This is a genomic window from Streptomyces halobius (assembly GCF_023277745.1).
GTDB classification, from domain to species: Bacteria; Actinomycetota; Actinomycetes; order Streptomycetales; family Streptomycetaceae; genus Streptomyces; species Streptomyces halobius.
In genome coordinates, this window is the sequence record NZ_CP086322.1 from 3,219,614 (window position 1) to 3,334,956 (window position 115,343).

At 70.8% G+C, this 115,343-nt stretch carries 93 protein-coding genes and 1 riboswitch (2 of these 94 running past the window's edge); of the genes, 28 read left to right on the forward strand and 65 right to left on the reverse strand.

Features of this window, described 5'->3' with window-relative positions; all coding sequences use genetic code 11:
• The 3 genes from K9S39_RS14710 to K9S39_RS14720 all read left to right on the forward strand — a co-directional run.
• Positions 1-6, forward strand: partial view of a roadblock/LC7 domain-containing protein gene (locus K9S39_RS14710; RefSeq protein WP_136742879.1) — the end only. Its footprint begins 408 nt before the window's first position; only the last 6 of its 414 coding nucleotides appear in the window; the start codon falls outside the window, past its left edge; its stop codon occupies positions 4-6.
• A gap of 84 nt (positions 7-90) precedes the next feature.
• Positions 91-699 (forward strand): DUF742 domain-containing protein, encoded by a 609-nt coding sequence (locus K9S39_RS14715; RefSeq protein ID WP_248863788.1) that lies wholly within the window; start codon positions 91-93, stop codon positions 697-699.
• Positions 680-1,258: a GTP-binding protein gene (locus K9S39_RS14720; RefSeq protein WP_073447656.1), complete on the forward strand. Its 579-nt coding sequence runs from the start codon at positions 680-682 to the stop codon at positions 1,256-1,258. Before K9S39_RS14715 ends, K9S39_RS14720 begins: the two co-directional genes overlap by 20 nt.
• 168 nt (positions 1,259-1,426) lie before the next feature.
• Here the strand turns inward: K9S39_RS14720 and K9S39_RS14725 are convergent, their stop codons facing one another.
• From K9S39_RS14725 to ureA, 11 genes are all read right to left on the reverse strand, one after another.
• On the reverse strand, positions 1,427-3,388 hold the full coding sequence (locus tag K9S39_RS14725; RefSeq protein ID WP_248863789.1) for a dihydroxyacetone kinase family protein: 1,962 nt from the start codon (positions 3,386-3,388) through the stop codon (positions 1,427-1,429).
• Positions 3,389-3,809: 421 nt separating this feature from the next.
• Positions 3,810-4,466: a DUF4360 domain-containing protein gene (locus tag K9S39_RS14730; RefSeq protein WP_248863790.1), complete on the reverse strand. Its 657-nt coding sequence runs from the start codon at positions 4,464-4,466 to the stop codon at positions 3,810-3,812.
• An 823-nt stretch (positions 4,467-5,289) separates the two neighbouring features.
• A complete protein-coding gene (locus K9S39_RS14735) occupies positions 5,290-5,496 on the reverse strand; it encodes an acyl-CoA carboxylase epsilon subunit (protein WP_248863791.1) in 207 nt (68 codons plus the stop codon).
• A gap of 58 nt (positions 5,497-5,554) precedes the next feature.
• The gene (locus K9S39_RS14740; protein WP_248863792.1) at positions 5,555-7,138 is read right to left on the reverse strand and encodes an acyl-CoA carboxylase subunit beta; all 1,584 of its coding nucleotides are present in this window, start codon (positions 7,136-7,138) and stop codon (positions 5,555-5,557) included.
• A gap of 241 nt (positions 7,139-7,379) precedes the next feature.
• Positions 7,380-9,764 carry a polysaccharide lyase 8 family protein gene (locus K9S39_RS14745; protein WP_248863793.1) on the reverse strand — a complete coding sequence of 795 codons (2,385 nt, stop codon included), beginning with the start codon at positions 9,762-9,764 and terminating at the stop codon, positions 7,380-7,382.
• A gap of 449 nt (positions 9,765-10,213) precedes the next feature.
• Positions 10,214-11,857, reverse strand: coding sequence for a citramalate synthase (cimA, locus tag K9S39_RS14750; protein WP_248863794.1), 1,644 nt, complete (start codon positions 11,855-11,857; stop codon positions 10,214-10,216).
• Between the two features lie 311 nt (positions 11,858-12,168).
• A complete protein-coding gene (locus tag K9S39_RS14755) occupies positions 12,169-13,506 on the reverse strand; it encodes an MFS transporter (RefSeq protein ID WP_248863795.1) in 1,338 nt (445 codons plus the stop codon).
• Positions 13,507-13,645: 139 nt separating this feature from the next.
• Positions 13,646-14,254 (reverse strand): TetR/AcrR family transcriptional regulator, encoded by a 609-nt coding sequence (locus K9S39_RS14760; protein ID WP_248863796.1) that lies wholly within the window; start codon positions 14,252-14,254, stop codon positions 13,646-13,648.
• Between the two features lie 42 nt (positions 14,255-14,296).
• Positions 14,297-15,337, reverse strand: coding sequence for an agmatine deiminase family protein (locus K9S39_RS14765; RefSeq protein WP_248863797.1), 1,041 nt, complete (start codon positions 15,335-15,337; stop codon positions 14,297-14,299).
• 153 nt (positions 15,338-15,490) lie between these two features.
• Positions 15,491-17,179 (reverse strand): urease subunit alpha, encoded by a 1,689-nt coding sequence (locus K9S39_RS14770; protein WP_248863798.1) that lies wholly within the window; start codon positions 17,177-17,179, stop codon positions 15,491-15,493.
• The gene (gene ureA, locus K9S39_RS14775) at positions 17,176-17,898 is read right to left on the reverse strand and encodes an urease subunit gamma (protein WP_248863799.1); all 723 of its coding nucleotides are present in this window, start codon (positions 17,896-17,898) and stop codon (positions 17,176-17,178) included. The genes K9S39_RS14770 and ureA overlap by 4 nt, the downstream gene beginning before the upstream one ends.
• 316 nt (positions 17,899-18,214) lie before the next feature.
• Here ureA and K9S39_RS14780 point away from each other — a divergent pair, with 316 nt between their 5' ends.
• Both K9S39_RS14780 and K9S39_RS14785 read left to right on the forward strand, forming a co-directional pair.
• Positions 18,215-19,669 carry a cytosine permease gene (locus K9S39_RS14780; protein ID WP_248863800.1) on the forward strand — a complete coding sequence of 485 codons (1,455 nt, stop codon included), beginning with the start codon at positions 18,215-18,217 and terminating at the stop codon, positions 19,667-19,669.
• Between the two features lie 623 nt (positions 19,670-20,292).
• Positions 20,293-21,219 (forward strand): SDR family oxidoreductase, encoded by a 927-nt coding sequence (locus K9S39_RS14785; protein ID WP_248863801.1) that lies wholly within the window; start codon positions 20,293-20,295, stop codon positions 21,217-21,219.
• Positions 21,220-21,378: 159 nt separating this feature from the next.
• Here the strand turns inward: K9S39_RS14785 and K9S39_RS14790 are convergent, their stop codons facing one another.
• From K9S39_RS14790 to K9S39_RS14805, 5 genes are all read right to left on the reverse strand, one after another.
• Positions 21,379-22,479, reverse strand: coding sequence for a branched-chain amino acid aminotransferase (locus K9S39_RS14790; protein ID WP_248863802.1), 1,101 nt, complete (start codon positions 22,477-22,479; stop codon positions 21,379-21,381).
• Positions 22,480-22,858: 379 nt separating this feature from the next.
• Positions 22,859-23,899, reverse strand: coding sequence for a 3-isopropylmalate dehydrogenase (locus K9S39_RS14795; protein ID WP_248863803.1), 1,041 nt, complete (start codon positions 23,897-23,899; stop codon positions 22,859-22,861).
• Positions 23,900-24,007: 108 nt separating this feature from the next.
• Entirely contained in the window at positions 24,008-24,139 is a 132-nt protein-coding gene (locus tag K9S39_RS42090) for a hypothetical protein (RefSeq protein WP_283112321.1), read from the reverse strand.
• 359 nt (positions 24,140-24,498) lie between these two features.
• Positions 24,499-26,130 (reverse strand): L-glutamate gamma-semialdehyde dehydrogenase, encoded by a 1,632-nt coding sequence (gene pruA, locus K9S39_RS14800; RefSeq protein ID WP_248863804.1) that lies wholly within the window; start codon positions 26,128-26,130, stop codon positions 24,499-24,501.
• A 220-nt stretch (positions 26,131-26,350) separates the two neighbouring features.
• Positions 26,351-27,277 carry a proline dehydrogenase family protein gene (locus tag K9S39_RS14805; RefSeq protein ID WP_248863805.1) on the reverse strand — a complete coding sequence of 309 codons (927 nt, stop codon included), beginning with the start codon at positions 27,275-27,277 and terminating at the stop codon, positions 26,351-26,353.
• Positions 27,278-27,515: 238 nt separating this feature from the next.
• On the opposite strand from K9S39_RS14805, the gene K9S39_RS14810 reads away from it, so the two are divergent.
• Complete coding sequence (locus K9S39_RS14810; RefSeq protein WP_248863806.1) at positions 27,516-28,895, forward strand: helix-turn-helix domain-containing protein; 1,380 nt, start codon at positions 27,516-27,518, stop codon at positions 28,893-28,895.
• Positions 28,896-29,272: 377 nt separating this feature from the next.
• Here K9S39_RS14810 and K9S39_RS14815 read toward each other — a convergent pair whose 3' ends face one another.
• From K9S39_RS14815 to K9S39_RS14850, 8 genes are all read right to left on the reverse strand, one after another.
• Positions 29,273-29,848, reverse strand: a complete 576-nt coding sequence (locus tag K9S39_RS14815; protein ID WP_248863807.1) for a TetR/AcrR family transcriptional regulator — start codon at positions 29,846-29,848, stop codon at positions 29,273-29,275.
• A 75-nt stretch (positions 29,849-29,923) separates the two neighbouring features.
• Positions 29,924-30,955 carry a DUF2382 domain-containing protein gene (locus K9S39_RS14820; protein ID WP_248863808.1) on the reverse strand — a complete coding sequence of 344 codons (1,032 nt, stop codon included), beginning with the start codon at positions 30,953-30,955 and terminating at the stop codon, positions 29,924-29,926.
• Positions 30,956-31,150: 195 nt separating this feature from the next.
• Positions 31,151-32,755: a phosphoglycerate dehydrogenase gene (gene serA / locus K9S39_RS14825; RefSeq protein WP_248863809.1), complete on the reverse strand. Its 1,605-nt coding sequence runs from the start codon at positions 32,753-32,755 to the stop codon at positions 31,151-31,153.
• A 300-nt stretch (positions 32,756-33,055) separates the two neighbouring features.
• Positions 33,056-34,054, reverse strand: a complete 999-nt coding sequence (gene ilvC, locus K9S39_RS14830; RefSeq protein ID WP_248863810.1) for a ketol-acid reductoisomerase — start codon at positions 34,052-34,054, stop codon at positions 33,056-33,058.
• 165 nt (positions 34,055-34,219) lie between these two features.
• The gene (gene ilvN, locus K9S39_RS14835; protein WP_248863811.1) at positions 34,220-34,744 is read right to left on the reverse strand and encodes an acetolactate synthase small subunit; all 525 of its coding nucleotides are present in this window, start codon (positions 34,742-34,744) and stop codon (positions 34,220-34,222) included.
• 26 nt (positions 34,745-34,770) lie between these two features.
• Positions 34,771-36,648 carry an acetolactate synthase large subunit gene (locus tag K9S39_RS14840; protein ID WP_248863812.1) on the reverse strand — a complete coding sequence of 626 codons (1,878 nt, stop codon included), beginning with the start codon at positions 36,646-36,648 and terminating at the stop codon, positions 34,771-34,773.
• Between the two features lie 210 nt (positions 36,649-36,858).
• Positions 36,859-39,768 carry a putative bifunctional diguanylate cyclase/phosphodiesterase gene (locus K9S39_RS14845; RefSeq protein ID WP_248863813.1) on the reverse strand — a complete coding sequence of 970 codons (2,910 nt, stop codon included), beginning with the start codon at positions 39,766-39,768 and terminating at the stop codon, positions 36,859-36,861.
• 313 nt (positions 39,769-40,081) lie between these two features.
• Complete coding sequence (locus tag K9S39_RS14850; protein ID WP_248863814.1) at positions 40,082-41,080, reverse strand: 2-hydroxyacid dehydrogenase; 999 nt, start codon at positions 41,078-41,080, stop codon at positions 40,082-40,084.
• Positions 41,081-41,168: 88 nt separating this feature from the next.
• Here K9S39_RS14850 and K9S39_RS14855 point away from each other — a divergent pair, with 88 nt between their 5' ends.
• From K9S39_RS14855 to K9S39_RS14865, 3 genes are all read left to right on the forward strand, one after another.
• The gene (locus K9S39_RS14855; protein ID WP_248863815.1) at positions 41,169-42,218 is read left to right on the forward strand and encodes an aldo/keto reductase; all 1,050 of its coding nucleotides are present in this window, start codon (positions 41,169-41,171) and stop codon (positions 42,216-42,218) included.
• 297 nt (positions 42,219-42,515) lie between these two features.
• Complete coding sequence (locus K9S39_RS14860) at positions 42,516-43,700, forward strand: PQQ-dependent sugar dehydrogenase (RefSeq protein WP_248863816.1); 1,185 nt, start codon at positions 42,516-42,518, stop codon at positions 43,698-43,700.
• 66 nt (positions 43,701-43,766) lie between these two features.
• Positions 43,767-43,955, forward strand: a complete 189-nt coding sequence (locus tag K9S39_RS14865; RefSeq protein ID WP_248868759.1) for a DUF6191 domain-containing protein — start codon at positions 43,767-43,769, stop codon at positions 43,953-43,955.
• 200 nt (positions 43,956-44,155) lie between these two features.
• Here K9S39_RS14865 and K9S39_RS14870 read toward each other — a convergent pair whose 3' ends face one another.
• From K9S39_RS14870 to K9S39_RS14935, 14 genes are all read right to left on the reverse strand, one after another.
• The gene (locus tag K9S39_RS14870; RefSeq protein ID WP_248863817.1) at positions 44,156-44,854 is read right to left on the reverse strand and encodes a hypothetical protein; all 699 of its coding nucleotides are present in this window, start codon (positions 44,852-44,854) and stop codon (positions 44,156-44,158) included.
• A 69-nt stretch (positions 44,855-44,923) separates the two neighbouring features.
• Positions 44,924-47,161: an MMPL family transporter gene (locus tag K9S39_RS14875; protein ID WP_248863818.1), complete on the reverse strand. Its 2,238-nt coding sequence runs from the start codon at positions 47,159-47,161 to the stop codon at positions 44,924-44,926.
• 396 nt (positions 47,162-47,557) lie between these two features.
• Positions 47,558-49,066: an Asp-tRNA(Asn)/Glu-tRNA(Gln) amidotransferase subunit GatB gene (gene gatB / locus K9S39_RS14880; RefSeq protein ID WP_248863819.1), complete on the reverse strand. Its 1,509-nt coding sequence runs from the start codon at positions 49,064-49,066 to the stop codon at positions 47,558-47,560.
• 14 nt (positions 49,067-49,080) lie between these two features.
• Positions 49,081-49,320: a hypothetical protein gene (locus K9S39_RS14885; protein ID WP_248863820.1), complete on the reverse strand. Its 240-nt coding sequence runs from the start codon at positions 49,318-49,320 to the stop codon at positions 49,081-49,083.
• Positions 49,317-50,810: an Asp-tRNA(Asn)/Glu-tRNA(Gln) amidotransferase subunit GatA gene (gene gatA / locus K9S39_RS14890; RefSeq protein ID WP_248863821.1), complete on the reverse strand. Its 1,494-nt coding sequence runs from the start codon at positions 50,808-50,810 to the stop codon at positions 49,317-49,319. Before gatA ends, K9S39_RS14885 begins: the two co-directional genes overlap by 4 nt.
• A gap of 5 nt (positions 50,811-50,815) precedes the next feature.
• Positions 50,816-51,112 carry an Asp-tRNA(Asn)/Glu-tRNA(Gln) amidotransferase subunit GatC gene (gatC, locus tag K9S39_RS14895; RefSeq protein WP_043266233.1) on the reverse strand — a complete coding sequence of 99 codons (297 nt, stop codon included), beginning with the start codon at positions 51,110-51,112 and terminating at the stop codon, positions 50,816-50,818.
• A 531-nt stretch (positions 51,113-51,643) separates the two neighbouring features.
• Complete coding sequence (locus tag K9S39_RS14900) at positions 51,644-53,752, reverse strand: putative bifunctional diguanylate cyclase/phosphodiesterase (protein ID WP_248863822.1); 2,109 nt, start codon at positions 53,750-53,752, stop codon at positions 51,644-51,646.
• Between the two features lie 156 nt (positions 53,753-53,908).
• Positions 53,909-56,125, reverse strand: coding sequence for an NAD-dependent DNA ligase LigA (ligA, locus tag K9S39_RS14905; RefSeq protein WP_248863823.1), 2,217 nt, complete (start codon positions 56,123-56,125; stop codon positions 53,909-53,911).
• 31 nt (positions 56,126-56,156) lie between these two features.
• Entirely contained in the window at positions 56,157-57,113 is a 957-nt protein-coding gene (locus K9S39_RS14910; RefSeq protein ID WP_406708135.1) for a methionine synthase, read from the reverse strand.
• A 294-nt stretch (positions 57,114-57,407) separates the two neighbouring features.
• Entirely contained in the window at positions 57,408-58,895 is a 1,488-nt protein-coding gene (locus K9S39_RS14915) for an MFS transporter (RefSeq protein ID WP_248863825.1), read from the reverse strand.
• A gap of 119 nt (positions 58,896-59,014) precedes the next feature.
• A complete protein-coding gene (locus K9S39_RS14920) occupies positions 59,015-59,443 on the reverse strand; it encodes a MarR family winged helix-turn-helix transcriptional regulator (protein WP_248868761.1) in 429 nt (142 codons plus the stop codon).
• 174 nt (positions 59,444-59,617) lie between these two features.
• Positions 59,618-60,307 (reverse strand): SDR family oxidoreductase, encoded by a 690-nt coding sequence (locus tag K9S39_RS14925; RefSeq protein WP_248863826.1) that lies wholly within the window; start codon positions 60,305-60,307, stop codon positions 59,618-59,620.
• Between the two features lie 96 nt (positions 60,308-60,403).
• Positions 60,404-60,946, reverse strand: coding sequence for an LOG family protein (locus K9S39_RS14930; protein ID WP_248863827.1), 543 nt, complete (start codon positions 60,944-60,946; stop codon positions 60,404-60,406).
• A gap of 127 nt (positions 60,947-61,073) precedes the next feature.
• On the reverse strand, positions 61,074-61,748 hold the full coding sequence (locus K9S39_RS14935; protein WP_248863828.1) for an LPXTG cell wall anchor domain-containing protein: 675 nt from the start codon (positions 61,746-61,748) through the stop codon (positions 61,074-61,076).
• Between the two features lie 406 nt (positions 61,749-62,154).
• Here K9S39_RS14935 and K9S39_RS14940 point away from each other — a divergent pair, with 406 nt between their 5' ends.
• Positions 62,155-62,316, forward strand: coding sequence for a PIN domain-containing protein (locus K9S39_RS14940; protein ID WP_248863829.1), 162 nt, complete (start codon positions 62,155-62,157; stop codon positions 62,314-62,316).
• A gap of 31 nt (positions 62,317-62,347) precedes the next feature.
• Here K9S39_RS14940 and mnmA read toward each other — a convergent pair whose 3' ends face one another.
• Complete coding sequence (mnmA, locus tag K9S39_RS14945) at positions 62,348-63,478, reverse strand: tRNA 2-thiouridine(34) synthase MnmA (protein ID WP_248863830.1); 1,131 nt, start codon at positions 63,476-63,478, stop codon at positions 62,348-62,350.
• 54 nt (positions 63,479-63,532) lie between these two features.
• On the opposite strand from mnmA, the gene K9S39_RS14950 reads away from it, so the two are divergent.
• Positions 63,533-64,351: an N-acetylmuramoyl-L-alanine amidase gene (locus K9S39_RS14950; protein ID WP_319949558.1), complete on the forward strand. Its 819-nt coding sequence runs from the start codon at positions 63,533-63,535 to the stop codon at positions 64,349-64,351.
• Here K9S39_RS14950 and K9S39_RS14955 read toward each other — a convergent pair.
• The 6 genes from K9S39_RS14955 to K9S39_RS14980 form a co-directional block, all read right to left on the reverse strand.
• Entirely contained in the window at positions 64,344-65,513 is a 1,170-nt protein-coding gene (locus tag K9S39_RS14955; protein ID WP_248863831.1) for a cysteine desulfurase family protein, read from the reverse strand. The two genes, K9S39_RS14950 and K9S39_RS14955, sit on opposite strands and share 8 nt — an antisense overlap.
• A 271-nt stretch (positions 65,514-65,784) precedes the next feature.
• Positions 65,785-70,701, reverse strand: coding sequence for an SAV_2336 N-terminal domain-related protein (locus tag K9S39_RS14960; protein WP_248863832.1), 4,917 nt, complete (start codon positions 70,699-70,701; stop codon positions 65,785-65,787).
• Positions 70,698-71,783: an AAA family ATPase gene (locus tag K9S39_RS14965; RefSeq protein ID WP_248868764.1), complete on the reverse strand. Its 1,086-nt coding sequence runs from the start codon at positions 71,781-71,783 to the stop codon at positions 70,698-70,700. The genes K9S39_RS14960 and K9S39_RS14965 overlap by 4 nt, the downstream gene beginning before the upstream one ends.
• A 185-nt stretch (positions 71,784-71,968) precedes the next feature.
• Positions 71,969-74,344 carry a VMAP-C domain-containing protein gene (locus K9S39_RS14970; protein ID WP_248863833.1) on the reverse strand — a complete coding sequence of 792 codons (2,376 nt, stop codon included), beginning with the start codon at positions 74,342-74,344 and terminating at the stop codon, positions 71,969-71,971.
• Positions 74,341-74,907 (reverse strand): CU044_2847 family protein, encoded by a 567-nt coding sequence (locus tag K9S39_RS14975; protein ID WP_248863834.1) that lies wholly within the window; start codon positions 74,905-74,907, stop codon positions 74,341-74,343. Before K9S39_RS14975 ends, K9S39_RS14970 begins: the two co-directional genes overlap by 4 nt.
• Positions 74,908-75,009: 102 nt before the next feature.
• Positions 75,010-75,861, reverse strand: coding sequence for a thioesterase family protein (locus K9S39_RS14980; RefSeq protein ID WP_248863835.1), 852 nt, complete (start codon positions 75,859-75,861; stop codon positions 75,010-75,012).
• Positions 75,862-75,965: 104 nt separating this feature from the next.
• Here K9S39_RS14980 and K9S39_RS14985 point away from each other — a divergent pair, with 104 nt between their 5' ends.
• Positions 75,966-76,598 (forward strand): trimeric intracellular cation channel family protein, encoded by a 633-nt coding sequence (locus tag K9S39_RS14985; RefSeq protein ID WP_248868766.1) that lies wholly within the window; start codon positions 75,966-75,968, stop codon positions 76,596-76,598.
• Here the strand turns inward: K9S39_RS14985 and K9S39_RS14990 are convergent.
• Positions 76,592-76,903, reverse strand: a complete 312-nt coding sequence (locus tag K9S39_RS14990) for a hypothetical protein (protein WP_248863836.1) — start codon at positions 76,901-76,903, stop codon at positions 76,592-76,594. The genes K9S39_RS14985 and K9S39_RS14990 overlap by 7 nt on opposite strands.
• Before the next feature lie 157 nt (positions 76,904-77,060).
• Here K9S39_RS14990 and K9S39_RS14995 point away from each other — a divergent pair, with 157 nt between their 5' ends.
• Both K9S39_RS14995 and K9S39_RS15000 read left to right on the forward strand, forming a co-directional pair.
• The gene (locus tag K9S39_RS14995; RefSeq protein ID WP_248863837.1) at positions 77,061-77,885 is read left to right on the forward strand and encodes a helix-turn-helix domain-containing protein; all 825 of its coding nucleotides are present in this window, start codon (positions 77,061-77,063) and stop codon (positions 77,883-77,885) included.
• Positions 77,882-78,106: a DUF397 domain-containing protein gene (locus K9S39_RS15000; RefSeq protein WP_248863838.1), complete on the forward strand. Its 225-nt coding sequence runs from the start codon at positions 77,882-77,884 to the stop codon at positions 78,104-78,106. Before K9S39_RS14995 ends, K9S39_RS15000 begins: the two co-directional genes overlap by 4 nt.
• Before the next feature lie 42 nt (positions 78,107-78,148).
• Here the strand turns inward: K9S39_RS15000 and K9S39_RS15005 are convergent, their stop codons facing one another.
• The 8 genes from K9S39_RS15005 to K9S39_RS15040 all read right to left on the reverse strand — a co-directional run bounded on the left by K9S39_RS15005 (position 78,149) and on the right by K9S39_RS15040 (position 87,229).
• Positions 78,149-79,180, reverse strand: coding sequence for an ABC transporter ATP-binding protein (locus K9S39_RS15005; protein WP_248868767.1), 1,032 nt, complete (start codon positions 79,178-79,180; stop codon positions 78,149-78,151).
• A 74-nt stretch (positions 79,181-79,254) separates the two neighbouring features.
• Complete coding sequence (locus K9S39_RS15010; protein ID WP_248863839.1) at positions 79,255-80,424, reverse strand: ABC transporter ATP-binding protein; 1,170 nt, start codon at positions 80,422-80,424, stop codon at positions 79,255-79,257.
• Positions 80,421-81,431 carry an ABC transporter permease gene (locus tag K9S39_RS15015; RefSeq protein WP_248863840.1) on the reverse strand — a complete coding sequence of 337 codons (1,011 nt, stop codon included), beginning with the start codon at positions 81,429-81,431 and terminating at the stop codon, positions 80,421-80,423. The genes K9S39_RS15010 and K9S39_RS15015 overlap by 4 nt, the downstream gene beginning before the upstream one ends.
• A gap of 98 nt (positions 81,432-81,529) precedes the next feature.
• Positions 81,530-83,281: an ABC transporter substrate-binding protein gene (locus tag K9S39_RS15020; RefSeq protein WP_248863841.1), complete on the reverse strand. Its 1,752-nt coding sequence runs from the start codon at positions 83,279-83,281 to the stop codon at positions 81,530-81,532.
• Between the two features lie 45 nt (positions 83,282-83,326).
• A complete protein-coding gene (locus K9S39_RS15025; protein ID WP_248863842.1) occupies positions 83,327-84,325 on the reverse strand; it encodes an ABC transporter permease in 999 nt (332 codons plus the stop codon).
• A 394-nt stretch (positions 84,326-84,719) separates the two neighbouring features.
• Positions 84,720-85,523 carry an enhanced serine sensitivity protein SseB C-terminal domain-containing protein gene (locus K9S39_RS15030; protein ID WP_248863843.1) on the reverse strand — a complete coding sequence of 268 codons (804 nt, stop codon included), beginning with the start codon at positions 85,521-85,523 and terminating at the stop codon, positions 84,720-84,722.
• Positions 85,524-85,581: 58 nt separating this feature from the next.
• Positions 85,582-86,397, reverse strand: a complete 816-nt coding sequence (locus tag K9S39_RS15035) for an enhanced serine sensitivity protein SseB (protein ID WP_248863844.1) — start codon at positions 86,395-86,397, stop codon at positions 85,582-85,584.
• A gap of 190 nt (positions 86,398-86,587) precedes the next feature.
• Positions 86,588-87,229 (reverse strand): AAA family ATPase, encoded by a 642-nt coding sequence (locus tag K9S39_RS15040; protein ID WP_248863845.1) that lies wholly within the window; start codon positions 87,227-87,229, stop codon positions 86,588-86,590.
• Between the two features lie 296 nt (positions 87,230-87,525).
• Positions 87,526-87,621, forward strand: a riboswitch (glycine riboswitch).
• Between the two features lie 151 nt (positions 87,622-87,772).
• Between K9S39_RS15040 and gcvT the strand changes: the two genes are divergently transcribed.
• The 7 genes from gcvT to K9S39_RS15075 all read left to right on the forward strand — a co-directional run bounded on the left by gcvT (position 87,773) and on the right by K9S39_RS15075 (position 94,922).
• Entirely contained in the window at positions 87,773-88,939 is a 1,167-nt protein-coding gene (gene gcvT, locus K9S39_RS15045; protein WP_248863846.1) for a glycine cleavage system aminomethyltransferase GcvT, read from the forward strand.
• Positions 88,940-89,075: 136 nt separating this feature from the next.
• Positions 89,076-89,453, forward strand: a complete 378-nt coding sequence (gcvH, locus tag K9S39_RS15050) for a glycine cleavage system protein GcvH (RefSeq protein WP_248863847.1) — start codon at positions 89,076-89,078, stop codon at positions 89,451-89,453.
• A gap of 91 nt (positions 89,454-89,544) precedes the next feature.
• Positions 89,545-90,804 carry a serine hydroxymethyltransferase gene (gene glyA / locus K9S39_RS15055; RefSeq protein WP_248863848.1) on the forward strand — a complete coding sequence of 420 codons (1,260 nt, stop codon included), beginning with the start codon at positions 89,545-89,547 and terminating at the stop codon, positions 90,802-90,804.
• A 459-nt stretch (positions 90,805-91,263) separates the two neighbouring features.
• Positions 91,264-92,646 (forward strand): L-serine ammonia-lyase, encoded by a 1,383-nt coding sequence (locus tag K9S39_RS15060; RefSeq protein ID WP_248863849.1) that lies wholly within the window; start codon positions 91,264-91,266, stop codon positions 92,644-92,646.
• 313 nt (positions 92,647-92,959) lie between these two features.
• Positions 92,960-93,730, forward strand: coding sequence for a MerR family transcriptional regulator (locus tag K9S39_RS15065; RefSeq protein ID WP_248863850.1), 771 nt, complete (start codon positions 92,960-92,962; stop codon positions 93,728-93,730).
• Positions 93,731-93,783: 53 nt separating this feature from the next.
• Positions 93,784-93,999: a hypothetical protein gene (locus tag K9S39_RS15070; RefSeq protein WP_248863851.1), complete on the forward strand. Its 216-nt coding sequence runs from the start codon at positions 93,784-93,786 to the stop codon at positions 93,997-93,999.
• A 146-nt stretch (positions 94,000-94,145) separates the two neighbouring features.
• Positions 94,146-94,922 carry an alpha/beta fold hydrolase gene (locus K9S39_RS15075; protein WP_248863852.1) on the forward strand — a complete coding sequence of 259 codons (777 nt, stop codon included), beginning with the start codon at positions 94,146-94,148 and terminating at the stop codon, positions 94,920-94,922.
• A gap of 229 nt (positions 94,923-95,151) precedes the next feature.
• Here the strand turns inward: K9S39_RS15075 and K9S39_RS15080 are convergent, their stop codons facing one another.
• Positions 95,152-95,505, reverse strand: a complete 354-nt coding sequence (locus K9S39_RS15080) for a hypothetical protein (protein ID WP_248863853.1) — start codon at positions 95,503-95,505, stop codon at positions 95,152-95,154.
• Between the two features lie 509 nt (positions 95,506-96,014).
• On the opposite strand from K9S39_RS15080, the gene K9S39_RS15085 reads away from it, so the two are divergent.
• Entirely contained in the window at positions 96,015-97,805 is a 1,791-nt protein-coding gene (locus tag K9S39_RS15085) for a M4 family metallopeptidase (protein ID WP_248863854.1), read from the forward strand.
• 416 nt (positions 97,806-98,221) lie between these two features.
• On the opposite strand, the gene K9S39_RS15090 is transcribed toward K9S39_RS15085, so the two are convergent.
• The 3 genes from K9S39_RS15090 to K9S39_RS15100 form a co-directional block, all read right to left on the reverse strand.
• Positions 98,222-98,500, reverse strand: coding sequence for a hypothetical protein (locus K9S39_RS15090; protein WP_248863855.1), 279 nt, complete (start codon positions 98,498-98,500; stop codon positions 98,222-98,224).
• Positions 98,501-98,815: 315 nt separating this feature from the next.
• A complete protein-coding gene (locus K9S39_RS15095; protein ID WP_248863856.1) occupies positions 98,816-99,508 on the reverse strand; it encodes a phosphatase PAP2 family protein in 693 nt (230 codons plus the stop codon).
• A 29-nt stretch (positions 99,509-99,537) separates the two neighbouring features.
• Complete coding sequence (locus K9S39_RS15100; RefSeq protein WP_248863857.1) at positions 99,538-100,200, reverse strand: phosphatase PAP2 family protein; 663 nt, start codon at positions 100,198-100,200, stop codon at positions 99,538-99,540.
• A gap of 551 nt (positions 100,201-100,751) precedes the next feature.
• Between K9S39_RS15100 and K9S39_RS15105 the strand changes: the two genes are divergently transcribed.
• From K9S39_RS15105 to dgt, 4 genes are all read left to right on the forward strand, one after another.
• Positions 100,752-101,309, forward strand: coding sequence for a glycoside hydrolase family 25 protein (locus K9S39_RS15105; RefSeq protein WP_248863858.1), 558 nt, complete (start codon positions 100,752-100,754; stop codon positions 101,307-101,309).
• Between the two features lie 63 nt (positions 101,310-101,372).
• Positions 101,373-102,203: an ammonia-dependent NAD(+) synthetase gene (gene nadE / locus K9S39_RS15110; protein WP_248863859.1), complete on the forward strand. Its 831-nt coding sequence runs from the start codon at positions 101,373-101,375 to the stop codon at positions 102,201-102,203.
• Between the two features lie 285 nt (positions 102,204-102,488).
• Positions 102,489-102,890: a hypothetical protein gene (locus K9S39_RS15115; protein ID WP_248863860.1), complete on the forward strand. Its 402-nt coding sequence runs from the start codon at positions 102,489-102,491 to the stop codon at positions 102,888-102,890.
• 40 nt (positions 102,891-102,930) lie between these two features.
• Positions 102,931-104,256, forward strand: a complete 1,326-nt coding sequence (dgt, locus tag K9S39_RS15120) for a dGTP triphosphohydrolase (RefSeq protein ID WP_248863861.1) — start codon at positions 102,931-102,933, stop codon at positions 104,254-104,256.
• Between the two features lie 80 nt (positions 104,257-104,336).
• Here dgt and K9S39_RS15125 read toward each other — a convergent pair whose 3' ends face one another.
• The 7 genes from K9S39_RS15125 to K9S39_RS15155 form a co-directional block, all read right to left on the reverse strand.
• Entirely contained in the window at positions 104,337-105,221 is an 885-nt protein-coding gene (locus tag K9S39_RS15125; protein WP_248863862.1) for a cytochrome c biogenesis CcdA family protein, read from the reverse strand.
• A complete protein-coding gene (locus K9S39_RS15130; protein WP_248863863.1) occupies positions 105,218-106,000 on the reverse strand; it encodes a DsbA family protein in 783 nt (260 codons plus the stop codon). The genes K9S39_RS15125 and K9S39_RS15130 overlap by 4 nt, the downstream gene beginning before the upstream one ends.
• A gap of 57 nt (positions 106,001-106,057) precedes the next feature.
• Entirely contained in the window at positions 106,058-106,453 is a 396-nt protein-coding gene (locus K9S39_RS15135; RefSeq protein WP_248863864.1) for a hypothetical protein, read from the reverse strand.
• Positions 106,454-106,948: 495 nt separating this feature from the next.
• Positions 106,949-107,476 (reverse strand): ATP-binding protein, encoded by a 528-nt coding sequence (locus tag K9S39_RS15140; RefSeq protein WP_248863865.1) that lies wholly within the window; start codon positions 107,474-107,476, stop codon positions 106,949-106,951.
• 275 nt (positions 107,477-107,751) lie between these two features.
• Positions 107,752-108,519: an enoyl-CoA hydratase/isomerase family protein gene (locus K9S39_RS15145; RefSeq protein ID WP_248863866.1), complete on the reverse strand. Its 768-nt coding sequence runs from the start codon at positions 108,517-108,519 to the stop codon at positions 107,752-107,754.
• A 120-nt stretch (positions 108,520-108,639) separates the two neighbouring features.
• A complete protein-coding gene (locus K9S39_RS15150; protein WP_406707940.1) occupies positions 108,640-109,878 on the reverse strand; it encodes a L,D-transpeptidase in 1,239 nt (412 codons plus the stop codon).
• A 247-nt stretch (positions 109,879-110,125) separates the two neighbouring features.
• Positions 110,126-111,202, reverse strand: a complete 1,077-nt coding sequence (locus K9S39_RS15155) for a L,D-transpeptidase (protein ID WP_248868771.1) — start codon at positions 111,200-111,202, stop codon at positions 110,126-110,128.
• Positions 111,203-111,613: 411 nt separating this feature from the next.
• Between K9S39_RS15155 and glgX the strand changes: the two genes are divergently transcribed.
• A complete protein-coding gene (gene glgX, locus K9S39_RS15160; RefSeq protein WP_248863867.1) occupies positions 111,614-113,962 on the forward strand; it encodes a glycogen debranching protein GlgX in 2,349 nt (782 codons plus the stop codon).
• Positions 113,963-114,126: 164 nt separating this feature from the next.
• Positions 114,127-115,343, forward strand: partial view of an ABC transporter ATP-binding protein gene (locus tag K9S39_RS15165; protein WP_248863868.1) — the 5' portion only. The gene runs 853 nt beyond the window's last position; only the first 1,217 of its 2,070 coding nucleotides appear in the window; its start codon is at positions 114,127-114,129; its stop codon lies off the right edge, out of view.

A 115,343-nucleotide genomic window follows, 5' to 3' on the forward strand; every position in this document is an offset into this window, starting at 1 on the left:
AACTAGCAGACAGGCAGTGCGTTTCTCGCTATCGCGCCATAGGGTGCGATGGCGCGACCGGCGTCAGACAGGCAAGTTGGAGGAGGAGACGTGGCAACGCCCCCAAGCGGATACCCGTATGGATCGGGCCATGGGTCCGGGCCTCAGGGCGAGACCCATAACAACCGCTTCAACTTCCCGTCTGCGCCGAGCCGCCGGCAGCGGCCCGAGCCGCAGCAACAGCATCCCCAGCAGCCGCGACCGTACGACTCCCAGCCGTACGACCCGTCGGTGTACGAGCAGCCGCAGGCGCCCCGCATCCAGCCGGTGCAGCCGCAGCGGCGCGCGCCGGAGCCCTCCGCCCCCGCCGGAGGCACGCACAACCCCCTTGTGCGTCCGTACGCCATGACCGGAGGCCGGACCAGGCCGCGCTACCAGCTCGCCATCGAGGCGCTGGTCAGCACGACCGCCGACCCCGCCAAGCTGCAGGGGCAGCTGCCGGAGCACCAGCGCATCTGCCACCTCTGCCGCGAGATCAAGTCAGTTGCCGAGATCTCCGCGCTACTCTCCATCCCCCTCGGCGTCGCCCGGATCCTCGTCGCCGACCTGGCGGAGGCCGGACTCGTCGCCATCCATCAGCCCGGCGGGGACGAGACCGCCGGCGGACAGCCAGATGTGACACTGCTCGAAAGGGTGCTCAGTGGACTTCGCAAGCTCTAGCGGTGCAGCCCGCTCCACCACCTCCGCGAAGATCGTGGTGGCGGGCGGCTTCGGCGTGGGCAAGACCACGTTCGTCGGGGCCGTCTCAGAGATCAATCCGCTGCGTACCGAAGCCGTGATGACCTCCGCCTCGGCGGGGATCGACGACCTCACGCACGCGCCGGACAAGACGACCACGACCGTGGCGATGGACTTCGGCCGGATCACGCTGGACCAGGACCTGATCCTTTACCTCTTCGGTACGCCCGGTCAGGACCGGTTCTGGTTCATGTGGGACGACCTCGTCCGGGGTGCCATCGGGGCGGTCGTCCTCGTCGACACCCGCCGGCTCGCCGACTGCTTCCCGGCCGTCGACTACTTCGAGAACAGCGGCCTGCCGTTCGTCATCGCCCTCAACGGCTTCGACGGGCACCAGCCGTACACGCCTGACGAGGTGCGCGAGGCGCTCCAGATCGGGCCGGACGCACCGATCATCACCACCGACGCACGGCACCGCAGCGAGGCCAAGAGCGCGCTGATCACGCTTGTGGAGCATGCGCTGATGGCGCGTTTGCGGTAGCACGTTACGCGTGCTTCCCGTGCCCGGTCGCGCCATGTGACGAAAGGCCCCGCACGCCTGGCGGGGCCTTTCGTTCTGTACAGCAACCATCACTTGCGCAACCCCCACGGCGAGTTACCAGCTCCGCGAGAGCGGCGCCGGTTCAGGTGCAGAAAGGGGCCCGGGCGCTCAGCCCAGGGCCTCGCCCACGGCTGTGAGGATCAGGGCGAGCGAGACCGCCCCCGCGTCCGGGTGGCCGTACCCCAGTGCTCCCATACGGGCCGCACGGCCGCGGGACGGGGTGAGGTGCGCGGTGTCGGCGGCGGCCCGGGTGGCGGCCTCGGCGGCCGCCCGCCACGCCTTGGGGAGCGGCTCCCCCGCCCGTGCGCGCAGTTCGCGGCGGAACGGGTCGAGGGCGTCCAGGAGCGTCTTCTCCCCCACTTCGGCGCCGCCGAGCTCGCTGACGGCGCGCTGGGCGGCCTCCGCGGCGTCCGCGAACAGGGCCGTGTCGCAGGCGCCGGTCCCGGCCTTCTTCAGTACGGCGCCGGTCTCGGTGAGCAGCGCCCCGTAGAGGGCGCCGGATGCGCCGCCCGAGGCATCGGCGAGGGCGAGTCCTGCGGTGAGCAGGGCGATCCCCGCCGAGCACGGGTCGCCGATATGGTCGGGCTCGGCGGGGCGGAGGTGATCGGGCTCGGCGGCGCGGGCGGCGGCGACGGCGGCGCGCAGACCGCGGACGATCCCGATGCCATGGTCACCGTCCCCGGCCACCGCGTCCAGCCGCCCCAGCTCGTCCTCGTTGGCCGCGACGAGATCGAGGGCCGCTTGAAGCGCCGCCGTGACGGGCAGACCCCCACCAGGAGGGATGCCGACCCTTAGGGGTCCGGACACCACGTCCCTTAGGGGTCCGGAGGCCGCATCCCTTCGGGGTCCGGACGCATCGCCCCGTGGGGCCGAGGCCCCGTCGCCCCGTCCGGCCGAACGCACACCGGCCGGAACCTCCCCTCGCGCGGCATGCGTACGGCCGGCGGCCTCCCACTCCCCCGCATCCCTACGGCCAGCGGCTTCGCCCTCGCCCTCATCCGTACGTTCGTCGGCCCCCGCCCGCTCCCCCGCCACGCCGCGGAAGGCCGGGGTCTCGCACGGGGCGTCGTAGAGCTCGGCCAGTTCGTCGTCGAGGAGCATCAGGGACAGCGAGACGCCGGCCATGTCGAAGGACGTCACGAACTCGCCGACCTCGGGCCGGTGCGGACGCAGTCCGGCCGCCCGCAGGCGCCGGTTGACCTGCCGGTAGACCACGAACAGCTCCTCGTACTTGGTGCGGCCCAGGCCGTTGAGCAGGACCGCGATCCGGCCGTCGCCGCCGGCCGGGGCCTCCGGCAGTTCGCTCAGCAGGTTGTCCACCAGCTCATCGGCCAGCTCGGCGGCGGTCAGGCTCCGGGTGGTGCGCAGGCCGGGCTCGCCATGGATGCCCATGCCCAGCTCGGTGGTGCCGGGGCCGACGGTGAACAGCGGGCCCTCCGCGCCGGGGAGGGTGCACCCGGCGAAGGCGGCGCCGAAGGTGCGGGTCATGGCGTTGGCGCGGGCCGCGAGCCGGGCCACGCCCGCCAGGTCGTCACCGCGCTCGGCGGCCGCGCCTGCCACCTTGAAGACGAAGAAGTCTCCGGCCACCCCACGGCGGTCGCGGGACGGGTCGATCTCCTGGCCCTCGACCGGCGGCGGCCCGCTGGCGACGTCATCGGTGACCAGCACCGTACGGGTCTCGACGCCCTCGGCGGCCAGACGGCGGGCGGCGAGCCCGAAGTGCATCACATCGCCGGCGTAGTTCCCGTAGGTGAGCAGCACTCCGGCGCCGCCGTCCGCGGCGCGTGCGGTGCGGTAGACCTGCTCGGCGCTGGGGCTGGCGAAGACATCGCCGATCGCGGCGGCGTCGGCGAATCCGGGGCCGACCAGCCCGGCGAAGGCCGGGTAGTGGCCGGAGCCGCCGCCGATGACGACCGCGACCTTGCCGGGACGCGGTGCGTGGCGGCCCACGACGCCATAGGCACCCGGGACCCGTCGGACGGTACGCGCATAGGCGTCGGCCAGTCCTTCCAGCCAGTCCTCACGGAAGGACTCGGGGCGGTGTCCGAGTCCGGCGGGGGTGATGGTCATCAGGGCTCACTCCTCTGTTTCGTCCCTGTTGGATTTAACATCCAGATCACAGATCTGTCACCCCTCGCGCAGGAGATGACCGCCGAACCCGTGAGAATCGCCGTCCAGGAAGCCTCGCATCACATCTTGAATGTGAAGTTCTCAGGACTCATGCTGCTCGCACCACGCCGAACGGCTGGATCCCACGGGTCCCCGGCGCGGTCCGGGCACCGCCTCCACACCGCACCACACCCCTCCCCCACGCACCAGCCCCTTCGCCACGCCTGTCCCTCAACTCCGGCAGAGGGCCCCAGGCCGCTCCGCCGGCCGCGCCACCGATGTCCGAACCAGAGGCGGTACGCGCCTGAGCACACGGCACAACGACGGGGCCCGCACACGCCGAACATGCCGCGCATGCGGGCCTCTTGGGGCTGCCGTCAGCTCATCTTCGGTGTCCTGGGCACTGCTTCCAGGAGAAGTGGTACAGGGTGTTGATGCTGCCGTCCGTGGAGTCCATGGCCATGAAGCTGGTGGTCTGCGGATCCGCGCCGGACGCGTCCACACGCAGTTCGGTGTTGATGTTGAAGTAGCGCTCCTCGCCGCACGGCGCGTACACCAGCGAGTCGATGTCGGTCTCGTCCGAGGTCTGCCAGTTGCCCTCGGCGGGGCCGGTGAACTTGTGGCTGCTACGGGTCGTCTCCTGCTGGCCCTGGAAGTAGTAGCCCGCCTGTTCCAGAGCCTTGGCGCCGGCGGCCAGGGACGCATAACCCCGGTAGTCGGCTCTCGCGATCGCGTACGTGAAGCCCTGCGGGACATGCACGTCGAGCGCTATCTGGCAGTTCTTGCGGGAGTCGGTCGGCTTGCTGCCCTTGCCCGCCTGGGCGAGGTATTCGCTGTACGTGACGGTGAACGCGGTGTTGTCGGGCGCGACGGCCACCGCGGCGCTGCCGGGGCGGCAGCCCGAGCCGTTGACGGTCGCGACGGTGATGGTGATCTTTCCGTCCGGCGGTTCCTCACCGAATGGCGCTGAGGTGGGGGATGCCGATCCGGCGAGGAGCAACGATGCCACTGCGGCACCAGTACCCAGAGTGCTGAGCATGGGCTCTTCCTTCCGGTCTTCCTAGCCCCGCGACACGGGAACCAGGAGCGGATGACGAGGGCATGCCAGCACGGGTCTCGTGGCTTGTCAGCTGTGCTGGGCTTGGCCGACTTGGTTGCCCACCGTTTTCAGCCGTCACGCCGTGGGGGGATTTCGCCGTTCGCTGCGCTTTGCCTGCGCCCCACGTTGTCGACTGTCCCGCCGTGGGGGTTCGGCTGCGGCGGGCCTGTGCCGACGTTTTTGGCTGTCCCGCCATGGCTCCCCCACTGCCTGAAGGGCGTGGGAGGTACCCCCACGCGGCGGGCAGTGGTCCACTGCGCGGGCTGCTCGGCAGCGGCGCCGGACCTCCGGACTCCGTCCTGCGGACCGGCACCTCCCGAAGGGGTGGGGAAAAGACCGGTGGGAGTACACGTAGCCGGTCATGTGCACCTTGTCGACGCGATCACTGGCACCCGGCAGACCACATGTGCCCCCACCGGCCTCATTCCACCCACCGACGGGAGGATGGGGGTACCTCCCATGCCCTTCAGGCCATGGAGGAGGGCCGCAGGACCGGAGGCCCGTCACCGCACCCGAAAAACCCACGCCCGCCGCAGGCGAACCCCTCACGGCGGGAAAGCCGACAACGTGGTGCTCAGGCCGGCCGCAGGCGACCGGCCGCACGGCCGACAACGACGGGCGCCGAACCGGGCCCGAGCAAAGCGCAGCGGACGGCCGCAGGCGCAACGGCGAGAAACGGCCACGGCGGACCGGCCGAAAATGGCGCGGGCCCGCCGCAGGCGCAACGGCGAAAAACCGGCGCCATGCCGGCTACCCGGAGTCGCTACCTCTGCCAGCTGGTAGCCCCCCGAAACCCCCGCTGCCGCTCCAACCGCCGCCACCGGGCGGCCGTGGTGCGCGGGCGGGCCGGGGTGGCGGCCGGGCCGTGGGCGGCGCGGGCCAGGAGGACGGCGGTCAGGGCGGCGAGCTCTTCCTCGCTGGCCTGGCCCTTCTCCACACGGATGGAGGTGTCGCGGAGGGCAGGGTTCACGGTGTCTTGTCTCCGTCTTCGCGGTGGGCGTAGTACCTGGTGCGGGTGCGGGATGCGGCTACTGGGGCGGGTTGCCGTGCTTGCGGGCGGGCAGGTCCGCGTGCTTGGTGCGGAGCATGTCCAGGGAACGGATGAGGGTGTGGCGGGTCTCCGCCGGGTCGATGACGTCGTCGACCAGGCCGCGCTCGGCGGCGTAGTACGGGTGCATCAGCTCGGACTTGTACTCCTTGACCATGCGCACCCGCATGGCCTCGGGGTCGTCCGCCTCGGCGATCTGCCTGCGGAAGACGACGTTGGCCGCGCCCTCGGCGCCCATCACGGCGATCTCGTTGGTGGGCCAGGCGTAGGTGAGGTCGGCGCCGACGGACTGGGAGTCCATGACGATGTACGCGCCGCCGTACGCCTTGCGCAGCACGAGGGAGATGCGCGGGACGGTGGCGTTGCAGTACGCGTAGAGCAGCTTGGCGCCGTGGCGGATGATGCCGCCGTGTTCCTGGTCGACGCCGGGCAGGAAGCCGGGGACGTCCAGGAAGGTGATGATCGGGATGTTGAACGCGTCACACATCTGGACGAAGCGGGCGGCCTTCTCGGACGCCTCGATGTCCAGGACACCGGCCAGCGACTGCGGCTGGTTGGCGATGATGCCCACCACCTTGCCGTCCAGGCGGGCCAGCGAGCAGATGATGTTGGTCGCCCAACGCTCATGGACCTCAAGGTATTCGCCGTCGTCGACGATCTCCTCGATGACCTTGCGCATGTCGTAGGGGCGGTTGCCGTCGGCCGGGACGAGGTCGAGCAGGGCGTCACCGGAGCGGTCGGCGGGGTCCTCGCAGGCGACCGTGGGCGGGTTCTCCCGGTTGTTGGCCGGCAGCAGGGAGAGCAGGTAGCGGACCTCTTCGAGGCAGGTGGCCTCGTCGTCGTAGACGAAGTGCGCCACACCGGAGGTCTCGGCGTGCACATCTGCGCCGCCGAGGCCGTTCTGGGTGATCTCCTCGCCGGTGACGGCCTTGACGACGTCCGGGCCGGTGATGAACATCTGCGAGGTCTCGCGGACCATGAAGACGAAGTCGGTCAGAGCCGGCGAGTAGGCGGCGCCACCGGCGCACGGGCCCAGCATGACCGAGATCTGCGGGATGACCCCGCTCGCCTTGGTGTTGCGCTGGAAGATGCCGCCGTAGCCGGCCAGCGCCGAGACGCCTTCCTGGATACGGGCGCCGGCGCCGTCGTTCAGCGACACCAGGGGGGCACCCGCCTGGATGGCCATGTCCATGATCTTGTGGATCTTGGTGGCGTGGGCCTCGCCCAGCGCGCCGCCGAAGATCCGGAAGTCATGGGCGTAGACGAAGACGGTCCGGCCGTGGACGGTGCCCCAGCCGGTGATCACGCCGTCGGTGTAGGGCTTCTTGGCCTCCAGGCCGAAACCCGTCGCCCGGTGCCGCCGCAGCGGCTCGACCTCGTTGAACGAGCCCTCGTCCAGCAGCAGCTCGATCCGCTCGCGGGCCGTCAGCTTGCCCTTCGCACGCTGAGCTTCGGTGGCCCGCTCGCTGGGGCCTCGCCGGGCCTGCTCGCGGATGGCGTTCAGCTCAGCGACGCGCCCGCGGGCGTCGTTCGCGCCGGCGGGCACATCTTCGACAGTGGTCATGTATCGACGGTACGTGGACGAGGCCCCCGGCACCGATGTCGGTTTCGTACAACGTCAGATGCGATTTCGTGGGCAGGCAGTACAGAACCTTCCTGTACGCGGCCTGCGTCCGGGCCTCGGCCGGGGTGGACGGGCCGTCCATCGTCTGTAAGGGCCGTACAAACTGCGGCGGAGTGGCGTTGTGGCGATCGATACATCGGGCGGGGCCGAACGGGGGAACGAACCGCCCGATATCGCCGGGTCAGCCGAGTGCGACGGTGCAGGTGTGGGTGGCACAGGCGGTGCCGGGGGTGAGGCGGAGCCGCAGCGCGGGGGCGGTCGCCAGCACCTCGACGGCGGGGTCGTGGGCGAGCACCGCGGACACCGGCCGGGACCAGATGATCTCCAGCGTCTGTCCGGAGCGCTCGGGGGCGGCGACGCACACCCGCGCCGTCCGGCCGTGCCGCCGCTCGCGGACCAGGACGCTCGCCGGGCCGCTGCTGCCGAGCGGTCCCGCGCGGCCCGCCCGCCAGAAGTTGGCGGCCGTCACGCCAAGCGTGCCGACGGCGACGGCCTGCCGCCCGCCGTCGTTGGCGAGCACCGTCAGCCAGTGCCGGTCGGCGGCACGGGCCGCGAGAGTACGCCGAGTGGCACCCGGCATCAGCAGGTACACGTGGTCCGCGTCGGTGGGATCGGTGCCGTGGTCGTGCCAGAGGGTGAGGTAGCGGCGGGTGAGCGGCTCCGGGGACGAGCCGGTGTTGATGTCGTGCCAGGAGCCGGTACGGGCCTCGCGCAGCGCGTTCAGCGGCGCGCCGCCGGGAAAGACCCAGCCGCCGTGCCCTTCGAGGTGGGCCCAGTGGGCGCGCCGGAAGCGGACGGTCCGGCCGAGGGTGCCGGGCTGTCGTACGCCGTCGACGGTGAGGACGGCGGTGCCCGACTCCCCCATCGCCCGGTTGTCGACGATGGTCTCGGCGGGTACGCCGTCCCGTGCGGTGATGCCGGCGCCGAGGCAGACGACGGTGTCGGCGAGGCAGAACCAGGACTTCTTGGCGGTGAGCGTGGCGGCGAGGCCGCGGACGTCCTGTCCGATCGCGGCGAACTCACCGTCGGTGGTGCCGCCGACCCACCGCGCGGCCGGTTTGGGCTCGCCCCAGCCGCCGCCTTCGTTGTCGGCGAGCCGCTTGGTGGACACCGTGGTGCCGGGCAGCCGGTAGGGGTCGACGGTGGGCCAGAACCCGTCCGTGTACTGGTCGTTGGCGAACTCCGCGCCCCACCAATAGACCATGCCTGCGCCGGTGTGCCAGCCCCGCGGGTTCTCGCCGTTCCCGTTCTCGTAGTACGCGATGCGGTCGGACGCCATGGCCAGCCCGGCGGCCCACCCGGGGCGGCGGTGCACGGCGCGGTCCATGGCGGGGAAGAGGCGGTGGCCGACGGGTTCGGGCGCGGCGGGCACGGGGCTGTCGGCGATGGCGTTGAGGCGGGCCAGGTCGGCCACCGCGTACTGCCGGTCGGTGCGTACCGGCAGTGTACGGTCCCGCTCGGTCCAGCCCTTGATCATGGCGTGCCAGCGGGTGCGTTCGGCGTCGCTCGCGGCCTGCGCGAGCAGGGCGACGGCGGCGAGCAGCGCATGGCCGTGGAAGTGGTCGCTGCGCAGCACCCGCCGCTCGTCGGTGCGGAGGTAACCGCGGCTGATGGCACGGCCGTTGACGCTGTCCATCATCAGCCCGTTGTAGAGCAGCGGGGCATAGGCGTGCTCGACGCTGTCGAAGACGATCTGCCGGGCCGGATCGGTGACGTCCCAGTCCGATCGGCCGAGCAGGGTGAACAGCCGCCCCAGGCCGTCCAGCAGGACAGCGCCGTAGGTGCCGGAGTAGGCGACCCATGTGTGCTGGATGAAGGAGCCGTCGGCGTAGAGGCCGTCGCCGCGGGTGACGTACGGGAAGACCGGGGAGAGGGCGTCCCGGGCCAGCGCGATCTTGCCCGGGGCGCGGCCGAGGATGCCGCGCAGCGCGACGACCCGGCAGAGGTCGACACGGTTGGCGCCGGTGCTGGTGCCGGTGTAGTCGCCGAGCATCGAGTCGGGCACGAAGTGGTCGACGGCGGCGAGACAGCGGGCGCGCTGACTCTCCGTCAGCCCGCCCTCCGCCACCCGCTCGTCGAGGATCGCGACGGTGTCCAGCAGAAGCTGGGGGCTGCCGATCTGCCACTCCCACCAGTTGCCGTAGCGGGTGGTGTCGGTGTTGTAGACGGTGGTGTCGAGATGGTCGAGGCCCTTGATGACGTCGGAGACGAGGCCGGGGTCACCGGTGAGCCCGGTACCGGGCTGGGCGTATGCCTGGGCCATGGTGTGCAGCCGGCTGTAGCTCTGGGTGATGCCGGCCGGCGGGTCGTACGGACAGTCCGGCCAGAGCACGGCGGCCTCCGGCCGCATGCCCGACCGATACCGGCCCGCCAGGTCGCCCGTCTCACGGAGGGTGGCGGCGTATGGCGCCGCGGAGGGGTCGAATCCGGTGCCGAGCGTGAGGGTGCACCAACGGGCCCGGAGGGCCCCGTACGGGTCCTCCGGGGCGGCCCCGTACGCGGGGCGGGCAGCCGCCAGGGCGAGCGCGCCCGTGGCGGTCAGAAACCCCCGGCGAGTCCACTCCATGTGCAGCCCTCCCTCGTTTTCGGCCTTCCCGCCGTAGCGCCTGCGGCGGGCCTCCGCTGCGCTTTGCCTGCGCCGACGTCCTTGGCTGTCCCGCCGTAGCGCCTGCGGCGGGCGGTGCCGCTGCGCGGGGTTGTACGGCAGCGGTGCCGGACCTCCGGACCCCGTCCTGCGATCCGGCCCCTCCCGTCGGGGTGGGAAGAGACCGGTGGGGCCACAGGCAAGCCTTTACGCGCGCGCAGTGGACGAACCACGCCCGCCCCCACGTTCTTTCCCACCCACGGGAGGGGCCGCGCCGCGGGACGGAGTCCGGAGGAGCGGCACCGCTACCGTGAACACCACGCCCGCCGCAGGCGAACCCCTCACCGCGGGAAAGCCGAAAACGGCGCAGGCCCGCCGCAGGCGACCCCACAACGGCGGGAAAGCCGAAGACGGCGAGCGCCAAGCCAACGTCACCCTGCGTCCGGGACCACCCCGGCACGCAGGAGCCCGTACGCATAAGCGTCATCCAACGCCTGCCACGACGCCGCGATGACGTTCTCCGCCACTCCGACCGTGGACCACTCGCCCCGCCCGTCGCTGGTGGAGACGAGCACCCGGGTGATCGAGCCGGTGCCCAGCGCGCCCTCCAGGATGCGGACCTTGTAGTCCACCAGCTCCATGTGGGCCAGCTGCGGATAGATCTGCTCCAGGCCGACCCGCAGCGCCCGGTCCAGCGCGTTGACCGGGCCGTTCCCCTCGGCGGTGGCGACGGTCCGCTCTCCCTTGGCCCACAGTTTCACGGTGGCCTCGTTGGCGTGGGTGCCGTCCGGACGGTCCTCGACGATCGCGCGCCAGGACTCGACGGTGAAGTAGCGCAGCGGCTTGCCCTCCACCTCCTCCCGCAGCAAAAGTTCGAAGGAGGCGTCGGCGGCTTCGTAGGTGTAACCGGCGAGCTCACGCTCCTTGACCCGCTCGACGACCCGGCCGACCAGCTCCCGCTCGTCGCTCAGGTCGATGCCGAGCTCCTTGCCCTTGAGCTCGATCGAGGCGCGTCCCGCCATGTCGGAGACCAGCATCCGCATGGTGTTGCCGACCAGCGCCGGATCGATGTGCTGGTAGAGATCCGGGTCGACCTTGATCGCGGAGGCGTGCAGCCCGGCCTTGTGTGCGAAGGCGGAGACGCCGACATAGGGCTGGTGGGTGGACGGGGTGAGGTTGACGACCTCGGCGATGGCGTGCGAGATCCGGGTGGTCTCGGCGAGCTTGCCTTCGGGCAGGACCTGGCGCCCGTACTTGAGTTCCAGGGCGGCGACGACCGGGAAGAGGTTGGAGTTGCCGACCCGCTCGCCGTAGCCGTTGGCGGTGCACTGGACATGGGTGGCGCCGGCGTCCACGGCGGCGAGGGTGTTGGCCACAGCGCAGCCGGTGTCGTCCTGGGCGTGGATGCCCAGGCGGGCGCCGGTGTCCGCGAGGACGGTGCGGACGACGGCGGTGACCTGCGCGGGAAGCATCCCGCCGTTGGTGTCGCAGAGCACCACCACATCCGCGCCGGCTTCGCTCGCGGTGCGCACGACCTGCTTGGCGTAGCCCGGGTCGAGCGTGTACCCGTCGAAGAAGTGCTCACAGTCGAGGAAGACCCGGCGGCCCTGGGCGCGCAGATACGCGACGGTGTCCCGCACCATCGCGAGGTTCTCCTCCGGGCTGGTGCGCAGCGCCAGCTCCACATGCCGGACATGGGACTTGGCGACCAGGGTGATGACCGGGGCCCGGGATTCCAGGAGCGCGGCGACCTGCGGATCGTCCTCGACGCGTACGCCGGCCTTGCGGGTGGCGCCGAACGCGACCAGCTGGGCGTGCCGGAAGTCGATCTCCGTGCGGGCGCGCTGGAAGAACTCGGTGTCCCGGGGGTTCGCGCCGGGCCAGCCGCCCTCGATGAAGCCCACGCCGTAGTCGTCCAGGTGACGGGCGATGGTCAGCTTGTCGGCGACGGTGAGGTTGATGCCCTCGCGCTGTGCGCCGTCCCGCAGCGTGGTGTCGAAGACATGGAAGTCGTCGGGCACCGGGCTGTGCGGGCGTGGGCTCGGGGACAGGGAGGGTTCGAGTGCGTCCGTCATGCTGCTGGGGCTCCTGTCGGGGATCTCGGTCTACCGGAAAAACCGGCTCCACCGTCCCTCCATGATCCCTCGCGCTCCGCTTTCCGGTGATGGGTGGGCCGGAAACGAAAAAACCTCTCGCGGGTGCGAGAGGTCTGCGCGCGGGTCTGGGACGACGGTGGCCGCGCCGTACTCGGTACGTACGGGGCGGTCACTGCGGACCGGCGCGCCTGCTGCCAATAATCATGGCGAACGAGAGCACGGTCCGCAGTCTGCCATACCCGTGCAGGGCGCACGCAGCGGTCTCACTATGCGGGCGGGCTGTCCACCGATCAGTCGGCGACGGACGCCCGCTCCGCCCCCTCCGGCCTCCGGCCGGACGCCGCACGGCCCCCTTTGCCGACCCGGTGCAGATCGATCGTCCGCGTCTCCCGCATCGTCACGTAAACGATCAGCGAGACGGCGGCGCACCCCGCCACATACCAGTAGTAGCCGGATTCGATGCCGCCGTTCTTGAACCACAGCGCCACGTATTCCGCGGTACCACCGAACAGTGCGTTGGCGATGGCGTACGGCAGGGCGATGCCCAGCGCGCGGATGCCGGTCGGGAACAGCTCGGCCTTCACACAGGCGTTGATGGAGGTGTAGCCGGTGACCACGAGCAGCGCGAGCAGGGCAAGGCCGAGCGCCGGCCAGAAGCTCCCGGCGTACCGGAGCAGCGTCATGATCGGCACGGTCAGGAACGTCGAGCCGACCGCGAAGGTGATCAGCAGGGGCCGCCGGCCGATCCGGTCGGACAGCTTTCCGGCCAGCGGCTGGATGCACATGAAGACGAACAGCGCGCAGAAGCTGACCAGCGAGGCGGTGGGTTTGGCCATCCCGGCGCTGTTCGAGAGGTACTTGGTGAGGTAGGTCGTGTAGGTGTAGTACGCGACGGTGCCGCCCATGGTGAGCGCGATGACCAGGAGCGCCTCGCGCTTGTGGGCCCAGAGCGCCTTGAGCGTGCCGCGCCGCGGGTCGGCCGTGGCGGTGTCGTCCGCGGCGTACACCTCGGTCTCCAGCATGTTGCGCCGCAGATAGAAGACGATCCCGGCGCCCAACGCGCCGACGATGAACGGGATCCGCCAGGCCCAGCTGTGCAACGCGTCCTCGGCCAGGGTCCGTTGCAGCACGATCTGCAGCCCGAGACCGAACAACTGACCCGCCGTCATCGACACATACTGGAAGCTGGACGCGAAGCCGCGCCGGCCGGGCGCGGACGCCTCGGTGAGATAGGTCGCGCTGGCCGCGTACTCCCCGCCGACCGACAGTCCCTGGAGCATCCGGGCGATGAGCAGCACGGCGACGCCGCCGTAGCCGGCCACGGCGTACGTGGGCGCGACGGCGATCAGGATGGCCGACGCGGACATCAGCGTGACGGTCAGCGTGAGAGCGGCCTTGCGTCCCTTGCGGTCCCCCACCCGCCCCAGCAGCCAGCCGCCCACCGGGCGCATGAAGAAGCCGACGGCGAAGATCCCCATGGTGTTCATGAGGTTCGCGGTCGCATTCCCCTCGGGGAAGAACGCGTCCGCGAAGTACACGGCGAAACTGGCGTACACGAACCAGTCGAACCACTCGACCATGTTGCCGGCCGAACCGACCCAGATCTTCTTCCACTGCTCTCGTCCCATAGCCGATCACGCTCGCGGACGAAGGGACGGTCGGCAAGAGCGGGTGGCGCAAACATCCTGCTTACTTGCGTGCGTTGTGGTCATGGGGCGACGGCCGAGGACCGTGGAGCCGCCTGCGCCGGGACGTCGTCGCGGCCCCTCACGGCATGAGCGACTCGTCCAGAAACTCCCGTATGTGCCGCCGCACCGTCTCCCGGTCCGTCCCCGGGAGGCCCACGACGAGGTGGGTGCCGAAGCCGTCGAGGAGGGCGCGGATGCGGGTGGTGAGGCGTTCGGCGTCCACCGGGCGGAATTCGCCGCGGGAGACACCCTCGACGAGGAGGGCCACCAGGTCGCGGTGCCAGGCGAGTTCCAGTTCCAGCTGGCGTTCGCGGGTTTCGTCGTCGGCGTTCTGGGAGCGGTTCCAGACCTCCAGCCACAGAGTCCAGCGGGGGTCGCGGTGGCCCTCGGGGAGGTAGAGGTCGACCAGGGCGTCCAGGCGCTCGCGGGCGGGGGTGCGGCGGGAAAGGGCGGCCCGGCGTTCGGCGCCGAGCTGCTCCTCGCTCCATTGGAGGGTCTGGAGGAGCAGCTCGTCCTTGGTGCCGAAGTAGTAGAGGATGTGGCCGCTGCTCATGCCGACCTCGCGGCCCAGGCCGGCCATGGTGAGCCGGTCCAGGCCCTCCGCGGCGATGGTGGCCATCGCCGCGGCGAGAACCTGCTCGCGGGGCTGGCTGAGCCGCCGCCGGGGACGGCGCACGGGACCGGACACGGGGACCTCCGGGGTCGGACTGGACTCCTCAAGCCTGATGCATCAGACCTTCGGCTGCTGCTGGGTGATGCAGTGGATACCGCCACCCGCTGCGAAGATCGTACGGGCGTCCACCGGCTTCACCGTCCGCCCGGGGAACAGCCGGCGGAAGGTCGCGGCCGCTTCCTCGTCCTGCGGATCGTCGAAGGCACAGAGGACGACGCCGTCGTTGCAGAGGTAGTGGTTGATGTAGGAGTAGTCGACCAGCTCGCCGTCCTCCTCGATGACGGTGGGGGCGGGGACCTCCACGACCTCCAGCCGACGGCCGCGGGCGTCGGTGGACGCGCGCAGCAGCTTGGTGATCTCGTTGCAGATCGCGTGGTCGGGGTGGTCGTGGTCGGGCTGGGTGTGCACGAGGACCACGCCGGGGCGGGCGAACGCGGCGACGATGTCGACATGGCCGCGGGTACCGAACGTCCCGTAGTCGGCGGCGAGGCCGCGCGGCAGCCAGATCGCCTTGGTGGTGCCGAGGTGGGCGTGGATCTCGGCCTCGACCTCCCCGGCGGTGCGGCCGGGGTTGCGGCCCGGGTCGAGCTGGACGGTTTCGGTGAGCAGGACGGTGCCCTCGCCGTCGATGTGGATACCGCCGCCCTCGTTGACGAGGCGGGTGGCGTAGCGGCGGGCCCCGGCGAGGTCGCAGATCTGCTCGGCTATCTTCTCGTCGCGGTCCCAGCGGGCCCATTCCTGGGCACCCCAGCCGTTGAACACCCAGTCGACGGCGGCGAGTCGGCGGTTCTCGCCGGTGAGGAAGGTGGGGCCGATGTCCCGCATCCAGGCGTCGTTGAGCGGCCGCTCGACGAGGTCGAAGGCCGGGCCGAGCAGGGCGCGGGCGCTCTCGGCCTGGCCGGGTCCGGTGACGACGGTGACCGGCTCGAAGCCGCGTACCGCGCGGGCCACCGCGGCCCAGGCGCCGCGGGCCTCGGCCAGCGCGTCGCCGCCCTCTTCGCCGAAGGTGAAGTTGGGACCGGGCCAGGCCATCCAGGTGCGCTCGTGCCGGGCCCACTCCGGGGGCATACGGAAGCCGTCGGCGGCGGGGGTGTTCATGTGTGGGTCCTCACGGGTTCACGGGGATGGAGAGGGGCGGCGCGGATGGCGGTGGTGACGTGGACGGGGTGGCGGGAGCAGCAGGGAACTGGCGGGTGCCCACCTGGCCGGGTGGGCACCCGCCATCGCCTGTCACGGGGTTGCAGACAGGGATTACAGGAAGTACAAGCGGGACAGCGAGACCGTCTCGGCCGGATCCGAGCGCAGCGGATCGCCGTCCAGGGTGACCAGTCCGCTGTGCCCGTCGACCTGGACGTCTCCGACGCGGGAGTTGTGGACGAGGTCGCCGGGGCCGATGCCGCGGGTGCCGCGGACGGCGACCCGGCGGCGGCGGGTGGGCATGCCGTCGCCGCCCTGCTCGGCCGCGGCGCGCGCGACGAAGGCGACGGAGATCTCGGCGGGGGTCGCGCCGTGCGCCCCGAACTGCGGGCCGAGCACCAGGGGTTCGCAGGTGTCGGTGGCGGCGTTCGGGTCGCCGGTGACGCCGTAGGCGGGGAAGCCGGACTTCAGCACCAGCTGCGGCTTGGCGCCGAAGAACTCCGGCAGCCACAGCACGACATCGGCCATCTTGCCGACCTCGATCGAACCGACCTCGTGCGCCAGGCCGTGGGCGAGGGCGGGGTTGATGGTGAGCTTGGCGACATAGCGCAGAACCCGGGCGTTGTCGTCATGCGCGCCGTCGCCCTGCAGGGGCCCCAGCTCGGCCTTCATCTTCCCGGCCATCGCGAAGGTACGGCGCACGGTCTCGCCCGCGCGGCCCATCCCCTGGGCGTCGGAGGAGGTGATGCCGATCGCTCCGAGGTCGTGCAGGACGTCCTCGGCGCCCATGGTGCCGGCCCGGATACGGTCGCGGGCCATGGCGGCGTCGCCCGGCAGGTCCGTCTTCAGGTCGTGGACCGAGACGATCATGCCGTAGTGCTCGGCGACCGCGTCCCGCCCGAAGGGGAGGGTGGGGTTGGTGGAGGAGCCGATGACGTTGGGGACGCCGGCCATCTTGAGGACGTTGGGGACATGGCCGCCGCCGCAGCCCTCGATGTGGAAGGCGTGGATGGTCCGTCCGTCCAGCACCCGCAGGGTGTCCTCGACGGTGAGGCATTCGTTCAGGCCGTCGCTGTGCAGCGCGACCTGGACGTCATGGTCCTCGGCGACGCGCAGCGCGGTGTCCAGGGCGCGGGCGTGCGCACCCATGTCCTCGTGGACCTTGAAGCCGCAGGCGCCGCCCTCGGCGAGCGCCTCGACCAGCGGGCCCCGCCCGGAGGAGGAGCCGCGGCCCAGGAAGCCGATGTTGACCGGCCAGGCGTCGAAGGCGCTGAAGGCATGGCCCAGCGCCCAGGGGGAGTTGACGCCGACGCCCCAGACCGGCCCGAACTCCTGGCCGATGATCGTCGTCACGCCGGAGGCCAGTGAGGCTTCCATGACGCGCGGCGAGAGCAGATGGACATGGGTGTCCACCGCTCCGGCGGTGGCGATCATGCCTTCGCCGGAGACGATGGACGTACCGGTGCCCACAACGACATCAACACCGTCGACGGTGTCGGGGTTGCCGGCCCGCCCTATGGCGTGGATCCGGCCCTCCCGGATGCCGATGGAGACCTTGCGGATGCCCTGGATCGCGTCGATGACCAGGACGTTGCTGATCACCACATCGCAGGTCTCGCGGACCGGGGCGGCCTTGAGGTGCAGCCCGTCGCGCGCGGTCTTGCCGAAGCCGGCCAGGAACTCGTCGCCGGGCTTCTGGGCATCGGACTCGACCCGGACGACCAGGCCCGAGTCGCCGAGGACGACCCGGTCGCCGGCCCGCGGGCCGTGCACCGACGCGTACTCGTGGGGATCGATGGTCATCCCTGTTCCTCCGCTCCCAGGTAGCCGCAGGCGGCCGCCCGCCGCAGCGCTTGTGCCTTCGCGCCCGGCGCGTCCAGCGGGCCGTCGACGAGACCGGCGAAGCCGATCGCGATCCGGTCGCCGCCGATCGGCACCAGGCCGACCTCCGAGGCGCCGCCGGGGTCGAACCGCAGCGACGAGCCGGCCGGGACGCACAGGCGCATGCCGTAGGCGGCGGCGCGGTCGAAGTCCAGCCGGGGGTTGACCTCGAAGAAGTGGAAGTGCGAGGTGACGCTGACCGGCACGGTCGCGGTGTTGCGCACGGTCAGCCGGACCGCGGGCGCGGGCTCCGGGTCGGCCGGGCCGGGGAGGACGGCGCCGGGTGCGGCGGTCTCCTCCGCGCCCGGGCCGCCGTCGGCCGCGGTGTCGCCGACGGCCGTCCCGATCGGATCGCTGACCACCGCGAGCCGGGAGCCGTCGTCGAAGACGGCCTCCACATGCACCTCGGTGACGACATCGGCCACGCCCGGCAGCACATCGTCCGGCCCGAGCACCGCCCGTGCCGCCTCGATGGCCTGAGCGAGGCGGCGCCCGTCCCGCGCCGCCTCGCAGACCGTGTCCGCGATCAACGCGGTCGCCTCGGGCACGTTCAGCCGCAGTCCACGGGCCCGACGCGCCCGCGCCAGCTCGGCCGCGCCGAACAGCAGCAGCCGGTCGCGTTCCGTCGGGGTCAGCCGCATCCCGTCACACCTCCAGCTCGATCACTACGATTAGAGCAGCACTCTAACCAGGAAATAGTCAAGCCGGAAGCATTGACCTGGAGCATACCCATGAGTCAGATTGAGCGCTGCTCTAACTAAGCGGACTTTAGAGCTCCGCTCAAAGGGCGACACGCAGCACTGCCACACACCAAGCACATCGGACGCACCGAGCTCACCGAGTTCATCCAGCTCACCGCGAACCCACCGAACCGCGCGAAGCACGCGCACAAAGCACCGCTCGTCCCCACCGAGCACCGCTCACCACACTGTTGTCCGGCCTCTCAGGGGAGCCCTCATGCCGATAGAACAACGCGGAGTCGACACCATCCCGGACGAGGAACGCACCAGCGGCCCGCGCGACCTCGTCTCCATCCTGCTCGGGTCGAATCTCTGCCTGGGCGTGATCATCTTCGGATGGCTGCCGGTCTCGTTCGGACTGGGCTTCTGGCCGTCCGTGTCCTCGCTCGTCCTGGGCACCCTCGTGGGCACCGTGCTCACCGCCCCGCTCGCCCTCGTCTCGCTGCGCACCGGCACCAACCTGTCCACCAGCAGCGGCGCCCACTTCGGCGTCCGTGGCCGGCTGATCGGCTCGGTGATCGGTCTGCTGCTCTCGCTCGGCTACACCGCGCTGACCCTGTGGGTCGGCGGTGACGCGGTGGTCGGCACCCTCGCGCGCCTCTTCGGCCTGCCCGACACCGGCTTCGCGTACGCGGCGGTCTACGCCCTGCTCGCGGGCGCCACGGTGCTCGGCGCGGTCTACGGCTACCGCCTGCTGCTCCGGATCAGCCGGGTGCTGGCCATCGGCATGAGCGCGCTGCTGGTCATCGGCCTGATCGCGTACGCCCCGGACTTCACCACCGCGGCTCCGGAGGGCTCCGCGTACCTGCTGGGCAGCTTCTGGCCGACCTGGGTGCTGGCCGTGGTCTCGGCCGGACTCAGCGGCCCGATCGCCTTCATCACCCTGCTCGGCGACTACACCCGCTACATCTCGCCGCGCCGGCACACCTCCCGCAAGGTCTTCTGGGCCACCTGCCTGGGCCTGGTCGCCGGTCTGCTGATCCCGCAGCTCTTCGGTACGTTCACCGCGGTCGCGGTGGGCGCGGGCGAGGACTACGCGGGCCCACTGGTCGCCGCGGCGCCCTTCTGGTTCCTCGTCCCCCTGTTCCTCGCCGCGTCGGCCGGGTCCGTGGGCAACGCCGGGCTGATGCTCTACTCCATGGGCCTCGACCTGGACGCCATCCTGCCGCGCGCCACCCGCACCCAGGCCACGTACGTCGTCGCCGCCATCGCCACCGGCTTCGTCTACTTCGGCCACTTCGCCTGGGACGCGCAGGACGCCATGACATCCTTCGTGCTGCTGCTGACGGCGATCGGCACCCCCTGGGCGGTGATCACCCTCATCGGGTTCCTGCGCTGCCGGGGCGAGTACGACACGGAGGCGCTGCAGGTCTTCAACCGCCGTTCGCGGGGCGGGCGTTACTGGTTCCGGGCGGGCTGGAACCCGCGCGCCACGCTCGCCTGGGCCGCGGGCTCGGCGATCGGCGTCGCCGCCGTCGACACACCGCTCTACACCGGGCCGGTGGTCGACTGGACCGGCGGGATCGACTTCAGCTTCCTGCTGTCGGCCACGGTGGCCGCCACGCTGCTCCTCACGCTGCCCGGCAGCGGGCGCACCCCCACCACACCGGCGAAGGCGGCGGACGACGCGCCGGACGACAAGCGGGAGGCCGCCGCGGTCTCCCCGGCCTAGCTAGGGACTGTCTCCCAGATCCGTCCATGAGATCGACGTTCTCATGATCGAGTCCGGGGTGATCGATGACGGCAACACTGTCCCTGTGTCGTCCGAGGTGATGTTGGACGCCTGTGGGCGAGGAGCGGCACAAGGATTCTTGGGACGTGGCCGGCCAAATCGTCGGGCCGATCGCTGGCCGGCGTGACGAATGCCGAGCGCGCGATGATCATGTTGCTCGATGGGGAGGGTGACCCTGGCGAGCACGCCGTGGACCCATGAGCCCACGGAGCGAGCGAGGGGTGCGTCCTCTCCAACGGGCGGCATGACGAGTACCCGATCGAGGACACCGTGCCCATCGGCGCGGTGTTACCCCTTGTGCCAGCCTCCGGGGCGGACGTGGCGGTTCAATTCGCACGGCAGGCGCTTCGGGTGCTGCTCGCCCGCCACCGCTGGGGCGCGGTAGGCGAAGCCGTCGTCGCCGTGTGCGGCATCCGGCTGGGCCACTCCTGCGGCGTCTGTGAGACGGGTGAAGAAATACGACAGAGGGTGTCGGGTTTTAGGTCGAACATGGTTTCACCGGTCGGCGTCGATGACAGATGTGGACCGGGCCGTACAGATAGACGAGGACCTCAAGGGGATTCATGTCCGACACATCGACACCGGCCCTCCACGGAAAGATCGCGCTGGTCGCGGGGGGCACGCGGGGAGCCGGGCGCGGCATCGCGGTCCAGCTCGGCGCGGCGGGTGCGACGGTCTACGTCACCGGCCGCACGACTCGGCGACGGCGCTCGGAGTACGACCGGCCCGAGACGATCGAGGAGACCGCGGAACTCGTCACCGCCGCGGGCGGAACCGGCATCGCGGTGCCGACCGACCACCTGGTGTCCGAGCAGGTCCGTGCGCTGGCCGAGCGCATCGACGCCGAGCAGGGGCGGCTCGACGTGTTGGTCAACGATGTCTGGGGCGGTGAGCGGCTGTTCGCGTTCGACACGCCGGTCTGGGAGCACGACCTCGACAACGGACTGCGGCTGCTCCGGCTGGGCGTGGAGACACACGCGATCACCAGCCACTTCCTGCTGCCCCTGCTGGTGCGGCAACCGGGCGGGCTCGTGGTCGAGATGACCGACGGGACATCCGCCTACAACGGAACGAACTATAGAAACTCGTACTTCTACGACCTGGTCAAGAACAGTGTGCTGCGTATGGCGTTCGTGCTCGCACACGAGCTGAAGCCACATGGCGGGACGGCGGTGGCGCTCACCCCGGGCTGGCTGCGCTCGGAGATGATGCTCGACACCTTCGGCGTCAGGGAGGACAACTGGCGCGACGCGCTGGCCGAGGTGCCGCACTTCTGCATTTCGGAGAGCCCGTCGTATGTCGGACGCGCGGTCGCGGCGCTGGCCGGTGACGCCGGCGTCGCGCGCTGGAACGGCCAGTCGCTGTCCAGCGGGCAACTCGCCCAGGAATACGGCTTCACCGACCTCGACGGTTCGCGTCCGGACTGCTGGCGCTACCTGGTCGAGGTCGACGACGCCGGCAAGCCGGCGGACGCGACCGGGTATCGGTGACGGGCACCGCTCACGGTCCGCGGCGTTGTACGGCTGTCAGCCGTACAACGCCGCGGACCGGCGCGACGGGCGGCTCCCTATCTCAGCGGGCGTGCAGCCGAACGTCCGCGCGGGCCGGCGCGCGATCCACGCACCGGGCGGCCCTCACACATGCCCGCCTCAGCCGAGCGGGTGCATCCAGCCGTGCGTGTCGGCGCTCGCACCGGTCTGGATGTCCAGCAGCGCCTTGCGGAGCTTCATGGTGATCTCGCCCGGCTCGCCGTCGCCGACCGTCCAGCGGGCGCGGGCGGACTTCACCGAGCCGACCGGCGTGATCACGGCGGCGGTACCGCAGGCGAACACCTCGGTCAGCGAGCCGTCCTCGGTGCCGGCCTTCCAGTCCTCGACGCTGATCCGGCCCTCGGCGACCTCGTAGCCCAGGTCGGCGGCGATGCTGAGCAGCGAGTCACGGGTGATGCCGGGCAGCAGCGAACCGGTCAGCTCGGGGGTGACGATGCGCTTGCGCTCGCCGTCCCGCCCGTACACGAAGTACAGGTTCATGCCGCCCATCTCCTCGATCCAGCGGCGCTCGACGGCGTCCAGCCAGACCACCTGGTCGCAGCCGTGCTCGGCGGCCTGGGCCTGGGCGACCAGGGACGCGGCGTAGTTGCCGCCCGCCTTGGCCGCGCCCGTGCCGCCCGGGCAGGCGCGCACATACTCCTCCGACAGCCACACCGAGACCGGCTTCACCCCGCCGGGGAAGTACGCTCCGGCCGGCGAGGCGATGATGATGAAGAGGTACTCGTTGGCCGGCCTGACGCCCAGGCCGACCTCGGTGGCGAACATGAAGGGACGCAGATAGAGCGACTCCTCGCCGCTGGCCGGCACCCATGCCTTGTCCTGGGTGACCAGCGCGTCGCAGGCCGCGATGAAGGTCTCGACCGGCAGCTCGGGCATGCCGAGCCGGCGGGCGGACGCCTGGAAGCGGCGGGCGTTGGCGTCCGGCCGGAAGGTGGCGACGCTGCCGTCGGGCTGGCGGTACGCCTTCAGCCCCTCGAAGATCGTCTGCGCGTAGTGCAGCGTCATGTTCGCCGGATCGATGGACAGCGGCGCGTACGGGACGAGCTCGGCGTCGTGCCAGCCCCGGCCCTCGGTCCACTTGATCGTCACCATGTGGTCGGTGAAGTGGCGGCCGAAGCCGGGGTTGACCATGATCCGCTCCCGCTCCGCGTCGGACAGCGGGTGCGAGGAGGGCTTGAGCTCGATCGTGGGCGTCGTCATGAGTGCGTGTCCTTCACTGCGTGTTCCGATACCTGGGCCCCTCCCAGCGTCAGCTGGGGGAGGGTCACCGGCCCAGCCCTCCGGCCGGGGTCCGGGGCCTGTCCCCCGGATGTGCGGCACCGGTGCGGTTGTGGCAGCCGCGCGCACGGCATGGTGCTGGACGTACCGGTCGTTACGTGGACGTCCGAGTTTTCTCGCGGACGGCGACCCACGTCCGATTATCGCTCGTGGGAGTCCGCGGTCGGAACCGTGTGCGCGGTGCCGGATCGATGGTCGCATCCAACCCGGCGGTAGCACAGACCGGGTGAGCAGGCCGAACGCCGACAGCGCCGGGACCGTGGACGGCCGGCGCTGTCGGAGGGTGTCTGATACGCGGGCCTCAGCCCGCTACGCGTGCGGCCAGCGCGTCGCCGATCTCGTCCGTGCTGCGGTACGCATCATCCCGTGCCTCCAGGTCGGCCGCGACGGCCTCCTCGACACGCGCGGCCTCGGCGTCGTAGCCGAGGTGGCGCAGCAGAAGGGCGACGGAGAGGACCGTCGCCGTCGGGTCGGCCTTGCCGGTGCCCGCGATGTCCGGCGCGGAGCCGTGCACCGGCTCGAACATCGAGGGGAACTCACCGGTCGGGTTGATGTTCCCGGAGGCGGCCAGGCCGATGCCGCCGGTGACGGCCGCGGCGAGGTCGGTGAGGATGTCGCCGAAGAGGTTGTCGGTGACGATCACGTCGAACCGCTCGGGCTGGGTGACGAAGAAGATGGTCGCGGCGTCGACATGCAGATAGTCGGTGGTGACCTCGGGGTACTCCTGGCCGACCCGGTCGAAGATGTTCTTCCACATGTGGCCGGCGTAGACCAGGACGTTGTTCTTGTGGACCAGCGTCAGCTTCTTGCGGGGGCGGGAGCTGGCCCGCTCGTAGGCGTCCCGGACCACCCGCTCCACGCCGTAGGCGGTGTTGACGCTGACCTCGGTGGCGACCTCGGCCGGGGTGCCGGTGCGCAGCGAGCCGCCGTTGCCGGTGTACGGCCCCTCGGTCCCTTCCCGTACGACGACGAAGTCGATGTCGGGGCGGCCGGCCAGCGGGGTCGAGGTGTTCGGGAACAGCTTCGACGGACGCAGGTTGACGTAGTGGTCGAAGGCGAAGCGGAGCTTGAGCAGCAGCCCGCGCTCCAGCACCCCGGACGGTACGGAGGGGTCGCCGATCGCGCCGAGCAGGATCGCGTCATGGTTCTTCAGCGACGCCAGTTCCTCGTCGGGGAGGGTGTCGCCGGTCGCGTGCCATCGCTTGGCACCAAGGTCGTACTCCTTGGTTTCCAGCTTGATGTCCTGTGGGAGGGCCGCGGTCAGGACCTTGAGGCCCTGGGCCACGACTTCCTGGCCGATACCGTCACCGGGGATCACTGCGAGGCGAATGCTGCGAGACATGCCTGGACCCTACTCGTCGTCCCATTGATCGACACGTCACGTCCGTCATGCGGACAGACGTGAGCCGGCCGGACACCCGCTGTTCTCCCGCGCCGTGCGGCTCTCCCGTCAGTGCCCGGTGGAACCGCCGTTGTCACGGCGGTCGAGCGCACGCTGGAGGGCCGCCGCGGCGGCCCTGCGGTCGGCTTCGTTGGTGGTACGGGCGCAGTGACGGGTCCTGCGGACGGCAGTCTCGGCCATGATTCACGTCTCCTATGCCAGAGCCCCGAGAACAAGTGGGATGCGTCAATCCAGAAGCGGCCGGAAGGGGCGGGGGCCTCGGCACGGCAGGGATCACCTGCACTCGCGCACCGGGCCGCATCCGCTGTCGCTCGATGGAGCGAAACGTTCGGCTTCTACAACGCTAGGACAAGCCCGGCCGTGATGTCTGCACAATTACTTGGGCTTCCTACTATCTGAGACGGACGCGCGGCTGCCGAGTACGAGTGCCGTACCGCGGCCGACGCTGCGCCATGGGAGTGAGCTCATGGGCGGCCGGACGCCGACGGCCCGGCACCCCTCGTCGTAGGGGTGCCGGGCCGTCGGCGTTCAGGCGGGCCTCAGCCCATGTGCGGGTACTGGTACTCGGTCGGCGGGACCAGGCTCTCCTTGATGGAGCGGGTGGAGGTCCAGCGCATCAGGTTCTGCTTGGCGCCGGCCTTGTCGTTGGTGCCGGACGCACGGCCGCCGCCGAAGGGCTGCTGGCCGACGACGGCGCCGGTGGGCTTGTCGTTGATGTAGAAGTTGCCGGCCGCGAAGCGCAGCTTCTCGCAGGTGACGGCGGCCGCGGCACGGTCCTGGGCGATGACGCAGCCGGTCAGGCCGTAGGCCGACGCCGACTCCATCTGCTCCAGCATCTCGTCGTACTTCGCGTCGTCGTAGACGTAGACGCCGAGGATCGGGCCGAAGTACTCGTCCTTGAAGATCTCGTTCTCCGGGTCGGTGGAGACCAGGACCGTCGGGCGGACGAAGTAGCCCTCGCTGTCGTCGTACGTGCCGCCGGCCACGACCTCGACGGTCGGGTCGGCCTTGGCGCGGTCGATCGCCGCCTTGTTCTTGGCGAACGCGCGGTCGTCGATGACGGCGCCCATGAAGTTCGACAGATCGGCGACGTCACCCATGGGGAGGGCGTCGACCTCGGCGGCGAACTCCTCCTTGAAACCGGCGTTCCAGAGGGAGGCCGGGACATACGCGCGGGAGGCCGCGGAGCACTTCTGGCCCTGGAACTCGAAGGCGCCACGGGTCATGGCGGTCTTGAGGACCGCGCGGTTCGCGCTCGGGTGGGCGACGATGAAGTCCTTGCCACCGGTCTCGCCGACAAGCCGCGGATAGGTCTTGTACTTCTCGATGTTGGCGCCGACCGTCTTCCACAGGTACTGGAAGGTCTTGGTCGAACCGGTGAAGTGGATGCCCGCCAGATCGGGGTGGTTCAGCGCCACCTCGGAGACGTCCTTGCCGTCGCCGGTGACCAGGTTGATGACGCCCTCGGGCAGCCCGGCCTCCTCCAGCAGCTGCATCAGCAGCACGGCGGCGAGGGTCTGGGTCGGGGACGGCTTCCAGACGACGACGTTGCCCATGAGGGCGGGTGCGGTCGGGAGGTTGCCGGCGATCGCGGTGAAGTTGAACGGCGTGATCGCGTAGACGAAGCCTTCGAGGGGGCGGTGGTCGGTGCGGTTCCACACGCCGGGAGAGTTCGTGACGGGCTGCTCGGCCATGATCTGGCGCGCGAAGTGCACATTGAAGCGCCAGAAGTCGATCAGCTCGCAGGGGGTGTCGATCTCGGCCTGCTGGGCGGTCTTGGACTGGCCGAGCATGGTCGCGGCGGCCATGGTCTCGCGCCAGGGGCCGGAGAGCAGGTCGGCGGCCTTGAGGATGACCGCGGCGCGGTCGTCGAAGGACAGCGCACGCCAGGCGGGGGCGGCGGCCAGCGCGGCGTCCACCGCGTCCTGGGCGTCCTGGGCGGTGGTGTTGGCGTACGTGCCGAGCCTGACCGTGTGGTGGTGGGGCTGCACGACGTCGAAGCGTTCGCCGCCGCCCATCCGGCGCTCGCCGCCGATGGTCATCGGCAGCTCGATCGGGTTTCCGGCCAGCTCCTTGAGCTTGGCCTCCAGGCGGGCACGCTCCGGGGTGCCGGGGGCGTAGGTGTGGACCGGCTCGTTAACCGGCACGGGGACCTGGGTCACAGCGTCCATGGCGGCCGTGTCTCCTTCGCTTTCGATCTCGGTTGTCGTACGTGGGTCAAGCGGTGCGGCCCGGGGTTCCAGGATCCACCCATATCCGCCGCGGTGGGGCGGTCCGCCCCGGGTGGCGCCTCGGGCGGCCGTCAGCCTCGGGTCGCCGGCGACCGGAGGCTGCAACTCCCGGGGGATAACCCCCGGCCCCCCAGCCGGAGTGTCGCGCGCCTCATGGCCGTCAGCCTCTGGTCGCCAGCGACCGGAGGAAGAACGCCAGGTTCGCGGGGCGCTCGGCGAGGCGGCGCATGAAATATCCGTACCAGTCGGTGCCGTACGGGACATAGACCCGCATCCGGTGCCCCTCCGCGACCAGCCGTTCCTGCTCGGCCTCGCGGATGCCGTACAGCATCTGGAATTCGAATTCGGCCGGCTTACGGCCATTGCGGTGCGCGAGCTCCTGGCCGATGGCGACCATCCGCGGGTCGTGCGAACCGATCATGGGGTAGCCCTGCCCGGCCATCAGGATCTTCAGACAGCGCACATAGGCCCGGTCGACCTCCCGCTTGTCCTGGTAGGCGACCGTCGCGGGCTCGTTGTACGCCCCCTTGACCAGCCGCACCCGGGAGCCCTCCCCGGCCAGCGCGTGACAGTCCTCCTCGGTACGGAAGAGGTAGGACTGGAGCACCGCACCCGTCTGGGGGAAGCTCCTGCGCAGCTCGGCGAGGATGGCGAGGGTGGAGTCGACCGTGGTGTGGTCCTCCATGTCGAGGGTCACGGTCGTCCCGGCCTCGGCGGCGGCCTCGACCACCGGTGTGACGTTCTTCAGCGCCAGCTCATGGCCGCCGGGCAGCGCCTGGCCGAAGGCGGAGAGCTTGACGGACATCTCGGCGCGTTCGCCGAGGTCCTGCGTTTTGAGCGCCTCGGTCAGCAGGAGGTAGGCGTCGCGGTTGCGCAGCGCCTCGGCCGGGTCGGTGATGTCCTCGCCCAGGTAGTCCAGGGTGATCTCCCTGCCACGCGCGGCCAGGTCCCGGACGACCCTCATGGACTCGGCCAGACGCTCGCCGGCGATGAAGCGGTCCACCACGGGCCGGGTGACCGGGGTGGCCGCGACGATGCGGCGAATGCTGTCGCTGCGCGCTGCGGCGAGGAGCACGGGACCCAGCATGGGCACCTCCACGATTCAGGATGACGGATGCCGGGCAGGCGCGCCGGACGGCGAGCGCGACGGCAACGTGAGCCACCTGAAACTTAAGGATCGCGCCATCTCCCGGCCATCGACAGCTGTCACGCCTTCGTGGCCGGGATCTCAGACAGTTGTATGAGAATGGGGGGAGGGCGAGCGTCTCCGACGACCACGGGACGAGCGCGGCAGTGACAGAGAGAAGAGAGGGGCCGGGCGGCGGATGCGGGGCGACTACCAGCAGCTCGTGGACGAGATCTCGGCGGCCCTCGGCGCGCCGGCGACGCTGGAGGACCGTGATTTCGGGCTGATCGCATTCGGTGCGCACGAGGGCGACGACGACGAGGTCATGGACCCGGTGCGTACCCGGTCGATCCTGCAGCGCCGGTCGTCGGCGGCGGTACGGGCCTGGTTCGAGGCGTTCGGGATCACCCGCGCCAAGACGCCGCTGCGGATTCCGCCGGATCCGGCGGCCGGTGTGTTCAGGGGCCGGATCTGTCTGCCCGTACGCCATCGCGGGATAGTGCACGGCTATGTCTGGCTGCTGGACGACGGGCATCTGACCGACCTCGCGCTCGGCGACCGGGGCGGTCCGGCGGACCCGCGGATCGCGCAGGCGATGGAGACCGCCGCCCGGATCGGCGCGCTGCTGGCGGACGAGGCTCGCGCCGGGTCCGAACTGGGCGATGTACTGCGGGAGTTGCTGCTCTCCGGGCCTGCCGGGCGTCCGGCGGCGGCGACCGCGCTGGGCGACGCGCTGCGGGACACCCTGCGCTTCACCCCGGGCGCCCCGCTCGCCCTGGTCGCCGTGCTGCCCTGGGACACCGCGGACACCGACACGGCACTGCTGCCGAGTCTGCCCGGCCTGCTCGCGGCGTGCACGCTGCCCGCGGGTGGCGGCCTTCCCGACGCGACGGCACCCCAGGCACCGCAGACGACGGCCACCGACACGGGCACACACCACCACATCGGCACGGCCGCACGCACGGAGGGAGCCGCCACCGGCCGCCCGCGCGCCGCAGCCGCCGGCACCGCCCTCGCCGCGCTCGTGCGGCTCCGTTCGACCGCCTCCCTCACCCCGGCCCATACGGTGGCCGAGCACCTGCTGCGCTCCCCCCGCGCGGGCGCCGCACCGACCGCCGAGGGCCAGACGGCACGGAGCGGCTCGCGTCCGGGCGACCCCCCTGCACCCCGGCCGGGCACCGCCGGAATAGGCACCGGCACAAGCGAGTTGGCCGACCTCGTCAGCACCTGGCAGGAGGCCCTGGACGCCGCCCGCGCAGCACGCGCCGAGCCGCGTCTCGGCCCCGTCGCCCAGTGGGACGCCATCGGCGCGTACCGCCTGCTGACCGCCCTGCCGACCGCCGCACCGGACCCGGCCGTCGGCCCGCTGCTGGCCCCCGCGCACACCGAACTCGCCCGCACCGCCGAGGCGTTCCTCGACTGCGCCGGCCAGGCGAGCCGCACGGCACAGCTCCTGGGCATCCACCGTCAGACGCTCTACTACCGCCTGGGCCGGGTGGAGAAGCTGACCGGCCTTCGTCTCGACGAAGGCCGGGATCGTCTGCTGCTGCACATGGCGCTCAAACGGGCGCGCCTATAACGCGGCTATAGCCGTCCGCTGCGCTTTGCCTGCGCCGACTCGCTCCCCGCCGTGCCCGGCTGTCCCGCCGTAGCGCCTGCGGCGGGCCTCCGCTGCGCGGGGCTCTATGGCAGCGGTGCCGGACCTCCGGCCCCCGTCCTGCGGTCCGGCCCCTCCCCTTGGGGGTGAGAAGAGACCGGTGGGGGCACAGGCAAGCCTTTACGCGCGCGCAGTGGACGAACCACGCCCGCCCCCACGTCTTTTCCCACCCACCCACGGGAGGGGCCGCGCCGCAGGACGGAGTCCGGAGGGGCGGCACCGCTGCCGTGAACACCACGCCCGCCGCAGGCGAACCCCTCACGACGGGAAAGCCGAAAACGGCGAGCAACGAGGCCGGCTCACGTCGAGCGCAGCATCACCCGACGCAGCGCATCCGCCAGATCGCCCCCGGACGGCATCGCATCCGGAGCGATCAGCGACTGCACCATCAGGCCGGTGAGCAGCGCCTGGTAGAAGGAGCCGACGACGCGGGCGTCGTCGGCGTCGACCTCGGTGTCCGGCACCCCTTCGAAGATCGCGACAAGCCCCTCGCCACCTTCCGGCAGCACCTCGCCGATCGCCTTGCGCAGCCCCTCGTCGCGCGGCAGCAGGCCCAGCACCTCGACCTGTGCGGCGATGAACTCCCGCTCGGAGGCGATGCGTTGGAGCACCTGGTCCCAGACGGCGGCGAACCGCACCAGCGGGTCCGTGGTCGCTTCGGTGCCGGCCGGCGCCTCGGCCACGCTCGCGCCCCACTCCTCGACGGCCGCGATGAGCGCCTGACGCATCAGGGCGTCCTTGGAGCCGTAGTGGTATCCGATGGAGGCGAGGTTGGCGCCGGACGCGGCCACGATGTCGCGTGCGGTGGTGCGCGCGTACCCCTTCTCCAGAAGGCACCGTTTGGCGCCCTCCAGCAGATCTTCACGGTGTCCCATACGGGCAGCCTACCGCCGCCCCATACACCCGTACAGGACGAGCGTCTTACACGTGCGTACAGCGCACCGGCGCGGTCAGCGGCCGAGGTCCCGCCCGGTGCCCTTCGGGTCGGTCCTGCGCACGCCCCGGCCGTCGTCGAGCTCCAGCTCCTCCCGGCGGATTTCGGCGGTGACCTCCTTCTGCTCGGTCACCCGCTCGGTCTCCAGCCGTACCCGCTCGACCGGCACCATCCGCTTGTTGATCACCGGCCGTTCCTCGTGCAGCACCACCTCGACCTCCCCCTCGCCGAGCCGCGGGGCGGTCCGGCCCGCGGCACGCTCCTCGTCGGTGATCTTCGTACGGACCACCCGCACCTCTTCATGGCTCAGCTGGACCGTACGGTGCACCTCCTCGGTGACCACATGCTTGCGCAGATGGGCCCGCCCGCTCTCCCGCTCCTCCGTGCCGATCTCGATCCGCTCCCCGTAGAGGACGATCTCCTCCGGCTGCTCCGTACGCCTCGCCTCCTCCTCGCCCCGGCCCCGCGTCACCTCCGCACGCGCTGCCGTCCCGGCGAGCGGCCGCTCCATGCGTCCCTCCCGGACGGCCGGCATCTCGCGGTCGAACTCGTGGTCACGTTCCGGAATGCCGACATACCGCGCGCGCTCGGCCAGCAGCTCGTCCTCGGTCATGCCGGGCGGCGGACTGGGCGGCGGCCCGGGCTCCAGCCCCGGCTCCGGACCAGGCTCCAGCCCCGGACCGGGCTCCGGGCGGGGCTCCGGACGCATGGCGGATCCGGCCACGGCCGGCCGGGTCATCCCGTAGTGGCGGTAGAGCTCCTCCTCCTCGGAGGGATCCAGATGGCCCTCGGCATCGATCCTCGGCGCTTCCTTGATGACGTCCTTGGTGTGCGGAACACGGAGCTGAGAGCCCGCTCGCCGGGCTCCGGCGAGCGGGATGAAGGTCTCCTTCATCCCGAACAGCCCGGTACGCACGGTGATCCACTCGGGCTCATTGGTGGCGTCGTCCCGGTAGACCTGCTGGACCGTGCCCACCCGCGCGCCCGCCGCGTCGACCACATGGGAACCGGTCAGGGGCTGGGGGATGTCACCCAGGGGTGCGTTCATGGCGTCTCGTCTCCTTCCACACGCACCGCCGAGGGCACGCGCAGTTCCGGTCGCAGTTCCTATTGCGCGTCGCGACACCCCCCTCAGCGAATCGGGGTGGTAAATGGGTGAACGCCGACGAGACGGGTGAACGCCAACGGGCCCGGACCCCGCCGAAGCGGGATCCGGGCCCGTTGACCTGCGCGGACCGGAGGATCAGTCGCCGAGGTTCACCGCACGTACGGAGGTCGCGCCGATCTCCTCCGAGATCTCCCCGAGCACCTGGGGCGGAATGGTGTCGTCGACGGTCAGCGCCACCAGCGCCTCGCCGCCGACGTCGTCCCGCGAGACCTGCATATTGCCGATGTTGATGCCCGCCTCGCCGAGGATCCGGCCGACGGTGCCGACGACACCGGGACGGTCCCCGTAGCGCAGGAACGCCATGTGGTCGGCGAGCGCCAGGTCGACGGAGTGCTCACCGACCGCGACGATCTTCTGGATGTTCTTGGGGCCGGAGAGCGTGCCGGAGATCGCGACCTCGTCGCCGCCCGCGAGGGTGCCGCGCACGGTCACCACATTGCGGTGCTCGGGCGACTCGCTGCTCGTCGTCAGCCGGACCTCGACCCCGCGCTCCTGTGCGAACAGCGGGGCGTTGACGTACGACACCGTCTCGTCGACGACATCCTCGAACACGCCCTTGAGTGCGGAGAGTTCCAGCACCTTGACGTCGTGCTGGGTGATCTCGCCGTACACCTCGACGTCCAGCCGCAGCGCGACCTCACCGGCCAGCGCGGTGAAGATCCGACCGAGCCGCTCGGCCAGCGGCAGCCCCGGCTTGACGTCCTCGGCGATCACTCCGCCCTGGACGTTGACCGCGTCCGGCACCAGCTCACCGGCGAGCGCCAGCCGCACCGACTTGGCGACCGCGATACCGGCCTTCTCCTGCGCCTCCCCCGTCGACGCACCGAGGTGCGGGGTGCACACGACCTGGTCGAACTCGAAGAGCGGGGAGTCCGTGCAGGGCTCGACGGCGTAGACGTCCAGGCCCGCGCCGGCGACCCGGCCCTCCTTCAGCGCGCTGGTCAGCGCCGCCTCGTCGACGATCCCGCCACGGGCGGCGTTGACGATCCGGACCGACGGCTTGACCTTGTGCAGCGCCTCGTCACCGATGAGACCGACCGTCTCGGGCGTCTTCGGGAGGTGCACGGTGATGAAGTCCGAGACCTCCAGCAGCTCGTCGAGGGTCAGCAGCTTGACGCCCATCTGCGCGGCGCGGGCCGGCTGGACATAGGGGTCATAGGCGACGACCTTCATACCGAAGGCCGACATCCGCTGCGCGACCAGGACACCGATCCGGCCGAGGCCGACCACACCGAGGGTCTTCTCGCTGAGCTCGACACCGGTGTACCTGCTGCGCTTCCACTCGCCGTTCTTCAGGGCGGTGTTGGCCTGCGGGATGTTGCGGGCGGTGGCGACCAGCAGACCGCAGGCGAGTTCGGCGGCGGTGACGATGTTGGAGGTCGGGGCGTTGACGACCATCACGCCGGCCTTGGTGGCGGCGGAGACATCGACGTTGTCCAGACCGACGCCGGCACGGGCGACGACCTTCAGCCGCTTCGCGGCGGCGACGGCCTCGGCGTCGACCTTGGTCGCGCTGCGCACGAGGACGGCGTCGACATCGGCGATGGCGGGGAGCAACTCGGCGCGGTCCGCGCCGTTGCAGTGCCGGATCTCGAAGTCCGGACCGAGCGCGTCGACGGTGGCCGGCGACAGTTCTTCGGCGATCAGTACAACGGGCTTACCCGTCTGTGCAGTGCTCACGTGGTCTTCAGTCCTCAACTAGTCCATGGGGGCCCCGCCCGTGCCGCTCGGGCTACGGGGGAGGACGGCCGTCCCGACGGCCGAAGGCGGTGAAGGGGGCAGCCGCGTGGAAGACGCACGACGCTGTGAGCCTGACGCGCTTGTGGTGTTGAGTGTAGTGGCGGTCGTGGGCGCGTCCTGCGCCGGAGCGTCAGGATCACCCGTGCGGGTTCTACGCGGTGGACAAGGCGATGATGCCGCATCGGCGGCCGCATGGACGAGGGGGCCGCGGCCGGTGCCGCGACCCCCTGCCCGGTGGGCTTACGCCTCGTCGTCCACCCAGCTCATCAGCTTGCGCAGCTTCTTGCCGGTGGTCTCCAGCAGGTGGTTCTCGTCGGCCTTCTTGTACTCGTTGTACTTCGGCAGACCGGCGTTGTACTCCGCCATCCAGTTGTTGGCGAAGGTGCCGTCCTGGATCTCGGCGAGCACCTTCTTCATCTCCGCCTTGGTGGCGTCGGTGATGACGCGCGGACCGGTGACGTAGTCGCCCCATTCGGCGGTCTCGGAGACCGACCAGCGCATCTTCTCCAGGCCGCCCTCGTACATCAGGTCCACGATCAGCTTGAGCTCGTGGAGGCACTCGAAGTACGCGATCTCGGGCTGGTAGCCCGCCTCGACCAGCGTCTCGAAACCGGCCTTGACCAGCGCCGAGGCGCCACCGCACAGCACGGCCTGCTCACCGAACAGGTCGGTCTCGGTCTCCTCGGTGAAGGTGGTCTTGATGACGCCGGCGCGGGTGCCGCCGATGCCCTTGGCGTACGAGAGGGCCAGCGCGAAGGCGTCGCCGGACGCGTCCTGCTCGACGGCCGCGATACAGGGCACGCCGCGGCCCTCCTCGTACTGCCGGCGCACGAGGTGGCCGGGGCCCTTGGGGGCGACCATGCAGACGTCGACACCGGCGGGGGCCTTGATGAAGCCGAACCGGACGTTGAAGCCGTGGCCGAAGAACAGCGCGTCGCCGTCCTTCAGGTGCGGGGCGATGGACTCCTCGTAGACCTTGGCCTGGATCGGGTCCGGCACCAGGATCATGATGACGTCGGCCTCGGCGGCCGCCTCGGCCGGGGTGACCACACGCAGGCCCTGCTCCTCGGCCTTGGTCCTGGACTTGGAGCCCTCGTGCAGACCGACCCGCACATCGACGCCGGAGTCGCGCAGGGACAGCGCGTGGGCGTGGCCCTGGCTTCCGTAGCCGATGACCGCGACCTTGCGGTTCTGGATGATGGACAGGTCGGCATCGTCGTCGTAGAACAGCTCGGCCACTTCGGGTATCTCCTTGGTTCTGGCGGGTTGCCCACACAGTACGCGGGCGGGGTGAGGAAGGTTCGCGGGTCTCGCCATACGGGCGACGAGCGGGCGCCGTACCCTCCCCCAGCTACCGCTGGAAGGTTCCCCCAGGGCACGGCGCGGTGCGGTGGACCGGTGCGGTCAGGCGGTACGGTCCAGGGCGCGCAGCGAGCGGTCCGTGATGGACCGGGCGCCGCGCCCTATGGCGATGGTGCCGGACTGCACCAACTCCTTGACGCCGAACGGCTCCAGCATCCTGAGCATGGCCTCCAGCTTGTCGCTCGATCCGGTGGCCTCGATCGTGACGGCCTCCGGGGAGACGTCCACGGTCTTGGCGCGGAACAGCTGGACGATCTCCACGATCTGCGAGCGGGTCTCGTTGTCGGCGCGGACCTTGACGAGGACCAGTTCGCGCTGGATCGCGGAGCCGGGCTCCAGCTCGACGATCTTCAGCACATTGACGAGCTTGTTGAGCTGCTTGGTGACCTGTTCGAGCGGCAGCGACTCGACGTTGACCACGATGGTGATGCGGGAGATGTCGGGGTGTTCGGTGACCCCGACCGCGAGGGAGTCGATGTTGAAGCCGCGGCGGGAGAACAGCGCGGCGATCCGGGCGAGGATGCCGGGGGTGTTCTCCACCAGGACGGAGAGCGTGTGCTTGGACATGGGTCTCGTTCCTCTTCCTACGGCTCTCAGTCGTCTTCGTTGTCGCCGAAGTCGGGACGCACGCCCCGGGCGGCCATGACCTCGTCGTTGGAGGTGCCGGCGGCGACCATCGGCCACACCTGGGCGTCCTCGTGGACGATGAAGTCGATCACGACCGGGCGGTCGTTGATGGCGTTGGCCTCCGCGATGACCTTGTCGAGCTCGGCGGGGTCCTCGCAGCGCATCGCGACACAGCCCATGGCCTCGGACAGCTTCACGAAGTCCGGGATACGGGTGCCCGCGCTCGGTTGCTTGCCGTCTCCCGCGGCGGTGTTCGACTCGGCCGGGCCGCTGTGCAGCACGGTGTTGGAGTAGCGCTGGTTGTAGAACAGGGCCTGCCACTGGCGGACCATGCCCAGCGCACCGTTGTTGATGATCGCGACCTTGATCGGGATGTTGTTCAGCGCGCAGGTGACCAGCTCCTGATTGGTCATCTGGAAGCAGCCGTCGCCGTCGATGGCCCAGACCGTACGGTCCGGCTGCCCGGCCTTGGCGCCCATGGCGGCCGGGACGGCGTAGCCCATCGTCCCGGCGCCGCCGGAGTTCAGCCAGGTCGCGGGCTGCTCGTAGTCGATGAAGTGGGCGGCCCACATCTGGTGCTGGCCGACGCCCGCGGCGTAGATGGTGCCGGCCGGGGCGAGCTCGCCGATCCGCTCGATGACCTGCTGCGGGGACAGGCTGCCGTCGTCCGGCAGGCCGTAGCCCAGCGGGTAGGTCTCGCGCCAGCGGTTGAGGTCCTTCCACCAGGCGCCGTAGTCACCGCGGTGACCGGCGTCGTACTCGGCCTGGACGGCGACGATCAGATCGGCGATGACCTCGCGGGCGTCGCCCACGATCGGGACGTCGGCGACGCGGTTCTTGCCGATCTCCGCCGGGTCGATATCGGCGTGCACGACCTTGGCGAACGGGGCGAAGGAGTCCAGCTTGCCGGTGACGCGGTCGTCGAAGCGGGCGCCGAGGGTGATCAGCAGGTCCGACTTCTGCAGGGCGGTGACGGCGGTGACCGAGCCGTGCATCCCGGGCATGCCGACGTGCTGGGGGTGGCTGTCGGGGAAGGCGCCCAGCGCCATCAGGGTGGTGGTGACCGGGGCGCCGGTCAGCTCCGCCAGCACCTTCAGCTCGGCGGTGGCGCCGGCCTTGAGGACACCGCCGCCGACGTAGAGCACCGGGCGCTTGGACTCGACGATCAGCCGGGCGGCCTCGCGGATCTGCTTGGCGTGCGGCTTGGTCACCGGGCGGTAGCCGGGCAGGTCGGTCTGCGGCGGCCAGCTGAAGGTGGTCCGGCCCTGGAGCGCGTCCTTGGCGATGTCGACCAGGACCGGGCCGGGGCGCCCGGTGGAGGCGATGTGGAACGCCTCGGCGATCGTCCGCGGGATCTCGGCGGGGTCGGTGACCAGGAAGTTGTGCTTGGTGATCGGCATGGTGATGCCGCAGATGTCCGCCTCCTGGAAGGCGTCCGTGCCGATCGCCTTGGAGGCGACCTGACCGGTGATCGCGACCAGCGGGACGGAGTCCATGTGCGCGTCGGCGATCGGGGTGACGAGGTTGGTGGCACCCGGACCCGAAGTCGCCATGCACACGCCGACCTTGCCGGTGGCCTGGGCGTACCCCGTGGCGGCGTGACCGGCCCCCTGCTCGTGACGCACCAGGACGTGCCGCACCTTCGAGGAGTCCATCATCGGGTCGTACGCCGGAAGGATCGCACCGCCGGGGATGCCGAACACGGTGTCGGCCCCGACCTCCTCCAGCGAACGGATGAGGGACTGCGCGCCCGTGACGTGCTCGATGGTCGCGGGCTGCTGCGGTCCGCCGGAGTTACGGGCCCGCGGCTGCGGATGGTGGGCCCCGGTGGCCTGCTCGGTCATCTGCGTCTCTTCTCGAAGCTGAGGGTTTTTGGCGGGATTTGTGAGGTTGCTATGCAACAAAAAACCCCCCGTGCCGTGAGGCAAGCGAGGGGAGCGCGTCGGTGCGGTCAGCTGGGCTTCTTCCGTGGCCCAGCGTCAGCCGACGCGCTTTCCAAGTACGAGAATTCGGGTGCGCATGGCACTGACCCTCCCTCCGGCGCACCACGGGTGTCAAGTGGGTGGGATGGAGGTCTCACTATTTGAGCGCAATGGGGGATGCACCAGCGCGTCCGGGCCGGCTGTGCCGCCGTGCCGGACGGGCAGGCCACCGCCGCTGAGCACCACGGCACGGGGCTCGCCCGCCGGATCCGGCACCGGGTAGCCGCCGACCGTCAGGGCGCGGCGCAGCCGGTGTTCGTCGAGCGGCCCGGAGAAGGCCAAGCCCTGGCCGTGGGTGCAGCCCATGGAGCGCAGCGCGAGGACCTGCTCGGGCAGATCGACGCCGTCCGCGACGGACTGCATCCCGAGATCCGCGGCGATCCGCAGCAGCCCGGCGGTGATCTTGTGCAGCCGGGCGGACTCCACCACGCCGTCGACCAGCCCCCGGTCCAGCCGCAGTACGTCGATGGGGAGTCGGCGCAGCGCGCTCATGGCGGCGTAACCGCTGCCGAAGCCGTCGAGGGCGATGCGTACGCCCAGCCGACGCAGCGCGACCAGCCGTCGCTCCAGCTCGTCCAGCGGGATCCGGGGATCGCTTTCGGACAACTCCAGGACAAGCGCCCCCGAGGGCAGGCCGTGCCGGGTGAGCAGCGATTCGACGTGCTTGGGGGGCAGGCCGTCCCGGTCGCCGCCCAGCAGCCGGCGGGCGGAGATCCGGACGGCGACCGGGACGGTGTGGCCCGCGCGGTGCCGCGCCGCGGCCTGCTCGACGGCCGCCTCCAGCTGCCAGCGGCCCAGCTCGGCGGTGCGGTCGCCGTCATCGGTGGCCCGGAGGAACTCGTCGGGGGTGAAGAGGATGCCCTGGGGGGAGCGCCAGCGGGCGTGCGCGGCGACCGCGGTGACCCGGCCGCCGGCCAGCTCCACGACCGGCTGGTGCAGCAGCGCGAACGCGCCGTCGCGCAGGGCGGTACGGAGCGTGCCGGCGAGCTCGGCGCGATCGGCCACCTCGGCCTGCATGTGCGGGGCGTACAGCCTCACCCGGCCCTTTCCGGCCTGCTTGGCGCGGTACATCGCGAGGTCGGCGTTGCGCAGCAGACCCGCCGGGGTGACACCGGGCTCGGCGAAGGCGACACCGATGCTGGCCGCGACGCGGACGTCCTGGCCGTCGATGCGGTAGGGCTCGGAGAGCTTGATGCGCAGCCGGTCGGCGATCTCGTGGATACGGAACTCGCGGGCGGCGCGGTCGCGGGTGCCGTCGCCGGTGATGAGCGCGGCGAACTCGTCGCCACCGAGCCGGGCCGCTATGTCCCCGGAGCGTACGGAGTCGGCGAGCCGGCGGGCGGCCTGGACCAGGAGTTCGTCGCCCGCCTGATGCCCGATGGTGTCGTTGACCTGCTTGAAGCCGTCGAGGTCGATATAGAGCACGGCGGTGTCGAGGTCGCTGGCTCGGCGGCCGGTGACGGCCTGGCTGACCCGCTCGGTGAACAGGGCGCGGTTGGGCAGGTCGGTCAGCGCGTCATGGGAGGCGTTGTGCTGGAGCTGGGCCTGCAGCCGGACCCGTTCGGTGACATCGCGGGAGTTGAAGATCAGGCCGCCGTGGTGGCGGTTGACGGTGGACTCGACGTTCAGCCAGCCGTCGCCGCCGGCCCGCTGCTCACCGGCGCGGAAGCGGCATTCGATGCGGGTGGTCGGCTCGGCCTCGGGCGCGGCGGCGAGGAATCTGCGGACCTCGTGCACCACCCGCCCCAGGTCTTCCGGGTGGATCAGCGAGGCCAGTTCGGAGCCGACCAGCTCCTCCGCGTCGCGACCGTAGACGCCCGCGGCGGCCGGGCTCACATAGCGGAGCACTCCGGTCGGCGCGGCGATCATGATGACATCGCTGGAGCCCTGGACCAGGGAGCGGAAGTGGTTCTCCTTCTGAGCCAGTTCCTGGGTGAGGGTGATGTTGTCGAGCAGCATGATGCCCTGGCGGATGACCAGGGCGAGGACGACCGTGCAGCCGGTGAAGAGCACCACACGGTCGATACGCCGACCGCCCAGGACGTTGGTGAGGATGCCCAGGGTGCAGACGGCGGCGGCGAGATACGGGGTGAGCGCGGCGAGCGAGCCCGCGATGGGGCGGCTGCCGTGCGGCTGGACGCGGGGCAAGGCGTGCTCGACGTCCTCGGCGGCGCTCTCCTCCTGACGGCGGCGGGCGGCCCATGGCGCGTACGCGAGCAGCATGGACCCGGCGAACCAGCCGGCGTCCAGAATCTGGCCGGAGCGGTAGTGCTCGCGCAGCAGCGGCGAGCTGAACAGGGCGTCGCACAGCACCGTCAACGCCAGTGCCGCGATGGCGGTGTTGACGGCGGAGCGGTGCACCGAGGAACGTTTGAAGTGCAGCGCGAGGACCATGCTCACCAGCACGATGTCCAGCAGTGGATAGGCGAGGGACAGGGCGCTCTGTGCGACGCTGTCGCCCTGGAAGTGGGCGGTGTGCGCGAGGGCGAGACTCCAGGAGAGGGTGAGCAGCGAGCCGCCGATCAGCCAGGAGTCCAGCCCGAGGCAGACCCAGCCGGCCCGGGTCACCGGCCGCTTGGCGAGCACCAGCAGGCCGACGATGGCGGGTGGCGCGAACAGCAGGAAGCAGAAGTCGGCCAGGGAGGGGCTGGGCACGGTGGTGCCGAGGACGACCTCGTACCAGCCCCATACGCCGTTGCCGAGGGCGGCCATCCCGGAGGAGACGGCGAACAGCATCCACGCCGGCCGGAAGCGGCTCTGGCGCCTGCGGGCGTACAGGCCGCAGGAGAAGGCCGCGAGGAGCGCTGCCAGGGCGAGCCCGAAGTCCCCCATGAACATGGCGACTTCGGTCGAGCCCCAGCCGAACGCGGCGCCGATGGCGTAGCCGCCGCAGACACCGGCCAGGGCGATTTGCGGCACGACGCTCGGCGGGCCGCCGGTCTGGGCCGGCGGCCTGGCGAGCACCGCCCCGGGGGCGCTCACCGTTCTCTCCCGCTCGCCCGCGCGCGGCCGTTCGGTGATCGGAGTGTTCGGCTCTTCCTGGGGTCCTGCGGTATTCCCGCGGGCGCTCGTGGATCACGCGGCTCGCGATTCGTCCATCGGCTGTACATCGCCCGTCGCCCCCCTAGAGTTCCGGATCTCGCACCGCGTCGTATACAGCACACCGCGGTCCCCGCTGGGACGATACACCAATTCAGTCACTCAGGGACATAGGCCCCCTACGGAGGGTGACTGACTGAGGAATGATGAACACAGCCCGCATTCATACGGCCTCGTAGAGCTATTCGCAGTCGTCTCAGTCTGCTGTTGCGATCACGTTCCGGAGGGGTTCTCCGTCCGCGAAAAGCGCCAGTTGTTCCCGCAGAAGCCGCTTCGCACGGGGCAGGAAGGCAGAGCTGGGGCCACCGACGTGTGGAGTGATGAGCACGCCCGGAGCGTGCCACAGCGGATGGGCCGGCGGGAGGGGTTCCGGATCGGTCACATCGAGCGCGGCGCGCAGCCGGCCCGACTCCAGTTCGGCGAGCAGCGCCTTGGTGTCGACGATGCCGCCGCGGGCGATGTTGACGAGCAGTGCGCCGTCCTTCATCCGGGCCAGGAAATCGCGTCCCACCAGGCCATGCGTCTCTGCGGTGAGCGGCGTGGCCAGCACGACGACGTCCGCGTCCGGTAGGAGGGCGCTCAGCTCGGAGAGTGGAAGCACGGGGCCGCGCACAGTGTCACGTGCGGTGCGCGCGATGCGCGTCACCCGCGCGCACTCGAAAGGCGTGAGCCGCTCCTCGATGGCACGGCCGATCGAACCGTACCCCACTATGAGGACCGACTTGTCGGCGAGGGCAGGCCGGAAACCCGCCCGCCACTCCCCCGCGTCCTGGCCCCGCACGAAGTCGGGAACACCGCGCAGGGACGCCAGGATCAGGGTGAGCGCGAGCTCGGCGGTGCTGGCGTCGTGCAGTCCGCGGGCATTGCACAGCCGGGCCCCGGCCGGCATCTGCGGCAGTCCGGGCAGCATGTGCTCGACACCGGCCGTCAGCGTCTGCACGACCCGGACGTTGCGCATCAGCGGCAGCGGACGCACCGAGGGCTCGGCACCCTTCATGTACGGGGCGGTGTAGAAGACGCACCGGGCGGGGTCGGCCGGGTAGTCGGGGCCGGCGTCCCAGTGGACGTAGTTCAGCCCTTCGGGCAGTCCGTCGATCTCGTCGGGCGGGATCGGCAGCCATACGTCGTGGGGGCCGGAGCTCGCGTCGGCGCGTGCGCCGGTGTCCTCGGCGGAGAGTCCGTCAATTGATGCCATGACCAGAGGCTATGCGAAGAAGCGTTCCCCTCAGACGTTAGTTTGGACTGGCCCTTGATCGGGGGCGAGGGGACGGAGGCACAACCAGGTGGAGCGCAGGACGATCGGCGCGGGGGCCCTCGAAGTGGGCGCCGTCGGGCTCGGCTGTATGCCGATGAGCTGGGGGTACACCGAGTCGCAGCGGAACGGGGAGGGCTCGCTGCGGGCCGTGCACACCGCGCTCGACCGGGGCTGCAGCCTGCTGGACACCGCCGACATGTACGGGCCCTTCACCAATGAACTGCTGGTGGGCCGGGCGCTCAAGGAGCGGCGCCGGGACGCCTTCGTGTCCACCAAGTGCGGGCTGCTGGTCGGCGACCAGCACATCGTCGCCAACGGGCGGCCCGGTTACATCAAGCGGGCCTGCGATGCGTCGCTGCGGCGGCTGCAGACCGACCGCATCGACCTCTATCAGCTGCACCGCGCCGATCCCGAGGTGCCCGTCGAGGAGACCTGGGGGGCGATGGCGGAGCTGGTGGCGGCGGGGAAGGTGCGGTCGCTGGGGCTGTGCGCGGTGGGCGCGCGGGCGGTACGGCCGGCCCGCCCGTCACGCCTCGCCCGTACGGAGCGGCCGGCGGCGGCCCACGGGACACGGCCCCGGTCGCGGATGCATGAGGGCACGCTGCGCCAACTGGAGCGCATTCAGCAGGTGTTCCCGGTCAGCAGCGTGCAGGCCGAGCTGTCCGTGTGGTCGACCGAGGCGCTGGACGCGCTGCTGCCCTGGTGCGAGTCGCGCGGCATCGGCTTCCTGGCGGCGATGCCGCTGGGGAACGGCTTTCTGACCGGCACCCTCACCCCGGGGCAGGGCTTCGAACCGGAGGACATACGGGCCCGCCACCCGCGCTTCACCGCCGAGATGATGGCGGCGAACCAGCCGGTGGTGGCCGGGCTGCGGCGGATCGGTGCCCGGTACGGTGCGACGCCGGGCCAGGTGGCCCTGGCGTGGGTGCTGGCACAGGGCCGCCATGTCGTCCCGGTGCCGGGCACCAAGAAGGAGCGGTGGGCCGGGCAGAACGCCAAGGCCGCGGATCTGGCGCTCACCCGTGAGGACCTGGCGGAGATAGCGAGCCTGCCGCCGGCCCTCGGGTCGTGGTACTGACGCCGTGTCGTTGTCCTGACGCGTGTCGTTGTCCTGACGCCGTGTCTGGTCCTGACGCCGTGTCGTGATACGGACCGGGGCCGTTGCGGCGCGGTACTCATCGGGGCCGGTGCGACGCGGTACCGACCGGGCCGATGCCGGCCCGGTCTGCCGGCGAGACGCCGAGGCAGCCGGGTCCCGGCCCGAGGCACGAGCGCGTATGACCGATCCCTCCGTACGACGCACGCCAACACCGGGCAGCGGGCCACGCGATGTGGTGTCCTTGTGCACGCCCTGCCGACGAGAGGAAATCCTGCCGTGCAACGCCGCTCCCAGACCGCCGTGTTGGCCGCCGCTTCGCTGCTTCTGGCAGCGGGCTGTTCGTCCGGTGGTGCGCAACCAGAGAAGAGCGGGGCCTCCGCCGATGCCACGGCCAAGAGCCCCGGCGCCGCCGCCCCGGCCTCGCCGGGCACCAAGCCGTCGCCCTCCGTGCCGCCCGCCAAGGGTTCGGTGAAGGTGACCGACACCTTGACCACCGGCCTGAAGTCGCCGTGGGGCGTGGCGCCGCTGCCGGGCGGGGATCTGCTGGTCGCCTCGCGCGACACCGGGGACATCGTCCGGGTCGCGGCGGACGGGAAGAAAACGCTGCTGGGCTCGGTGCCGGGGGTGGAACCGGGCGGTGAGGGCGGTCTGCTGGGGCTCGCGGTGTCCGCGGACTTCGGCGCCGATCACCTCGTGTACGCGTACTTCACCACCGCGACCGACAACCGCATCGCGCGCATGATCTACGAGGAGAAGCGCCCGCAGGGCATTCAACTCGGCCAGCCCGACACGATTCTCAAGGGCATCCCCAAGGGCCAGATCCACAACGGCGGCCGGATCGCGTTCGGCCCGGACAAGATGCTCTACGCCGGTACGGGCGAGACCGGCGACACCGGGCTGTCCCAGGACAAGGAGTCCCTGGGCGGCAAGATCCTGCGGATGACACCGGAGGGCGAGCCGGCGCACGGCAACCCCTCGGCGGATTCCGTGGTGTACGACTACGGCCACCGCAATGTGCAAGGGCTGGCCTGGGACGGCGAGAAGCGGCTGTGGGCCTCGGAGTTCGGGCAGGACAGGTGGGACGAGCTCAATCTGATCGAGCCGGGGAAGAACTACGGCTGGCCGGAGGTGGAGGGCAAGGCCGAGGGTGACGCTGCGGGCTCCGGGTTTGTCGACCCGGTCGCCCAGTGGAAGACCGCGGAAGCCTCGCCCAGCGGCCTCGCCTACGCCAAGGGCTCGCTGTGGATGGCCGGGCTGCGCGGCGAACGGCTCTGGCGGATCGCGCTGAACGGTACAAAGCCGGCGGGCGCTCCGCAGGCGTTCCTGAAGGGCGAGTACGGGCGGCTGCGGACGGTCGTGCCGACCGGGGACGGCGGATTGTGGCTGGTCACCAGCAACACGGACGGACGGGGCGACGTCCGAAAGGGAGATGACCGGATTCTCCGTCTCAAGGTGAGCTGATCCCTTTTCACATGACCTGCTTACACTCGGGTGCAAGGGGGGCGGGTCACGTCGATAGGGGGCATGTTGTTCAACGTCGTCGAAGAGCTCTTCGCACCTGGCCGCAAGCACACCGACGAGGAGCGGCAGCGGATGTCGCTCGTCGTCGACGATGTGGGGGACGGTGATCCCGGGGAGGGGCCGATAGACCTTGCGTCCGGCAAGGTCGTCATACGGCCACCGCGGAACGGGGACGCCCCGCGCGCCACGCCCTAGCGCCTCTCCGAGCCCTGGTGCCGCTCCGCCCTGACCACGCTCCGCCCTGACCATTCGGACGGGCCCTGGCCCGGCGTCGGCCCGCCGAACAGGCGCAGCCGGTGGGCCAGGCGCCCGCGTCGCCACGGCCAACGTCCTCAGAAACCCGCGCCCCCGCGCCCGCGCTCCTCAGGGCACCGCCCACGGCGCCCGTTGGGACCTCAGGAACCCGCCCCGGCGCCCTTGGGGATGCTGGGCAGGCTCGCGAACAGGTCGAAGTACATGCCCGCGGAAATCAGCAGTCCCAGCACGCCGAGGGCCAGCCCGCCCCATGCCACGGCCCGTACCCAGGTGGTCCGCGGCCGGGTCAGGACCACGGTCGCGACGAGCACGGCGAGCAGTGCGAAGACGCCGTTGACCAGGGCGGTGGTGTGCCACGGGGCGCCGTAGAGGGTGGCGATCTGGTCGGTGGCCCGGCCCGACTGGAGCTTGATCTGCCCCACCAGCGCCTGCCGCTCGGCCATCAGCGTGCCGAGCCAGGTCCCGGTGACGGAGGCCAGGCCCAGCCCCGCGGCGACAACGGCACCGGCACCGGCGGCGACCCCGGCGGAGGGCGCTTCGGGGGCGGAGGAAGCGTCGTCGGCATCGGGCTCGGTGGGGTCGGTGAGCTCACTGGCCTCAGTGGGCTCGATGTCCTCAGTGCGCTCGGAGTCCCCAGTGCGCTCGACGTCCTCAGCGCGCTCGGTGTCGTCGGCGGTCCCACCGGTCTCGGCGTTCACTTCGTTTTCGGCCGGCCCGGAGGCGCCGGTGGTCTTGTCAGCCGTCCCCGCCTTCCCGTTCGCCTCGGTCGGCTCGCCCGTCCCGTTCTTCTCGGTCGGCTCGTTCTTCTCGGTCGTCTCTGCAGTCCTGGTCGTTCCCATACGCGCGACGGTAGGTGCCGCATCTGAGAGTCGGATGAGAGCCACCGCATCGGCCGGACCACCCCCGCGTCAGGCAGACACCAGCGGACTCTCCTCGTCCCGCTGCTCCGGCAGCACGACCGGCTCGCTCGGCTCCGCCGGCGGTTCGATGCTGATCCGGGGCAGCCACCGGTCCAGCCAGCCGGGCAGCCACCAGTTCGCCCCGCCGAGCAGATGCATCAGGGCCGGGACCAGCAGCGTACGGAGCACGAAGGCGTCCAGGGCGACGGCGGCGGCCAGGCCGATGCCGAACATCGCGATGATCCGGTCGCCGCTGAGGATGAACGCCGCGAACACCGCGATCATGATGACCGCCGCCGAGTTGATCACCCGGCTGGTCTCGGCGAGCCCGACCCGTACCGCCCGGCGGTTGTCGCGCGTCAGCTGCCACTCCTCGTACATCCGGCTCACCAGGAACACCTGGTAGTCCATGGAGAGGCCGAAGAGCACCGACACCATGATGACCGGCAGGAACGGTTCGATGGGGCCCGCGCTGCCCAGCCCCAGCAGCTCGCTCCCCCACCCCCATTGGAAGATCGCGACGACGATCCCGAAGGACGAGGCGACGGCCGCGACATTCATCAGCGCGGCCTTGAGCGGGATGCCGATACTGCGGAAGGCGAGCAGCAACAGCAGCGAACCGAGCGCGACGACGACGCCGATGAACAGCGGCAGTTTGCCGACGATGACGTGTGCGAAGTCGTCGTAGCCGGCCGTGACGCCGCCGACACGCACCTGCATGGTGGTGCTGCCCTCGGCATTCGGCAGCACCTCGGCGCGGAGTCGTGCCACCAGGTCGGAGGTCTGCCGGGACTGCGGTGAGCTGTCCGGTACCACCGTGATCACGCCGATGTCGCGGCTGCCGTTGAACTCCGGGCCGCTGACGTGCGCGACGCCGGGCGTGTTCCGCAGCTCCTGCGGCAGCTCGTCGAAGGCCAGCCGGTCCTTGGCGCCGTCGAGGCTGCCGACCAGGGTCAGCGGCCCGTTGATGCCGGGCCCGAAGCCGTCCCCCGAGCCTCCGTGTCCGCGCCCGCCGTCCGCCAGCAGGTCGTACGCCTGCCGGGTGGTGGCCGTGGCGGGGTTGTTGCCCTGGTCGGAGGTGCCGAGGTGGAGGCCGAGGGTGGGCAGCGCGAGGACGAGCATGACGGCGGCCGCTCCCAGTCCCAGCAGCTTGGGATGCCGCTCGACGAACCCGGACCAGCGGGCGGCGAAGCCGGTGGGCTGCTCGGCCTGCGGCCCCTGGTCGGCCAGCTGCCGGCGTTCGCGGCGGCTCAGCGCCCGCGTCCCGATCAACCCGAGCAGGGCGGGCAGCAGGGTGACGGAGGCGGCCACGGTGAGGACGACGGTGAGCGAGGCGGCGAGGGCGACACCGTTGAGGAAGCCCAGCCGCAGGATCAGCATGCCGAGCAGTGCGATACAGACGGTGGCGCCGGCGAAGACGACCGCGCGCCCGGACACCGCGACGGCCCGTTCGGCGGCTTCCTGTACCGACAGCCCGGATCGCAGACCCTTGCGGTGCCGGGTGACGATGAACAGTGCGTAGTCGATGCCGACACCGAGGCCGATGAGCATGCCCAGCATCGGGGCGAAGTCGGCGACCGTCATGACGTGGCCGAGCAGGGTGATGGCGGCCGAGGCGGTGCCGACGGCGGCCAGCGCGGTGATGATCGGCAGGAGGGTCGCGGCGAGCGATCCGAAGGCGAGGAAGAGCACCACGGCCGCGGCGCACAGCCCGATGATTTCCGGGAGCTGGGCGCGTGGCGCCTCGGTCAGCGCGATTCCGGCGCCGCCCAGGGCGACCCGTGTTCCGTCGCCGGACGCCCGCCGCGCGGTGTCGACGACCTGCTGGACCCGGCCCGCGTCCAGCTCGTCGGTGGGTACGTCGAAGACGACCGACGCGTAGGCGGTGTGCCCGTCCTTGCTGATCTGCCGCTCGCCCTGTGGCGTGTAGGGGCTCTGGATCTCCGCGACGCCGGGCAGTTCGGCGATCTCCGCCAGTGTGCGCGTCACCTTCTTCTTGACCGCGCCGGCCCGTACCGTCCCGGAGTCGGAGTGCCAGACGATCCGGTCGCCGTCGCCGGCCCCGTCGGGGAACGCCTCGGCCATCAGGGCGCCGGCCTGCCCCGATTCGGTCCCGGGTACCTCGTAGTCGTTCGAGTACGCGGCTCCGGTCACCCCCGCGGCGACGGCGACCACCGCGAACGCGGCAAGCCAGAGGACGATCACCACGATGCGGCGCCTGAGGCACCAACGAGCCAGAGCCGTCACGGTTTGACCGCTTCCCGGGTTGTGCGTCGATAACTCCCGGATTGCGGGTGGTGCCGAGCGCATACGTACGGAGACATGGCGAACCCACCGCTGCTGGTCCAAACAGCGGTGGGCCCACCTCTTTCCCACAGGATGGCAGCAGGAAAAGATCCTTTGACCGTTTTGTGGACTTCCCCACAAGAAGAAGCTACAGAAGAAACGCAAGAAGAAACCGCTTCAGGAGACCGCTTGAGGAAGTGGCTTCAGGAAACGGCTTGCTGAAACGGTCTGCTGGAACTGCTTGAGAAACGGCTCGATGCGGCCCCCTGGCACACAGGGGACCGCATCAACATGCCGGAAGGCCGGAAGGCCGGAAGAATCAGCCCGCCACGCCCAGCTTCTCCAGGCTGTGCTCAATCATTCTTTCGCGGCAAGGCGCTCAAGAATCAGTTCGCGCACCCGCGCCGCGTCCGCCTGGCCACGCGTGGCCTTCATGACCGCGCCGACCAGTGCGCCCGCGGCCGCGACCTTGCCGGCGCGGATCTTGTCCGCGATGGCCGCGTTGGCCGCGATCGCCTCGTCGACGGCGGTGCCGAGCGCGCCCTCGTCCGAGACGACCTTCAGGCCGCGCTTCTCGACGACGGTGTCCGGGTCGCCCTCGCCCGCGAGCACGCCCTCGATCGTCTGGCGGGCCAGTTTGTCGTTGAGGGAACCGTCGCTGACCAGCGCGGTGATCCGGGCCACCTGCTCGGGCGTGATCGGCAGGGCGGCCGGCTCCACCCCCTCCTCGTTGGCGCGGCGGGCCAGCTCGCCCATCCACCACTTACGGGCCGAGGCGGAGTCCGCACCGGCGTCGACGGTGGCGGTGATCAGGTCGACGGCGCCCGCGTTGAGGATCGACTGCATGTCGTGCGCGGAGATGCCCCACTCCTCGCGCAGCCGGTTGCGGCGTACCCGCGGCAGCTCGGGCAGGGACGCCCGAAGTTCCTCGACCCACTCGCGCGAGGGGGCCACCGGCACCAGGTCCGGCTCGGGGAAGTAGCGGTAGTCCTCGGCCTCTTCCTTGACGCGGCCGGACGTCGTGGAGCCGTCGTCCTCGTGGAAGTGCCGGGTCTCCTGGATGATCGTGCCGCCGGACGAGAGGACCGCGGCGTGCCGCTGGATCTCGAAGCGGACCGCGCGCTCCACGGAACGCAGGGAGTTGACGTTCTTCGTCTCCGAGCGGATGCCGAACTTCTCGCTGCCCTGGGGGCGCAGCGACAGGTTGACGTCACAGCGCAGCTGTCCCTGCTCCATGCGGGCCTCGGAGACACCGAGCGCCTTGATGAGCTCACGCAGCTCGGCGACGTACGCCTTGGCGACCTCGGGGGCGCGGTCGCCCGCCCCCTCGATCGGCTTGGTGACGATCTCGATGAGCGGGATGCCGGCACGGTTGTAGTCCAGCAGGGAGTGCCGGGCGCCGTGGATCCGGCCGGTCGCGCCACCGATGTGGGTGGACTTGCCGGTGTCCTCCTCCATGTGGGCGCGCTCGATGTGGACGCGGAAGACCTCGCCGTCCTCCAGCTGTACGTCGAGATAGCCGTCGTGGGCGATCGGCTCGTCGTACTGGGAGGTCTGGAAGTTCTTCGGCATGTCCGGATAGAAGTAGTTCTTCCGGGCGAAGCGGCACCATTCGGCGATGCTGCAGTTCAGGGCCAGGCCGATCTTGACGGCGGACTCGACGCCGGTCGCGTTGACGACCGGTAGCGAGCCGGGCAGGCCCAGACAGGTGGGGCAGGTCTGCGAGTTGGCGTCGGCTCCCAGGGCGGTGGAGCACCCGCAGAACATCTTGGTCTTGGTACCGAGTTCGACGTGCACCTCAAGGCCCATCACGGGGTCATAGGCGCCCAGCGCGTCCTCGTACGAAACCAGTTCAGTCACAGTCACGGAAAAACAACCTCTCAGTCCGCGAGGACGTCGTCGCCGCCGAGCCGCTTGATCTCGCGTACGAGCAGGGCGACGGACGTGACGACGGCAGCGGCGGAGACCAGTGCGTCGACGAGCTGCAGCTTGTCCTGCTCGGCGCGGGCCTCCTTGATCTGCTTGACGGCACTGATGGCGCCGAAGACGGAGCCGCCGATGGACAGGTACAGGCCGGGCTTGGACTTCTTGAAGTTCTTGGCCTTCTTCAGAGTGCTCACAGCGACGGTGCCTCCTCAAGCAGCGGGTGGCCCCAGCGCTCGGTGAACGCGGCCTCGACCGCGGCACCGACCTTGTAGAGCCGGTCGTCCTTCATGGCGGGGGCGACGATCTGCAGACCGACCGGCAGTCCGTCCTCGGGAGCCAGGCCGCAGGGCAGCGACATGGCGGCGTTGCCCGCCAGGTTCACGGGGAGTGTGCAGACATCGGCGAGGTACATCGCCATCGGGTCGTCGACGCGCTCGCCGATCGGGAAGGCGGTGGTGGGCGTGGTCGGCGAGACGATGACGTCGACCTGCTCGAAGGCCCGCTCGAAGTCGCGGGTGATCAGCGTCCGCACCTTCTGGGCGGAGCCGTAGTACGCGTCGTAGTAGCCGGAGCTGAGCGCGTACGTACCGAGCATGATGCGGCGCTTGACCTCGGGGCCGAAGCCGGCCTCGCGGGTGAGGGAGGTGACGTCCTCGGCGGAGCGCGCTCCGTCGTCGCCGCTGCGCAGGCCGTAGCGCAGACCGTCGAAGCGGGCCAGGTTGGACGAGCACTCGGACGGCGCGATCAGGTAGTACGCGGCCAGTGCCAGGTCGAAGGACGGGCAGTCCAGTTCGACGATCTCGGCGCCCAGCTCCTTCATCAGCGCGACCGATTCGTCGAAGCGCTGGAGCACGCCCTCCTGGTAACCCTCGCCTCGGAACTGCTTGACGACGCCGACGCGCGTGCCCGCGACGCTGCCGTTGCGGGCCGCCTCGACGACCGGCGGAACGGGCGCGTCGATGGAGGTGGAGTCCAGCGGGTCGTGGCCCGCGATGGCCTCGTGGAGCAGCGCGGCGTCCAGGACCGTGCGGGCACAGGGCCCGCCCTGGTCGAGGGAGGACGAGAAGGCGACCATGCCGTAGCGGGAGACACCGCCGTAGGTGGGCTTGACGCCGACGGTGCCGGTGACGGAGGCGGGCTGGCGGATGGAACCGCCGGTGTCCGTGCCGACGGCCAGCGGGGCCTGGAAGGAGGCCAGGGCGGCGCTCGACCCGCCGCCCGATCCGCCGGGGATCTTGGTCAGGTCCCAGGGGTTGCCGGTCGGCCCGTAGGCGCTGTTCTCGGTGGAGGACCCCATGGCGAACTCGTCCATGTTGGTCTTGCCGAGGATGACGACGTCGGCTTCCTTGAGCTTCTTCGTCAGCGTCGCGTCGTACGGCGGGATCCAGCCTTCGAGGATCTTCGAGCCGACGGTGGTGGGGATCCCCTCCGTGGTGAAGATGTCCTTCAGCGCGAGCGGGACACCGGCCAGCGGGCCGAGCTTCTCGCCGCGCTCGCGCTTCTCGTCCACCGCGCGGGCCTGGGCGAGCGCGCCCTCCCGGTCGATGTGCAGGAAGGCGTGCACCTTCTCGTCGATGGCCTCGATACGGGCCAGGTGGGCCTCGGTCACCTCGACGGCGGTGACCTCGCCGGCGGCGATCTTCGCCGCGGTCTCGGCGGCGGTGAGCCTGATCAGGTCGGTCATGCCGGTCACTCCTCCCCCAGGATCTGCGGCACCTTGAAACGCTGCTGCTCCTGGGCCGGGGCGCCGGAGAGCGCCTGCTCGGGGGTCAGCGACGGACGGACCTCGTCCGGGCGCATGACATTGGTCAGGGGCAGCGGGTGGGAGGTCGGCGGTACGTCTTGGTCGGCGACCTCGGAGACGCGGGCGACCGCGCCGATGATGTCGTCGAGCTGTCCGGCGAAGTGGTCGAGCTCTTCGTCCTTCAGCTCCAGACGTGCCAGCCGGGCGAGGTGGGCGACCTCCTCGCGCGTGATGCCAGGCATGCAGCGATCCTCTGGTGTTCTGGGCGGAGTGTTCTGGCGGACTGTTCTAGGCGAATGATCCTGTGAACTTTTTCGGCCCAATCCTATGGCGTACGGGAGAGCTACCGCGAAACCCTTATCCGTCGGCGGCCGGGGGCCCGGCGGCACCGGGATCGGCGGGTCGGTCGGGGGCGCGGTGATCGGTGGGTGCGGCGGGTGCGTCGGACGCATCGGGCGCGGCGGGTGCGTCGGGTGCACCGGGGGCGACGGGTTCACCCAGGACAGCCGGTTCACCCGGGGCGACGGGTTCACCGTCGTCTCGGGGCTCGCCGGGCGCAGCGGTCTCACCTGAGGTACCGGGCTCACCTGAGGTACCGGGCTCACTGAACGTGCCGGGCTCGCCCGGTGCACTGGTCTCACCTGGGGCCTCGGCCTCGCCGGAGGTGTCCGTCTCACCGGACTCACCGGACGCGCCGGACTCACCGGGCGGCAGCTGGGCCGGACTCTGCGAGGGGTGTTCGGAGCGGGGACACGGGACGGCCGGTGGCCGGGTCAGTTCAGGACCTGTCCCGAAGGGCTGTCGGCAGCCTTCTCCGCCGCCAGGGCGGCCGTCTCCGATTCGCGGTGCCAGCCGTGCTCACCGCGGGCGCGTAGCCACGCCGTGGTTTCCTCCGGTGGCATCGCGGCCGCCACCAGCCAGCCCTGGACGGCATCACAGCCCAGATCGCGCAGCCGCTCCCACGTCTCGTCGTCCTCGACGCCCTCGGCCACCACCAGCAGACCGAGGGAGTGGGCGAGATCGAGGGTGCAGCGGACGATCTCGGCGTCCTCGGTGTCGACGGCGAGCCGCGCCACGAACGACCGGTCGATCTTCAGCTCGCTGACCGGGAGGCGGCGCAGATGGACGAGGGAGGAGTAGCCGGTGCCGAAGTCGTCGAGGGACATCTTCACGCCGTGCGCGGTGAGTCCGGCGAGGGTGTCGGCGGCGCGCTGCGGGTCCTCCAGGAGGACGTGTTCGGTTATCTCCAGCTGGAGGGCTCCGGGTGGCACCCGATGCCGGGCGAGCCGGGCGGCGACCGCGCCGGCGAAGCCCGGGGAGTGCACATCGCGCGGGGAGACATTGACCGCGACCGGCACTTCGAGGCCCATCCCGCGCCAGCGCGCCACCTGGGCGAGGGCGGTCTCCAGGACGTACTCGGTCAGCCGCGGCATCAGGCCGGACGACTCGGCGATGGCGATGAATTCGTCCGGTGGCACTCTGCCGCGGTCCGGATGGACCCAGCGGACCAGCGCCTCCAGTCCGGCCACATGTCCGTCGAAGCCGACCTTGGGCTGGTAGTGCAGCTCGACGTCACCGGCGTCCAGGGCGCGGCGCAGATCGCCCAACAGGCCGAGCCGGTCGGGGGTGTTGCCGTCCCGCTTGGCCTCGTAGAGCTCGACGCCGCTGCGGTCCCGCTTGGCCTGGTACATCGCCACATCGGCGCGGCGCAGGAGCCCTTCGGCGTCCATCGCGTGATCGGGGAAGACGGCGACGCCGGCGCTGGCTTCGAGGACGAGGGTCAGGCCGTCGAGGTCCAGCGGGGAGCCGAGGGCGGCGACGAGGTTGCGGGCGACCCGCTGGGAACTGGTGAGGGAGTCGGTGGCCGGCAGGAGGACGGCGAACTCGTCACCGCCGAGCCGGGCGGCCTCGGCGCCGCGCGGGAGGGCGTGCCGCAGGCGGTCGGCGATCTGCAGGAGCAGGCGGTCGCCGGCGAGGTGGCCGAGGGTGTCGTTGACCGAGCGGAAGCGGTCCAGGTCGATGAGGACGAGTGCGGAGCGGGCGCCGACGCGCTCGGCCTCGTCCAGCGCGCTCCAGGTGCGCTCCAGCAGCCACTGGCGGTTGGGGAGGCCGGTGAGCGGGTCGCGCAGCTGCTCCTCGGCGCGGGCACGGGCTATCCAGAGGGTGGAGTCCAGCGCGATGAGCGGAACCGCGAACAGCGGCAGCAGCAGGGGGGCGTGGACGGCGCAGACGGCGATCAGCGGGGAGATGCCGAGCAGGGCGATTCCGACGAGAACCTGCCGTACCAGGGCGGTTCGGGCGATGGTGGGCAGTCCGCCGGTCCGGGGGGCCAGGCTGAACCACAGCAGGGCGCGGCTGACGAGGAGGTAGCCGCCGGTCGCGGTGCCGACCTCGGAGAGGACGGTGAGGTCCCAGGCGTCGGGTGTCCAGGGGTGGCGGACGCTGGGGACGACGCCGAACACGGCGAGGCCGAGGGCCGCGGCGCCGATGCCGAGGATGTCCACGGCGCCGTGCACCACGGCCTGCCGCCAGCGGTGCCGGCGGGCGGCGCCGACGAGCAGCACGACGGCGAGGCTGACCAGGACGGCCGCCATCCAGCCGTAGAGGAGCAGGACGGCGAGGGCGAGGGCGGCGCCGGAGCCGGTGCCGCCCCACCAGCGGTCCCGGCCGAGGGCGACGAGATGGCCGACGATGATGCCGGTGAGGATCGCCAGTGCCCAGCCGACGGACCCGCCGGGGAACAGTGCCTCCCGTTGGCCGATGGTCCGGATCACACCCGTGGCGAGCGCGAGGCCCGCCACGGTGACGATGATCGCGGGCGCCGCGGGCACGACGAGCTGCCGGAGCCGCGACGCCGGAGCGGCACTGTCGGTCGGTTTCATTCCGATCCCTCTCACAGCCGGCTGTGCCCGCGCCACGGCAGGCGCACCCCTCAACAGTAGGCCGCGGAAGGCCGCCACGGGCAGCGATCGGCAACGGTTGCCCGAATGCGACCCGGCCCCCCCGATCAATCTGGTATGCGCCGTCGGGGTGTCATCTCACTCCTCCTCAGGCGGAGTGACCGCCACCGCTCGGGCCGCGTCCGGACCCTGTTCCAGCAGCACCGCGAAGCCCTCATCGTCCAGCACAGGGACCTTCAGTTGCATGGCCTTGTCGTACTTCGAACCAGGGTTGTCACCCACCACTACGAAACCGGTCTTCTTCGAAACGGAACCGGTCACCTTCGCTCCGAGTCCTTGGAGGGCCTCTTTCGCGCCATCTCTGGTGTGTGACTGAAGTGTGCCCGTCACCACAACGGTGACGCCTTCCAGGGGACGTGGTCCCTCTTCGCCCGTTTGTTCCTCTTCCATCCGGACACCGGCCGCCCGCCACCGCTCGATGATTTGCTGGTGCCACTCCTCGGCGAACCACTGCTTCAGGGACGCGGCGATGGTCCCGCCGACGCCGTCGACGGCGGCCAGCTCCTCCTCGCTCGCGTCCCGGATACGGTCCAGCGAGCGGAACTCCCGGGCCAGCGCCTCGGCGGCCACCGGGCCCACATGGCGGATCGACAGCCCGGTGATGATCCGGGCCAGCGGGCGCTCCTTGGCGGCCTGGATGTTCTCCAGCATGGCGAGGGTGTTCTTCTTCGGCTCGCCCTTCTGGTTGGCGAAGAAGGTGACGACCTTCTCCTCGCCGGTCTTCGGGTCACGCTTGGGCAGCCCGGTATCGGGGTCGAGGACATACGACTTGATGGGCAGCAGCTGCTCTACGGAAAGGCCGAAAAGGTCGCCCTCGTCCTTCACCGGGGGCTCCTCGGGCTCCAGCGGCTGGCTGAGCGCCGTCGCCGCGACATAGCCGAAGTTCTCGATGTCCAGGCATTTGCGGCCGGCCAGATAGAACAGCCGCTCACGGATCTGGGCGGGGCAGCCGCGGGCGTTGGGGCAGCGCAGGTCGACATCGCCTTCCTTGGCGGGCTGCAGTGCCGTACCGCACTCGGGGCACTCGGCCGGCATCACGAACTCCCGCTCACCGCCGTCCCGCAGGTCGACGACCGGGCCCAGGATCTCCGGGATGACATCGCCCGCCTTGCGCAGCACGACGGTGTCGCCGATGAGCACGCCCTTGGCCTTGACCACGTCCTGGTTGTGCAGGGTGGCGAACTCCACCTCGGACCCGGCGACCGTCACCGGCTCGACCACGGCATACGGCGTGACCCGTCCCGTACGGCCGACGCCGACGCGGATGTCCACCAGCTTGCTGTTGACCTCCTCCGGCGGATACTTCCAGGCGATCGCCCACCGGGGAGCGCGCGAGGTCGAGCCCAGCCGGCCCTGGAGCGGGATCTCGTCCAGCTTGACGACCACGCCGTCGATCTCGTGCTCGACGGCCGTACGGCGGGTGTCGGGGTCGCCGTAGTGGGCGATGAACTCGCGGACCGCCGCGAGGGAGTCGACGACGGTGGCGTGCGCGGCCGTCGGCAGGCCCCATTCACGCAGCATGTCGTACGCCTGCGACTGGCGGTCGATGGCGAAGCCCTCGCGGGCGCCGGTGCCGTGCACCACCATGTGCAGCGGGCGGCTCGCGGTGACCTTGGGGTCCTTCTGGCGCAGCGAACCGGCGGCGGCGTTCCGCGGGTTGGCGAACGGCGGTTTGCCGTCGGCCACCAGGCGTTCGTTGAGCTCCAGGAACTTCTCCATCGGGAAGTAGACCTCGCCGCGGACCTCGACCAGCTCGGGGATCCGGTCGCCCTTCAGGCGGTGCGGAATCTCGGCGATGGTGCGGATGTTGGGGGTGATGTCCTCGCCGGTGCGGCCGTCGCCGCGGGTGGCGGCGCGGGTCAGCCGGCCCCGCTCATAGGTGAGGTTGACGGCCAGGCCGTCGACCTTCAGCTCGCACAGGAAGTGGTAGCCGGCGCTCTTCGGATCGCCGCCCAGCTCCCCCGCGAGCCGCTCGGCCCAGGCCGTCAACTCGTCGTCGACGAAGGCGTTGTCGAGGGAGAGCATCCGCTCGCGGTGCTCGACCTCGGTGAACTCCGTGGCGTACGCGCCGGCGACCTTCTGGGTCGGTGAATCCGGGGTGCGCAGCTCCGGGTGCTCGGCCTCCAGCGCCTCCAGGGAGCGCAGCAACCGGTCGAACTCCGCGTCGCTGACGATCGGGGCGTCCTTCACGTAATACCGGAAGCGATGTTCCTCGATCTGCTCAGCGAGCTGCGCGTGCTTCTCCCGCGCCGCTGCGGGCACCTTGGATACCGCTGCGTGCTGTTCGCCAGCCACCGTCTTGTCCTCCCGTGGTCCTTGAGTGACGTCACTCAGGGTTGTCTGCGAGGGATCTCGCCGCCCGGACGCAGTGGGCGAGCACCGAACGGGCATACACGGGCGAAGCGCCCGCCAGCCCGCACGACGGAGTGACGACCACGGACTCGACGAGAATCCCCGGTGACAGCCCCAGCCTGCGCCACAGCGTCCTGACACCCATGACGCTACCGGCAGGGTCTGACAATCGGCCGTCCACGCCGGGCACCACGCCCGCGAACAGCGTCGTACCGCCCTCGACGGCCTCCCCGACCGCCTCCTCATCACGCTCGGTGAGCAGCCCGAAATCGAACGAGACGCCCGTGACGCCGACCCGCCGCAGCAGCCCGAACGGCACTCCGGGGGCACATGAGTGGACGACGACGGGCCCGCCCTCCGCGACATCGACCAGATCGCGCAGCGCGCCCTCGACGACGGCCCGGTCCACCGCCCGGTGGGTGCGGTAGCCGCTCGCGGTCCTGACCCGGCCCTGGAGCACCGCCGTCAGGGACGGCTCGTCGAGCTGCAGCACGACCTGGGCGCCGGGCACCCGCCGCTGTACGTCCGCGAGATGGCCGCGCAGCCCCTCCGCCAGGGACGCCGTGAGATCCCGGCAGGCACCGGGGTCGCCGAGGGCGGCCTCGCCGTTGCGCAGCTCCAGGGAGGTGGCGAGCGTCCACGGCCCGACCGCCGAGACCTTCAGCGGCCCCTCGTACCCCTGCGTGAACTCCTCCAGTGCGTCCAGGTCTTCGCCGAGCCAGGCGTGGGCGCGCCGGGTGTCGCGCCCCGGCCGGTCGCCGACCCGCCAGCCGCTGGGCTCCACATGGGCGTAGACCTCGACGAGCATCCCGAGGGTGCGCCCGATCATGTCGGCTCCGGGGCCCCGGGCCGGCAGTTCCGGCAGATACGGGAAGGACTCCAACGACCCGGTGACGGTCCTGGCGGCCTCCCGCGCGTCACCGCCCGGCATCGACCCGATCCCGGTCGCCGCGCCCGCGGGCCATTTCTGCGTACTGTTCTCGCTCACCCAGGCAGGGTATGCGGCGGGGCGGGAGGGGGCGTAATGGGCGAGGGGGTGTCCCGTTACGCCCGAGCCTGTACGCCCTCGCTCCGGCCCTGTACATGCGCACGCCCTGCCCCGCACACATCCCCGGGCCCGAGCCCGATGCGCCCGTCACCCCCAGCCCGCACGCCCTGCCACGCCCGAGGCGGTACGCCCCGTAGCCCGAGGCGGTACGCCCCGTAGCCCGAGGCGGTACGCCCGTCACGCCCGCCCCCGTACGCCCCGCCACCCGACGGCCGCCGCCACGGCCAGCGCGGCCGCCGTCAGCGCGAAGGCGTACGCCGTGCCCTGGTGGCCGCCGCCCGCGCCGGTCAGTACCGCGCCCATCCCGGCGATCCCGACCAGCGAGCCGATCTGGCGGTTGGCGTTCAGCGTCGCACTGCCGATGTCGGCATGCTCCCGGCCCGCGGCCTCCATCAGGACACCGGTCATCGCGGGGGAGCTGACGCCGCTGCCGATGTTGGTGACGGCGAGGAGCACCGCGAGCACCCCGTAGGGCAGGTCCGGGGAGAGAAGGAAGAACAGGACGAGATAGCCCAGGCCGGACAGCGCCAAGGAGGCGGTGAGGGCCGTCCGGTTGCCGATGCGCGGCCCGATCCGGGCGTACAGCACGTTGCCGAACGGGATGACCAGGACGGCGGGGAGCATCTGCAGCCCCGCGGTCACCGGGTCCGCGCCGCGCGCGGTCTGGAGGAAGAGCCCGAGGACGAACAGCGCCCCGTAGAAGGCGAAGTTGAAGAGGAAGCCGACCACGTTGGCCGCGGAGAAGCGGCTGTCCGAGAAGAGCGAGACCGGCAGGACCGGCGTACGGGTGCCGCGTTCGCGCCGCACGAATCCGGCCGCGGCCGCCACCATGACCGCGAACGCCCCCAGGACCCAGGGCGAGGCCCAGCCCGCGTCGGGCCCCTCGATGAGCGCGTAGCTCAGCGAGCCGAGGGCCAGCATCCCCAGCCCGTGACCAGCGCCTCCCAGGGTGGTGCCACGGGCCGGAACCGCCGCGACGACCCGCCGGGTGAGCAGCAGCCCCACGATCCCGAGGGGGAGGTTGACCAGGAAGATGCTGCGCCAGCCGAGCGTGCCGACCAGGAGGCCGCCGATGGTGGGCGCCAGCCCGACGGACGTCGAGACGATCGCCGACCAGATGCCGAGGACCTTCGCTCGGCGGCCCGGCTCGGGAAAGGCGTTCATCAGCAGGGACAGCGAACTGGGCATGAAGAGCGCCGCGCCGACGCCCTGGGCGAAGCGGGCCGCCACCAGGACGGAGCCGTTGGGTGCGACGGCGCCCAGCAGGGACGCGGCGGTGAAGACGGCGAGGCCGATGAGATAGATCCGGCGCGCGCCGAACCGCTTGGCCAGCGAGCCGGCCAGCAGCAGAAGCGCGGCAAAGGCGAGGACATAGCCTTCGACGACCCAGGTCAGACCGGACATGGTCAGGCCGAGCCGGGCACGCAGGTCGTGCGAGGCCACGTTCATGATGCCGGTATCCAGGCTCGCCATCACGAACCCGAGGGCCAGGACGAGGAGTTGGGACCCGCTTCGGGGTTGCCGGGAGCGGGGCGCGACACTCGGCGCGGTTGCCTTGGGCGTGGCGGTCTTGGGCGCGGCCGTCTGGGGGTCGGCGGCCTCAGGGGTGGCCGTCTCAGGGGCGGCGATCTCGGGGTCGACGGTCTCGGCCGTCTCAGTGATCATGGATTTAGTTAAAGCTGTATCTATCCACGCGAGCAATAGTTACAGCTATAACTTTACTGAACGCATACGAAAGAGGCCCTGGGCGCCCCAGGGCCTCCGTTCCGCCATGTCGGCGACGGCTATTCCCCCCGCCCCAGCGCCTTCAGCAGATCGTCGCGCAGCGCCGCCCGCTCCTCGTGCGACAGATGATCCAGCGGCGAATCCGTACCCATCCGCCGTAGCAGATCGAGCCGCAACTCCCGCCCCGCCGCGGTCAGTACGAGCTGCTTGGCCCGCCGATCCTGGGGATGCGGCCGGCGTTCGACCATGCCCTGTTTCTCCAGCTTGGACACGACATAAGTGACGTTCGGCGGCTCGCAGCACAGCACCGCGGCCAGCTCCCGCGCCGTCTTCGGCTCGCCGAGCTCCTCCAGCGCCTTCGCCTGCGTCGGCGTCAGATCGAGCTCGGCGATCCGGCCGCGCTGATGGGCGTCCAGCCGACGGCTCAGTTCGGTGACGAGCCCCCGGATCTCCCGGAATCCGCACCCGGCCGCCGCGGTCGGCTTCACTTCAGTGGTCACGTATGCAGCGTACGTCGCCACGCCGGAAAGCAATGGAGCCTGTGGACAACAACGGCGTTGTGGACAACCGGGTCAGCGTCCCGGGGCAACCGGGCCAGCAGCTCGGGGACAAGCAGTTCGTCGCCCCGGGGACGGACACGCCAGCCCCCGGGGACAGGCACATCAGCGCCCCGGCCGCACCGTCACATCGTTGATCTCCGCGTCCCGCGGCAGATCGATGGCGGCGAGGATGGTCGTGGCGACCGACTCCGGGTCGATCCAACGGGACGGGTCGTAGTCCTTGCCCTCCTGCTGGTGCACGGTTCCCTGCATGGGCGTGGCCGTACGGCCCGGGTAGACCGAGGTCACCCGTACGCCGTTGCCGTGCTCCTCCGCCCGCAGGGAGTCGGCCAGCGCCTTCAGCCCGTGCTTGCTCGCGGCGTACCCGCCCCACTGGGCATGTGCGTTCAGCCCCGCCCCGGAGTTGACGAAGACCACATGCCCCTTGGCGATCCGCACCATCGGCAGCATCAGCCGGGTGATCTCGGCGGGCGCGACGAGGTTGACGGCGAGCTGTCGCTGCCACGCCTTGGGCGGCAGATCGCCGACCGCCCCCAGCTCCACGACGCCCGCGATGTGCTGCAGCGAATCGAGACGGTCCGGCAGCGGCTGGTGGCCGAAGGCCCGGGCGAGCTTCTCGGGGTTGCCGAGATCCCCCACGATCGTGCGGGCGCCGGGGAACTCCGCGGCCAGCTCCTTCGCCCGGACCGCGTCCCGCGCCAGCAGCCAGAGGTCCTCTCCGCGCTCCGACAGCCGCCGCGCGACCGCCGCTCCGATGCCCGACCCTGCGCCCGTGATCAAGTGCGTACCCATGGTCCCGATCCTAACGAGCGGGACGGGTCGGAACCGGGCGGACGGGACTCTCCGGCGGCCCGGAGAGCCTCAGGGCGGCTTGGGGAGCTTCGGGAATCAGCCCCGCACGCTCGCCTTCGCCTCCAGGTGGGCGATCGCTCCGGCACCGTCCTCCGCGAAGAAGACCAGGTCCGTGAGCGGCAGCGGCAGGAAGTCCTCCGCTTCCATTCGCTGGAACTGTTCCTTCAACCCGTCATAGAAACCAGCGGTGTTCAGGAGCACCACCGGCTTGGTGTGCATTCCGTGCTTGCGCAGTTCCAGGATCTCGGTGGCCTCGTCCAGGGTGCCCGTGCCGCCGACCATGATGACGACGGCATCCGCGCGCGCCAGCAGCTGCGCCTTCCTCTCGGCGAGGTCCTTGGTGACGACCATCTCATCCACGCCCGCGCGCGCTTTGTGCGCCAGGAACTCCACGGAGACGCCGATCAGCTTCCCGCCGGCCTCCTGCACACCGTCCGCCATGACCTTCATCAGCCCGGTGTCGGAGCCGCCCCAGACCAGCGAGTGGCCGCCCTTGCCGATCAGCTGGGCGAACCGGCGGGCGGGGGTGACATAACGGTCGTGCAGGTCGGCGGCGGAACAGAAGACGCAAATTCTCATGCGGGTCACCTTATGGGGCGGCGGGAGAGTGCACGGCCCCCTTCCGAGAGCGCCGGTGCCCCGCGCTCGTACCAAGCACGGGGCACCGACGTATCAGCACTGCTACGGCATCAGGGCTGCCACCACATCAGTGCTGCTGCGCCTTGCGACGGCGGAACAGCAGATAGCCGCCGGCCGCGAGGAGCGCGGCGGCCCCGGCGGACAGCGGGCCGACGGGTGCGCCGTTGCCGGTCTCGGCTAGATCGCCGCCGCCCTGCGCGGACGGTGCCGACGACGGGGAGGAAGCCGGGGACGTCGGGACGGAGCCCGCGGGGGCGGAGGACGCCGAAGGAGCGGCGGACGTGGCCGAGGGAGCGGCGGACGTGGACGGCTTGCCGCCGTCCGGCTGGGTGTCGCCCTCGCAGTCGGTCCAGAAGACCTTGTGCTTGGCCCGGCCGTGCTCACCGTCGAAGTTCCAGAACAGCTTGTAGTGACCGTCGGCCAGGGACTGGTCCTGCGTACGGCCGTGCCCCGCACCGTCGAGGCTCAGCGAACCGGACGCCACGGTCGTGCCCTTGACGGCGGCGGTCGGGGCCCAGGACTCGATGCGCCAGTCGATCTTCTGGCCGGCGTCGAACCCGAAGGCGTCGAGATAGAAGGTGCACACGTGGGGCTCGTTCTTACGGAGCTCCGCGCCGGTCTTGGCGTCGTGGATCTTCACGGTGCCGTTGTCGCCGGGGACGGTTGCGTAAGCGGAGGGGGCGAGCAGCAGGGCCGCGGTGACGGCGGCCGTGAGCGTGCCTGCGGAAACAAGCGGGCGCATGGGCAGTCCAACTGTCAAAGAGAAGGGTCGCCGTGGGGGGCGGCTCAGCTTCCTGCGCCCTCAGAAAGGCCGTCAAGGCGCTTCAAAACATATATGCGACATAGAGCGTCCCTCGCCCCATTAGTCCCAGGTAACGATTGGGAACATGGCGTTGGGCGCAGGGGGGTTGGCGTCGGGGTGCAGAACCAGCCGGTAGACATTCGGCTGCGTAGCGCTCATCCGCCTCGAACAGGGCGCAGTTGCGGGGTCTTGACGGCAGTTAGGCGGACCGTCTTTGACGTGCAGGCAGCCGTCCCGGGACCAGCGACGAGCCATCCCTGGACGTGCGTGTACGCGCAGGTCCCGTCGGACCGGAGACCGGTGGGGCGGCAGCAGGTTCCGCCCCACCGTCCGCCGGTACGTCGCCGTGTACCAGCGGCTGAAGGCAGCCGGGACAAGCATCGACCCGGCCGACGCACTGATCGCCGCGACCGCCCTGGCGAACGACTGGACCGTGGCGCCCCGGAACGCCAAGCACTTCGCACGCACCGGAGCCGCCGTCGTCACCCCCTGGGAGCACTCCCCCTGAGCCCACCGGCCCCGGGCCGCGACGCGGCCCGCTAAGCCCCCGCCCGCACCCGTCGCCCCGTAGTGGCGATCGTCGCCGAGCCGACGACCCGGCTTCCGTCGTAGAGGACGATCGCCTGGCCGGGGGCGACGCCCCGGACCGGCTCCGTGAAGGAGACCCGCAGCTCGGTGCCGTCGACCAGCTCGGCCGTCACCTCCGTCTCGCCGCCGTGGGCGCGGAGCTGGGCGGTGTAGGTGGCGGGGCCGGCGGTCGGGGGGCGGCCGCACCAGCGGGGCCTGATGGCGGTCAGCGCCGTGACGTCGAGGGAGGCGGCCGGGCCGACCGTGACGGTGTTGTTCACCGGGGAGATGTCCAGGACGTAGCGGGGCTTGCCGTCGGGGGCCGGGGTGCCGATGCGGAGGCCCTTGCGCTGGCCGATCGTGAAGCCGTAGGCGCCGTCATGGCTGCCGAGCCTGTTGCCCGCCTCGTCGACGATGTCGCCCTCGGCGGTGCCCAGGCGCTTGGCGAGGAAGCCCTGGGTGTCGCCGTCGGCGATGAAGCAGATGTCGTGGCTGTCGGGCTTCTTGGCGACGAACAGGCCGCGGCGGGCGGCCTCTTCGCGGATCTCGGCCTTGGTGGTGCGGGTGTCGCCGAGCGGGAACATGGCGTGCGCCAGCTGGCGGTCGTCCAGGACGCCGAGGACGTAGGACTGGTCCTTGGCCATGTCGGAGGCGCGGTGCAGCTCGCGGGTGCCGTCCTCGCGGACGACGACCGTCGCGTAGTGGCCGGTGCAGACGGCGTCGAAGCCGAGGGCCAGGGCCTTGTCCAGCAGCGCGGCGAACTTGATCTTCTCGTTGCAGCGCAGGCAGGGGTTCGGGGTGCGGCCGGCCTCGTACTCGGCGATGAAGTCGTCGACGACGTCCTCACGGAAGCGTTCGGCCAGGTCCCAGACGTAGAAGGGGATGCCGATGACATCGGCGGCGCGGCGCGCGTCGTGGGAGTCCTCGATCGTGCAGCAGCCGCGGGCGCCCGTACGGAACGATTTCGGGTTCTCGGACAGGGCGAGGTGGACGCCGGTCACGTCGTGGCCGGCCTCGGCGGCGCGGGCGGCGGCGACGGCGGAGTCGACGCCGCCGGACATGGCGGCGAGTACGCGGAGGCGGCGGGGAGCGTCGTCAGTCATAACTTCTCCAGAGTAGACGGAACCACCGACACCGCCGAAAGCGTTATGCAGCGCATGGGGAAGAGCGGGCGGGACAACGGGCAGGCCAGGAGTCGGGAGAGCGGTCCGGAGGGAGAGCCGGAGAGCAGTCAGGGGGACGATCAGCGGGCGGCGGGCCGCGCGCGGGTCACGCGGCGGCGTGCGCTGTGGATCGGGGGCGGCGTGGTCGTCGTCGCCGGGACGGCCGTGGCGCTGGGCGCGCGGGAGGAGCTCGCGCGCTGGTGGTGGCGGCTGCCCGGCAACGAGAAGCCGCGCAAGGCGGGCGCGGTCGACTACCGGGGCGCGCAGTGGGTGGCGGCGGCCCCGGAGAACTGGCGGCGCGCCGACAGGCCGGCGGACTACGAGATCGACCGGGTGGTCATCCATGTCGTCCAGGGCAGCTACGCGACCGCGCTGAAGGTCTTCCGGGATCCGGAACACGAGGCCGGCGCCCACTACGTCATCCGTAAGGACGGGCATGTCGCGCAGCTGATCCGAGAGCTGGACGTGGCCTTCCACACGGGTGATCGCGGCTACAACGAGCGCAGTGTGGGGATCGAGCACGAGGGGTTCGTGGACCGGCCGGAGTCGTTCACGGACGCCATGTACGCGTCGTCGGCGCGGCTGACGGCGGCGATCTGCCGACGCTACGGCTTTCCCGCGGACCGGGAGCACGTCATCGGGCATGTGGAGGTGCCGGGCACGGATCACACCGACCCCGGGCCGCACTGGGACTGGGGCCGGTATCTCAAGCTCGTACGGGCGGAACTGCGGCGGCTCCCGTCACCGGAGGCAGCGGACCAGCCGCGCTCCGCCGTCCCGCCCGGCCATGCCCCACCGGACACCCCTAGCTGAGGCCCGCGCTCCGGGCCCGTTCCACCACCGGGCCGATGGCCTGCGCGACCGCCGCCACGTCCGCCGCGGTGGAGGTGTGACCGAGCGAGAACCGCAGCGTGCCGCGCGCCAGATCCGGCTCCATGCCGGTGGCCAGCAGGACGTGGCTGGGCTGGGCGACGCCGGCCGTGCAGGCGGAACCCGTGGAGCATTCGATCCCCTGGGCGTCCAGCAGCAGGAGCAGGGAGTCGCCCTCGCAGCCGGGGAACGAGAAGTGCGCGTTGGCCGGCAGCCGGCCCGCGGGATCCGGATCGCCGCCGAGGACGGCGTCGGGGGCCGCGGCGCGTACGGCCTTGATCAGGTCGTCGCGCAGGGCGCCGATGTGGCGGGCGAACTCCTCACGGTGCGCGACCGCATACCGCCCGGCGGCGGCGAAGGCGGCGATGGCGGGGGTGTCGAGAGTGCCGGAGCGCACCTGCCGCTCCTGGCCTCCGCCGTGCAGCACCGGCACGGGGGCGTACTCGCGGCCCAGCAGCAGCGCGCCGATGCCGTACGGGCCGCCGATCTTGTGGCCGGAAACCGTCATCGCGGCCAGCCCGGAGGCGGCGAAGTCGACCTCCAGCTGGCCGACCGCCTGCACCGCGTCGGAGTGCAGCGGGACGTCGAACTCCGCGGCCACCTGGGAGAGTTCGTGGACCGGCTGGATCGTGCCGATCTCGTTGTTGGCCCAAATGACGGTGGCGAACGCGACATCGGCGGGGTTACGGGCGAGGGCCGCGCGCAGCGCGTCGGGGTGCACCCGGCCGTAACCGTCGACCGGCAGCCATTCGACGTTCGCGCCTTCGTGCTCGGCGAGCCATTCCACGGCGTCCAGGACGGCATGGTGCTCGACCGGGCTGGCGAGTACACGGGTGCGCGCCGGGTCGGCGTCCCTGCGGGCCCAGTACAGGCCCTTGACCGCGAGATTGTCCGCCTCGGTGCCGCCTGAGGTGAAGACGACTTCGCTCGGGCGCGCGCCCAGCGAGACGGCGAGCGCTTCCCGCGCCTCTTCAACGGCACGCCGGGCGCGCCGGCCGGCGGCGTGCAGGGAGGACGCGTTGCCGGTGACGGTCAGCTGGGCGTTCATCGCCTGCACCGCCTCCGGGAGCATCGGAGTGGTGGCGGCGTGGTCGAGGTAAACCATGGTGGGGTGATTCTACGAGTCGCCGCCGGGGCGCACGCCCGGCGCGGGGGTGCATACGTTCGACGGGGACGGCGAACTCGGCGGCGGAAGTCGCCCGCCTCCGCGCAGACCCGGCCATGACGGGTGACGTGCGACGGGCCACGGGGGGACAGGCGACGGGCCAGGTGGCGGGTGACGCGTGAGGGGTGACGGGTGAGGTACGACAGGCCACGGGCGTCGGGTGACGCGTGAGGGTACCGGGCCCGCGGGGTGCGTGCCCGGGTGACCACACCTACCGGCCCAGGCGTCGGCGCACCTCCCGGGCCGCGTCGGTCGTGGCGGGCGGCATCGCGTCGGACGCGGTGACCGTGTCCACCACCTCCCGCAGCCGGTCCAGACCGGCTCGGGCCGGCTCTGTCAGCCGGCCCGTGCGCTCGAAGTCGCTCACCCGGACGTCGAGTTCGTTCTCGAAGGCTTCGAGGATGCTGAGGTGGCCGTCGAGGTCGAGGGAGACGGACCCCTGGGTGGCCCGGTTGACGGTCCCCTGGGGTGTGGCCGCTCCCTGGGGTGTGGCCACCTCGGCAGCCGCCTGGAGGCGGAGCTGGTCGCGGAGGGTGCGGACGGCCGCCGTCAGGTCGCGGAGGGCGGTTCCGGCGCTGGCGGTGCCGGCGGTGCGGGACGCCGTACGCGCGGCCGCCGACGACGACTGCCCGGACTTCTCGCGCAACAGGGCACGCGTACTGCGTGCCTCCGGGGCGCCGAATTCCTCGTACACGGCAAGCGCCTCACGCCAATGCCGCTGGGCGCTCCGCTTCCGCCCCTGTGCGGTCTCGGCGTGCCCCAACGCCAGCAGCGCGTCGGCACGCCACCGCTCACCGCCCGGCACCAGCAGCCGCGTCGCCGCGTCCTGAGCGGCGGCCGCCGCTTCGATGGGCCGGATCAGCGCCACCATCGCCTCGGCCATCCGGCAACGGGTCCGGCCCGCCCAGAGCCGTTGCCGGTCCTCCTCGAAGAGCGGCAGCGCCTGTCCGAGCTCGCGCAGCGCATCCGCATGACGGCCCGCCGCCGACAGTGCCTCGGCCAGGGCGTACAGGCCGTGCGCGAGGCGCGGGTCGGGCCCGGAACGCCGGTAGATGCGGACGCTCCGCTCGGCGAAGATGACGGCTTCGCTGCCGATGCCGTTCGCCGCCCAGACGCGGGCGAGCGCGGCGAGCGCGGCCGCCTGGCCCAGTTCGTCGTTGCGGGCCCGGCAGTGCTCCCAGGCCGCTGTCAGATGACGCTCCGCCTGGTCGTGCCGGTGCTGGTGGAGGGCGATGATGCCGGACGCGTACGGGGCGCGGAAGCTCGTCAGGGCATCGTCGGCGGCGCGGGCGAGGCGGTTCGCCTCCCGGACCTCGGGCTCGGCCCGGTCGAGCCTTCCCATCGCGATGTACGCGTCGGCGAGCGCGACCCGGGCCCGGCCCTCCGCACGGGCATCGCCCTCCATCGACGCGCGCACCGCCACGACACGCGCGGCCGGCTCGAACGCGGCGGCCTGCGCCCCGGATTCCGCCGTCACCTGGACGAGCAGCAGGAGGTCCGCCGCGAGCCGCACGGTCCCCGGTGCCCCGACCATGGCCTGGCGCACGAGCGCGAGGAGGTGAGGTGTCTCGTCGGACCAGTCGGCCAGCGCCTGCGTACTGTCCTTGGCGGCCGAAAGCCCGTCCCCGGAAGCACGGGTGAGATCGTTCACCATCCGGTCGGCCGGGTAGCGGGTGACGTGCACCTGGCGGCCCATGGCCAGGTAGCGGCTCAGCAGGCGGGGCAGCGCCTCGTCGCGCTGCGCGCCGGGCGGTTCAGCGTCGGTGCGCCACTCGGCCAACTCCTTGTCGGAGCGCCACTCGGCCATCGGGCGCCCCGACGCGGCGACTTGCGCCGCCAGGGCGCGGATCGCCATCGGCAGCCCTGCCCCGGTGGCCACCAGATCGTTCGCCGCCTCGGGCTCCGCCGCCACTCGGTCCTCGCCCACCAAGTGGGCGAGGAGCTCCCGCGCCTCGTCCGGGCGCAGGGCGGTCAGCGGCACGGTGCGGATGACCGGCTGAGGTGAGGGGGGGCGGCGCTTGGTGATCAGGACGGCGCTTCCCGGTGCACCGGGGAGGAGCGCGCGCAGCATCTGAGGCGTGCCGGGGACGTCGTCCAGCACGATGAGCGCCCGGCGCTCGGCCAGCAGTTCGCGGTACTGCTCGACGCGGGCGATGAAATCCCCGGGCACGCGGTCGGCGGGCACCCCGAGCTTTCTCAGCAGCACCCAGAGGACATCGGCCGCCTCCCGCGGGCCCTTGTCCGCACCACCCCCACTGCCCCGCAGATCCATGAACAGCTGCCCGTCCGGGAAATGTGCCGCCACCTCATGGGCCACCTGTATGGCGAGAGCCGTCTTGCCGACGCCGGCCGGTCCGTGGACGACCCAGCAGGACGGCCGATCGTCGTTGCCTCGCGTCAGCTCCGTGACCAGTTGGGCGAGCTCTTCGGTCCGTCCGACGAAGTGGTCGGCGCCCGGGGGAAGGGCCGTCGACGCCGTCGGCGGGACGGCGGCCTTCCCCTCGTCGCGGGCCTCCTGCTCAAAGAACCGGTACGCCTCAAAGGGCCGGTACACCCCGTCCATGAGGTCTCGCCGCCAGCGCTCCAGGCGCTCACGCTGCGCCTCCGCGAACGGTCCCGGCAGGTCGGCGAGCGGTTCACCGTCCCACAACGCCAGTGCCCTGTCGCGCAGTTGACGGGCCGCGTCCGGGTCTCCGGCGTCGCGCGCCCGCCCGATCAGCCGCTCGGCGTCCGCGAGATCAAGGGCGGGAGGGCTCCCGTCGGCGGCGCGGAGCGCATAGCCGTCCCGCACGCGGATCAGGTCGGCCACCGCGTGCTCACGGAGCACCTTGCGCAGCCGGGCGGTACGCGTGTGCAGGGCCGTGCGCGGGGACTTCGGCGGCTCATCGCCCCAGAGGTCGGCGATCAGCTCTCGTGCGGTGGCGGGCCGCCCCCGGCGGATCAGCAGCGCGACGAGCAGCGCGCGCTGCCGCAGGGAGCCGAACGTGACGGGGGTTTCGCCATGCCAGGCCCGTACGGGTCCGAGCACCGTGAAGCGCGGTGGCTGCGGTGATCGCGGTGACTCCGATGCCTCCCGTGGCTTCGGCGACTGCGATGACTGCGATGACTCCGGCGACTGCGGTGACGCGGACGGAGGCTTCGCTGCGGTGTTCGGCTCAGGCGCGGATGGAGACGCAGGAAGGGACGCAGGCGCAGACGCGGAGGCGGAAGCGGGACCGGAGGCAGGCACGGCCCCGGACGCAGGCTCCGGCGCGAACTCCGGTGCCGTCCCGCCCATCCGCTCCAGCACCGGACTCGCGAGCACCGCGAACGCACGGGCCGAATCACGCAGTCGCAGCTCCCCCGTCGCGTCCCCCATGAGGGCGGGGAAGTCCGGCAGCCGCCCCATATACGGTTCGAGGGATCGGCCGACCGACTCGACCACCTCCATCGCCTGTTCCGCGCCGAGTCCGCTGAACAACAGATCGCGCACGCCGGGCCGGAAGTCGTAGACGGGCTGGACGAGATGACCGGACGGCATGCCCAGGGCGCGGTCCAGCATCCGCGCGGCGGCCCATTCCCGGCGCTGGTCCCGGCCCTGCTCCTGATCCCGGCCCTGCTCCTGATCCTGGTCCCGACCCTGTTCCCGATCCCGGTCCCCGTCCTGGTCGGCGCGTTCCAGCAGCCCGCCGAGCAGGATCTCCGCGACGTTCGTAGGACCCGCGTCGCGCATCGTCGCCGCCCGTACCAGCTGCATCAGCGGCGTGGTCAGCGGTCGGATCGCGGAGAGGCGGACGGCGAGACGGTACGCCTCGGGCGAGAACGCGCCCCTGAAGTGCGCCACCAACTCCTCAGCGGTGCCGTGTGGTTGGGGCGCCGGCCGCATCGGGGCAGCCCCGTCCAGCAGCGCGGTCTCGATGAGATGCGGAACGCCGGGACGGGTGAGCAGTCCGGCCCACTGGCCGACGGCGGAGGCGGTCGGGTGGAGGACGGGCAACGCGAGAGCACCGGCCGCCTCCGGATCGGGCTCACCGCTCAGCCCATCGCAGACAACGAGCCGTCCGACGGGATCGAACGCACCCGGCGCGGCGAGCAGCCGGGGCCGGGCGTCCAGGGCGGTACCCCGCCACAGCCGTCGGGGCAGGGGGTTCACTACGGCCATCGGGCCGCCGCGCCCCCACTCGGACAGGGCGCTTACGGCCCGCGGATCGCGCCAGCCGGGGCTCGTACCGTCGGTGAGCAGGAAGGTGACCATCGCACCCGCCGCCGGCCGGCGCCGCATCGGGCCGGTGGGGTCCCGCGGGTCGATCGTACGGACCTGGACCGAGCGGAAGACCGCGCTCCGGCCGAGCAGTTGGCGCAGCTCGGCGGCAAGCGATCCCCACACCTGCATGGACGGGGAACTGTCCACCAGCAGCAGGGCCGACCAGCGGCGTTCCACGTCGGGGCGGGAGACGACGTCCAGGAAACCGGTCTCGGCGGCCAGCCGGACGGTGGCCTCGATGTCGGTGACGGTGCGGTGCGGATGGTCCCGGGACCGGCGCAGCGGACGCAGCGCCCGGCCCAGCTGCTGGGCATCGGGCAGCGCACGCCTGCCGGGCGCCCGCACGGGCCGGGCACACACGCCGCCCGCTCCACCGCCCTGGCTGCCCATGGCGTAGAGGGCGCGGCGGGGCGGCTGCCGTACCGTTTCAGCGCCCGCTTCCCCCATGGGGGGAACAGAAGTCCCCTGCTCAGCACAGTACCGGGCGGCACTGACACCGCAGCGGGGCGAGCCCAGGGGGGCGGAGCCGGGGGCGAGGTCGGGGTCAAGTTCGACGGCGGGGTCGAGGCCGGCGCTGGTGCCGCCGCAACCATCAGCCTTGTCGGACCCATCAGCCTCATCGGGCCCTTCCGCCCCTACGGCCTCCTCCGTCCCTCCGGCGTCATCCGTCCCCACCGCGTCATCCGTCCGCGCAGCGCCACCCCCCGCTGCGCCCCCTGCGCCCCCGTCGTCCGCTCCGGCCGCCGAAGGCTCATCCCCCGGGCGCTCACCCTCCGCACGCCCCCGCCCCTCCATCACCCGTGCCAGCCACAGCACATCGAGCAGCTCCGTGGCCCCGAGGTCGTAGCCGGCGGCCGACATGGTCTGCCGCAGTCGCTCGATCATGGCGCCATGGGATCGTCGAGGCGGTGCAGCACGGCGGCGAGGAGTTCCTCCTTGGTCAGATCCGCGCCGCTGAGACGCAGATGGACCGCGGCCAGGAGCTGGTCGGTGGCCAGCGTCTGGGTCTTCGAACGCTGGTGGAAGATCTCGATGAGGTCCTCGGCCGCCGCCAGCGCCTGGTGCCCCAGATTGTGTTCGATGATCTTCCGCAGCCGGTCGCCGGTCGGTTCGGGCAGGTCCAGCCGTACGCAGCGGCGCATGAACGCGGGCGGGAAGTCCCGTTCGCCGTTGCTGGTCATGATCACGATCGGGAAGTGCGTACAGCGGACCACGCCCCGGTGGACGGTCACCCGCTCACGGCTGCCGCTCAGCAGGACCTGCACATCCTGCTGGTGTTCGGGCAGCCGGGCCAGCTCCGGAATCTCGAACTCGCCTTCCTCCAGGACGACCAGGAGGTCATTGGGAAGGTCGATATCGGCCTTGTCGAGCTCGTCCACGAGCAGCACCCGGGGCCGGTCCGCCGCCAGGGCGCTGCCCAGCGGCCCCAGGCGCAGGTACTGGCCGATGTCACTGGCCGCGGCGGCGCGCCGGGCCCTGGGGCGGCGCGCGGAGCCGTTGCGCCCCTCGCGCTCACGCCGTAGCGAGGTTTCCCGGAGGCGGCCCACCGCGTCGTAGCGGTAGAGGGCGTCCTGGAGCGTGGAGCGGCTGTTCACCGACCAGCGCAGGACGTCGCCGAGCCCCAGCTCCTCCGCGACAGCACGGGCCAGCGAGCTCTTGCCCGCGCCGGGACGGCCGGTGACCAGCAGCGGGCGGTGCAGGTGCAGCGCGGCATTGACGACGGAGATTTCGTTGCGTTCCAAGAGGTACGGGGCGTCCAGTGGCCGTCCGGACGCTGGACGGACGGCACCCGAGGGCCCACCGGCGTTTCCGGGATCCGCGTCTCCAGGATCCGTGCTTCCGCGACCGGCCGGAAAGCGTCGCCAGGGCGGCGGGGGCGGCAGCTCCGACGGGCCGCGGAACACCCACCAGTCCTCGGGCGCCACCCCGGAGTCGTCGTGTGCGCCTGTCGCGCTCTGTCCGGTCACCGCGCGGTTCTCCTCGTTCCTGGCTACGTTCTTGCCCACGTCCTTGCCTGCGTTCTTTCCTGCGTCCACGGCTGGTTTCACGCAGGGATCCATGCCCACACTCATCCCCGCGTTCACGGGCGGGATCCCGGCCGGCTTCCCCGGCCTCTTTGCTTCCGGCTGCGCCGCGGGGCTCACCACTTCCTTCACGGCTGCGTCAACACCCAGGCGTCAGGGGCCAGTTGAGGCGGACGGTGATCCGGCGCGTCATACAGCAGCGACAGCCGCCGCCCATGATGACCGTCGCTCTCCGGCTCGGCCATCGCCTTGGCCCGCTCCAGCCGCACCGCCTCGGGCACCTGGGTGTGCTCCGTACCCTCCACCAGGGCCAGCAGATCCCGGCCGATGTGCTCCCCATGTTCGGCACGGTGCCACAGGACGGTGTGCACCCCGGCCTGGACGCACTGCCGCAACAGCGTTCCGTGGTGGGTCGGTTCGCAGCAGAGGATCACCGTGCCCGCGTCGCGGTGCACTTCCAGTTGCGCCCGGGCGACCTTGCGGTCGGTGTGCCGGTGATCCAGGATCAGACGCTTGGCCTCCGGCAGCGCGGCGGTGCGCTGCTTCCAGCCGGCGTAACTCTCCCGTGAGCGCTCCGTGGTGCGGACCACCACCCGCCGCTCGATGCCCGGCACGAACGGCCCGTCGTCGTCGCTGTCGCACGACTCCCAGGAATCCACGTCGAGCCCGAGCCAGGCGGCCGGCAGGAAGTACTCCACCAGCGCGGTCTCCGGGTCCTCCCGGACCTCGGTGCGCAGCACCCGCCGGATGTCGTCGACCACCTGCTCGCTGCCCGCCTCCTCGTCCCTGACCAGGGCGAGCCGGTGCGGCTGCCCGTCCGCCCAGGCCCAGATCTGATACGTGTAGCGCCGCCCGGTGGGTGTCGGCAGCAGCTCCACCTGCACGCGCGGGGCGACGGCCGGTTCCCCCGCGCCGTCACCCCGGCCGGGCACGGGCACCCCGGGGCGACCGGCAGCGGTGGAGACAGCCGAGGCAGCGGAGGCCCCGCGCCCCTCGGAGGTCGCGTGCCCCCCAGACGCCACATGGCCCCCGGATGCCACAGAGTCCGCATACCCCCCGGACATCGCAGACTCTGCACAAGTCGGGTAACTCGCATAACTGGCACAACTCCTGGACGCCGCATACCCCCTGGACGCCACGGCCGCCGCCGACGCCGCGAGATCCGCCCGGAACTGGCTGACCGCCGCATCATCCACACCCGAGCGGGCGGCTACCCGCTCCACCCAGGCGTCCAGGTCTTCGGCCGGATACGGCGCACCGGTCGCCCGCTCGTCGACGCTGATCCGCACCACGCCCTGCAGCAGCGGCGGTACGGGCGCGCCGACGGTGGAGCTGAAGCCCTCCAACGCGTCCACCGCGTCGGCCAGGCCGGTCACGGCGGGCAGTTCCGGCGCATGCGGAAGTACGGCCTCCAGGAGGGCCCTCGGGTCGGTACGGGTGCAGTGCGCCAGCAGTCCGGACAGATCGCGACGTTGACGGGTGGTCAGGAATTCTCCCGGGCGCACCGCGCGGGCGGCCCGGCGCAGCCGCTCCCAGTCGTCGCGGGCGGCGTATCGGCCTGGCCGGGCGTGCGGATCATGGGGATCCTCGGCGTACAGGACGTGGTCCCGTACCAGATCGAGCAGTTCGGGGATGCCCCGGCGTACGCTCACCGCCAGGCCGGCCAGCCGTTCCAGGTCGGCGGCCGGGCCCGCCGAGCGCCGGCCGAGCCGGGCGGCGAGCCGTTCCTCGCAGGTCAGGACCGCCTCCCGGCCCTTCAGCACACGCTCCAGCGCCATCAGCAGCTGCTGGACGCCGCGCCGGGCCGTGGGCACCGCAGAGGGCGGGAGGGTGGGGAGTTCGGCTTCGATGGCGGGCACGCTGATCGCGTACATCGTCGCCGGTGGTGCGCCCGGGGCGGCCGGGTCGGAGACGCGGTGCACGGCGGCGACCAGGCCGACGACGGCCTGGCGTTCGCGGTCCCACAGCGGCCCGCCGCTGAAGCCCTCGGTGACCTGGGCGCCGCCGCTCACATCCAGCGCGATCCAGGGCGGTGCGGAGACCCGGGGCACGGCGCGCACGGTGGGCAGCGGGTTGCCGCTGGCCCATAACGCGATGACTTCGTTGCCGTAGTTGTGCAGCAGGAACGGTGCCGGTGCGGCGCCTGCGGGCGGCTCGCCGGCCAGTTCCAGGACGGCGAGATCACCGTGATACGGCAGGCTCCCGGGGACCACCGGATCGCAGCCCGCCGCCTTCGCCCGCGGCGGCGACCACATCTCCCATACGACGCGTCCGGTCAGATCCCGGCCGACCGCGACATGGGGCAGCCGGACGGTGACGGTATCGCCGTATCCGGGGGCCTCCTGCGCGAACCGCTCCCGCCCCAGCGCGCTGTTGACGACATGCGCGCAGGTCAGGACGAGTCGTTCGGACACCAGCACACCCGCGCCCACCGCCCGTCCGCCGTGGCGCACAGAGGCGAAGGACAGCTGCAGCGGCGCATCCGGACCGGCGTCTGCGATCACGGCGCCGCCCCACCGGCCTCACTCGCCGAACCAGCCCCGTTCATGCCACTGGAGCCGCTGGAACCGTTCGTGCCGCCGGTCCCGCTCACCGCGCCCTGCTCCCCCGTGCCCCGCCCAAGGTTCCACGTGGCCGACACGGTGAAACTCGCCTCGCCCTTACCCGAGAACACCCCGAGCTTCAGATCCGATCCGAGCGTGACACCGAACTGCACGGTGACCTCGTCCGGACGGTGGCTGCCGCTGGAGATCGACCGGTGGATCCGGCCGAGCACCCCGCCCAACGGGCGCAGCGCCTCCTCCAGCACCTCACCGCCGCGGGTCACCGCACGGCTCATCCGGCCGTCGACGCTGACGGGCTGCGCGGACCCGAACCCGTCGGGAAGCTCCAAGTCACCGTCGGGACGCTCGACGTCACCCTCGGGAAGCGCCAAGTCACCTTCGGCGCCCGGCCGCTGCTCCGCGCCCGGTGCCGGGACCTTCGGCCGCGCCGCACCGGCGGCGGGCGGCTCGGCCCGCAGCCATACAACGGTGTCGTCATCGAGAGTGAGCGCCAGGTCCCCCATAGCGATCAGTTTGGCACGAACGCGCCGGGAGCCGCCGTCTCTTTTCCGTCAGGTGAACGGCGTTTCGGCCACCGGCTGCCCGACGGGCCCCACCGCACCCCGTTACTCATCCCCCTGCGGCGCCCGCGCCAACTGCCGCGACTGCGCGACGAGGTGATCATCGGAGTCCCACACCTCGGCGTCCTCCTCCAGGAAACCACCCGACAGGTTGCGGGTGACGATGGCGACCCGCAGCGGGCCGGGCGCCGGGCGCCTCCGGATGTGGGTGGTGAGCTCGACGGTGGGCACCCAGCCGGACAGCCCCAGATCGAAGGCGGTGGGCGGCAGCGCGTCGACCGTCAGGAGGAGCGAGAGCGGGTCCGGCGCCCGGCCGTCGGCGAGACCGAACCAGGCGCGCATGTCGCCCTTGCCGGACGGCGCTCCGACGGCCCAGCCCGCGGTCGCCGGGTCCAGCCGGAGGTCGAGCCGGTCGGCGATGGCGGTGCTGCCGGGGATGGCCGGCCGGTCGCCGGGGGCGCTGTCCGCGCCCAGGCAGTGTTCGTACGGCGGGATGGCCGGCGGCTTGGCGGTCGTACGGACGTCGTCGGGCAGCGCGCCGAGATCCCCGTACGCGGCGATCACCCGCAGCCGCTCGACCTCGGTGCCGTCCTCGGCGGTCTGCACGAGGGTGGCGGTGCCGGTGGACATCGTGCGGCCGGTGCGGACCACCTCGGTACGGATGGACGCGGGCCCGGGGACCGAGGCCGTCAGATAGTGCGCGGTGACCGACATCGGGTCGGGGTGCGGCAGGGCGTCGCCCAGCGCGCGGCCCATGAGGGCGAGCAGATAGCCGCCGTTGACCGCCTGGATGATCGTCCAGCCGGCGGAGAGGTCCGCGTCATAGACGCCCGGAGCACGCCGGGTGACCGCCGTATCGCGGTCGAACTCGCTGTTACCGATGGTCGCCGTTGCCATGGCGGCACGCTACACCGAAAAGTTACCGACTGGTAGTGTCAGTTTTAACGACCGTGAACAACCGGGAGCGGAAGCGGCCCTTCCGGGCTGCCATCATGAGCGCCATGCTGCATGTCCTCTACCTGGTCGGCGTCTCCGCCTTCGCCGCGAGCGGGGTGCTGGCCGCCTACCGCGCCAACATGGACCCCTTCGGCGGGCTGGTCCTCGCCTTCGCCGCGTCCATCTCCGGCGGGACGCTGCGTGATCTTTTCCTCGGGCGCCAGCCGCTGTACTGGACGCATGACTGGATCCTGCTGACGGTGATCATCTGCGTCGGCGTGGCCACCATGATCTATCTGCGGTTCTGGTCGCTGCCCCGCAAGGCGCTGCTGGTGGTGGATGCGATCGGACTCTCCGTCGTCACGGTGATCGGGGCCCGTGCGGCCATCGAGGCGGGCGCCACCCCGCTCGCGGTGATCATCCTCGCGGTGCTGACCGGCGTCGCCGGTGAGGTCATCCGCGATGTGCTGTGCGGGGAGTTCCCCCCGCTGCTGCTGCGCGAGGACGTGTACGCCATCGCCGCGCTGACCGGCGCCTGCTGCTACCTGGCGCTGCACCATCTCGGCACAGGGGCCACCCCCGCCGCGGCGATCTCGGCAGGGGTGGTGTTCGCGCTGCGGATGGGCGCGGTCTACCTGGGGCTGCATCTGCCCCGGCCGCAGCAGCTCAGGGGGCGGGGCGGGCCGGACGCTCACTGACGGTACGGACTCTCACCGACGGGTCGCCGACCCGCCCGTCGGCAGATCGCGCACGGAAACCGGCACGGCTGCACGGGCTCACCCAGGGGGACGTGGAACACGGCACCGCTGCCAGCCGGGACGCTCCGGGGACGCCACTTCTCCGCGACGCCGTGAACGCCGGCGAGCGTGTCGGTCAAGTCCTCCGCCAGCAGATGCAGTTCCCCGGACGTCCACACCTTCCCGTCCAGCACGCGCCGCGCTTCCTCGATGAGCGCGGCAGCCATGCCGAGCCGTGCCGCTTCACTGTGCATTGCGTCCGTCATGTCGCCAGTCCCCTCCGGGTTTCCTCGTCACCAGTTGTAGCTATTCGGTCACTTGGGCAACGCAACTGCCAATAGAATGGCCCTCGTTAAGCCTCAGCGCTTAAGACGTTGACCTGCGCAGCTGCTGGCTGCGATCACATGAGGAGAGGTCACGGCATTGGACGAGACGACCCCACCCGAGCTCTTCAATCCGCTCCAGCGCTTCGGCCAGGACATCAAGCGGGTACGCCTGGGCCGCAAGCTAACCCAGAAGCACTTAGGCACGGCCACGGGCTACACCGATGCGTACATCTGCATGGTGGAGTCCGGAAAGCAGAAGGCGAGCGAGAAGTTCGCCAAGGGCTGCGATGTGGCGTTCGGGACGAACGGGCTCTTCGAGGGGCTGCTGCGGAGGATCGATGAGGGCGAGCATCCGTCGTGGTTCGTGCCGTACCTGAAGCTGGAGCGAAAGGCGTCGAAAATCCTGACCTACGAGACGAACCTCGTGGCAGGCATCGTTCAGACGGAGGACTACGCGCGGACCGTGTTCCGCGTATCCAACCCTCGGGCCAGTGCAGAGGGGATCGAAGACAAGGTTGCAGCCCGGCTACGGCGGCGTGAGGTGTTCGAGCGGGACAGTCCGCCGTTGCTGTGGGTCATCCTTCATGAGGCATGTCTACGAACCGTCATCGGTGGCGCCGAGGTCATGGCAGGGCAGCTTGACTATCTGAGGACGGTAGCCGCGTCACCACACGTCGAACTCCAGGTCGTGCCGTTCTCAGCGGGCATTCCAGCCACGTCCACGATGCCCTTCATCGTGTTGCGCTTCCCCAACTCCCCAACGGTGCTTTACACGGAGACCCGGGTAGGAGCCAGGATGCACGACTCCGAACAAACGGTCGACGCCGCCCTGGATGATTATGATCGTCTCAGGGCACGTGCGTTGTCCCCGGACGGATCGCTGACCCTGATCAAGACTCTGCTGAAGGAGTACAGAGCATGAGCCCGGACTTGGATCTGGCCGCCGCCGAGTGGGTCAAGTCGTCCTACAGCGAAGGCAACGGCGGGGCATGTGTCGAGTTCTCCCGCGATCTCGCCCACCGCCCCCACGGCCTCGTCCCCGTCCGCGACAGCAAGGACCCCGACGGCCCGGCGCTCATCTTCCCCGCCACCGGCTGGTCCTCGTTCGTCTCGGCCGTCAAGCGCGGCGACTTCACCGCCTGACCGACGCGGGCAGGGCTTCCCGAAGGAGGGAGACCCTGCAACCTACTTCACGTCGTTCTCCGGGTGGTGGCACGCCACCTGGTGCCCCGTGCGCAGCGCGACCAACGGCGGCTCCGTGGTCGCGCATTCCTCCGTCGCCTTCCAGCACCGCGTACGGAAACGGCAGCCGGAGGGCGGGTTGATCGGCGAGGGCACATCGCCCTTGAGCAGGATCCGTTCGCGCTGGGTGCGCCGCTTGGGGTCGGGCACCGGCACCGCCGAGAGCAGCGCCTTGGTGTACGGGTGCATCGGCGCTTCGTAGAGCCCCTTGCGGTCGGCCAGTTCCACGATCTTGCCGAGGTACATGACCGCGATCCGGTCCGAGACGTGCCGGATGACGGATAGGTCGTGCGCGATGATCACATACGTAAGCCCCAGCTCCTCCTGGAGGTCGTCCATGAGGTTGACGACCTGTGCCTGGATGGAGACATCCAGCGCAGACACCGGCTCGTCGGCGACGACCAGCTTCGGTTTCAGGGCCAGCGCCCGTGCGATGCCGATGCGCTGCCGCTGGCCGCCGGAGAATTCGTGCGGATAGCGGTTGTAGTGCTCCGGGCTGAGGCCGACCAGCTCCAGCAGCCGCTGCACCTCCTTCTTCACTCCACCCTCGGGCTCGATGCCCTGAAGGCGGAAGGGGGTGCCGATGATCCCGCCGATGGTGTGCCGTGGGTTCAGCGAACCGTACGGGTCCTGGAAGATCATCTGGACGTCGCGGCGCATCGGCCGCAGCCTGCCCGGGGTCAGATGGGTGATGTCCCGGCCCTCGAACTCGATGGCACCGCCGGTGGGTTCGTCGAGCCGGGTGATCAGCCGGCCCATCGTCGACTTGCCGCAGCCGGACTCGCCGACGACGCCGAGGGTTTCCCCGGGGCGGACGTCGAAGTCGATGCCGTCGACCGCCTGGACCGCCCCGACCTGCCGTTTGAGCAGGCCCTTGGTGATCGGGAAGTGCCGGACCAGGCCACGGACCTTGAGCAGCGGCTCGGGGCCGGGGCCGGGGGCGGCGTCCGGGCCGGTGCCGACCGTCCTGGCCACCTCGCCCGCCTCAGCTGCCTCGGCCGCCCTGCCCGCCTTGGCCAGCGGGATCTTCTTGCTGTCATGTGTCTCGGTCACAGCTTCGGCGCAATCTCTTCGGTCCAGATACGCTCCCGCTCCCCCTGCGCCATATGGCAGGCGGAGTAGTGCCCGTCGTCGACCTGGCGCAGTTCGGGGAGCACCGTGCGGGTGACGTCGTCCTCGGGGACGTCCGCGTACGGGCAACGGGGGTGGAAGGCACAGCCGGACGGCACATTGATCATGCTGGGCGGCGATCCCTTGACCGGGACCAGCCGGTCGGTCTGGTCACGGTCGATCCGTGGCATGGAGCCGAGCAGGCCCCAGGTGTAGGGGTGCCGGGGCTCGGAGAAGACCTTCTCCGCCGGGCCGCGCTCCACGCACCGGCCGCCGTACATCACCAGCAGGTCGTCGGCGAGTTCGGCCACCACCCCCAGGTCGTGGGTGATGATGATGACCGCCGAGCCGAACTCCTTCTGGATGTCGCGGATCAGGTCCAGGATCTGCGCCTGGACGGTGACGTCCAGGGCGGTGGTGGGCTCGTCCGCGATCAGCAGCTCAGGGTTGTTGATCAGCGCCATCGCGATCATCGCGCGTTGGCGCATGCCGCCGGAGAACTGATGCGGGTAGTCCCGGAACCGCTGGTGCGGCTCGGGGATGCCGACCCGGTCGAGCATCTCCACGCTCCGCTTGCGCGCGGTCTTTTTGTCGACGTCGTGGTGGACCCGGTACGCCTCGGAGATCTGTGAACCCACCGTGTAGTACGGGTGCAGCGCGGACAGCGGGTCCTGGAAGATCATCGCCATGTGGCGGCCGCGCAGCCGGCGCACCCGGTCCGGGTCGGCGCCGATCAGCTCCTCGCCACCGAGCCACACCTGGCCCGAGATCCGGGCCCGCTCGCTGCGGTGCAGCCCCATGATGCCCAGCGAGGTCACCGACTTGCCCGAGCCGGACTCGCCGACGATGCCGAGCGTCCGCCCGGCCCTGAGGTCGAAGCTGACGCCGTTGACGGACTTCACCAGGCCGTCGTCGGTGTCGAAGTGGATCCGCAGGTCCCGCACGGACAGAAAGGAGTCCTCGGGGGGCGGCTGATGCGGCTGGTGCTCCTGCCCGGGCACGGCGACGCCCGTCGCCTCGGCCGCCGTATCGGTCCTGCTCGACCCGGTCCTGCTCGACCCGGCCGCCGTATCGGCCTTGCTCGACTCTGTCTTGCTCGGCTCGGTCATGACAGCCTCACCCGGGGGTCGATCGCGGCGTACACCAGGTCCACCAGCAGATTGCAGAGAACGATGAAGAAGGCGGCGGTCAGGGTCACCCCCATGACGATGGGCAGATCGCTGCGGGTCACGCCCTGGATGGCATACGCGCCCATCCCCTGCAGGGAGAAGACCCGTTCGGTGATGACCGCACCGCCGACGAGCAGCGCGAAGTCCATGCCGAAGATGGTGATCAGCGGGGTGAGGGCGGAGCGCAGGCCGTGTTTGAAGACCACCTTGCGCTCGCGCAGGCCCTTGGCCCGCGCGGTGCGGATGTAGTCCTCCCCCATGGTCTCCAGCATCCCCGCGCGGGTGAGCCGAGCATAGAGCGCGGAATAGAGGAAGGCGAGGGTGCACCAGGGGAGGATCAGGTTCCAGGCCCACTGACCCGGATCCTCGCTGAACGGAACGAAGTGGAGGTTCTCCCAGACGGGCCAGTTGAAGCTGAACAGGGCCAGCGAGACCAGGCCGGTGAAGAACATCGGGAGGGAGACGCCGGCCAGCGCGATCGTCATGGCGAGGCGGTCGAAGAGAGACCCCCGCTTGAGTGCGGAGAGCACTCCGGTCGCGATGCCGGAGATCACCCAGATGGCCGCCGCGCCGATGGCGAGGGAGAAGGTGACCGGGATGCGCTGGACGATCTCGGGCCAGACCTCGACATGGGTCTTGAAGGAGTAGCCGAAGCAAGGGGCGTTGCAGACCGAGGGGTTGGGGCCGAAGTTGTACTCGGCGCCGGCCACGATGGCCTTGATGAAGTGCCAGTACTGGACGTGGATCGGCTGGTCGAGCCCCAGGTTCTTCTTGACCGCGGCGATGGAGTCCGGGTCGGGGTTCTTGCCGATGTACTGGGCGGCCAGCGAGTCGGTCGTCTGTCCGCCCAGCCGGGGCACCAGAAAGAAGATCGCGAACGTGACTGCGCTGACCACCAACAGCAGCAGTACCGCGGCGAACACGCGTCGGATGATGTACGCAGCCACAGCCGTGCGGCGCCGGGTCCGCCGGGCGGGGTAGCCCGGCGGACCCGGAGCCTTCACCTGCCTTTCGAGGGGTGCTCGGTGCCCTGGGGAGTCGGGCCCTACTTGGTGGAGCTCATCAGCACGTAGTCGTACATGCCGAGGTAGGACTCGGCGACCGTGACGTTGGCCGCGGAGTCCGGGCGGTAGAGCAGGTTCTTGCGGTAGAACAACGGCACGTTGACGGCGGTCTCGGCGACCTTCTGGTCGAGGTCGCCCCAGATCTTCCCGCGCTTGGCGTCGTCCAGCGTGGCGATGCCGGCGCTCAGCGCCTGGTTGATGGCCGGGTCGTCCAGCTCGGCCAGGTTCGTGCCGCCGGACGGCTTGATCGCGTTGCCGTTGATGATCTGGTCGAGGAAGCCGAAGCCGGTCGGCCAGTCGGGGCCCCAGGCCATCATCATCATGCCGAGCTTGTTCTTCTTGACGTATGCCGGGACACCGGCGTAGTCGGTGAAGTACTTGTCGGCCGGGTAGGTCTTGATGTCGGCGTCGATGCCGACCTTCTTCAAGGTGCCCTGGAGCTGGGTGGCCGCGGTGACCTCGTCGGGACGGTCGTTACGGGCGGTCAGCGCGGTCTTGAAGCCCTTCGGCAGGCCGCACTTCTTCAGGTGCTCCCTGGCCTTGTCCAGGTCGCCCTTGTTGTCCGGCGACGCGTACAGGTCGAACTTCTTGTAGCCGCTGACGGACGGCGGGATCAGGGTGCTCGCCGGGTCGCCCTTGGGCTTGCCGCCGATGGCGTTGACCATGCCGGTCTTGTCGACCGCGTACTGCACGGCCTTGCGGCACTCGATGTTGTCGAACGGCTTGACGTTCACATTCAGCGCCAGGTATTGCGTGGCCCCCGCGTACGGGTTGTCCGTCTTCGCCTTCTCGGCCGGCTTCGTCAGCACCTTGGGCTGGGTCTTGGACTCCAGGCCGGTGCCCGCGATGTCCGCGGTGATGGTGTTGTTGAGCAGGTGCTCGTCGCGCGTGGTGACGTTGACGTTGAACTTGAGCTCGATCTTGTCGGGCAGCGCCTTGCGGATCGGGTCGGTCTTGGCATCCCACTCGGGGTTGCGCACCAGCGTGGCGCCGCGGCTCTCGCTGTAGGACTGGAACTTGTACGGACCCGAGGACACGATGTGCTGGACGTACTCGGCGCCCTTGTCGGCCTTCTTCGGCACCGGCGCGGTCTGTGAGAAGGCAGCGAGGTAGTCCATCTCCGCGAACGGCTTCTTGAGCTTGAAGACGATCGTGTACTTGTCGGGGGTCTCGATGGAGTCCAGGCCCTTGCCCGACTTGTCCTTGTAGGGACCTTTGTACTTGTCGCCACCGATCAAGTAGTTCTTGAAGTACGTCGGACCGTTGGACAGTGCCTCGGGTGCGAAGTTGGAGCGCTCGATGGCGTACTTGACGTCGGCCGAGGTGACCTCGGTGCCGTCCTCGAACGTCACGCCCTTGCGCAGCGTGTAGGTCCAGGTCTTGGCGTCCGGGCTGGCCTTGCCGAGCGAGGTGGCCAGGTCCGGGACCAGCTTCAGGCCGTCCTTGCCCGGCGCGGGGTTGAAGGTGACCAGCGAGCGCCCGTACAGCCGGGAGAAGTTCTGCACCCAGCCGTAGTAGGTGTTGCCCGGGTCCAGGGAGTCGGGACCGCTGGAGTGCTCATAGGTCACCGTGCCCCCCTTCTTGTCCGACTTGTTGACGATGCTGGTCAGCCCGGCGTTCGCGGTGGCCTCGCCGCCCTTGCTGTCGCTGGAACCGCCGCCACTGCACGCCGAGGCGCCCAGCGCCATCGCTACGGTCGCGGCGATCACAGCTGCCGTCTTTCTGGTATTCATGCTGAGGAAAGCCCCCTTGATCCGGTCGTTGCGGCGGGGCCGCGGTTACTTGCTGCGTGGGTCGAGGGCGTCACGGAGCCCGTCCCCCAGCAGGTTGAAGGCCAGCACGGTGATGAAGATCGCCATGCCGGGGATGACCATGAACATCGGGTCGACCTGGTAGAGGTCCACGGCGGTGGTGAGCATGCCGCCCCAGGACGCTTGCGGCGGTGCGATACCGACGCCGAGGAAGCTCAGGGCCGCCTCGAAGAGGATGTTGGTCGGGATCAGCAGCGTCGCGTAGACGAGGATCGGCGCGACCAGGTTGGGCAGCAGCTCCCGGAAGAGGATGAACGGGCCGCGCGCGCCGAGGGACTTGGCGGCGTCGACGAACTCCCGCTCGCGCAGGCTCAGCGTCTGGGCCCGCACGATGCGCCCGATGTAGGGCCAGCTGAAGAAGCCGATCACGAAGATCAGCACGGCGATGCGCAGCGGCAGGCCCTCCAGACCGAAGGCGCCGTTCTGCAGCGAGGCCGAGATGGAGATCGCGAAGAGCAGCAGCGGGAAGGCGAGGAAGGTGTCCATCAGGCGGCTGATGAGGCTGTCCACCCATCCGCCGTAGAAGCCGGCCACCACGCCCATCACCACACCGATGGCGACGGACAGCAGCGTCGCGCCCACCGCGACGACCAGGGAGACCCAGGAGCCCTCGATGATCCGGGCCAGGATGTCGCGGCCGGTCTGCGGCTCGACGCCGAGCGGGTGCTCCCAGCTGATGCCGCCGAACGCTCCCTTGGGGGCGAGAAGTTCGGGGTCGATCAGGTCCTGGTGGAAGGCGTCGGGATCGAGGCCGAACACCGTCTGGATGGGCTGGGAGAGCACCGCGACCAGGATCAGCAGGAGGACGACGATGCCGCCGGTGACCGCTGCCTTGTCGCGCTTGAAGCGGATCCAGGCGATCCGGCCGAGCGAACGGCCCTCGATCCGTTTGCCTGCGACGCCCTGCAGCACCACTTCCGACTGCGCCTCGGCAGCCGCCCCGGTGGTCTCGATCGGTGCGGTCACGGTGCCCTTGCCCCCTTTTGGCCGACGGTGGCCGGCCCCATGTCCGCCGCCGCGGCGACCCGATACACATCAGTGATGCAAGTGGTGCAAGTGGTGCAGACATCGCGGACGTTCGCCCCGTGGAAATCGGAGATTCACGCGATGCCGTCTGAAAGTCGCTCGTACAAAGAGCCGAAGCTCTTGCTGCGGGAGTCTTCATCCGATTCGCGATCACTCACCAGCCCTCGCGGGGAAAGGATGCGCAACTGTGATCTGGACCACGACCTTCCGTTATACGGACGGCCGACCCGACTGAGCGGTGCGAACAGGGAGGAGAGAGAAGGCCCGACCGGTGGGCATACCGCGGCAATCCGGTGGGCGCACAGGGGAAATTCAGCCCGAAAAATCCGGCGGATCAGTAGGGACGCGGATATCCGTAGCCGTAGGAAGGTGCGGGAGCGGGACCCTGGCCGGGAGCCTGGACATAGCCGTCGCGATCGAAGAAGGGGCGCGTGGAGGCCCGCATCCACATTCCGACGGGGTCGTATTCGTCATTCATCGCGACGGTCGACACCGGCAGACCGTCCGGAACCGCGCCGATCGACTGCTGGATCATCAACCGCGCCGAATCCACCGCATGGCGGCCGGTGTCGTACAGATCCAGACCGATGGCCAGATACGGGGCACCCAGGGCGGGCTGCACCCAGGCCCGGCGCAACGACCGTACGGCGGGCGTGCGGTGGGCGTTCTGGGCCAGGAGGGCGTAGAACTGCGGGATGTCGAGGACCGGTTCCGAGATCCGCAGCGGTCCGGCGGGCAGCCGGTCGAGGCCGACGGCGATCCGGCGCAGATCCAGCCAGGGGACGCCGACACCGCCGCCGGGAGCATGCGGATTCAGCCAGAGACCCCAGCGGTCGGGGAAGAGCGTCGCGGCGATGTCGGGGCCGGTGACGAGTTCGTGGTCGCGGGTCCAGCCGGAGGCGGCGAGTTCGGCGGCCGAGGTCACACACGGCGCATAGCCGAGGCCCTCGACCTCCATGTTTCCGTACTGCGCGTCCGGTGTACCGGCCCGGCCCTGCCACAGGAGCATCCAGACCTGCCCGGCGGCGAGTGCCTGCAGCAGCGCCTCGTAGGCGTCGTAGCGACCGGGCGAGACCTGCTGCAGCATCTGCTCGACCCGTCCGGCCGCCGCCGCTCCCTGATGCGCACCCGCGCTCACGTGTCCGTCCCTTCTGTCGGCAGGGCACGTTGGGGCGCCCGCCCGTCCTCCAACCAGCTTACGAGTGCTCACGGGAGTAGAAGGGCCGCACACGCGCCAGCATCCAGTCGGCGACCGGGTCGCCCTGGGCGATGTCGAGCATGACGAGCTGGACGGGCCAGGGCACCGGCACCGCGCCGAGCGCACGTCCGAGGGCCTGCAGGGCCGTGTCGCGGGCGGTGCCGTCCTGCAGTGCGGCGGGGGTCGCCTCGACCTGAACTCCGACGAACAGCGCGGGCGTGTCGCCCTCGACACTGGCCAGGACACGACGGGCAGTCAGGACAATTCCGGCACCGGAGAATTCCAGTCCGGCGGCGGCCAGGAAGTCCACCGGCTCGTCCTGCCAGTCCGGTTCGAAGAGCCGCACCCGTCCGCCGCTCGCCGGGCCGTCCGCTTCCGTACGCCCCACCCGGCACAGTTCGGCCACCGCGGCCGGCGGCAGCGGGACGCCCACCACGCCGTCCGGATTGACCGCGATGCCCAGCTGCGCGGGCAGACCGCGGGCGAACTCGCGGGCCGGCGCGACGGTGAAGGACATATACGAGCCGACGACCCGCCGGAACTCCTGCTCGGAGCTGAAGACCGGGACATAGGCCGCGCCGTCGATCTCCACCGTGGGCAGATCCAGACCGCGGGCGCCCGGGCCCGCGCTCTCCGGGCCGCCGCCGTTGGGCAGCGGCACCCACACCTGGCTGCGGCCCAGCACCTCGACGATCCGGCCGCCCGCGCCCGGGTGCCCGACCGACGCGGCCAGCACCTCTTCGAGCTCGTTCGCCGGCCACGCCACGTCCGGTATGCCCTGCTCCGGGAAGCTCCCCGGCTCCGGAAATGTCATCTCACCCACCCGTTCGACCACGTCAACCGGCCAAAGACCCTAGTAGGCCAAAGACCCTAGTAGAGGACGGGCCCCGGCCCGGCTTCGGGCAGAGGCGGGCCGGGGCCTGCGGCCCCGGGGCCCGATTCGGCGACCAGCAGCGCGGAAAGCCGGTGCCCGGCCGGGCGTGCGGCCCCGGAACCCGCCTCCCTCAGTCGAAGCTCACCGTCTCCAGCGCGCTCGCCGCCCGCCGGTCCAGCAGCACCGCCGAGCCGACGCCCTTCGGCAGCCGGGCCGCCTCCGCCCCGCCGACCAGCCGGCGCACCGCCCTGCGGTGCCGCGCGAAGGCGTACCCGGAGACACCGCGCCCCCGGGCCTCCTGGCCGGACAGCGCCACCTCGGGCGAGACGTCCAGCAGCACCAGATGCAGCCCTCGGCCGCCGCGCCGGGCCGAGCGCGCGATCCAGCGCCGCACCCACGCCTGCGTCCCGCAGTCATGGACCACCACGCTGTCGCGCGACCGCAGCGCGCGCCGCAGCCCGAGGTAGTGGGCGGCGCGGACCAGCGGACGGTAGAGGCCGTACGGCAGCCGGCGCAGCCTGCCGCGCTCCCAGCGTTCGCGGACGTCCTGCGAGTCGATGCGGTGCACCGCGGCGCCCCGGGCGTCCAGCGGCGGCACGATCCGGTGCATCAGCGTGCTCTTGCCGCTGCCCGGCAGACCGGAGACCACGACCAGATCACCGGCCGGAAAACGCATCCCGGTGGCGGGCCGGGCCCCCTCCCTCAAGTCCATGACCTCGGCATGGCGTCCTGGCCTGACGACAGCCAGGGCCAAGCGCCTGGGGCGGGGCATCGCGGCGCCCGCGACCCCCGCATTCGTCGCGAATGCGGCTTCCCTGTGCACCGTGATCGCCCCTCCCGGTCCGATACGAGTCCGGTTCAAGCCCGTTCTCTACCCGCAGAGTGTCAAGAAACGGTAATGCCCTTCAAGGCGATTGTCCGGTCCGTCCGCGCTGGGGACGCGCCGTGGACGTGCTCCGGTTCCGGTCGACGACCAGGGCTCCTTTATCCGGGGATCCCGTGCAATGATGTCGGCGCCACGTGCACACCGGCTCTTCACCGTGCACGGCCAACTCCATACCGGCCGCTTGAACCCGCGCGGGAGAGTCCCCGGCCGCCACGGCGGGGCGCCGAAGGAGCAAGTCCTCCCTTGAATCTCTCAGGCCCCTATACCGCGCAGGCGAGGCAGATCTGAAAAGCGAGCCACTGCCCGGTCGAAGGGGCGGCTCCACCCAAGGTGCAAACCGGGTCCGTTCGCGGGATCCCGGTGAACCTCTCAGGTTCCGATGACAGATGGGGAGAACGTCTTGTCACCCATGCCTGGGAGCCCGGAACCATGACTGATGCCCCCCGCCGAACCGCGCTCGATGCCACGCACCGTGCGCTCGGCGCCACCATGACCGACTTCGCCGGCTGGGACATGCCGCTGCGCTACGGCAGCGAACGCGAAGAGCATGTCGCCGTCCGCACCCACGCCGGCCTGTTCGACCTCTCCCACATGGGCGAGATCACCGTCACCGGACCGCAGGCCGCCGACCTGCTCGACTACGCGCTGGTGGGCAACATCGGCGGGGTGAAGGCGGGCCGCGCCCGCTACACGATGATCTGCGAGCCCGGGGGCGGCATCCTCGACGACCTGATCGTCTACCGCCTCGCCGAGCAGGAGTACATGGTCGTCGCCAACGCCTCCAACGCCCAGGTGGTGCTGGACGCGCTGACCGAGCGCGCGGGCGGCTTCGACGCCGAGGTCCGCGACGACCGGGACGCCTATGCGCTGATCGCGGTCCAGGGCCCGGAGTCCCTCGGCATCCTCAAGGGGCTGTCCCCCAAGCTCTCGACTTCGCTCGAGGAGGGAGGTGCCCCCATCGCCGATTTGGACGGCCTCAAGTACTACGCGGGCCTGCCCGGCACCGTCGCCGGAGTGCACGCGCTGATCGCCCGCACCGGATACACCGGCGAGGACGGCTTCGAGCTGTTCGTCCGGCCCGAGGACGCGGTCGCCCTCTGGGAGGCACTGACCGCGGCCGGGAAGGACGCCGGGCTGATCCCGTGCGGCCTGTCCTGCCGTGACACGCTGCGCCTGGAGGCGGGTATGCCGCTGTACGGGCATGAGCTGACCACCGGGACGACGCCCTTCGACGCCGGGCTCGGCCGGGTCGTGAAGTTCGAGAAGACCACCAACAACGGTGACTTCGTGGGCCGCGCCGCGCTGGAGGCGGCCGCCGAGCGCGCCGAGGCCAGCCCGCCGCGCAAGCTGGTCGGCCTGATCGCCGAGGGCCGCCGGGTCCCGCGCGCCGGCTACCCGGTCGTCGCGTCCGACGGCACGGTCATCGGCGAGGTCACCTCCGGGGCGCCGTCCCCGACCCTGGGCAAGCCGCTCGCCATGGCATATGTCGACGCGGCGTACGCCACGCCGGGCACCGAGGGTGTCGCCGTGGACATCCGTGGAAGCCATGAGCCGTACGAGGTCGTCGCGCTGCCGTTCTACAAGCGGCAGAAGTAACGCTTCAGCGACGGCGGACCCGGTAGGGGCGCGAGGCGAAAGCACCCGCGCGTCGCACCGCGCCAGACCTTCCCCTCGGCTTCGCCAGGGGCGACCCGCTTCACGATCACACCCTCGCGTACAGGAGAATCGAACCATGGACAACCCCCAGCAGCTGCGCTACAGCAAGGAGCACGAGTGGCTGTCGGCCGCCGAGGACGGCGTCTCGACGGTCGGCATCACGGAGCACGCCGCCAACGCGCTCGGCGATGTCGTCTTCGTGCAGCTCCCCGAGGTCGGTGCCACGATCACGGCGGGCGAGACCTGTGGTGAGCTGGAGTCGACCAAGTCGGTCAGCGACCTCTACTCACCGGTCAGCGGCGAGGTCACCGCGGTCAACGAGGACGTCGTCAGCGACCCCTCGCTGGTGAACACCGCCCCGTTCGAGGATGGTTGGCTGTTCAAGGTGAAGGTGAGCGGCGAGCCGGGCGAGCTGCTCTCGGCCGACGAGTACACCGCCTTCGCCGCCGGCTGAGCCCCGCCACCCTGCCACCGCCCGAGTGGAAGCTCCCCCGGACTCCGTCCGGCGGGACCCCATCGCGCCCCCTGACCCTCCAGGAAAACTCATGTCGCTTCTCAACAGCTCCCTCCATGAGCTCGACCCCGACGTCGCCGCCGCCGTCGACGCCGAGCTCCACCGTCAGCAGTCCACCCTCGAAATGATCGCGTCGGAGAACTTCGCTCCGGTCGCCGTCATGGAGGCCCAGGGCTCCGTCCTCACCAACAAGTACGCCGAGGGCTACCCCGGCCGCCGCTACTACGGCGGCTGCGAACACGTCGACGTCGTCGAGCAGATCGCCATCGACCGGATCAAGGCGCTCTTCGGCGCCGAGGCCGCCAACGTCCAGCCGCACTCGGGTGCGCAGGCCAACGCCGCCGCGATGTTCGCGCTGATCAAGCCGGGTGACACCATCCTGGGTCTGAACCTCGCGCACGGCGGGCACCTGACCCACGGCATGAAGATCAACTTCTCCGGCAAGCTCTACAACGTGGTGCCCTACCACGTCGACGAGAAGACCAACCTGGTCGACATGGAGGAGGTCGAGCGCCTCGCCAAGGAGCACCGCCCGCAGCTGATCGTGGCCGGCTGGTCCGCCTACCCGCGGCAGCTGGACTTCGCGGCCTTCCGCCGGATCGCGGACGAGGTCGGCGCCTACCTGATGGTGGACATGGCGCACTTCGCCGGCCTGGTGGCGGCGGGCCTGCACCCCTCCCCCGTCCCGCACGCGCACGTGGTGACCACCACCACGCACAAGACCCTCGGCGGTCCGCGCGGCGGTGTGATCCTGTCCACCAAGGAACTCGCCAAGAAGATCAACTCGGCGGTCTTCCCCGGTCAGCAGGGCGGTCCCCTGGAGCATGTGATCGCCGCCAAGGCGGTCTCCTTCAAGGTCGCCGCGTCCGACGACTTCAAGGAGCGCCAGCAGCGCACGCTGGACGGCGCCAGGATCCTCGCCGAGCGCCTGGTCCAGGACGACGTCAAGCAGCACGGCGTCTCCGTCCTGTCCGGCGGCACGGACGTCCACCTCGTCCTGGTGGACCTGCGCGACAGCCGGTTGGACGGCCAGCAGGCCGAGGACCGTCTGCACGAGATCGGCATCACGGTCAACCGCAACGCCATCCCGAACGACCCGCGGCCGCCGATGGTCACCTCGGGCCTGCGGATCGGCACCCCGGCGCTGGCCACCCGCGGCTTCCAGGCCGAGGACTTCCGCGAGGTCGCGGACGTCATCGCCGAGGCGCTGAAGCCGTCGTACGACACCGAGTCGCTCAAGGCCCGGGTCACCGCGCTGGCGGACAAGCACCCGCTGTACCCGTCGCTGTGAGGACACGCGTCCCCGGGCATCGTCCTTGCCGCCCCGCGCGTGGGTCCGTGGATTGTCCTTGCCGCCCCGTGCGAGGACCGTCCTCGGCGCCCCGCGTCAGGGCCGCGGCTCCGGAGGCCGTGTGGCACGGCGCCCGGTGACGCACCCCTCTCCTTTGAGGGCGCCCGGGCCCGCCGGCCATCCGGCGGGCCCGGGAAACGGGCCATGGGCCCGGGGCTCCGCACCTTCGGGGCTCGGTTGCGCCCCTCCGCCGAACCTCCGGGCCGATCCGCCTCTGACCAGCGGGAACGCCAGCTTCGTGCGGTCTGACGTAGGCTGCGCCGAGGGTGGTACACCTACGCCCGCCCCAAATTACCCAGAAGTCCGTCCGGCCGTCGGCTGCCCTCGATACCCTTCGAAGCAGCTGGACGGTCCGCTTCCCCGCCACCGCGGGGATGAACCGCGCGGGAGTCCGCCACCATGGCCATCTCCGTCTTCGATCTCTTCTCGATCGGCATCGGCCCGTCCAGCTCGCACACCGTCGGCCCCATGCGCGCCGCCCGGATATTCGCCGGCCGTCTGAAGAAGGACGGCCTCCTGGCCCAGACCACATCTGTCCGGGCCGAGCTCTTCGGTTCGCTCGGCGCCACCGGCCACGGCCACGGCACCCCCAAGGCGGTCCTCCTCGGCCTGGAGGGCCACTCCCCCCGCACCGTCGATGTGGAGCGCGCGGACGACGAGGTCGAGCGGATCCGTACGACCAAGCGGCTGCGGCTGATGGGCGCCGAGATAGGCGCCGCCCACGAGATCGACTTCGACGAGTCGACCGAGCTGATCCTGCACCGCCGCCGCGCCCTGCCGTACCACGCCAACGGCATGACCCTCTTCGCCTACGACGCGGGCGGCGCTCCCCTCCTGGAGAAGACGTACTACTCGGTGGGCGGCGGCTTCGTCGTCGATGAGGACGCGGTCGGCGAGGACCGCATCAAGCTCGACGACACCGTCCTCAAGCACCCCTTCCGCACCGGCGACGAGCTGCTGCGCCTCTCCCAGGACAACGGGCTGTCCATCGCCGCGCTGATGCTGGAGAACGAGAAGGCATGGCGCACGGAGCAGGAGATCCACGACGGCCTGCTGGAGATCTGGCACGTCATGCAGGAGTGCGTCTCGCGCGGCATGTCCCGCGAAGGCATCCTGCCCGGCGGCCTCAAGGTCCGCAGACGCGCCGCGCACTCCGCCCGCCAGCTGCGCTCCGCGGGCGATCCGCTCGCCCACGCGATGGAGTGGGTCACCCTCTACGCGATGTCGGTCAACGAGGAGAACGCGGCCGGCGGCCGGGTCGTCACCGCGCCCACCAACGGCGCGGCCGGCATCATCCCCGCCGTCCTGCACTACTACATCAACTTCGTACCCGGCGCCGACGAGGAAGGCGTCGTCCGCTTCCTGCTCGCCGCCGGCGCCATCGGCATGCTCTTCAAGGAGAACGCCTCCATCTCCGGCGCCGAGGTCGGCTGCCAGGGCGAGGTCGGCTCCGCCTGCTCCATGGCGGCCGGCGGACTTGCCGAGGTCCTGGGCGGCTCCCCGGAACAGGTGGAGAACGCCGCCGAGATCGGTATGGAACACAACCTCGGCCTGACCTGCGACCCCGTCGGCGGCCTCGTCCAGATCCCGTGCATCGAGCGCAACGGCATGGCCGCGGTCAAGGCCATTACCGCCGCCCGTATGGCCTTGCGCGGCGACGGCCGCCACCATGTCTCCCTCGACAAGGTGATCAAGACCATGAAGGAGACCGGCGCCGACATGAGCGTCAAGTACAAGGAGACGGCCCGGGGCGGGCTCGCGGTGAACATCATCGAGTGCTGAGCCTGCGTGGCGGGCCGGTTGTAGGCCCTGACCAGCGCGTTCATCTCTTTCAGCGCTGTCAGGGCCTGCCCTATTCACGCGGCGGAACGTCCCTGAGACCTCCCTGAGGCCCTACCGGGACAGACACGGGAGTCCCTCAAAAGTCCCTGAGAGGTCTCTGAAAGTCCCTGGGAAATCCCAGCGAGCAGAGCTTCAAGGGGCACGTTCTCCGGCGATGCGCTCGCAGCACCACGAGCCCAGCCGTGTTCGAGAAGCAGCGGTGGTCATCGTTACGACTTGATCCTCACGCGGCGTCAGGATGCATCGTGGCCCTATGACTGTTTCCGCCACCTGGAAAGTGGGTCGGCTCGCCGAGGCCAGCGGGCTGACCGTGCGCACGCTGCACCACTGGGACACCATCGGTCTGCTCAGCCCCTCCCGGCGCACTGCGGGCGGGCACCGGGAGTACACCGAGGACGATCTCGTCCGCTTGTATCAGGTGCTGCTGGCTCTGCGTGGTCTGGGGCTGAGCCTGGAGACCATCGCCGTCTGTCTGGACGCAGGATTCGACCCGCGACGCCTGGTGAGGGACCACTTGGCGGGCGTAGAGGCTTCCATCGCCGCTCTCGACGCCTTGCGGCAGCGGCTCCTGCGGCTTGGCGGCGAACTGGCGGCGGATCGGGCCCCGACGGCCGCGGAGTTGCTCGACGCGTTGCGGGCGATCGGCGGCACGAGTCCCGAGGGCGGGCACACGCTGCGCCGTCGCCTGGATGCCGGCCAGTTGGAGGTACTGGAGACCCGCGCCGCGGCCCTGGGGCCCGCGATGCATTACCTGTTGGAGATCGAACGGCCGGAGCTGTACCGCAGGGCCGACCGGCTCCGTACGGCCGGGACTCCTCCCACCGATCCGAAGGTCCGGCGGCTGGTGGCTCGCATGGATGAGCTCAGCACGTCGTTCACCGGCGGCGACGCCGGTATCTCCGCCGGTGTGCGGAATGCCTGGCATGACGATCCGGCCGCCATGTCGGGAGAACCGGCCGCCCCGGCCGATGACTGGCGGGAGCTGTCCGACTACCTGGACCTCGCCCGCCGCAGCACAACCTGACCGGCCTCCGCTGCTGCCAGCCCGTCATCCGCACCTTCCCAAGGAGCCCGGCCATGGACCGTCAAACCCGTATCCGTACCGCCCTGACCTCGACGTTCCCCACCCTCCTGACCGTTCCGCTCTGCTGCCTCCTGGCTGCGGTCGGCACGGTCCCGTGGGACATACTCCTCGCCCTGCCCCTCGCGCTCACCGTGCACGCCGTCATCAACTTCATCCGGCTGCGACCGAGGCTGTCAGCCGTCGACTCCGGCCGCTCGAACCCCCTGTGACAACAGGCGCTGCCACAGCACGCGGCGTATCAAGGTGAACTGAACCGTCGCCTTGCCCTCGCAGGTGTGAGGGGGATGGGGGTGCACCGAGTTCAGGTGGTTACCCTCGTCCCTTCACTGACTTTGATTCGGAGGGGGAGCAGACTGTGCGTCATGCCGTCGTGACGTCTGAGGGCGACCAGATGCGGTGGGCGGAGCTGCCGGGGCAGGAACCTTCCCGCGTCTACGTGCATGGTCTGGGCGCCACGTCCCCCGCCTACTTCGCGGAGGTCGCGGTCCACCCGCTGCTGGCCGGCCGCCGTTCGCTGCTGATCGACCTGCTAGGTCACGGCATCAGCGACCGGCCGACCGGCTTCGACTACACCCTGGAATCGCACGCCGATGCCCTCGCGAAGACCCTGACCTCCGCAGGCGTCACCGGTGCGGAGCTGATCGCGCACAGCATGGGCGGCTCGGTGGCCATCGTCCTGGCCGCCCGGCACCCGCACCTGGTCTCCCGCCTGGTCCTGGTTGACGCCAACCTCGACCCGATCCCGCACCGGCCCGGATCCGGCGGCAGCAGCGGCATCGCGGCCTATTCCGAGCGGGAGTTCCTGGCAGGCGGCTGGGAAGACGTCCGCGACCGGGTCGGCCCCCGCTGGTGGTCCACCACGCGCCTGGCCGGCCGCGAGGCCCTGCACCGCAGCGCGGTCCATCTCACCCGCGGCACCGTCCCCACCATGCGCGAACTCCTGCGGGACCTGAAAATTCCCCGCACCTACCTGCTGCCCGAAACCGACGGCCCGCTCCCCGGCGCCGACGCACTCGCCGCGGCGGGGGTGACCGTGGTCGCGATCCCGGACTGCGGGCACAACATCATGCTGGACAATCCAGACGCCTTCGCCCATGCCACCGCGGCCGCGCTTGCGGACCAGGGCCAGTAGCGATGCGAGCACGCTTCATGTGACTGGCCGTGGCGCATGGCGCCACGGCCAGGGCCTCTTACTCGTCTGATGTGTCCGCAGGGCGTACTGGCCCACTTCTGCTCGGAGTGGAGCAGCGCGGGGACGGCGTCCGGCGGTCCGAAGGGGGCCGACGACAGTCGCGGCACGGCACGGCTTCCGAACCCGCCAGCGCGCCAAGACGAGCAGGATCCTCACAAAGCCCCACCAGCTAGGCGAAGTCGATGGCGGCCAGCGCAGGGCCGGCGAACGCCAGCGCGTACTGCAGCCTGACGACCCTGCTCCGCGCTGCATGGCTCACCACAGCGCTGGGCAGGCAAAGCGCCAGCACTCCCGCGACTGCGGACAGGCCCATCGACCACAGAGCCACGCCCACCAGGGGTCCGCTTGCCCCGTCTCCGCTGTACGCCTGATTGAGGACGATGATGAGGAACGCCCCGTAGGCAAAGGCGAGCAGCAACAGGCCGATACCGGCGAACACGCGCACTGCCGGCGTGGACTGCGCGAACGGGTCAGTCGCCGCCGCAGCGGGGGCGATGGTGGACTTCGGGTCGGGTGCGGTCATGAGCACCATCCTCGCTCAGGCGCGCCGCCCGGCCATCGTGGCGCATACTCATGAGCTGAGAGAGCACGTACTCAGAGGTCCCCGGCTGATAGGGCTCTTTGAATTTCCCCACCCCTTGTCAGAAGTGGGACAGACCTGCTCGCTGTGGTTCCCCAACCCGTGCCACGCTGGCCTGCGGCCGGCCGCCACGGCGGAGGGGCCGGCCGATAGCCATTCGCACATCTCGCGGCGGCCGAGCAACCATCCGCCCCCGATCGACTCTCTCCCCCCAAGAGCACCACGAGCACAACGCCCATCGAGAAACACAGTTGGTCACCCGCCGACTACCCAAGGCCGATCAATTATCACGTTTTGATTCAACAGGACACAAAAACGGACTTACGTCTTTACATGCCCATGTCAGGCTACGCAGGGTTTGCGCGGGGTCGCCCGACCCCCGCGGTGCGCAACGGCACCGCGCGTACGGGCGGTTGGGGAACCGGCCGCCCATGTGCTCAAAGGACCCGAACATGCGTAGACCCCACATACGCAACCTGGCGATAGCCGTCGCGGTGACCACCGCCGCGACGCTCACCGCAGGCATGGCAGGCACCGCCACCGCGGCCCCTTCGGCCACTGCCGCCTCAACTCCCGACTCCTCCCCCACACATGCATCGATCGTGGACGCGGCCCGCGCCGCCGCGTACACCCACTCCTCCGCCACCGGCGTCGGCAAGAACGACACCCTCAAGGCCACCGATGTACTGGTCGACCCGGACGGCGAACAGCACGTCCGTTTCCTACGCACCCATCGCGGCCTGCCGGTCCTCGGCGGTGACCTCGTCATCCACCTGGACGCCAAGTCGGCCTATGAGGACGTCACCAGGGCGGCCGGGAAGCCGATCGAGGTGCGGTCCCTCCGCACGAAGTTGTCGGCCGGGCAGGCCCAGGAGAAGGCCGCGGCCGCGGCGCAGGGCAAGGCCGGTGAGGCCCAGCTGGTCGTGGACGCCCATGCCGGTCGGACCGCGCTGGCCTACCAGGTGCGGGTGACCGACAGCCGCACCGACGAGACCGGCGGCGTCCGTACGGTCGTCATCGACGCCGCTACCGGCACCGTCCTCAGCGACATCCCGGCCAACGACGCGTTCCTGTCGCCCGCCGTCAAGGACAAGCTCCGCGAGCGGGGCGAGCGGCTCAGCCCCGCGACCGGACTGGCCGCCAACGCCCCGGCCGCCGCGGGCAAGCCCGGCCAGGGCTCCGCGGACCCGGCCGACGGCACCGGCCGGTCCCTCTTCTCCGGCACCGTCCCGCTCTCCACGACCCGGACCGCGCAGAACTCCTTCACCCTCAAGGACGCCACCCGCGGCGACACCGAAACGCGGGACGCGGACGGCGAGAAGCCGGCGAACTTCACCGACGGCAAGGCCTTCACCAGCAGCGACAACCGCTGGGGCGATGGCACGACGAACGACCGCAGCACCGCCGCGGTGGACGCCCAGTACGGCATCACCAGCACCCTCGACTTCTACGAGAAGACGTTCGGGCGCGACGGCATCAAGAACGAAGGCGAGGGCGCGCACGCCCTGGTCCACTACGGCAAGAACGTCGGCAACGCCTTCTGGTCCTCCAGCTGCGGCTGCATGCTCTACGGAGACGGTGACGGCAAGACGTTCACCAAGCCGCTGGTCGTCCTGGACGTCACCGCCCATGAGCTCACCCACGGCGTCGTGGCCGCGACCGCCCGCCTCAAACCCACCCGGGTGGACGAGGAGGGGCACTACTTCGGCGAGCCCGGCGCCCTGAACGAGTCGCTGGCGGACATCTTCGGCAGCTCGGCGGAGTTCGCGACCAACAACCCCGAGAACCCGCCGAACTACCTGATGGGCGAGAAGCTCGGCCTCAAGCAGAAGTTCCTGCGGCGGCTGGACAAGCCCTCCCTCGACACGCTTGGGGACACCGTCGACTACTGGTCGGAGAAGACGAACGACACCGAGGTGCACGCCGCCTCCGGTGTCTCCTCGCACGCCTTCTACCTCCTCGCCGAGGGCAGCGGGAAGAAGACGATCGGCGGCGTCGAGTACGACTCCCCCACGTATGACGGCTCCAAGGTGACCGGCATCGGACGGGACAAGGCCGCGAAGATCTACTACCAGGCGCTGACCCGGTACATGGTCCCCACGACCGACTTCCACGACGCCCGGACCGCGACCCTGAAGGCCGCCGCGGACCTCTACGGCGACACCAGCACCGAGTACGAGACGGTGGACGCGTCCTGGGCCGCTGTGAACGTCACGGAAGCCAACACGCCCACCAAGCGCTGAACCGGCCGGTGCCCTCCGCTGCGAGCGGGGGGCACCACGGCGGAGGGGCCGGGTGCAGATCCAGTCGGCGGGCGCGACGCCGTCCCGGACGGCGTGTCCTTCGCGTTCTTCCCGGTGGCGATTCGTGTTCTTCCTGGTGACGATCTGCGTGGCGAAGAGCCTGGTGGGGATCCCGGTCCTGCTCTTGCTGTCGGCGGTCGTCGGGGGCAGGGACGCGATGTTCTTGCCCCGCAGAAGACGGAAACGGAAGGCGAAGAGTGCTGAATCGGGTACTGACCAGCCAGGTCCTGTCGTGGCGGGATGGCGAGCGCGGGGCCGGGGGCGCCGCCCCGGTCGTTACCTGAATCTTTCATACGGACAGGCTACGAGTGACCACTGACAGACACCGCCGTCACCGCCCGCGCCCGCACCCGCGCCTACTTACCGATCTCCCAGGCGAAGGGCGGGAGTTCGCGGGCCCGGGAGTAGATGTCCAGAGCGTGGCGCGCCAGGACGAACGGGTGGACGCGGGCGCCTTCCAGGCCGGCCAGCAGCCGGGCGCAGTGGTGGATACAGCCGGCCACCTCCGCGCCGTTGCGGTCGATGATGGTGGCGTCGTCGTACGACCCCTCGCACGGGGTCGGGTCCTCGGCCGCGGCGGCCGCGCAGCGACCCTGTGGCGAGTGGCTTGCCGGGCGGTCGAGCGGTCGTCCCATGGTGCCGTCCCCCAGGTGTATGTACGGAGTGTCCGTGCCGTTGTGACTGTTGCTGCTTTGGCTGTTGCTGGTGTTGGTGGGCTGTTGTTGCTGGTGTTGCTGTGGTGGCGGATGTTGGTGTTGGTGGCGTTGCCGCCGCGTGTTCGGTGGCGACGGCGCTGGCCGGTGTTCGCTCCCCGGGTCGGTACCGGCACTGAGCACAGTGCTACTGCACGGAGACCCCGTCCATGCCGGTTTAGGAAAGATCTGGGTAAATTGCCCCTGATTTGTGGTATGTGAGCCCTGAACATATGCCGCAGATGTCCGCGAGGTACGTCAATCCGCTTGCTTGGCAGGCGACTTGGGCGGTAGAGGCGTGCCCCGGTGGTGGAGGGCGAAGGGTTCGGCGAGGAATGCCAGGGCCAGAAAGGTGAGGCCCAGAAGCCAGCCCGCCAGGACGTCGCCCGGCCAGTGCACCCCCAGGAGGACGCGGGTGGCGCCGACGCCGATGGCCCAGAGGGCGAGCACCGTGCACCACGTGCGGGCGACGCCGGGGCGGGCGTGGTGGCGGATGCCCCAGGCCAGGATGCCGGCCGCCAGCACGGCGGTGGTGGCGTGGCCCGAGGGCCAGGCGTGGCCGGTGGCGCTCACGGCCCAGTCGGTGACCGTCGGGCGCGGCCGGGCGAGCAGTCCCATCAGGCCGTAACGGACCGCCTGACCGACCGCCAGTACGGCCACGGCGCAGGCCACCGCGCGGATCCTGCCGAGCACCCGCGCACCGGCCAACAGCCCCGCGAGCGCCGCCATCAGGTACGGAACGGGGCCGGTGCCGGTCGCGGTGAGCGCGCGGGCCAGGGAGCGCAGCGGCTCCCCCACATACGCCGTGGACCATTCATGGGCGGACCGTTCGGGCGGGAGCGGGGCTCCATGTCGTACGGCCATGAGGAGGGTCGCAGCGGTGAAGAGCGCCGCGAAGAGCACTGCGAAGAGCGCTGGGCAGACCACCGCCGGCGGGACTCGCGCCCGCACCGTCGGCCCTCGATCCCGCCCTGGCATGGTCACCGCGCGGCCACCAGGGGGCGCAGCCGAGTGGTGCGGAGACGGTCGACGGCCGGGGCGGCGCGGCGGGCGAGGGCGGCCAGCGGCCAGGCGACGAGGCCGCCGACGGCCAGGCCGACGGCGACATCGTGCGGATAGTGAGCGCCGACCCAGACGCGCGAGGCCGCCATCAGGAGCGCGGCCGGCACGGCGATCCGGGCGAGCCGGCGACGGCACAGCACGATGGCGACCGCGGCGGCGGCCGCCATCGCGGAGTGGTTGCTGGGGAACGACCAGTCACCGGGCGCCGGACACGCCACGACGGTGACCGTGGGGAGCGTCCGGCAGGGCCGCTGCTCGCCGACGAGGCTCTTGATCGCGTCGTTCGCGAGGAAGGTGACCAGTACGACGACAGGGGTGGCCAGGGCCATCGCCATACGGGCGGAGTCGGCACGCCGGGCCCGCCACCAGGCGGCCAGCAGCAGGACCGCGAAGAGGCCCAGCCCATAGTCGGTCCAGTAGGAGACGAGGGTGTTGACGGCATCCGGGGCGCGGTGCGCCAGATCGGTGGTCCGGGTGTAGAGGTCATCGTCGATCGAGGCGCCGGCCACGGGGTGGGACGGCGGCCCGCCTAAGGCCTGCACGAGGGCTGTCACCCGCGGATTCGTGGCGGCTCCGGCCATGTCGGTGGTCCCCTTCACAATGGCTTTCGGGTCTGCCGCCCGCCGGCCGACCGCCCGGGTCGACCGCGGTCACGCAGACCCGACCGTGGTCACGTGGACCGACCACGGTCCCGTAGGCCGACCACAGTCATGTAGATGGTCTCCGGAACGGTGGACGACGAAGAGGTGACGGGCGTTCATGTCGCGGACACCACCCGTCCGGCGGCGCCCCGCCGGCGAGACCGCGGCGCCAGACTCTCCCCGCCGCACCCGCGCTCAACCCTCAACAAACCGCTGACGTACGGAACTTGGCTGCCGCAATCTGGCGTCTGAGGCCGTGAACATGCTGAACTGCTGAACTGCTGGACGCAGATGACGGATGCGGATGACGGATACGGATGACGCTCCGAGCGGCGCTTCGAACGACGTCTTGAACGGTGTCGTGAAGGCGTCTCGAACGGCGCAGACGTCTCGAACGGCGCGATGGAACGACCACTGATCGTGGAACGACCACTGAATCGACGCGCTGAATGGCGCTTCGCAACGGCAGGTCCGAACGGCGGGAGGCCCTCATGCTGCACGGTGTCGATGTCAGCTCGTACAACTCCTCGTACTCCACCGAGGGATTGGATTTTGTCTTCGTCAAGGCCACCGAGGGCCGTTCCTACATCAACCCGCGCCAGTACGAGCAGGCCGCCAAGGCCCGTAAAGCGGGATGCGTGGTCGGTTTCTACCACTTCCTCTGGCCGGGGAACATCGCGGCGCAGGCGAGATTCTTCATCGAGAAGTGCGCTTCCGTCGAGGGCGACATCCTGGCCGCCGACTGGGAGCGCACCAGCGAGGGGACGTATGCGAGCAACGCACAGAAGGACCAGTTCCTTCTGGAGGTCAAGAAGCTGCGGCCCAAACACCACCGCGTGATGCTCTACTGCAACCGCGATTTCTGGCTCAACCACGACACCACGTCCTACGCCGCCGACGGCCTGTGGATCGCCGACTATGTTTCCGCCGGGCATCCGCGGATCAAGGCGAAGTGGCGCATCCACCAGTACACCGATACGCCGCTGGACAAGAACGTGGCGGATTTCACGAGCAAGGCCGCTCTCAGGAAGTGGGCGGACCCGGCTTAAGGTTTCTCCTGCCGTCACCGTCCCGGTGACGGCACACGGATACCAGAAACCAAAGGAGCGGCCGTGACCGACCCGGCGTCCAAGGCCCTGCAGGAGGAGATCGCCCGGGATCTCCAGGTAAGCGCGTCCTTCGACGCCGAGCGGGAGATCGAGCGACGGGTGGCCTTCCTCACGGAGCGGCTGACGACCACGGGCCTGCGCTCCCTGGTCCTCGGGATCAGCGGTGGTGTCGACTCCACGACCACGGGCCGGCTCTGCCAGCTCGCCGCGGAGCGGGCCCGCGCCGCCGGGCACGACGCCACGTTCCTCGCGATGCGGCTGCCGTACGGCGTGCAGGCCGATGAGAAGGACGCCCAGCGGGCACTGGACTTCATCCGGGCCGACCGGGTGCTGACCGTCGACATCCGCCCGGCGAGCGATGCGGCGCTGCAGGCGGCGGTGGACGCCGGGGTCACCTTCCGCGACGCCCATCACCAGGACTTCGTCCAGGGCAACATCAAGGCCCGGCAGCGCATGATCGCGCAGTACGCGGTCGCGGGCGCCCATGACGGCCTGGTCGTGGGCACCGACCACGCCGCCGAGGCGGTCTCCGGCTTCTTCACGAAGTTCGGCGACGGCGCTGCCGATGTCGTGCCGCTCACGGGGCTGACCAAGCGCCGGGTGCGTGCGGTGTCGGCCGCGCTCGGCGCCCCGGAGGAGCTGGTGTGCAAGGTGCCGACCGCCGACCTGGAGACCCTCGACCCGGGCAAGCCCGACGAGGACGCGCTCGGTGTGAGCTACGACCAGATCGACGACTTTCTGGAGGGCAAGCCGGTCGCCGACGTCGCCTTCCAGTCGATCGTCCGCCGCTACCGCTTCACCGACCACAAGCGCGCACTGCCGATCGCTCCCTGAGCCGACGCCCTGTGGGCCGTGGCGTGCGGTGGGGCCGGGGCGCTCGCCGTGGGGCCGTCACGCCCGCCGTGGGGCCGTGACACCCGCGGTCCCACAGGGCATCGGCTCCATAGCGCGCCCCGGCCCCACCGCACACCCCCCCACCCATATGTCATGCACCGGCAAGGGGACAGTCACCGTCACGGTGCTAAATCGTGGGTGTGGGCGGGCATGCATGCGGGCATGGGAAGCCGCGAAGTGCGATCGGAAGATCAACTGTCAGTGGGGCCGCCTACGCTCCGAGACATGGGTTACGCAAACCTGCGCGAACTCCAGACCGCGCTGACCACCGCCTCCGATATTGCCTACGCCCTCCAGACCGCGCCCAGCCGGCGCGACGCGGACCAGCTCGTCGACGTCCTCCGGCGAGCGCTGACGGCCGCCAGCTCGCTGGGCGCCGAAACCGGCCCGACGGGCTGCGCCATACATCCGCACGGCGCCGTCGACCCCTTGTACGGCGACCCGGAGGATCCGCTTCCGCCGGGCTACGGAAAGTGCCTGCTCTGCAACGACCGCCGCCGCCGGGCGGACGCCCACCATCCGCACCCCCGCCCGCTCGCGCACGCCTATCCTCTCCGTCGGCGACGGCTGAGCGCCTGGAGGAGTGAGTCCGGCTCCCGCCCGGTCCGTGACGGCACGGGCCGGTAACCGGCACGGGCCCACGACGGGCACGGCGTAGCATCCGCGCATGCGACCTGCCAGATACAGCGATGAGGATCTTGAGCAGCACTCCCTGCGGCGCCGGGTGCCCGATGACGGGCAGCGGTCCGGGTTCGAGCACGACGTCGACCGGATCCTGTACTCGACGCAGTGGCGGGCGCTGGCCGGCAAGAGCCAGGTGGTGGCGAGCGCCGAGCTGGGCGCGTACCACACGCGGCTGACGCACTCGATGAAGGTGGCCCAGCTCGGCCGGCGGATGGCGGAGCGCCTGGAGCGCAAGTACGGCGGGCCGAACCCGGCCCTCGTCGAGGCGGCCTGTATGGCGCACGACATCGGCCACCCGCCGTTCGGGCACGCCGGTGAGCTGGCGCTGCGCGCCACGATGGACGAACTGCACTTCGCGGACGGTGTGCTGGACAGCTTCGAGGGCAATGCGCAGACCCTGCGGGTGCTGACCTACCTCGCCGCCCACAAATACCCGGGCCATCGAGGACTGCATCTCACCCGCGCCTGCCTGGACGCGTCGGCCAAATACCCGTGGGAGCGGGCGCCGGTCGACCAGGATCCGGCGCGGCATGTGAAGTGGGGCGTGTACGTCGCCGACCGGGAGGCGTTCGCCTGGGTGCGGGCCGGCCGTTCGGACACCGCCGTACCGGTCGAGGAACAGGTCATGGACTGGGCGGACGATGTCACCTACGCCTGCCACGACGTCGAGGACTTCCACCGTACGGGCCTGATCCCGCTGGCCTCGCTGTTCCCGCCGGACGGGTCCGCGGGCGGTGACACCGAGCGGGAGACCCGGCGCTTCCTGGACTATGTGCAGGCCAAGCGGGCGCGGGCGGGCGAGGCGTTCGACCGCGAGGCGGCGCTGGTGCTGATGACGGACATCGGCAAGCGGCTCGCGGTGCACGCCCCGTACAGCGGCAGCCATGAGGACGCGGTCGCGGTCAACCGCCGTACCGCCGACCTGATCGCGTACTTCACCCGCGGGATCGAGCTGGAGGTGGGCGGTACGGCGGCGATCCGGTACGGGGCGCGGCTGGTGATCCCGCCGGAGCGGCGGGCGACCTGCGATCTGCTCAAGGAGCTGGTGTGGTGTTACGTCATCGACCGCCCGGCGCTCGCCACCCAGCAGCACGGCAAGCGGCGGGTGGTCGGCGAGCTCCTGCGCTGGAGCCATGACGCCCCCGAGCTGCTGCCGCCGGACCGCGCCGAGGAACTGGCGCAGCACGGCGACCGGCTGCGCGCCGCGGCCGACCATGTCGCCTCGCTGACCGAGGACCAGGCGCTGGCGCTGCACCGGCGGCTGTCCGGCACGGGTCTGGGGTCGGTCAGCGACAACGTCTGGCTGTGAGCAACGTGTGGCCGGCGCAACGCCTGGCTGTGGGCGGAGAACGGCGGCATGCCCGCCGTTCTCCGGCCCCCGCCCGGCGGCTATTCGCGCCCGCTCCGCGCTTTCTCCTCCGGCTCCGCCCGGCGGTTATCCGCGCCGTTCCGCGCTTTTTTCTCCGGCCGCAGCGCGATCCGGCCCAGTACCGCGGCGACGGCGAACGCGGCCAGCGTGATCAGTACGAAGTCCGGCACGGCGTTTCCGATCCGCGCCGCCCATTCCTCGACCCGCATTTCGGCGTCCGCATCGAGAATTCCGGGCACGGCGCCGGTCCCGTCAAAGGCCAGGAAGAGGATGCCGATTCCGATGAAGAACACTCCGGAGAGCGCGGATGTGGTGTGCAACCGCAGCTTTCCGAGGGTGACTTCGCGGCCGCGCAGCCAGCCCCGTGTGCCGAGCTTGAAGCGGTCCCACAGCAGGGCGAGCACAAAGAGCGGCAGCGCCATGCCCAGTGCGTACACGGCGAGCATCGAGGCGCCGTACACGGGTGAGCCGCTGACCGCCGTCACCGTCAGGACCGCGCCCAGGATCGGTCCCGCGCAAAAACCCGCGAGGCCGTAGACACAGCCGAGGAGGAAGGTGGAGACGGCCGAGCGCGGGGTGATTCTGGCGGCGGCCGCCTGAGCGCGCTTGGAGGCGAAACCCAGGCCCAGGATCTGTGCGACGCCCATCGCGATGACGACCCAGCCGCCGATGGTGATCAGCAGTTCGCGGTGGCCGTTGAACAGCCTGCTGGCGGCCGTACTGGCCGCGCCGAGCGGGACCAGCGTCGTCGCGAGCCCCAGGTAGAACACCCCGGTGCGGGCCAGCAGCCGGCCCGGGTTCGAGAGCGAGTAGGCGAAGAACGCGGGCAGCAACAGCGCGCTGCACGGGCTGAGCAGCGCGAGGGCGCCGCCGAGAAAGGCCGCGAGGTAGCCGATGTCGGTCATTTCCCGGCCCCTTCGTTCTGCTTCGCCGAGGACCGCGCGGCGGCTGCGGCGTCCTCGATCGTCTGCTGGAAGACCTCGGCCTGCTGGGCACCGGAGATGGGCCGCCCGTTGATCAGGAACGACGGCGTGGCCTGCACGCCCAGCTGGTAGCCCTCTTCCTGGTCCCGCTCGACCGCGCGCTCGGCGGCCTCGCTCTTCATGTCCTTACGGAACTTCTCGATGTCCGGCACTCCGCTTTCGCGGGCCATGCCGACGAGCTTGTCCTCGGCCAGCTCGTCGCCCTTGCGGGTCTTCGCGTACAGCTCGTCGTGCAGCTGCCAGAACTTGCCCTGCCGCCCGGCGGCCCAGGAGGCGCGGGCGGCCCGCTCCGAGTCGGCGCCCTTGACGGGGAAGTTGCGGAACTCGATCCGCAGCGTGCCCGCGTCGACATACTTCTCGACCAGCTCGGGCTGGGTCTTGCGGGTGAAGCTCCCGCAGAACGAGCACTGGTAGTCGGCGTATTCGACCAGGACGACCGGGGCGTCCTTCTTGCCGAGGGCGAGCGCGTCACCGTCCTCGCGCCGGGTGGTCCGCTTGGTGAGGTCGTCATACATCTTCTGCCGGCCGGCATCCTCCGAGGACTGGCCGGACGTGGCGGCCCGGGGCGCGCCGGTGCCGTCGTCGCGGCCGCTCTCGACGGCCTGGCCGACGGCGATGGCGATGGCGAGCACGGCCACGACGAGGGCGATGACCGCGCCGACGGCGGCCAGTTTGCGGGTGGGAGAGGCGGAAGTGGGCATGCGGAAGCTCCAGTCGTACAGGAAACGGAAAAGGGGCCGGGTGCGTCGGGCGCCGGCCTAAATCCGCAGTACGGGACGGAGCGAGGAATGTTCGGTGGTGGGCGAACTGCCGGTCGGGGGCCGGGCAAGCGCGCACTGCGCGGCCGCGTCGGTGGCGAGCGGCGCCGGGCCGGTGGCGGCAGGGGCGAGTGGCTCGCCACGCTGCGGGCTGGGCAGCGGGACGGACTCATTCGGTCCCGGGGCGTGCCGGCCCGAGCACTTCTTCGGCGTATCGGCCACGACGAGGGGCGCGCCGGCGTCCGGTAGCTGGCCGGAATGCACCGTCAGCGCGGTCTCCACCGACCGTCCCGCCGGCCAAACCTGCTCGCCGCCGGTCCGGCACAGCAGTGGCCCGAAAGTGACCGCGAGGAGCAGCAGCAGGGTCAGCGCGGCCGACCGGCGCACTTGCCGCATGTCCCCTCCTCCGCGATACGTGGCGCGAGCATGAACATCCCATCCTACGGACCGTGCCCGAGCACCCGGAGCATGGACCACCCCGGCCGTCACCCCGCGACACACGGCCGCGCCACGCCGCAGCGCGTACTTACCCAAGTCCACACATCCCTCATCAGAGGCAGCATCCCAACCGGCATTCATAAGGGCGGTGGCATAGGTCACCTTTGATTGTGTATGAATAAGCGCCACTACATCCATATATGCCCGCATTTGCACCTTTGGCAAGGTCACACCCGAGCTGCCATAGTCGACCGCGGCGCTCCCGTCACCGGCGGCGCCCAAGACCCCGCGGGCACACCCCTTCCGCCCGCCGGAGGCCGGCACTGGGGCCCGACCCGCGTCCGCGCGGGAGGGCCCCAGTCCGTTTCCGGGGATACGGGCAGCCCTTTCCGGGCATGCGGGCAGTCCTTCGGGGTGCGGGAAGTCCGCTTCGGGAGACGCGGGGCGGCGGCCTCAGCGGTCGGTGACCCGCATCTCGAACCAGGTCGTCTTGCCACGCGGCAGCAGATCCACGCCCCAGCGGTCGGAGAGCCTGTCGACGAGGTAGAGACCGCGGCCGCTGGTGTCCATCTCCTGGACCGGCATGAGACACGGCAGGCCGCGGGACGGGTCGCGCACCTCGATACGGATCCAGCCACGGCGGCGGAGCATCCGCAGCCCGAAGCAGCGGGCCCCGGTGTGCCGTACGGCGTTGCCGACCAACTCCGAGACCAGCAGCACGGCGTGCTCGGCGAGCTGCGGCGAGAGGGACCACTGCTTCAGCAGGACGGCGGCGGTCAGCCGGCGGGCGATGCCGGCGGACTGGGGGCGGGAGGGCAACCGGACCTCGTCGAGGGTCGGTTCAGTGACCAGTTCGAGCGCCGGGGACACCGGGCCTCCCGGAGCCGGCACCGTTTCCCTGTCCGCACCGGGGAGTCCCCGGCCCGCGGCGGCCGTGCCGCTCCGCGGCCGCGGCTGCTCCATTCCTTCGAGGCCCGCCATGCCCCCATCATGGCCGCTACTCGGCCCCTACGGGGGCGGAACCGACGGAATCCGTTGCCCGGAATCAGCGGTTCCCGCCCCCCTGCGGGACATATGCCAACGGCAGTTAAGGTTCCGGCGCGACCCGACTGACCTGCGACGACCGTGCGTCTCTGACGGAACGACGGGCAGCGCCAACAAGGCCCCCTTAAGCCGTAATTAACTTTTCCGCAATTCGCCCACATGAGGCATAGGCTCCCGGCCAAACCTCATCCGTCCCGCCAACACCACTTGTTTCAGCGGAACTTGGCCTTGCCCGGCCCCTCCTCGACGAAGCTGCGCATACCGGTCTCCCGGTCCTCGGTCGCGAACAGCCCCGCGAACCAGTTGCGTTCGATCGTCAGACCGGTGTCGATGTCCGTCTCCAGGCCCGCGTCGACGGACTCCTTTGCGGCCCGCAGCGCGAGCGCCGGACCGGCCGCCAGCCGCGCCGCCCAGGCGTGCGCCTGCTCGTACACCTCGGCGGCCGGAACCACCCGGTCGACCAGGCCGATGGTGAGTGCCTCGTCGGCCTTCACCTGACGGCCGGTGAAGATGAGGTCCTTGGCCTTGGACGGGCCCACCAGACGGGCCAGCCGCTGGGTGCCACCGGCGCCCGGGATGAGGCCGAGCAGGATCTCGGGCTGGCCGAGCTTGGCGTTGTCGGCCGCGACCCGGAAGTCGGCGCAGAGCGCCAACTCGCAGCCGCCGCCCAGTGCGTAGCCGGTGATCGCGGCGACCACCGGCTTGGGGATCCGGGCCACGGCGGTGAACGCGTCCTGCAGGGCCTTGGAGCGCAGCACCATGGCCGGGTGGTCCATGGCCTGCATTTCCTTGATGTCCGCACCGGCCGCGAACACCTTCTCACCGCCCCAGACCACGACGGCGCGCACATCGTCGCGGCGGCCGGCCTCCTCGGCCAGCTCGCGCAGCCGGTCCTGAGTGGCGATGTCCAGTGCGTTCATCGGCGGACGGTCCAGGCGGATGGTGCCGACGCCGTCGGCGACCTCGAAATTCACAGTCATGGAGGGAAGGTTAGTCCGCGGGGGTGCGGAGGGTACCCCCGGTCAAACGCAGCACGACACTGGAGGCGGTGCACTCGGTCACCATGTGCCGGGCCCCATGGGCCCGGCCACCCGCCCGCCCTACTGTTCGGCCTTCCACTGCTCCCAGGAGAGGTTCCAGTCACTGAAGCCGTTCTCCGGCTGGATCGTTTCATCGTGCGAGTTCTTGACGATCACGACATCGCCGATGATCGAGTTGGCGAAGAACCAGGCCGCCGGGGTGGACTTGTCGTGGCCGCCGCGCACATCGAACAGGCCGACGCAGCCGTGGCTGGCGTTCCGTCTGCCGAAGGTGGGCTTGCCCGACCAGTAGTTGCCGTGGATGAACGTGCCGGACGTGCTCAGCCGCATCGCGTGCGGTACGTCCTTGATGTCGTACTCGCCGCCGAAGCCGACGGTGTCGCCGTTCATCCGCGTCACCGGATGCTTCTCGCTGATCACCATCTGGCCGTTGTAGGTCTCGGTGCCCGGCGCGCCCGCGGTGATCGGGATGGTCTTGACCGTCTTGCCGTCGCGGACGACCGTCATCTTCTTCGACTTGGCGTCGACGGTGCTGACCTGGCTGCGGCCGATGGTGAACGAGACCTCCTTGGACTGGGTGCCGTACACACCCGGCCGGCCCTGGACGCCGTCGAGGTCGAGCTTGAGGGTGACCTCGGTGCCGGGCGCCCAGTATTTCTCCGGACGGAAGTCGAGCCGGTCGTTGCCGAACCAGTGGCCCTCGATCGGGACGGACGGCTTCGCGGTGACCTTGATGGCTTTCTCGACGGCCTCCGGGTCGGTGATCCCTCGGTTGAAGCGGAGGGAGACCGGCATTCCGACGCCGACCCGCTGGCCGTTCTCCGGGGAGTACTGGCCGATGAAGGTGTTCTGGGGGACGAGCGTGGTGAAACGGGAGTGCTCTGCGGCCTCCCGGCCCTGGACGTCCACGGCGATCGCGTCGACGGTGTACTCCGTCGAGGCGCCGAGGTGGCCGCTCGGCTGCCACAGGGTGCCGCTGCCGGATATCTTCCCGGCCACCTCGTTGCCCTTGCTGTCCCTGACCTTGACGGATGTGAGCCGGCCCTTGTGGGCGGTCACCTTCAGCGCGCCGGTGGTGGCGACGTCCTCCGCGCCGTCCTTGGGAGCTATCGTGACGGCCGCCCGGGAGGCGGACTTGTCGGTGCCCGCCTTGCCGGCCGGCTTCTTGCGGTCGTCCTCGTCGCCGCCGCACGCGCTCACCAGCAGCGCGGCGCCGAGCAACAGCGCGAGCGGCACCCGTCCCCTGCGTGGCCACCGCCGCCGGCGAACCGGCTCCCCCGATATCGGCTGCACGTTCACGATTGGCCCCCTTTTCCCCTCGCACTCCCGCGACCCCCCGCACGCGGACGCGAACAGCCGCGCGCTTGCCGTTAGATAACCACACCGCGGTGACAGTGGAATCCCCGCCACTGTCACCGTTTAGTCCCAACTGGGAGGAGTGGGGTGGGGGGCTACGGACGGTAGCGGAGTGACGGGAGGATTCGTCCGGAGGTCGGTCGGATTCGACCGGCCCTCCAGGGGAGCATCGACACAGCGCGGTACCGGATCAGCGCAGCGCCGAGCCGGCCCGCCAGCGCTCCCACGACATGTTCCAGCCACCGAGACCGTTGTCCGGCGCGACCGTACGGTCCCACGAGTTCCGCACCTCCACGGTGTCGCCGACGATCGAACGGGCGAAGAACCAGCCGGCCGGCGTCTTCGGGCCGCCGCCCCGGACGTCCTTGAGCCCCACACAGCCATGGCTGGTGTTGAGGCCGCCGAAGACGGCGGGCGGTGCCCAGTAGTTGCCGTGCAGAAAGGTCCCGGACCGGGTGAGGCGCATCGCGTGCGGGACGTCCTTGATGTCGTACTCACCACCGAAGCCGACGGTGCGCCCGTCCATCCGCGTCACCGACTGACGGGCCATGATCACCATCTTCCCGTTGTAGGTGGGGTTTTGGGCGTTGCCCGCGGTGACCGGCAGCCGGGCCAGCACCCGGCCGTCCCGCCGCACCGTCATGATGTGCCGGGCGACGTCAACGGTGCTGATCTGATCCCGGCCGACCCGGTAGCGGATCGTCTTGCGCTGGACCCCGTAGGCGTCCGGACCGGTCTGCACATCACGCAGCCGCAGATCGACGGTGATCACGGTGCCCGGCCTCCAGCGGTCGCGGGGTCGGAAGTCCAGCCGCCGGGAGCCGAACCAGTGGGGGGCGATCTGAACGGCGGGCCGGGCGGTGACCCTGATGGCGCGCTCGACGGCCGCGCGGTCGACGACCCGCCGGTTGAAGGTCAGCGAGACGATCATGCCGGTGCCGACCCTGGTGTTGTTCTCGGGCGTGTAGAAGCCGATGAGGCGGTGCGGGGGCACGAGGGTGGTGAAGGTGGTGCGGCGGGTGGTGCGGCGGCCGGCGCCGTCCAGGGCCACCACGTCGACGGTGTACTTCGCGCCGAGCGCGAGGGGGCCGGACGTGGGGCGCCAGATCCGTCCGTCCGGGGAAATCCGGCCGGCGAGGGGAGTTCGGCCGGCGGTACCGGCACGTCGCACCTCGACCCGCGCCAGCCGTCCCTCGGGCACCCGGACCTCCAGCCGCTCCCGGGTCCGTACGCCGCGCGCACCGTCATCCGGGACGACCCTGATCATCTCCTCCGGAGGGCGCGGCTCCGAGGGGGCGCAGCCGGCCAGGGCCGATCCGGCGAGCACGGTCACGACGACGATCACGACGGCGGCCCGGGTGCGGCCACCACCCCGTGACCGGGCTCCCCCGGGCTCCGTCCGGAGGGCCCCCCATCGCCCCCGTCGCCCTGCCCCCTTCGCTCGGTCCTCCTGATGGACGGTCATATACCGAATTGTGCCTGATGTTGCATCAGTTGCCGGTGATGCCGCGAAATCGGTATGTCATGACGGGAGCTCCGGGCACCTTCCCCGGGGGGAGCGTGAGGCAACGCCCGGTTGCGGGAAGAACAACGCCGAGGGCGGAGACGCCCGCACGGCTGGGACTCCGTGCGGGGGGGCCGCCGCCCGACCGAGCCATGAGCCGCAGGAGGCCGGTACGTGTCGAGCGCACCTGAGCAGGAGGCAGCACGGGACGGACGCGAAGACCAGGACGGAGCGGACGGGGCAGGCGGACGGGACGGCCCGGGCGGCGGCACAGGCCGGAGCGGGCCGGGCCGGGTCGGCCGCCCGGCGCCCTCACGCGGCACACCCGCCGCCGTCCGCCCCGGTAGTCCGACCCCCCTCGGCGCCCGTTACCGCACCGGCCCCGACGGCGTCGCCGGCACCAATTTCGCCCTGTGGGCGGGCGGCGCCGAGGCCGTGGAGCTCTGCCTCTTCGACGACGAGGAACACGAGACGCGCCATCCGCTGACCGAGCTGACGCATGAGATCTGGCACGGCTTCCTGCCCGGCGTACGCCCCGGGCAGCGTTACGGCTATCGGGTGCACGGCCGGTGGGACCCCTGGGCCGGTGCCCGCTGGAATCCGGCCAAGCTGCTGCTCGACCCGTACGCACGGGCCGTGGACGGCGACTTCGACGGCGGAACGGGAGCCACCGCCCCGCGGCCCGCCCTGCCCGCCGAGCTCTACGGGCACGTCCGCGACTGGCCGCAGCAGCAGGCCGCCGACACCGTGCGCGACGACCGCGACTCGGCGCTGTACGTCCCCAAGGCGGTGGTGGTCGGCGACGACGCCGACGGCCCGGGGGACGACGAGTGGCGGGACGACCGGCGGCCCAAGACCCCCTGGCCGGACTCCGTGCTCTACGAGCTGCACGTCCGCGGCTTCACCATGCGTCACCCCGGCGTCCCCGCGCGGCTGCGCGGCACCTACGCCGGACTGGCGCACCCCGCCGCCCTGGAGCACCTCATCCGGCTCGGCGTCACCGCCGTCGAGCTCCTGCCCGTCCATCAGTTCGCACACGAGGACCACCTGGTGCGCCGGGGGCTGCGCAACTACTGGGGATACAACTCCATCGGCTACTTCGCGCCGCACGCCGCCTACGCCGCCACCGGCACCCGGGGGCAGCAGGTCGGCGAATTCAAACGGATGGTGCGGGCGCTGCACGACGCCGGTATCGAAGTGATCCTCGACGTCGTCTACAACCACACCGCGGAAGCCGGCGAACTGGGCCCGACCCTCTCCCTCCGGGGCATCGACAACCGCGGCTACTACCGGCTCCAGGACGACGCCCGCCGCTACGCCGACTACACCGGCTGCGGCAACACCCTGCACGTCGTACAGCCCCACGTCCTGCGCCTCATCACCGATTCGCTGCGCTACTGGGTCACCGAAATGGGTGTGGACGGCTTCCGCTTCGACCTCGCGGCCGCGCTGGCCCGCTCCATGCACGACGTCGACATGCTCTCCCCGTTCCTCGCCGTGATCGCCCAGGATCCGGTGCTGCGCCGGGTCAAGCTGATCGCCGAGCCCTGGGACGTGGGCTCCGGCGGCTACCAGGTCGGTGCGTTCCCGCCCCTGTGGACGGAGTGGAACGACCGCTACCGCGACACCGTCCGCGACTTCTGGCGCGGCGCCCAGCCCGATGTCCGCGATCTGGGCTACCGGCTCTCCGGATCGAGCGACCTGTACGCCTGGGGCGGCCGCCGCCCGTACGCGTCGGTCAACTTCATCACCGCCCACGACGGATTCACCCTCCGCGACCTGGTCACCTACGAGCACAAACGCAACGCCGCCAACGGCGAGGGCAATCGCGACGGCACCCACGACAACCGGGCCTGGAACTGCGGCACCGAGGGCGAGACCGACGATCCGGCCGTCAACGCCCTGCGCCGCCGCCAGCTGCGTAACCTCCTCACCACCCTCCTGCTGTCCACCGGCGTCCCGATGCTGGTCGCGGGCGACGAGATGGGCCGCACCCAAGGCGGCAACAACAACGCCTACTGCCAGGACAACCCGACCAGTTGGCTCGACTGGTCGCTGCTCGACGACCCGTGTTGGCGCGCGCTGGCCGACCTCGCCGCCCGGCTGATCGCACTGCGCCGCGCCCATCCCGTACTGCGCCGCCGCGCCTTCTTCTCCGGCCGTCCACAGCAGCGCGGCGGCCTGCGCGACCTGGCCTGGTTCAGTGCCGAGGGCACGGAAATGACCGAGCGGGACTGGTACGCCCCGGGGGCCACGCTGGGCATGTACCTGTCCGGCAACGACATTCCGCAGCGCGACGCCCAGGGCAGCCCCATCGTCGACGACAGCTTCCTCGCCGTCCTCCACGCCGCCGCGCACCCCCGCCGCGTCACCCTCCCCGGCCCGCCGTGGGCCCAGGCGTACGAACTCCTCGTCGACACCGGGATGCAGGAACCGCCGACCGCGGACGCCCGGTACAAAGCGGGCGGCACGCTCACCGTTCCGGGACGGTCGGTGCTGCTGTTCCGGGCGGATCCCGGCTGACGCATGCTCCGGACGGATCCCGGTTGTCGGTACTCCGGGCGGCCCCCGGCTGACACCTGTTCAGGACAGATCCCGACCGACGCTCCCCGGACCGCCGCGGGCCAAGCCCCACCCGCGGAAAACCGCGTGAGCATTGTCGGTGGTGCGGCTTACGCTCGCGAGTGATGGCCGATACCGCGCAGACGACGCCCCAGACCGACCCGACCACCAGCCCCTCCGCCCACGCCCGCCGCTCCGCGGTGCGCTCCCTGCTGCGCCTGTGGCCCTTCGTCCGCCCGGTGCGGACGCGGCTGTCCCTGGCGGCGTTCGTGGCGGTGCTCGCGTCGTGCATCGGGCTGGTCATCCCGCTGGTGCTCAAGTGGCTGGTGGACGGTCCGGTGGCGGAGCGCGACCCGGGCGGTACGTGGCTGGGCGGCGGCCTCCTGCTGCTCCTCGGGATCGCCGAGGCGGGGCTGTTCGGCTTGCGACGCTGGCTGGTGGCGCGGCCCCTGGCCGGCGTCGAGGCGGCGATGCGCGAGGCGCTGTACCGCCATGTCCAGCGGCTGCCGGTCTCCTTCCACGACCGCTGGGCGTCCGGCCAGCTGCTGTCGCGCGGCACCACCGACCTTCAGCTGCTCCGTATGTTCCTCGCCTTCCCGCTGACGTTCCTGCTGGTCAACGGCGCAACGATCCTGGTCGGCTGCGTACTCCTGCTGGTCCAGCGCTGGTCGCTCGGAGTGGTGCTGCTGGCGCCGGTGCTGCCGCTGATGGTGGTGTGCTCGGTCTTCGAGGCCAAGTACGCGGTGGCGGCGCGGCGTGCTCAGGACCAGGTGGGTGATCTGACGACGGTGGTCGAGGAGTCCGTGCTCGGCATCCGGATCATCAAGGGCTTCGGGCGGCACCGCAGCCAGGCCCGCGCCTTCAAGGAGCTGACGCACCGGCTGCGTGCCACGGAGCTGCACAAGGCGCGGCTGCTTGCCGCCATCTGGTGCGTCATCTCGGCGCTGCCGGAGCTCGCCATCGCCGCGACCCTGGTGCTCGGCACGCTCCAGGTGGCCGACGGCGCGCTGTCCGCGGGCACACTCGTGGCGTTCCTGTCGACGGCCCTGGCGCTGCGCTGGCCGGTGGACTCCATCGGCTTCCTGCTGGCCATGAGCAACGAGGCGGCGACGGCCACGGACCGGTATTTCGAGGTCATGGACGAAGCCCCGATGGGGGACGAGGGCCGCGGAGCGAAGACCGCAAGCATGGCGCCGCGCCCGGAGTCCGCGGCCGCTCCCGGCGGGCTGGTCTTCGAGGGCGTCGAATTCCGCTATCCCGATGCGGCGAAGGACACCCCGCCGACCCTCCGGGGCATCGATCTGCACATCCGGCCCGGCGAGACCATGGCGCTGGTGGGGGC

Excerpts from the sequence above, each read along its gene's own strand:
- K9S39_RS14725 (WP_248863789.1), bottom strand. The coding sequence starts at position 3,388 with ATGACCATCACCCCCGCCGGACTCGGACACCGCCCCGAGTCCTTCCGT.
- K9S39_RS14730 (WP_248863790.1), bottom strand. The coding sequence starts at position 4,466 with ATGCTCAGCACTCTGGGTACTGGTGCCGCAGTGGCATCGTTGCTCCTC.
- K9S39_RS14740 (WP_248863792.1), bottom strand. The coding sequence starts at position 7,138 with ATGACCACTGTCGAAGATGTGCCCGCCGGCGCGAACGACGCCCGCGGG.
- K9S39_RS14745 (WP_248863793.1), bottom strand. The coding sequence starts at position 9,764 with ATGGAGTGGACTCGCCGGGGGTTTCTGACCGCCACGGGCGCGCTCGCC.
- cimA (WP_248863794.1), bottom strand. The coding sequence starts at position 11,857 with ATGACGGACGCACTCGAACCCTCCCTGTCCCCGAGCCCACGCCCGCAC.
- K9S39_RS14755 (WP_248863795.1), bottom strand. The coding sequence starts at position 13,506 with ATGGGACGAGAGCAGTGGAAGAAGATCTGGGTCGGTTCGGCCGGCAAC.
- K9S39_RS14765 (WP_248863797.1), bottom strand. The coding sequence starts at position 15,337 with ATGAACACCCCCGCCGCCGACGGCTTCCGTATGCCCCCGGAGTGGGCC.
- K9S39_RS14770 (WP_248863798.1), bottom strand. The coding sequence starts at position 17,179 with ATGACCATCGATCCCCACGAGTACGCGTCGGTGCACGGCCCGCGGGCC.
- ureA (WP_248863799.1), bottom strand. The coding sequence starts at position 17,898 with ATGCGGCTGACCCCGACGGAACGCGACCGGCTGCTGCTGTTCGGCGCG.
- K9S39_RS14780 (WP_248863800.1), top strand. The coding sequence starts at position 18,215 with ATGCCGATAGAACAACGCGGAGTCGACACCATCCCGGACGAGGAACGC.
- K9S39_RS14785 (WP_248863801.1), top strand. The coding sequence starts at position 20,293 with ATGTCCGACACATCGACACCGGCCCTCCACGGAAAGATCGCGCTGGTC.
- K9S39_RS14790 (WP_248863802.1), bottom strand. The coding sequence starts at position 22,479 with ATGACGACGCCCACGATCGAGCTCAAGCCCTCCTCGCACCCGCTGTCC.
- K9S39_RS14795 (WP_248863803.1), bottom strand. The coding sequence starts at position 23,899 with ATGTCTCGCAGCATTCGCCTCGCAGTGATCCCCGGTGACGGTATCGGC.
- K9S39_RS42090 (WP_283112321.1), bottom strand. The coding sequence starts at position 24,139 with ATGGCCGAGACTGCCGTCCGCAGGACCCGTCACTGCGCCCGTACCACC.
- pruA (WP_248863804.1), bottom strand. The coding sequence starts at position 26,130 with ATGGACGCTGTGACCCAGGTCCCCGTGCCGGTTAACGAGCCGGTCCAC.
- K9S39_RS14805 (WP_248863805.1), bottom strand. The coding sequence starts at position 27,277 with ATGCTGGGTCCCGTGCTCCTCGCCGCAGCGCGCAGCGACAGCATTCGC.
- K9S39_RS14810 (WP_248863806.1), top strand. The coding sequence starts at position 27,516 with ATGCGGGGCGACTACCAGCAGCTCGTGGACGAGATCTCGGCGGCCCTC.
- K9S39_RS14815 (WP_248863807.1), bottom strand. The coding sequence starts at position 29,848 with ATGGGACACCGTGAAGATCTGCTGGAGGGCGCCAAACGGTGCCTTCTG.
- K9S39_RS14820 (WP_248863808.1), bottom strand. The coding sequence starts at position 30,955 with ATGAACGCACCCCTGGGTGACATCCCCCAGCCCCTGACCGGTTCCCAT.
- ilvN (WP_248863811.1), bottom strand. The coding sequence starts at position 34,744 with ATGTCCAAGCACACGCTCTCCGTCCTGGTGGAGAACACCCCCGGCATC.
- K9S39_RS14840 (WP_248863812.1), bottom strand. The coding sequence starts at position 36,648 with ATGACCGAGCAGGCCACCGGGGCCCACCATCCGCAGCCGCGGGCCCGT.
- K9S39_RS14850 (WP_248863814.1), bottom strand. The coding sequence starts at position 41,080 with ATGGCATCAATTGACGGACTCTCCGCCGAGGACACCGGCGCACGCGCC.
- K9S39_RS14870 (WP_248863817.1), bottom strand. The coding sequence starts at position 44,854 with ATGGGAACGACCAGGACTGCAGAGACGACCGAGAAGAACGAGCCGACC.
- gatA (WP_248863821.1), bottom strand. The coding sequence starts at position 50,810 with ATGACCGACCTGATCAGGCTCACCGCCGCCGAGACCGCGGCGAAGATC.
- gatC (WP_043266233.1), bottom strand. The coding sequence starts at position 51,112 with ATGCCTGGCATCACGCGCGAGGAGGTCGCCCACCTCGCCCGGCTGGCA.
- K9S39_RS14900 (WP_248863822.1), bottom strand. The coding sequence starts at position 53,752 with ATGAAACCGACCGACAGTGCCGCTCCGGCGTCGCGGCTCCGGCAGCTC.
- K9S39_RS14910 (WP_406708135.1), bottom strand. The coding sequence starts at position 57,113 with ATGCCGGGCGGTGACGCGCGGGAGGCCGCCAGGACCGTCACCGGGTCG.
- K9S39_RS14915 (WP_248863825.1), bottom strand. The coding sequence starts at position 58,895 with ATGATCACTGAGACGGCCGAGACCGTCGACCCCGAGATCGCCGCCCCT.
- K9S39_RS14925 (WP_248863826.1), bottom strand. The coding sequence starts at position 60,307 with ATGGGTACGCACTTGATCACGGGCGCAGGGTCGGGCATCGGAGCGGCG.
- K9S39_RS14930 (WP_248863827.1), bottom strand. The coding sequence starts at position 60,946 with ATGAGAATTTGCGTCTTCTGTTCCGCCGCCGACCTGCACGACCGTTAT.
- K9S39_RS14935 (WP_248863828.1), bottom strand. The coding sequence starts at position 61,748 with ATGCGCCCGCTTGTTTCCGCAGGCACGCTCACGGCCGCCGTCACCGCG.
- mnmA (WP_248863830.1), bottom strand. The coding sequence starts at position 63,478 with ATGACTGACGACGCTCCCCGCCGCCTCCGCGTACTCGCCGCCATGTCC.
- K9S39_RS14950 (WP_319949558.1), top strand. The coding sequence starts at position 63,533 with ATGGGGAAGAGCGGGCGGGACAACGGGCAGGCCAGGAGTCGGGAGAGC.
- K9S39_RS14955 (WP_248863831.1), bottom strand. The coding sequence starts at position 65,513 with ATGGTTTACCTCGACCACGCCGCCACCACTCCGATGCTCCCGGAGGCG.
- K9S39_RS14960 (WP_248863832.1), bottom strand. The coding sequence starts at position 70,701 with ATGATCGAGCGACTGCGGCAGACCATGTCGGCCGCCGGCTACGACCTC.
- K9S39_RS14975 (WP_248863834.1), bottom strand. The coding sequence starts at position 74,907 with ATGGGGGACCTGGCGCTCACTCTCGATGACGACACCGTTGTATGGCTG.
- K9S39_RS14980 (WP_248863835.1), bottom strand. The coding sequence starts at position 75,861 with ATGGCAACGGCGACCATCGGTAACAGCGAGTTCGACCGCGATACGGCG.
- K9S39_RS14985 (WP_248868766.1), top strand. The coding sequence starts at position 75,966 with ATGCTGCATGTCCTCTACCTGGTCGGCGTCTCCGCCTTCGCCGCGAGC.
- K9S39_RS14990 (WP_248863836.1), bottom strand. The coding sequence starts at position 76,903 with ATGACGGACGCAATGCACAGTGAAGCGGCACGGCTCGGCATGGCTGCC.
- K9S39_RS15000 (WP_248863838.1), top strand. The coding sequence starts at position 77,882 with ATGAGCCCGGACTTGGATCTGGCCGCCGCCGAGTGGGTCAAGTCGTCC.
- K9S39_RS15010 (WP_248863839.1), bottom strand. The coding sequence starts at position 80,424 with ATGACCGAGCCGAGCAAGACAGAGTCGAGCAAGGCCGATACGGCGGCC.
- K9S39_RS15020 (WP_248863841.1), bottom strand. The coding sequence starts at position 83,281 with ATGAATACCAGAAAGACGGCAGCTGTGATCGCCGCGACCGTAGCGATG.
- K9S39_RS15035 (WP_248863844.1), bottom strand. The coding sequence starts at position 86,397 with ATGACATTTCCGGAGCCGGGGAGCTTCCCGGAGCAGGGCATACCGGAC.
- K9S39_RS15040 (WP_248863845.1), bottom strand. The coding sequence starts at position 87,229 with ATGCCCCGCCCCAGGCGCTTGGCCCTGGCTGTCGTCAGGCCAGGACGC.
- gcvT (WP_248863846.1), top strand. The coding sequence starts at position 87,773 with ATGACTGATGCCCCCCGCCGAACCGCGCTCGATGCCACGCACCGTGCG.
- gcvH (WP_248863847.1), top strand. The coding sequence starts at position 89,076 with ATGGACAACCCCCAGCAGCTGCGCTACAGCAAGGAGCACGAGTGGCTG.
- glyA (WP_248863848.1), top strand. The coding sequence starts at position 89,545 with ATGTCGCTTCTCAACAGCTCCCTCCATGAGCTCGACCCCGACGTCGCC.
- K9S39_RS15060 (WP_248863849.1), top strand. The coding sequence starts at position 91,264 with ATGGCCATCTCCGTCTTCGATCTCTTCTCGATCGGCATCGGCCCGTCC.
- K9S39_RS15065 (WP_248863850.1), top strand. The coding sequence starts at position 92,960 with ATGACTGTTTCCGCCACCTGGAAAGTGGGTCGGCTCGCCGAGGCCAGC.
- K9S39_RS15070 (WP_248863851.1), top strand. The coding sequence starts at position 93,784 with ATGGACCGTCAAACCCGTATCCGTACCGCCCTGACCTCGACGTTCCCC.
- K9S39_RS15080 (WP_248863853.1), bottom strand. The coding sequence starts at position 95,505 with ATGACCGCACCCGACCCGAAGTCCACCATCGCCCCCGCTGCGGCGGCG.
- K9S39_RS15085 (WP_248863854.1), top strand. The coding sequence starts at position 96,015 with ATGCGTAGACCCCACATACGCAACCTGGCGATAGCCGTCGCGGTGACC.
- K9S39_RS15090 (WP_248863855.1), bottom strand. The coding sequence starts at position 98,500 with ATGGGACGACCGCTCGACCGCCCGGCAAGCCACTCGCCACAGGGTCGC.
- K9S39_RS15100 (WP_248863857.1), bottom strand. The coding sequence starts at position 100,200 with ATGGCCGGAGCCGCCACGAATCCGCGGGTGACAGCCCTCGTGCAGGCC.
- K9S39_RS15105 (WP_248863858.1), top strand. The coding sequence starts at position 100,752 with ATGCTGCACGGTGTCGATGTCAGCTCGTACAACTCCTCGTACTCCACC.
- K9S39_RS15115 (WP_248863860.1), top strand. The coding sequence starts at position 102,489 with ATGGGTTACGCAAACCTGCGCGAACTCCAGACCGCGCTGACCACCGCC.
- dgt (WP_248863861.1), top strand. The coding sequence starts at position 102,931 with ATGCGACCTGCCAGATACAGCGATGAGGATCTTGAGCAGCACTCCCTG.
- K9S39_RS15125 (WP_248863862.1), bottom strand. The coding sequence starts at position 105,221 with ATGACCGACATCGGCTACCTCGCGGCCTTTCTCGGCGGCGCCCTCGCG.
- K9S39_RS15130 (WP_248863863.1), bottom strand. The coding sequence starts at position 106,000 with ATGCCCACTTCCGCCTCTCCCACCCGCAAACTGGCCGCCGTCGGCGCG.
- K9S39_RS15135 (WP_248863864.1), bottom strand. The coding sequence starts at position 106,453 with ATGCGGCAAGTGCGCCGGTCGGCCGCGCTGACCCTGCTGCTGCTCCTC.
- K9S39_RS15140 (WP_248863865.1), bottom strand. The coding sequence starts at position 107,476 with ATGGCGGGCCTCGAAGGAATGGAGCAGCCGCGGCCGCGGAGCGGCACG.
- K9S39_RS15145 (WP_248863866.1), bottom strand. The coding sequence starts at position 108,519 with ATGACTGTGAATTTCGAGGTCGCCGACGGCGTCGGCACCATCCGCCTG.
- K9S39_RS15155 (WP_248868771.1), bottom strand. The coding sequence starts at position 111,202 with ATGATCAGGGTCGTCCCGGATGACGGTGCGCGCGGCGTACGGACCCGG.